Annotated in this window: 102 protein-coding genes, 4 tRNA genes and 1 riboswitch (1 of these 107 only partly in view); of the genes, 67 read left to right on the plus strand and 39 right to left on the minus strand. The window is 72.8% G+C overall.

The window, feature by feature from the left end; all coding sequences use genetic code 11:
* Positions 1–165 precede the first annotated feature (165 nt).
* The gene (locus tag ACZ3TI_RS32960) at positions 166–366 is read right to left on the minus strand and encodes a DUF397 domain-containing protein (protein WP_465732767.1); all 201 of its coding nucleotides are present in this window, start codon (positions 364–366) and stop codon (positions 166–168) included.
* 11 nt (positions 367–377) lie between these two features.
* A complete protein-coding gene (locus tag ACZ3TI_RS32965) occupies positions 378–1,265 on the minus strand; it encodes a helix-turn-helix domain-containing protein (protein ID WP_465732769.1) in 888 nt (295 codons plus the stop codon).
* Positions 1,266–1,509: 244 nt separating this feature from the next.
* Here ACZ3TI_RS32965 and ACZ3TI_RS32970 point away from each other — a divergent pair, with 244 nt between their 5' ends.
* Genes ACZ3TI_RS32970 through ACZ3TI_RS32985 form a run of 4 tightly spaced genes read left to right on the plus strand, consistent with a single transcriptional unit; the run spans position 1,510 to position 2,550 of the window.
* A complete protein-coding gene (locus tag ACZ3TI_RS32970; protein WP_465732771.1) occupies positions 1,510–1,863 on the plus strand; it encodes an ATP-binding protein in 354 nt (117 codons plus the stop codon).
* Positions 1,860–2,147, plus strand: a complete 288-nt coding sequence (locus ACZ3TI_RS32975; RefSeq protein WP_465732773.1) for a hypothetical protein — start codon at positions 1,860–1,862, stop codon at positions 2,145–2,147. The genes ACZ3TI_RS32970 and ACZ3TI_RS32975 overlap by 4 nt, the downstream gene beginning before the upstream one ends.
* Positions 2,135–2,257 (plus strand): hypothetical protein, encoded by a 123-nt coding sequence (locus ACZ3TI_RS32980; protein ID WP_465732774.1) that lies wholly within the window; start codon positions 2,135–2,137, stop codon positions 2,255–2,257. Before ACZ3TI_RS32975 ends, ACZ3TI_RS32980 begins: the two co-directional genes overlap by 13 nt.
* The gene (locus ACZ3TI_RS32985) at positions 2,254–2,550 is read left to right on the plus strand and encodes a hypothetical protein (RefSeq protein ID WP_465732775.1); all 297 of its coding nucleotides are present in this window, start codon (positions 2,254–2,256) and stop codon (positions 2,548–2,550) included. The genes ACZ3TI_RS32980 and ACZ3TI_RS32985 overlap by 4 nt, the downstream gene beginning before the upstream one ends.
* A 130-nt stretch (positions 2,551–2,680) precedes the next feature.
* On the opposite strand, the gene ACZ3TI_RS32990 is transcribed toward ACZ3TI_RS32985, so the two are convergent.
* Both ACZ3TI_RS32990 and ACZ3TI_RS32995 read right to left on the minus strand, forming a co-directional pair.
* The gene (locus tag ACZ3TI_RS32990) at positions 2,681–3,049 is read right to left on the minus strand and encodes a hypothetical protein (RefSeq protein ID WP_465732777.1); all 369 of its coding nucleotides are present in this window, start codon (positions 3,047–3,049) and stop codon (positions 2,681–2,683) included.
* Positions 3,030–3,602 carry an RNA polymerase sigma factor gene (locus ACZ3TI_RS32995; RefSeq protein ID WP_465732779.1) on the minus strand — a complete coding sequence of 191 codons (573 nt, stop codon included), beginning with the start codon at positions 3,600–3,602 and terminating at the stop codon, positions 3,030–3,032. The genes ACZ3TI_RS32990 and ACZ3TI_RS32995 overlap by 20 nt, the downstream gene beginning before the upstream one ends.
* Before the next feature lie 263 nt (positions 3,603–3,865).
* Here ACZ3TI_RS32995 and ACZ3TI_RS33000 point away from each other — a divergent pair, with 263 nt between their 5' ends.
* Positions 3,866–4,312, plus strand: coding sequence for a hypothetical protein (locus ACZ3TI_RS33000; protein WP_465732781.1), 447 nt, complete (start codon positions 3,866–3,868; stop codon positions 4,310–4,312).
* 78 nt (positions 4,313–4,390) lie between these two features.
* On the plus strand, positions 4,391–4,930 hold the full coding sequence (locus tag ACZ3TI_RS33005; RefSeq protein ID WP_465732783.1) for a GNAT family N-acetyltransferase: 540 nt from the start codon (positions 4,391–4,393) through the stop codon (positions 4,928–4,930).
* Here ACZ3TI_RS33005 and ACZ3TI_RS33010 read toward each other — a convergent pair.
* Together ACZ3TI_RS33010 and ACZ3TI_RS33015 are read right to left on the minus strand one after the other, a co-directional pair.
* Positions 4,914–5,096 carry a hypothetical protein gene (locus tag ACZ3TI_RS33010; protein WP_465732966.1) on the minus strand — a complete coding sequence of 61 codons (183 nt, stop codon included), beginning with the start codon at positions 5,094–5,096 and terminating at the stop codon, positions 4,914–4,916. The genes ACZ3TI_RS33005 and ACZ3TI_RS33010 overlap by 17 nt on opposite strands.
* Positions 5,097–5,209: 113 nt before the next feature.
* Positions 5,210–6,016, minus strand: a complete 807-nt coding sequence (locus ACZ3TI_RS33015; RefSeq protein ID WP_465732785.1) for an alpha/beta fold hydrolase — start codon at positions 6,014–6,016, stop codon at positions 5,210–5,212.
* 134 nt (positions 6,017–6,150) lie between these two features.
* Between ACZ3TI_RS33015 and ACZ3TI_RS33020 the strand changes: the two genes are divergently transcribed.
* Positions 6,151–6,405: a hypothetical protein gene (locus ACZ3TI_RS33020; protein WP_465732787.1), complete on the plus strand. Its 255-nt coding sequence runs from the start codon at positions 6,151–6,153 to the stop codon at positions 6,403–6,405.
* Positions 6,406–6,465: 60 nt separating this feature from the next.
* Here ACZ3TI_RS33020 and ACZ3TI_RS33025 read toward each other — a convergent pair whose 3' ends face one another.
* Both ACZ3TI_RS33025 and ACZ3TI_RS33030 read right to left on the minus strand, forming a co-directional pair.
* Positions 6,466–7,137 carry a DsbA family oxidoreductase gene (locus ACZ3TI_RS33025; protein ID WP_465732789.1) on the minus strand — a complete coding sequence of 224 codons (672 nt, stop codon included), beginning with the start codon at positions 7,135–7,137 and terminating at the stop codon, positions 6,466–6,468.
* A gap of 111 nt (positions 7,138–7,248) precedes the next feature.
* Complete coding sequence (locus tag ACZ3TI_RS33030) at positions 7,249–7,923, minus strand: DUF6215 domain-containing protein (RefSeq protein ID WP_465732791.1); 675 nt, start codon at positions 7,921–7,923, stop codon at positions 7,249–7,251.
* A gap of 502 nt (positions 7,924–8,425) precedes the next feature.
* Between ACZ3TI_RS33030 and ACZ3TI_RS33035 the strand changes: the two genes are divergently transcribed.
* A complete protein-coding gene (locus ACZ3TI_RS33035; protein ID WP_465732793.1) occupies positions 8,426–8,962 on the plus strand; it encodes a hypothetical protein in 537 nt (178 codons plus the stop codon).
* 295 nt (positions 8,963–9,257) lie between these two features.
* Here ACZ3TI_RS33035 and ACZ3TI_RS33040 read toward each other — a convergent pair whose 3' ends face one another.
* Positions 9,258–9,452, minus strand: a complete 195-nt coding sequence (locus ACZ3TI_RS33040; RefSeq protein ID WP_465732795.1) for a DUF6011 domain-containing protein — start codon at positions 9,450–9,452, stop codon at positions 9,258–9,260.
* A gap of 61 nt (positions 9,453–9,513) precedes the next feature.
* Between ACZ3TI_RS33040 and ACZ3TI_RS33045 the strand changes: the two genes are divergently transcribed.
* Positions 9,514–10,281: a TetR/AcrR family transcriptional regulator gene (locus ACZ3TI_RS33045; RefSeq protein ID WP_465732797.1), complete on the plus strand. Its 768-nt coding sequence runs from the start codon at positions 9,514–9,516 to the stop codon at positions 10,279–10,281.
* A 47-nt stretch (positions 10,282–10,328) separates the two neighbouring features.
* On the opposite strand, the gene ACZ3TI_RS33050 is transcribed toward ACZ3TI_RS33045, so the two are convergent.
* Positions 10,329–10,730, minus strand: coding sequence for a winged helix-turn-helix transcriptional regulator (locus ACZ3TI_RS33050; RefSeq protein ID WP_465732799.1), 402 nt, complete (start codon positions 10,728–10,730; stop codon positions 10,329–10,331).
* A gap of 96 nt (positions 10,731–10,826) precedes the next feature.
* On the opposite strand from ACZ3TI_RS33050, the gene ACZ3TI_RS33055 reads away from it, so the two are divergent.
* The gene (locus ACZ3TI_RS33055; protein WP_465732801.1) at positions 10,827–11,675 is read left to right on the plus strand and encodes an SDR family oxidoreductase; all 849 of its coding nucleotides are present in this window, start codon (positions 10,827–10,829) and stop codon (positions 11,673–11,675) included.
* 122 nt (positions 11,676–11,797) lie between these two features.
* The gene (gene rarD, locus ACZ3TI_RS33060) at positions 11,798–12,778 is read left to right on the plus strand and encodes an EamA family transporter RarD (protein WP_465732803.1); all 981 of its coding nucleotides are present in this window, start codon (positions 11,798–11,800) and stop codon (positions 12,776–12,778) included.
* Here rarD and ACZ3TI_RS33065 read toward each other — a convergent pair.
* The 3 genes from ACZ3TI_RS33065 to ACZ3TI_RS33075 are packed head-to-tail and all read right to left on the minus strand — an operon-like array spanning position 12,768 to position 15,948.
* Positions 12,768–13,646, minus strand: a complete 879-nt coding sequence (locus ACZ3TI_RS33065; RefSeq protein WP_465732805.1) for an ABC transporter permease — start codon at positions 13,644–13,646, stop codon at positions 12,768–12,770. The two genes, rarD and ACZ3TI_RS33065, sit on opposite strands and share 11 nt — an antisense overlap.
* Complete coding sequence (locus ACZ3TI_RS33070; RefSeq protein WP_465732807.1) at positions 13,633–14,727, minus strand: ABC transporter ATP-binding protein; 1,095 nt, start codon at positions 14,725–14,727, stop codon at positions 13,633–13,635. The genes ACZ3TI_RS33065 and ACZ3TI_RS33070 overlap by 14 nt, the downstream gene beginning before the upstream one ends.
* Before the next feature lie 3 nt (positions 14,728–14,730).
* On the minus strand, positions 14,731–15,948 hold the full coding sequence (locus ACZ3TI_RS33075) for a LolA family protein (protein ID WP_465732809.1): 1,218 nt from the start codon (positions 15,946–15,948) through the stop codon (positions 14,731–14,733).
* A 181-nt stretch (positions 15,949–16,129) separates the two neighbouring features.
* Here ACZ3TI_RS33075 and ACZ3TI_RS33080 point away from each other — a divergent pair, with 181 nt between their 5' ends.
* Both ACZ3TI_RS33080 and ACZ3TI_RS33085 read left to right on the plus strand, forming a co-directional pair.
* A complete protein-coding gene (locus tag ACZ3TI_RS33080; RefSeq protein ID WP_465732811.1) occupies positions 16,130–18,718 on the plus strand; it encodes a bifunctional FO biosynthesis protein CofGH in 2,589 nt (862 codons plus the stop codon).
* Between the two features lie 139 nt (positions 18,719–18,857).
* Positions 18,858–19,973, plus strand: coding sequence for an ADP-ribosylglycohydrolase family protein (locus tag ACZ3TI_RS33085; RefSeq protein WP_465732813.1), 1,116 nt, complete (start codon positions 18,858–18,860; stop codon positions 19,971–19,973).
* Between the two features lie 185 nt (positions 19,974–20,158).
* Here the strand turns inward: ACZ3TI_RS33085 and ACZ3TI_RS33090 are convergent, their stop codons facing one another.
* The 3 genes from ACZ3TI_RS33090 to ACZ3TI_RS33100 form a co-directional block, all read right to left on the minus strand.
* A complete protein-coding gene (locus tag ACZ3TI_RS33090) occupies positions 20,159–20,374 on the minus strand; it encodes a DUF397 domain-containing protein (RefSeq protein ID WP_465732815.1) in 216 nt (71 codons plus the stop codon).
* Positions 20,371–21,234 carry a helix-turn-helix domain-containing protein gene (locus ACZ3TI_RS33095; RefSeq protein WP_465732817.1) on the minus strand — a complete coding sequence of 288 codons (864 nt, stop codon included), beginning with the start codon at positions 21,232–21,234 and terminating at the stop codon, positions 20,371–20,373. The genes ACZ3TI_RS33090 and ACZ3TI_RS33095 overlap by 4 nt, the downstream gene beginning before the upstream one ends.
* 591 nt (positions 21,235–21,825) lie before the next feature.
* Positions 21,826–22,575: a GOLPH3/VPS74 family protein gene (locus tag ACZ3TI_RS33100; RefSeq protein ID WP_465732819.1), complete on the minus strand. Its 750-nt coding sequence runs from the start codon at positions 22,573–22,575 to the stop codon at positions 21,826–21,828.
* A gap of 688 nt (positions 22,576–23,263) precedes the next feature.
* Between ACZ3TI_RS33100 and ACZ3TI_RS33105 the strand changes: the two genes are divergently transcribed.
* Positions 23,264–25,339, plus strand: coding sequence for a D-alanyl-D-alanine carboxypeptidase (locus ACZ3TI_RS33105; RefSeq protein WP_465732821.1), 2,076 nt, complete (start codon positions 23,264–23,266; stop codon positions 25,337–25,339).
* Between the two features lie 92 nt (positions 25,340–25,431).
* On the opposite strand, the gene ACZ3TI_RS33110 is transcribed toward ACZ3TI_RS33105, so the two are convergent.
* Positions 25,432–26,964 (minus strand): glycosyltransferase family 39 protein, encoded by a 1,533-nt coding sequence (locus ACZ3TI_RS33110; RefSeq protein WP_465732823.1) that lies wholly within the window; start codon positions 26,962–26,964, stop codon positions 25,432–25,434.
* Between the two features lie 178 nt (positions 26,965–27,142).
* On the opposite strand from ACZ3TI_RS33110, the gene ACZ3TI_RS33115 reads away from it, so the two are divergent.
* Positions 27,143–27,215, plus strand: a tRNA-Arg gene (locus ACZ3TI_RS33115).
* 75 nt (positions 27,216–27,290) lie between these two features.
* Here ACZ3TI_RS33115 and ACZ3TI_RS33120 read toward each other — a convergent pair.
* Both ACZ3TI_RS33120 and ACZ3TI_RS33125 read right to left on the minus strand, forming a co-directional pair.
* Entirely contained in the window at positions 27,291–28,166 is an 876-nt protein-coding gene (locus ACZ3TI_RS33120; RefSeq protein ID WP_465732825.1) for a carbon-nitrogen hydrolase family protein, read from the minus strand.
* Between the two features lie 42 nt (positions 28,167–28,208).
* The gene (locus ACZ3TI_RS33125) at positions 28,209–29,156 is read right to left on the minus strand and encodes a phosphatase PAP2 family protein (protein ID WP_465732827.1); all 948 of its coding nucleotides are present in this window, start codon (positions 29,154–29,156) and stop codon (positions 28,209–28,211) included.
* A gap of 424 nt (positions 29,157–29,580) precedes the next feature.
* Between ACZ3TI_RS33125 and ACZ3TI_RS33130 the strand changes: the two genes are divergently transcribed.
* Together ACZ3TI_RS33130 and ACZ3TI_RS33135 are read left to right on the plus strand one after the other, a co-directional pair.
* Positions 29,581–30,552 (plus strand): sigma-70 family RNA polymerase sigma factor, encoded by a 972-nt coding sequence (locus ACZ3TI_RS33130; protein ID WP_465732829.1) that lies wholly within the window; start codon positions 29,581–29,583, stop codon positions 30,550–30,552.
* Between the two features lie 173 nt (positions 30,553–30,725).
* Positions 30,726–30,971, plus strand: a complete 246-nt coding sequence (locus ACZ3TI_RS33135) for a hypothetical protein (protein ID WP_465732831.1) — start codon at positions 30,726–30,728, stop codon at positions 30,969–30,971.
* Between the two features lie 83 nt (positions 30,972–31,054).
* On the opposite strand, the gene mscL is transcribed toward ACZ3TI_RS33135, so the two are convergent.
* The 5 genes from mscL to ACZ3TI_RS33160 form a co-directional block, all read right to left on the minus strand.
* Positions 31,055–31,474, minus strand: a complete 420-nt coding sequence (gene mscL / locus ACZ3TI_RS33140) for a large conductance mechanosensitive channel protein MscL (RefSeq protein WP_465732833.1) — start codon at positions 31,472–31,474, stop codon at positions 31,055–31,057.
* A 30-nt stretch (positions 31,475–31,504) separates the two neighbouring features.
* The gene (locus tag ACZ3TI_RS33145; RefSeq protein ID WP_465732835.1) at positions 31,505–31,777 is read right to left on the minus strand and encodes a hypothetical protein; all 273 of its coding nucleotides are present in this window, start codon (positions 31,775–31,777) and stop codon (positions 31,505–31,507) included.
* A gap of 265 nt (positions 31,778–32,042) precedes the next feature.
* On the minus strand, positions 32,043–32,357 hold the full coding sequence (locus ACZ3TI_RS33150) for an FmdB family zinc ribbon protein (RefSeq protein ID WP_465732837.1): 315 nt from the start codon (positions 32,355–32,357) through the stop codon (positions 32,043–32,045).
* A 139-nt stretch (positions 32,358–32,496) separates the two neighbouring features.
* Positions 32,497–33,861 carry an MFS transporter gene (locus ACZ3TI_RS33155; RefSeq protein ID WP_465732839.1) on the minus strand — a complete coding sequence of 455 codons (1,365 nt, stop codon included), beginning with the start codon at positions 33,859–33,861 and terminating at the stop codon, positions 32,497–32,499.
* A 374-nt stretch (positions 33,862–34,235) separates the two neighbouring features.
* A complete protein-coding gene (locus ACZ3TI_RS33160; RefSeq protein ID WP_465732841.1) occupies positions 34,236–35,720 on the minus strand; it encodes a potassium/proton antiporter in 1,485 nt (494 codons plus the stop codon).
* A 251-nt stretch (positions 35,721–35,971) separates the two neighbouring features.
* Here ACZ3TI_RS33160 and ACZ3TI_RS33165 point away from each other — a divergent pair, with 251 nt between their 5' ends.
* A complete protein-coding gene (locus ACZ3TI_RS33165; RefSeq protein WP_465732843.1) occupies positions 35,972–38,689 on the plus strand; it encodes a penicillin acylase family protein in 2,718 nt (905 codons plus the stop codon).
* Between the two features lie 82 nt (positions 38,690–38,771).
* Here the strand turns inward: ACZ3TI_RS33165 and ACZ3TI_RS33170 are convergent, their stop codons facing one another.
* Positions 38,772–39,347: a 5-formyltetrahydrofolate cyclo-ligase gene (locus tag ACZ3TI_RS33170; protein ID WP_465732845.1), complete on the minus strand. Its 576-nt coding sequence runs from the start codon at positions 39,345–39,347 to the stop codon at positions 38,772–38,774.
* 62 nt (positions 39,348–39,409) lie between these two features.
* On the opposite strand from ACZ3TI_RS33170, the gene ACZ3TI_RS33175 reads away from it, so the two are divergent.
* The 10 genes from ACZ3TI_RS33175 (at position 39,410) to ACZ3TI_RS33220 (ending at position 48,966) form a co-directional block, all read left to right on the plus strand.
* Positions 39,410–40,321 (plus strand): GGDEF domain-containing protein, encoded by a 912-nt coding sequence (locus tag ACZ3TI_RS33175; protein WP_465732847.1) that lies wholly within the window; start codon positions 39,410–39,412, stop codon positions 40,319–40,321.
* Positions 40,322–40,372: 51 nt separating this feature from the next.
* Positions 40,373–41,293, plus strand: coding sequence for a UTP--glucose-1-phosphate uridylyltransferase GalU (gene galU / locus ACZ3TI_RS33180; RefSeq protein WP_465732849.1), 921 nt, complete (start codon positions 40,373–40,375; stop codon positions 41,291–41,293).
* Between the two features lie 22 nt (positions 41,294–41,315).
* A complete protein-coding gene (glp, locus tag ACZ3TI_RS33185) occupies positions 41,316–42,653 on the plus strand; it encodes a molybdotransferase-like divisome protein Glp (protein WP_465732851.1) in 1,338 nt (445 codons plus the stop codon).
* Positions 42,654–42,779: 126 nt separating this feature from the next.
* Positions 42,780–43,220, plus strand: a complete 441-nt coding sequence (moaC, locus tag ACZ3TI_RS33190) for a cyclic pyranopterin monophosphate synthase MoaC (protein ID WP_465732968.1) — start codon at positions 42,780–42,782, stop codon at positions 43,218–43,220.
* A gap of 32 nt (positions 43,221–43,252) precedes the next feature.
* Positions 43,253–43,771 (plus strand): MogA/MoaB family molybdenum cofactor biosynthesis protein, encoded by a 519-nt coding sequence (locus ACZ3TI_RS33195; RefSeq protein WP_465732853.1) that lies wholly within the window; start codon positions 43,253–43,255, stop codon positions 43,769–43,771.
* Positions 43,768–44,394, plus strand: coding sequence for a GNAT family N-acetyltransferase (locus ACZ3TI_RS33200; RefSeq protein WP_465732970.1), 627 nt, complete (start codon positions 43,768–43,770; stop codon positions 44,392–44,394). Before ACZ3TI_RS33195 ends, ACZ3TI_RS33200 begins: the two co-directional genes overlap by 4 nt.
* Before the next feature lie 150 nt (positions 44,395–44,544).
* The gene (sepX, locus tag ACZ3TI_RS33205; RefSeq protein WP_465732855.1) at positions 44,545–45,543 is read left to right on the plus strand and encodes a divisome protein SepX/GlpR; all 999 of its coding nucleotides are present in this window, start codon (positions 44,545–44,547) and stop codon (positions 45,541–45,543) included.
* Positions 45,544–45,625: 82 nt separating this feature from the next.
* Positions 45,626–45,699 (plus strand) — tRNA-Ala (locus ACZ3TI_RS33210).
* 370 nt (positions 45,700–46,069) lie between these two features.
* Positions 46,070–47,263: a glycosyltransferase 87 family protein gene (locus ACZ3TI_RS33215; protein ID WP_465732857.1), complete on the plus strand. Its 1,194-nt coding sequence runs from the start codon at positions 46,070–46,072 to the stop codon at positions 47,261–47,263.
* An 83-nt stretch (positions 47,264–47,346) separates the two neighbouring features.
* Complete coding sequence (locus ACZ3TI_RS33220; protein ID WP_465732859.1) at positions 47,347–48,966, plus strand: DUF2079 domain-containing protein; 1,620 nt, start codon at positions 47,347–47,349, stop codon at positions 48,964–48,966.
* Positions 48,967–49,054: 88 nt separating this feature from the next.
* Here ACZ3TI_RS33220 and ACZ3TI_RS33225 read toward each other — a convergent pair whose 3' ends face one another.
* Complete coding sequence (locus ACZ3TI_RS33225) at positions 49,055–49,918, minus strand: peptidase (RefSeq protein ID WP_465732861.1); 864 nt, start codon at positions 49,916–49,918, stop codon at positions 49,055–49,057.
* A gap of 2 nt (positions 49,919–49,920) precedes the next feature.
* Positions 49,921–51,249 carry a VWA domain-containing protein gene (locus ACZ3TI_RS33230; protein ID WP_465732863.1) on the minus strand — a complete coding sequence of 443 codons (1,329 nt, stop codon included), beginning with the start codon at positions 51,247–51,249 and terminating at the stop codon, positions 49,921–49,923.
* Between the two features lie 197 nt (positions 51,250–51,446).
* Between ACZ3TI_RS33230 and ACZ3TI_RS33235 the strand changes: the two genes are divergently transcribed.
* From ACZ3TI_RS33235 to ACZ3TI_RS33250, 4 genes are all read left to right on the plus strand, one after another.
* Complete coding sequence (locus tag ACZ3TI_RS33235; RefSeq protein WP_465732865.1) at positions 51,447–52,304, plus strand: ATP-binding cassette domain-containing protein; 858 nt, start codon at positions 51,447–51,449, stop codon at positions 52,302–52,304.
* Entirely contained in the window at positions 52,301–52,984 is a 684-nt protein-coding gene (locus ACZ3TI_RS33240) for an ABC transporter (protein ID WP_465732867.1), read from the plus strand. Before ACZ3TI_RS33235 ends, ACZ3TI_RS33240 begins: the two co-directional genes overlap by 4 nt.
* A 270-nt stretch (positions 52,985–53,254) precedes the next feature.
* Positions 53,255–54,781: an amino acid permease gene (locus ACZ3TI_RS33245; protein WP_465732869.1), complete on the plus strand. Its 1,527-nt coding sequence runs from the start codon at positions 53,255–53,257 to the stop codon at positions 54,779–54,781.
* Between the two features lie 128 nt (positions 54,782–54,909).
* Positions 54,910–56,319 carry a glycosyltransferase 87 family protein gene (locus tag ACZ3TI_RS33250; protein WP_465732871.1) on the plus strand — a complete coding sequence of 470 codons (1,410 nt, stop codon included), beginning with the start codon at positions 54,910–54,912 and terminating at the stop codon, positions 56,317–56,319.
* 21 nt (positions 56,320–56,340) lie between these two features.
* On the opposite strand, the gene ACZ3TI_RS33255 is transcribed toward ACZ3TI_RS33250, so the two are convergent.
* Together ACZ3TI_RS33255 and ACZ3TI_RS33260 are read right to left on the minus strand one after the other, a co-directional pair.
* The gene (locus ACZ3TI_RS33255; RefSeq protein WP_465732873.1) at positions 56,341–58,104 is read right to left on the minus strand and encodes a penicillin-binding transpeptidase domain-containing protein; all 1,764 of its coding nucleotides are present in this window, start codon (positions 58,102–58,104) and stop codon (positions 56,341–56,343) included.
* 205 nt (positions 58,105–58,309) lie between these two features.
* The gene (locus tag ACZ3TI_RS33260) at positions 58,310–60,127 is read right to left on the minus strand and encodes a dolichyl-phosphate-mannose--protein mannosyltransferase (protein WP_465732875.1); all 1,818 of its coding nucleotides are present in this window, start codon (positions 60,125–60,127) and stop codon (positions 58,310–58,312) included.
* A gap of 105 nt (positions 60,128–60,232) precedes the next feature.
* On the opposite strand from ACZ3TI_RS33260, the gene rsmI reads away from it, so the two are divergent.
* The 7 genes from rsmI to ACZ3TI_RS33295 all read left to right on the plus strand — a co-directional run bounded on the left by rsmI (position 60,233) and on the right by ACZ3TI_RS33295 (position 68,330).
* Complete coding sequence (rsmI, locus tag ACZ3TI_RS33265; RefSeq protein WP_465732877.1) at positions 60,233–61,102, plus strand: 16S rRNA (cytidine(1402)-2'-O)-methyltransferase; 870 nt, start codon at positions 60,233–60,235, stop codon at positions 61,100–61,102.
* Positions 61,103–61,337: 235 nt separating this feature from the next.
* Positions 61,338–61,790 (plus strand): hypothetical protein, encoded by a 453-nt coding sequence (locus ACZ3TI_RS33270; RefSeq protein ID WP_465732879.1) that lies wholly within the window; start codon positions 61,338–61,340, stop codon positions 61,788–61,790.
* A 108-nt stretch (positions 61,791–61,898) separates the two neighbouring features.
* Complete coding sequence (metG, locus tag ACZ3TI_RS33275) at positions 61,899–63,521, plus strand: methionine--tRNA ligase (protein ID WP_465732881.1); 1,623 nt, start codon at positions 61,899–61,901, stop codon at positions 63,519–63,521.
* Position 63,522: 1 nt separating this feature from the next.
* Positions 63,523–64,401 (plus strand): TatD family hydrolase, encoded by an 879-nt coding sequence (locus ACZ3TI_RS33280; protein ID WP_465732883.1) that lies wholly within the window; start codon positions 63,523–63,525, stop codon positions 64,399–64,401.
* 92 nt (positions 64,402–64,493) lie between these two features.
* A complete protein-coding gene (gene rsmA, locus ACZ3TI_RS33285) occupies positions 64,494–65,447 on the plus strand; it encodes a 16S rRNA (adenine(1518)-N(6)/adenine(1519)-N(6))-dimethyltransferase RsmA (protein WP_465732885.1) in 954 nt (317 codons plus the stop codon).
* Positions 65,444–66,361, plus strand: a complete 918-nt coding sequence (locus ACZ3TI_RS33290; protein WP_465732887.1) for a 4-(cytidine 5'-diphospho)-2-C-methyl-D-erythritol kinase — start codon at positions 65,444–65,446, stop codon at positions 66,359–66,361. Before rsmA ends, ACZ3TI_RS33290 begins: the two co-directional genes overlap by 4 nt.
* Before the next feature lie 151 nt (positions 66,362–66,512).
* On the plus strand, positions 66,513–68,330 hold the full coding sequence (locus tag ACZ3TI_RS33295; protein WP_465732889.1) for an ABC-F family ATP-binding cassette domain-containing protein: 1,818 nt from the start codon (positions 66,513–66,515) through the stop codon (positions 68,328–68,330).
* An 87-nt stretch (positions 68,331–68,417) separates the two neighbouring features.
* Here the strand turns inward: ACZ3TI_RS33295 and ACZ3TI_RS33300 are convergent, their stop codons facing one another.
* Positions 68,418–70,295: an FUSC family protein gene (locus ACZ3TI_RS33300; protein WP_465732891.1), complete on the minus strand. Its 1,878-nt coding sequence runs from the start codon at positions 70,293–70,295 to the stop codon at positions 68,418–68,420.
* A gap of 317 nt (positions 70,296–70,612) precedes the next feature.
* Here ACZ3TI_RS33300 and ACZ3TI_RS33305 point away from each other — a divergent pair, with 317 nt between their 5' ends.
* The 6 genes from ACZ3TI_RS33305 to ACZ3TI_RS33330 all read left to right on the plus strand — a co-directional run bounded on the left by ACZ3TI_RS33305 (position 70,613) and on the right by ACZ3TI_RS33330 (position 77,092).
* Complete coding sequence (locus ACZ3TI_RS33305; RefSeq protein ID WP_465732893.1) at positions 70,613–71,170, plus strand: hypothetical protein; 558 nt, start codon at positions 70,613–70,615, stop codon at positions 71,168–71,170.
* 43 nt (positions 71,171–71,213) lie between these two features.
* Positions 71,214–72,854, plus strand: a complete 1,641-nt coding sequence (locus ACZ3TI_RS33310) for a WXG100 family type VII secretion target (RefSeq protein WP_465732895.1) — start codon at positions 71,214–71,216, stop codon at positions 72,852–72,854.
* A 237-nt stretch (positions 72,855–73,091) separates the two neighbouring features.
* Positions 73,092–74,288, plus strand: a complete 1,197-nt coding sequence (locus ACZ3TI_RS33315; protein ID WP_465732897.1) for a S8 family serine peptidase — start codon at positions 73,092–73,094, stop codon at positions 74,286–74,288.
* Between the two features lie 332 nt (positions 74,289–74,620).
* Positions 74,621–74,839: a S8 family serine peptidase gene (locus ACZ3TI_RS33320; RefSeq protein ID WP_465732899.1), complete on the plus strand. Its 219-nt coding sequence runs from the start codon at positions 74,621–74,623 to the stop codon at positions 74,837–74,839.
* Positions 74,840–74,874: 35 nt separating this feature from the next.
* Positions 74,875–75,552 (plus strand): S8 family serine peptidase, encoded by a 678-nt coding sequence (locus ACZ3TI_RS33325; RefSeq protein ID WP_465732901.1) that lies wholly within the window; start codon positions 74,875–74,877, stop codon positions 75,550–75,552.
* Between the two features lie 178 nt (positions 75,553–75,730).
* Complete coding sequence (locus ACZ3TI_RS33330; RefSeq protein ID WP_465732903.1) at positions 75,731–77,092, plus strand: MFS transporter; 1,362 nt, start codon at positions 75,731–75,733, stop codon at positions 77,090–77,092.
* Between the two features lie 44 nt (positions 77,093–77,136).
* Here the strand turns inward: ACZ3TI_RS33330 and ACZ3TI_RS33335 are convergent, their stop codons facing one another.
* The gene (locus tag ACZ3TI_RS33335) at positions 77,137–77,733 is read right to left on the minus strand and encodes a flavodoxin family protein (protein WP_465732905.1); all 597 of its coding nucleotides are present in this window, start codon (positions 77,731–77,733) and stop codon (positions 77,137–77,139) included.
* A 180-nt stretch (positions 77,734–77,913) separates the two neighbouring features.
* On the opposite strand from ACZ3TI_RS33335, the gene ACZ3TI_RS33340 reads away from it, so the two are divergent.
* The 5 genes from ACZ3TI_RS33340 (at position 77,914) to ACZ3TI_RS33360 (ending at position 81,966) form a co-directional block, all read left to right on the plus strand.
* Positions 77,914–78,405 carry a winged helix-turn-helix transcriptional regulator gene (locus ACZ3TI_RS33340; RefSeq protein WP_465732907.1) on the plus strand — a complete coding sequence of 164 codons (492 nt, stop codon included), beginning with the start codon at positions 77,914–77,916 and terminating at the stop codon, positions 78,403–78,405.
* 200 nt (positions 78,406–78,605) lie between these two features.
* Positions 78,606–78,678, plus strand: a tRNA-Thr gene (locus ACZ3TI_RS33345).
* Positions 78,679–78,842: 164 nt separating this feature from the next.
* Positions 78,843–79,511: a response regulator transcription factor gene (locus ACZ3TI_RS33350; protein ID WP_350629524.1), complete on the plus strand. Its 669-nt coding sequence runs from the start codon at positions 78,843–78,845 to the stop codon at positions 79,509–79,511.
* Positions 79,512–79,735: 224 nt separating this feature from the next.
* Positions 79,736–80,698, plus strand: a complete 963-nt coding sequence (gene galE / locus ACZ3TI_RS33355; protein WP_465732910.1) for a UDP-glucose 4-epimerase GalE — start codon at positions 79,736–79,738, stop codon at positions 80,696–80,698.
* A 311-nt stretch (positions 80,699–81,009) separates the two neighbouring features.
* On the plus strand, positions 81,010–81,966 hold the full coding sequence (locus ACZ3TI_RS33360; protein WP_465732912.1) for a LuxR C-terminal-related transcriptional regulator: 957 nt from the start codon (positions 81,010–81,012) through the stop codon (positions 81,964–81,966).
* A gap of 12 nt (positions 81,967–81,978) precedes the next feature.
* Here the strand turns inward: ACZ3TI_RS33360 and ACZ3TI_RS33365 are convergent, their stop codons facing one another.
* Positions 81,979–82,476 (minus strand): MarR family winged helix-turn-helix transcriptional regulator, encoded by a 498-nt coding sequence (locus tag ACZ3TI_RS33365; RefSeq protein ID WP_465732914.1) that lies wholly within the window; start codon positions 82,474–82,476, stop codon positions 81,979–81,981.
* A 110-nt stretch (positions 82,477–82,586) separates the two neighbouring features.
* Here ACZ3TI_RS33365 and ACZ3TI_RS33370 point away from each other — a divergent pair, with 110 nt between their 5' ends.
* Positions 82,587–83,378, plus strand: a complete 792-nt coding sequence (locus ACZ3TI_RS33370; protein ID WP_465732916.1) for a methyltransferase domain-containing protein — start codon at positions 82,587–82,589, stop codon at positions 83,376–83,378.
* 44 nt (positions 83,379–83,422) lie between these two features.
* On the opposite strand, the gene ACZ3TI_RS33375 is transcribed toward ACZ3TI_RS33370, so the two are convergent.
* Positions 83,423–84,025, minus strand: a complete 603-nt coding sequence (locus tag ACZ3TI_RS33375) for a TetR/AcrR family transcriptional regulator (protein ID WP_270151038.1) — start codon at positions 84,023–84,025, stop codon at positions 83,423–83,425.
* Between the two features lie 212 nt (positions 84,026–84,237).
* A complete protein-coding gene (locus ACZ3TI_RS33380) occupies positions 84,238–85,263 on the minus strand; it encodes an acyl-CoA desaturase (protein WP_465732918.1) in 1,026 nt (341 codons plus the stop codon).
* A 273-nt stretch (positions 85,264–85,536) separates the two neighbouring features.
* Between ACZ3TI_RS33380 and ACZ3TI_RS33385 the strand changes: the two genes are divergently transcribed.
* The 8 genes from ACZ3TI_RS33385 to ACZ3TI_RS33420 all read left to right on the plus strand — a co-directional run bounded on the left by ACZ3TI_RS33385 (position 85,537) and on the right by ACZ3TI_RS33420 (position 92,030).
* A tRNA-Gln gene (locus ACZ3TI_RS33385) sits at positions 85,537–85,607 on the plus strand.
* A gap of 143 nt (positions 85,608–85,750) precedes the next feature.
* Positions 85,751–87,205, plus strand: a complete 1,455-nt coding sequence (gene glmU / locus ACZ3TI_RS33390; protein WP_465732920.1) for a bifunctional UDP-N-acetylglucosamine diphosphorylase/glucosamine-1-phosphate N-acetyltransferase GlmU — start codon at positions 85,751–85,753, stop codon at positions 87,203–87,205.
* Between the two features lie 202 nt (positions 87,206–87,407).
* The gene (locus tag ACZ3TI_RS33395; RefSeq protein ID WP_465732922.1) at positions 87,408–88,385 is read left to right on the plus strand and encodes a ribose-phosphate diphosphokinase; all 978 of its coding nucleotides are present in this window, start codon (positions 87,408–87,410) and stop codon (positions 88,383–88,385) included.
* A 281-nt stretch (positions 88,386–88,666) separates the two neighbouring features.
* A complete protein-coding gene (locus ACZ3TI_RS33400) occupies positions 88,667–89,254 on the plus strand; it encodes a 50S ribosomal protein L25/general stress protein Ctc (RefSeq protein ID WP_465732924.1) in 588 nt (195 codons plus the stop codon).
* Between the two features lie 116 nt (positions 89,255–89,370).
* A complete protein-coding gene (gene pth / locus ACZ3TI_RS33405) occupies positions 89,371–89,949 on the plus strand; it encodes an aminoacyl-tRNA hydrolase (protein WP_465732972.1) in 579 nt (192 codons plus the stop codon).
* Positions 89,950–90,085: 136 nt separating this feature from the next.
* Positions 90,086–90,412: a hypothetical protein gene (locus ACZ3TI_RS33410; RefSeq protein ID WP_465732926.1), complete on the plus strand. Its 327-nt coding sequence runs from the start codon at positions 90,086–90,088 to the stop codon at positions 90,410–90,412.
* 141 nt (positions 90,413–90,553) lie between these two features.
* The gene (locus tag ACZ3TI_RS33415) at positions 90,554–91,075 is read left to right on the plus strand and encodes a SigE family RNA polymerase sigma factor (RefSeq protein WP_465732928.1); all 522 of its coding nucleotides are present in this window, start codon (positions 90,554–90,556) and stop codon (positions 91,073–91,075) included.
* Positions 91,065–92,030 (plus strand): hypothetical protein, encoded by a 966-nt coding sequence (locus tag ACZ3TI_RS33420; protein WP_465732930.1) that lies wholly within the window; start codon positions 91,065–91,067, stop codon positions 92,028–92,030. The genes ACZ3TI_RS33415 and ACZ3TI_RS33420 overlap by 11 nt, the downstream gene beginning before the upstream one ends.
* A 70-nt stretch (positions 92,031–92,100) precedes the next feature.
* On the opposite strand, the gene ppc is transcribed toward ACZ3TI_RS33420, so the two are convergent.
* Positions 92,101–94,899: a phosphoenolpyruvate carboxylase gene (ppc, locus tag ACZ3TI_RS33425; protein WP_465732932.1), complete on the minus strand. Its 2,799-nt coding sequence runs from the start codon at positions 94,897–94,899 to the stop codon at positions 92,101–92,103.
* Positions 94,900–95,158: 259 nt separating this feature from the next.
* Between ppc and ACZ3TI_RS33430 the strand changes: the two genes are divergently transcribed.
* Complete coding sequence (locus tag ACZ3TI_RS33430; RefSeq protein WP_465732934.1) at positions 95,159–96,427, plus strand: sensor histidine kinase; 1,269 nt, start codon at positions 95,159–95,161, stop codon at positions 96,425–96,427.
* Positions 96,428–96,499: 72 nt separating this feature from the next.
* On the opposite strand, the gene ACZ3TI_RS33435 is transcribed toward ACZ3TI_RS33430, so the two are convergent.
* Complete coding sequence (locus tag ACZ3TI_RS33435) at positions 96,500–97,042, minus strand: SUKH-3 domain-containing protein (RefSeq protein ID WP_465732974.1); 543 nt, start codon at positions 97,040–97,042, stop codon at positions 96,500–96,502.
* Between the two features lie 92 nt (positions 97,043–97,134).
* Positions 97,135–97,605 (minus strand): YwqJ-related putative deaminase, encoded by a 471-nt coding sequence (locus ACZ3TI_RS33440; protein WP_465732936.1) that lies wholly within the window; start codon positions 97,603–97,605, stop codon positions 97,135–97,137.
* Positions 97,606–98,028: 423 nt separating this feature from the next.
* Between ACZ3TI_RS33440 and ACZ3TI_RS33445 the strand changes: the two genes are divergently transcribed.
* The 4 genes from ACZ3TI_RS33445 to mfd all read left to right on the plus strand — a co-directional run bounded on the left by ACZ3TI_RS33445 (position 98,029) and on the right by mfd (position 107,850).
* A complete protein-coding gene (locus tag ACZ3TI_RS33445) occupies positions 98,029–99,030 on the plus strand; it encodes an HNH endonuclease (protein ID WP_465732938.1) in 1,002 nt (333 codons plus the stop codon).
* A gap of 85 nt (positions 99,031–99,115) precedes the next feature.
* The gene (locus ACZ3TI_RS33450) at positions 99,116–101,962 is read left to right on the plus strand and encodes an SUKH-4 family immunity protein (RefSeq protein WP_465732940.1); all 2,847 of its coding nucleotides are present in this window, start codon (positions 99,116–99,118) and stop codon (positions 101,960–101,962) included.
* A 266-nt stretch (positions 101,963–102,228) separates the two neighbouring features.
* A complete protein-coding gene (locus ACZ3TI_RS33455; RefSeq protein WP_465732942.1) occupies positions 102,229–103,668 on the plus strand; it encodes a hypothetical protein in 1,440 nt (479 codons plus the stop codon).
* 552 nt (positions 103,669–104,220) lie between these two features.
* Positions 104,221–107,850: a transcription-repair coupling factor gene (gene mfd, locus ACZ3TI_RS33460; RefSeq protein ID WP_465732944.1), complete on the plus strand. Its 3,630-nt coding sequence runs from the start codon at positions 104,221–104,223 to the stop codon at positions 107,848–107,850.
* 130 nt (positions 107,851–107,980) lie between these two features.
* On the opposite strand, the gene ACZ3TI_RS33465 is transcribed toward mfd, so the two are convergent.
* The gene (locus ACZ3TI_RS33465) at positions 107,981–108,187 is read right to left on the minus strand and encodes a DUF4352 domain-containing protein (RefSeq protein ID WP_465732946.1); all 207 of its coding nucleotides are present in this window, start codon (positions 108,185–108,187) and stop codon (positions 107,981–107,983) included.
* 185 nt (positions 108,188–108,372) lie between these two features.
* Here ACZ3TI_RS33465 and ACZ3TI_RS33470 point away from each other — a divergent pair, with 185 nt between their 5' ends.
* Complete coding sequence (locus ACZ3TI_RS33470) at positions 108,373–109,401, plus strand: nucleoside triphosphate pyrophosphohydrolase (RefSeq protein ID WP_465732948.1); 1,029 nt, start codon at positions 108,373–108,375, stop codon at positions 109,399–109,401.
* A gap of 39 nt (positions 109,402–109,440) precedes the next feature.
* Here the strand turns inward: ACZ3TI_RS33470 and ACZ3TI_RS33475 are convergent, their stop codons facing one another.
* Positions 109,441–109,863, minus strand: a complete 423-nt coding sequence (locus tag ACZ3TI_RS33475; protein WP_465732950.1) for an SDR family NAD(P)-dependent oxidoreductase — start codon at positions 109,861–109,863, stop codon at positions 109,441–109,443.
* A gap of 300 nt (positions 109,864–110,163) precedes the next feature.
* On the opposite strand from ACZ3TI_RS33475, the gene ACZ3TI_RS33480 reads away from it, so the two are divergent.
* Positions 110,164–111,468 carry a cytochrome P450 family protein gene (locus ACZ3TI_RS33480; RefSeq protein WP_465732952.1) on the plus strand — a complete coding sequence of 435 codons (1,305 nt, stop codon included), beginning with the start codon at positions 110,164–110,166 and terminating at the stop codon, positions 111,466–111,468.
* Positions 111,469–111,711: 243 nt separating this feature from the next.
* A riboswitch (cyclic di-AMP (ydaO/yuaA leader) is annotated at positions 111,712–111,878 on the plus strand.
* 5 nt (positions 111,879–111,883) lie between these two features.
* Positions 111,884–112,530 carry the 5' portion of a LysM peptidoglycan-binding domain-containing protein gene (locus tag ACZ3TI_RS33485; protein ID WP_465732954.1) on the plus strand. The gene runs 241 nt beyond the window's last position, so only the first 647 of its 888 coding nucleotides appear in the window; its start codon is at positions 111,884–111,886; its stop codon lies off the right edge, out of view.

Genomic DNA, 112,530 nt, shown 5'->3' on the forward strand with positions numbered 1-112,530 from the left:
GTACTGCAGGGGGGACCCTGTGGGAGAGTAGGACGCCGCCGAACAATTCTTCAGAAGAACCCCCAGCCGGGGAAACCGGGCTGGGGGTTCTTCGCGTTTGCGGCCCGATATATACGACCCTGCCCGCTCGTAGGCTCCCGACGAGCGGGCAGGGGAGGGATGAGCTCAGGTGAGGTGGTCGAACTCGCCGGCCTTGGCTCCGAGGATGAGGGCACGGAGCTTGGCGGTCGAGGTCGTGACGATGACGGAGGGGTCATCGGACTCCCGGAGGTGGCGGACGTCGTCGGCTCCGGCCGCAAGCTCAACGCAGGTGCTTCCGCCATCGGCGTTGCTGAAGGATGACTTCTGCCAGGCCAGGTGGGACATCGGGTTGCCTTTCAGTGCTGGAGTTCGTAGAGAATGTGTTGAAGGAGCCCCCAGGAATCGCGTGAGCTGTCACGCCGAGGCTTGCTGGTGTCCACGGCGGGTAGCGCGAGATCCCTGGCCTCTTGGAACTTCTGGTGGTAGGCCGCCACGTCGTCTGGATCACCAAGGTGAACCGCCCGCTTCGGTCCGTCCAGGATGATGGTAGAGAGGTCGGTGCACCCGGGATCGCAGATCAGGAACGCGCCAGCGTAGGGCGCCCTCCCCAAGGCGTCGAACGGCAAGATCTCGATCGTGACATTGGGGAGTTCTGCCATGTCTACGAGATGGAGGAGTTGCTCCCGCATCACGGACTTGCCAGCGAACTGCATGCGAAGAGCGGCCTCATGAATCACGTACCGAAACTGCCGCTGCTTGCTGTCGGTCATGATGCGCTGACGTTGCAGACGGAACTCAATGGCCGTGGCGGTGTCCCAACGGCCATCCTTGTAGGCACCTTTGTAGATCGCTTCAACGTAGCCCGGGACCTGCAGCGTTCCGGGGATGTACAGCGCGTCGAAGACGGCGAAGGCCTCGGAGCGGTCTTCTGCTTCTGCGAGATCCAGGGCGAGAGCCGGAACCTTTCCCTTGAAGTCGCTCCACCAGCCCTTGCCGCTGCTGGCTCCGAGATCGTGCAGCAGCTTGGTGTAGGTCCCATCCATGCACCCATAGGCTCCAAGCAGGACGGTCAGACGCTCCGGGTCGAGTCCGGTCCGTGCGGCCTCGATGTGACTGAGTTGCGGTCCGGCGATGCCGATGAGGGCACCGGCATCCTTGACCGACAGGCTGACCGCCTCGCGCAACCTCCTCAGCTCAGCACCGAACCGCCGCTGTCGCTCGCTGATTTGGGTCCTGAGTGCCAAGGGGGATTCCTTCCGTCTTGGGCCAGTCTCCACCCACACGAGTGAGCTTAGCCAAGTCGGCCGAGGCATCTCGGCGATCAGGTTGCATGCGTGTGACCTATGTCCCTACTCTCAGTGTTGCACCGATCACATGACGGAGTGTCAGCAGCGCCTGCTTTCGCGCCGCAGAGCAGCCTCACCAGGCCTGGCTCACGGTGACCCTCCGCCGATCACCCCTTCTCTCCCTTTCCTGGGGGTCTCATGCGTGCCTGCAACGTCCACCGCGCGGGCTGAGCTCTCCGACCTCCTCACCTCTGCCGGGTGGCCGCCCTCCCTCATCGGTGACGCCGAACTCGCCCTCCACGAACTCTTCGTCAACGCCTGGCGTCACGCGGGTAGTCCGGCTCCGCTCGTCACCCTCGTCCTCTCCTCCCGGCGCCTCCGCGTCTCGGTCTGCGACGACAGCCCCGTCCTCCCCGGCGACCCCCGTCCTCCCGCGGACCCGCTCGCGCTCTCCGGCCGGGGCCTCTTCCTCGTCCGCTCCCTCACCCACCGTTTCGGCGCCGACCTCCGTAAGCAGGGCAAGGCTGTCTGGTTCGAGCTGGAGGCCGCCGCGTGAACCGTCGTCAGCCGATGCAGCCGACCGACCTCCGGATCAAGGCCTTCAGCGACGAGCACGTCCGCGCGCTCCTGGCGGAAGTCCGTGAGCGCGGCAGGGAGTTCGGCATCCTCTTCCCGTCGGCCATCGCCGACCGCAACATGGACGGCCGGCCCCTGATCTGCTTCAACACCGCGCCGCTCTCGACCCTGCTCAACCTCCTCACCCTCCTCCTCGAAGCCGACCGCGACCGCGACCGCGACCGCAACCGCGGCCGGGACCACGAGTACGCGTGCGGTTCCTGATCGCTGCCGCCTTCCTCGCCCTCCTCGCCCTGGCGATGGCCACCGTCGTCCTGGGCGTCATCACCGCACTCAACGTTGCAAGGCCCGATGAAGAGGAGCCCTCCCGATGACGACGGATCCCGCGCGTGACGCGCTCGCCAATGCCCTTGCCGCTGCCCAGTACGCCGTCGCCGCCGCCTTCAACACCTTCTCCGCCTCCCCGGTCACCCCGCCCGTCCCCGACGACTTCGACTGGCCCGACCTGGAAACCTTCATCCACGACCTGGGCTTCGCCGCCGACGACTCCGAGACGGCCCTCAACCTCTACCGCCTGCTCTTCGCCGTCCAGCGGATCGCCTACCGCGAGGCCGCCGGCCGTAACTCCCCCTGGCTTGCCACCCGGCTCAACCCCTGCTCCCACTGAGGCGGTGGCGAAGGGGAGTCGGATGACGACGGCAAGCCGGACCGCCTCCGCCCGGTGCCGCGCATTCGTAGCGCAACGCCGGGCGGAGGCCGTGGGGTCGAGGTCGCCAGACGGAGCCGACCGGTCTCGGTCAGCGGTGGGTCGCGGTGTGCACGAGGGCCGTTCCGGTCGCCGGACTGACGGAGGCGGCCGATTCGCCGTGCTGCTGCTGTCCCTTGCCCGCGACGGTCAGTTTGCACTGGCCGTCCTCGCAGGAGCGCTGCAGACGGCCCCTGGAGATGGTCTGCATCAGCCCGATGGCCCAGCACATCGGGCACCCGCGCAACGCGAGCAGACCGGCCGGCAGGAGTACCAGGCTGACCGGCCCGATGACCGGCATGAGTGCCACCGAGCCGACCAGCGCGCCGAATCCCACCGCGCCGCGCGACAGGTGCCGGGCCAGGGACGCGCTCGCGAAGTCGGGGCCGGGACCGGGGCCGTCAGCCTTCGTTCGGGGCATCGTTTCCTCCAAGGGCTGGGTCGGGTGCGGTACGGAGCGTGTGCCGGACCGTTGCGCGGGCTCGGTGCAGACGCGACTTCATCGCCGCCGTACTGAGGCCCAGCGCATCGGCGACCGCCCGTCCGCTGTGGCCCTGGATGTCTCGCATGATCAGCACCCGGCGCTGGTCGGTTGGCAGGGCGGCGACCGCCGCCGCCACCGTGCCCGCGTCCAGGCGCCGCAGTACCTCGTCCTCGGCCGAGTCGACGAGGGCGTCTGGAACCACGGGGGAGTCCCGCGTCATCGTCCGTGCGCGCCGCAGACACTCGTTGCGGACGATCCTGAACATCCACGACGCCAGTGCGCCGGTGGCCCGCAGCATCCCGATCTTGCGGTACAGGATGATCAAGGCTTCCTGCGCCGCATCCTCGGCGTCCTGCGGGGTCGCGCAGAGGGAGTGGGCGAAGCGCTGCACGTTCGGGTGTGAGCCCGATACCAGCGCCGCGATCGCATCGACCTCACCGCGCTGCGCGGCGACGATCAGCTGTTCGCCGGGCCAGGCCGAGTCAGCCACGCCCACCTCGCTTGCGCTTCAGGACGAGCATGCACGTGCAGAGCAGCATCGCGCCGACAGCGACCCCGATACCAACGATCACGACAACCTCCAGGTCATGGACCGACGTTTGTCGGTACAGCCATAAGAGGCACGAGGCGCGCGAAAGGATTCAGCCCGCGCCCGGTGCCACCGGAAGCGTGCCCCGAGGGACCCTCGGCGCGGAACGGCCCCTTGCGGGGACCGGCCTTCACCCGCCCGGCGCCAGGGACTACGGTGCGACCGTGATCAACGACCGCCGCGTCCACCACGCCTGGGAGTGGTGGGACGCCGCCATCGAGGACCACCAGGAGGGTCGCTGGACCCGCACCCCCGTCGAACGCCAGGCGATGGACGACATCGCCGCCTCGACCCCGGCGCACCTGGACCTGTCCACCGACATCCCCTGGCCCGTCCGGCTCTCCCGCATCGCCGGCTGGGCGGACACGATCCGGCGCGCCGCCCGGACCGGCGGCTGGGACCTGGTGCCCGTCGACGGCGTGACCCCGCCCCGACCTGCCGGCATGGCCCAACTCCTCTCCGCCATCCACGCGGTGGGTGAGCAGGGCGAGGACTGGCTACGGCGGTTCCCCGTCGACGGCCCGCCACCGAACCGGGCGGTCGTCCAGGCCGAGAGCTTCCTTTTCGGCCCGGGCACGGTCGAGGACCTCCGTCAGTTCTTCTACGACTAGGGACTGTTTGGGGCTCGGATCCAGGTGGAGCCAAACGTTTCCCGTTCGACGGGGTTGACCACCTGTTAGCGTGCGCGGATGGAAGATCTGGGACCCGTGGCTTGGCCGCCTGAGCCGATCAGGACCGAGAGGCTCGTGCTCCGTGGGCCCGAGACCCGGGACCATGCGGCGTTCATCGAGCTGCTCGCCTCGCCAGAGGTGCACACCTACCTCGGCGGCCCCCGGCCGCGTGACGAGCTCGAGCGCGAGATGTCCGGCGCACCCGAGCGGTGGCCCGGGAGCTTCGTCGTCGATCTCGACGGGTCGATGATCGGCCAGGTCCTGCTCAGGAGAGCAACCGGGGACCGTCGCCCTGCTGCCGTGGGGAAGGTCGATCTCGGCTACCTGTTCCTGCCGCGGGCGTGGGGGTTCGGGTACGCCGCCGAGGCGTGCACGGCGGCACTTGGCTGGCTCGCCGGCGCGCTTTCCGGCGAGCCGGTGGTGCTCACCACCCAGACCGCCAACGCCGGCTCGATGCGTCTCGCGGCGAAGCTGGGGTTCACCGAGGTGGAGCGGTTCGAGGCCTGGGGCGCCGAGCAGTGGCTCGGCATACGGCCCCCGGTCACGTCGTCCGGTTGAGCTTGCGCCGAAACCGCTGGGGAGTACCCGCCCGACACCGTGCGCTGCTGCGCGTCGAGGCCGGCGCGATGCCGACCGGCAGCGGCAGGTTCGGGCCGGCGTGCCCGAACTCGACGTTGCCCAGGACTGGGATGTCCCGCTCGCCGAGGACGGATGACGACGAGATCTCCGGGCCTCAGGGCACGCGATCGAAGCGGTTGAGGCAGTTGAGGCAGTGCAGAACCGGCCATGGCGTCAGTGTCGTTGGTGCCATGGGCAGGGGCGCGCGATTTTCGCCGGTCATGGGTGGAGAACCCGTCCCGCCATGTCCCGGATGGATGCGGCCAGGGTGTCAGGAGCGGCGAGATGGGCGATATGTCCCTGGCCGGTGAGCGTGATGGTCCGCGCGTTCGGCAGGATCGCCGCCAGATCGGCCAGGCGTTCGCGCAGGTGAGCGGGGCTGCGATCGCCCTCGACCAGGGTTGTCGGTGTTTCGAGCGTCGCGAAGCGATCGATGCCGATGCCGAGTGCGTCGATCGCCTCGTCGTCTGCGATCTGTGCCGCTGCGTACGCGGAGAACGCCGTTCGCACGCGCTGGTCGGCGAACATGGCGTCGACCACGTTCGCGGGCATGCGGACGATGTCCCGCATGTGTATGCGCATCGCCTCGACCGGGTCGCCGCTGTCGAGTGCGGCGCGGGCACGTGCTCCCGCCGTGCCGGCGATCAATTCCCTGGTGGGCAGCGGCGGTTCGTAGAGGAATAGCCCGGCGAACGCCGACGGCTCCAGCAGTGCGGCTTCCAGTGCGGCGACGGCGCCCGAGGAATGCCCCACGAGAAGGACAGGGGACTCCAGGAGATCCGCGATGGCGACGATGTCGGCTGCCTCGGTGGCCATCGAGTGCGGCAGTGCGATGTCTGCGTCGGGAACGTAGATCCGTCGGCGGATCCTGACGACGCGGAAGTCGTCGGCAAGGTGGTGGGTGACGCCGTCCCAGGTCGTCGCATCCCCGCCGCCTGGGTGGACCACCAGCAGGTTCGGCCCGGATCCGCCGTCGAGAGCGCTGATGCGGCGACCGTCATCAGATGCTGCGAGGAGCTCAGTCATACGCACAACGTACCCGTCGGCGGATACCGCACCGGCGGATCGCCGAAATCCCGTGCTGCCGAGGCGGATCGGCAGCCCCTGCCGGGCCGTGGCCGGGACGCAGACGCCGTGGACCCGCCCCGTAACCTTCCGCTGTGACGACTTCCTGGCCCGACGAAGCCACCTTCGCCCACGGCGAGCGGGTGGCACTGACCACCCCGGTTCCGCCCCGACCCGAACTCGGTCACCTGGGCGCGGAGATTCTGGGCACCCGGGGCGTAGTCCTCGAGTGCGTCATCAGGGCCGACGACCTCGACGGCGGGCGCGTGGGGCCCGTGTACTACGTCCAGACCGAGGACGGCAGCCCCTGGTACCTGCGGCCGGAGTTCCTCGTCTCCCTCGACCGCTGACCGTCCCGCACCCCCCTGCGCAGGAAGTCGGCCCGTCCGACTTCCTGCTCCGCGCGCCCGCTACTCCTGGGCGGCGAGCGGGGTCAGGGGCAGCGCGACCCGGCTCTCCCAGGCCTGCTCCAGGGCGCGGGTGAACGTTTCTGCAGGCTGCGCGCCCGAGACGCCCAGCCGCCGGTCCAGGACGAAGAACGGCACGCCCGTCGCCCCCATCGCGCTCGCCGTCGCCTCGTCCTCGCGGACCGCCTCCGCGTAGGCCTCCGGATCGGCGAGCACGGCCGCCGCCGCCTCGCCGTCCAGCCCGACCTCGACGGCCAGCTCGACCAGTCGGGCCGCCGCGAACGCCGAGCTCTCCTCGGCGAAGTTGGCGCGGTAGAGGGCGTCCAGCAGCCGCCCCTGTCGACCGTGCTCCTTGGCGAAGTGCAGCAGACGGTGCATGTCGAAGGAGTTCGCCGCGTCGCGTCCCTCGCTCAGGTACGGCAGCCCCTCCCCGCCGGCGTTCTCGGCGATCCGGGCCTCCGCTGCCTCGGCCTGCTCCAGGCTCATCCCGTACTTGGCGGCGAGCAGCGGCACGACCGGACGGGCCTCCTGCGGCGCGCGCGGGTCCAGCTCGAAGGAGCGGTGCACGACCTCGATCTCCTCGCGGTGCTCGAACCGCTCCAGCGCCCGCTCGAACCGTGCCTTGCCGATGTAGCACCACGGGCAGTTGATGTCACTCCAGATCTCGACGCGCACGGCGCTGCTCTCCTTCCACGGGGACACTGGGGTCCGTCGCGCAGGCCTCTCCCGCAGCGACGTCCCAGGTCAACGCATTCGGCCACCTGAATATTTCAGGACGAGAAATATTCAGGGGTGGACCGGTGCGGCGATCCAGCCCGGGAGGGTGGGCAGAACCGTTTCTGCGAGGCGGTTCATCGTCGCGTCGTCGGGGGCCCGGCCGTCCTCGCGGAAGACGGCGATCTCGAAGGCGCGGCCGGCCGGGGCCTGGGGATCCTGGGCGACGACAAGGTTCCGGGTGACGGGGCCGACCTTCCCGCCGGGGACCAGGACCATCGCATTGGACGAGTAGGTCACGGCGGGATGGCCGAGGACGGTGGTGGGCTTGGCGAAGAACTGCGGCATGCCGATCATGTCCTCGACCGTGGTGGAGCTGTCCGTGAAGGCCAGGGCGGTGTGGAGGAGCCGGATCTCCACCATCGGGTCCTTGCCGACGGCGAGCGGTGCCGGGTGGGCGGTGGTGACGTGGTCCTCGGGCGTGCCCAACAGGGCGGGGAGGTCGGGCCGGTTGACCGCGGCGCACAGTGCGGGGTACCCCGGCGGGTCCGTGGGACCGGGGGCGGCGCACTGGGCCGGCTTGTCGGCGGGCTTCGGGGGGTTGTCGAGGAAGCCCAGCCCCCACAGGCCGGCGACGACACCGGCGACCAGCGCCACCGCGGCCGCCAGCTGGAGGCCCACCCGGCCGTCGCCCTTGCCGGCGTCCTTGTCGGCGGTGTCGGCGGTGTCGGCCGTGTCGGTTTCCATCCGTGGATCCCCCGTTCGCGAAGCCCGTCCCCGAACACCCGAGGACCCCGTGGGCCGGGGCGATCGTAGCGGCGGACTTGATCTGGCGCGCACCCCAGCTCCTGGCGTCGTCGCCATGACGGCGCCACCCCGATCGGCAGGTGAGACGCAGGAGCTGGTCGAGGCGCAAGAGCTACAGGCAGATCCAGCAGTACAGCTGCTCACCCGCCGCGCGCGCCCGGCGGGCAAGGCACATCAACTCCTCGGCCAACGGCAGGAAATCGGACGGATCGGGGCGCCGTCCCACTCCTCCGCCAGCGCCCACTGCCGGACGACCTCCGGCAGCCGCTCGTCGGGCACCCCGGCCAGCGCGTCCCGGGCGGCGTTGTCCAGCTCCGTGACTCACGGGCCGGTCGCCCACGGGTCGTCCTCGCTGTCGGGCCCGCTCGGGCCGGGTGGCGGGGCGGGTAGGGACCGGGGGAGTGGGAAGTCGGACCGCGGCTGCACCGTCGCCTACCAGTCCGTGGACGAACCCGACCTGCGGCGGCCGCTGACCGCGACCACCACCCGGGTCTGGGCCTGGGAGGGCACCGACCCCAGGCCGGCCGTCGCCCCGCCCGCGCCGGAGAGCGCCGAACTCGTCCGCGCCATCGTCGGAATCGTCTGGCCGACCGTCCCGGCCGCGTACGACGAGGCCGTCCGCCTCGCCGGGCTGCCGCTCGAGGACCTGCTCGGCGTGCTGGTCCACCCGCCGCTGCCGCGCGAGGACGAACTCGGCCGGGCCCTGCTCGCCCACCAGCCCGAGCTGTGGGTGCGCGCCGTCCAGGCCTTCGCCTGCCTCGGCATCGCCCACCACCGCACCGACCAGCCGTGGGAGGAGTCGGAGCGCCGCCGGGTGCTGCTCGACCTGCTCCTCGGGCCGGAGGACTGGGTCGCCGAGGCGGCCGGCTTCGCGCTGGTCGCGATCGGCTGGACGCACCCGAGCTGCGCGCCGACATCGCCGCGCAGCTCCGGCGGCGGCTGCACTACTGCGTCGACGCCCGGCGGGTGCGCGTGGTGACGATCCTGCGCTCGGTGTGCCGCCTGGTGCTCGCCGCCCCCTGGATGTCGCCCGCCGACCGCGACCTGGCGCGGGCGGCCATCCGCGCCGAGGACGCCGCCGAGACCCCGGACCCCGAGCCCGACCTCGAGTCCGAGCCGACGCCCGACCCGACGCCCGAGCCGACGTCCGAGCCCGAAGAGGCCGCGGAGCCGGAGCCGACGCCCGAGTCCGAACCGGCCCCCCCGGCCGCAGCGCCCTGGTTCCTCGGACGCCTTCCTCGGCCGGGGCTGACACCCCCGCCGGCCGGGGCCCGCTACCCGACGCCCGGCAGCGGGTCCTGGTCGACCTCGAACCGGGCGACGCGCTCCGCCGGATCGCGGCACTCCGGCCCCAGCCGCAGCATCCGCGACTCCGGGTCGTGCAGCGGCCGGTGGCAGCGGCGGCAGGTCACCCGGGGACGGAGGGTCTGCGCGCTGTCCGTACCGGGGAGCGGCTCAGGGCTGGTCATGGGGAGACGGTAACGGGCCGGGCCGGGAGGGTTCCCGTCGATGCGTGAAACGATGGCCCCCATGGCCACCGACCGCAGCAGCGCAGGAGACCCGGCGCGCACCCTCGCCCTGCTCTGGGGGCTCACCGCCGAGGAGAAGCCCGGCCGGCGCGGACCCCGGCAGGCACGCTCGACGGGTGAGATCGCCGCCGCCGCGATCGCCCTCGCCGACGCCGAGGGCGTGGACGCCGTCACCATGCGCCGGGTCGCCCAGGAGCTCGGGGTCTCCCCGATGGCGCTCTACACCTACGTGCCCGGCAAGGCCGAGCTGCTCGACCTGATGCTGGACACCGTCTACGCGACGATGCCCCGCAGCACCCCCGCCGACGACGGCTGGCGCGCCCGGGTCACCGCCGTCGCGGACGACAACCGCGCGCTGCACCGCGCCCACCCCTGGGTCGCCGCCGTCTCCACCAGCCGCCCGCCGCTCGGGCCCGGCCTGATGGCCAAGTACGAGTACGAGCTGCGCGCCTTCGAGGGCACCGGCCTGCCCGACGTCGAGCTGGACGCCGCGCTGACCCACCTGCTCGGCTTCGTCCAGACCTGCGCCCGGATGGCCGCCGACGAGCGTGCCGCCCAGCAGGACAGCGCGATGACCGACGAGCAGTGGTGGGCCGCCAACGCCGAGCTGCTCGCCCGGGTCTTCGACCCCGAGCGCTACCCGGTGGCCGCCCGCGTCGGCGCCGCCGCCGGGGAGGCGCACGGCGGCGCGTACAGCCCGGACCACGCCTACGCCTTCGGCCTGGCCCGCGTCCTGGACGGGCTGGAAGCCCTCATCGCCGGCCGGTAGCCCTCATCGCGCGCCGGGTAGCCCGGCTCACCCGCCGGCAGCCCGGCTCACCCGGTGCCGGCCCGCCCGTCGTACTGCTCCCGCGCGTCGGCGACGGCGCACATCCGGGACTCCACCCAGTGGGCGAGGGCCGACACGTGCTCGGCCACCTCCAGCCCGAGCGGGGTGAGGCTGTAGTCGACCCGGGGCGGGATCACCGGATGGGCCACGCGTAGCACGAATCCGTCCCGCTCCAGGTTCTGCAGGGTCTGCGCGAGCATCTTCTCGCTGACCCCGGAGACCCGGCGGCGCAGTTCGCTGAAGCGGTAGCCGCGCTCGCTCAGGGCGACCAGCACCAGCACCCCCCACCGGCTGGTCACGTGCTCCAGCACGCCCCGGGACGGGCACATCCGGTCGTAGACGTCGGGCACCCGGTCGAGCAGTGACCGCTCCTCTTCGATTACCTCCATGCCAGTACCGTACTTTGAAGTGCGTACTATCCGAAAGTTAGTGCCGTCCCTAGGGTGAGTTGCGAACCGATCGAGCCATCCGCAGGGAGCAGAAGCATGTACGTCGTCACCGGTGCCACCGGCCAGCTCGGCCGACTCGTCGTGGAGGGCCTGCTGGCCGCCGTCCCGGCGAACGAGATCGCGGTCGTGGTCCGCTCCGCCGCCAAGGCCGAGGAGTGGGCGAAGCAGGGGGTGCGGGTCCACGAGGCGGACTACGGCCGGCCCGAGACGCTCGCCGGAGCCTTCGCGGCCGGCGACCGGGTGCTGCTCATCTCCGGGAACGAGTTCGGCAGCCGGGTGTCCCAGCACGGTGCGGTGATCGACGCGGCCCGGGCCGCCGGGGCGGCGCTGCTCGCGTACACCAGCATCCTGGGCACGGCGACCTTCGGCCTGGGCGACGAGCACAAGGCGACCGAGGAGCTGCTGCTCGCCTCCGGACTGCCGTACGCGCTGCTGCGCAACGGCTGGTACACCGAGAACTACCTCGGCGACGTGTCCGGCACGCTGGAACGCGGCGTGGTGCTGGGCAGTGCCGGGGAGGGCCGGGTGGCGACCGCTCCGCGCCGGGACTACGCCGACGCGGCGGTCGCGGTCCTGACTGGAGAGGGGCACGAGAACCGGGTCTACGAGCTGAGCGGCGACGCCGCCTGGAGCCTGCCCGAGCTGGCCGCCGAGCTGGCGCAGGCCTCGGGCGAGCCGGTCGCGTACCGGGACCTCTCCCCGGCCGAGCACCGCGAGGCGCTGGTGGGCGCCGGGATGCCGGAGGGCTTCGCCGAGGTGTTCGTGGACGTGGACGCCGGCATCGCCCGCGGCGAGCTGGCCGCCACCCCGGGCGACCTCGCCCGCCTGATTGGGCGCCCGACCCTCCCGCTGGCGGAGTCCGTCCGTGCCGCGCTGGGCTCCTGAAACGACCCGGAAGTCCAGCATTCAAGCAATGTCATGACCAAAATCCGGAAACGGAGATGACAGCCCGCCCTCCCGCCAGCTACGGTCGCCTGGACCACACGCGCGCGGGAGGGCACTCGGCCATGCCACAGACAGATCAGCAGGACAACGGCCGGGGGCTCTGGTACGGCGTCGCGGCCTACGGCATCTGGGGACTCTTCCCCCTGTTCTGGCCGCTGCTGGAGCCGGGCGCCGCCGACGACATCCTGGCCAACCGGATGGTCTGGTCCCTGCTCGCGGTGGTCCTGCTGCTGGTCGTCCAGCGGCACTGGGGCTGGATACGCCCGCTGCTGCGCCAGCCCCGCCGGCTCGCGATGCTGGCCGGCGCCGCCGCCGTGATCTCGGTCAACTGGGGCGTCTACATCTGGGGCGTCAACGCCGGTCACGTGGTCGAGACCAGCCTCGGCTACTTCATCAACCCCCTGGTCACCATCGCCTTCGGCGTCCTGGTGCTCAAGGAGCGGCTGCGCGTCGCGCAGTGGACGGCGGTGGGCATCGGCGCGCTCGCCGTCGCGGTGCTGACCGTCGCGTACGGGCGGCTGCCGTGGATCGCGCTGACCCTGGCGCTCTCCTTCGCCACCTACGGCCTGCTGAAGAAGAAGGTCGGGCTGAGCGGCGTGGAGAGCCTGGCGGCGGAGAGCACCTTCATGTTCCCGTTCGCCCTCGGCTACCTGGTCTACCTGGAGGTCAGCGGGCGCGGCACCTTCGGGCACACGGTGGCCGGCTCGTACGGCTGGGGGCACTCCGGGCTGCTGATGCTCAGCGGGGTGATCACCGCGATCCCGCTGCTGTTCTTCGGCGCGGCAGCCGTCCGGGTGCCGCTGACCGTGCTCGGGCTGCTGCAGTACCTGGCGCCGGTGTTCCAGTTCCTGATCGGCGTCGCCGTCTTCCACGAGTCGATGCCGCCCGCCCGCTGGGCCGGCTTCGGCCTGGTCTGGGCCGCGCTCGCGGTGCTCACCTGGGACGCGCTGCGCCAGGTCCGGGCCGACCGCGCGGTGCGGGCCGCGGCCGTGCCGCAGCCCGCACCGGCGGGGACGGCCGCCGAGGCAGCCGTCACGCGCTGATGTCCCGGCTGGTGAAGCGCGACCAGGCCGCCGCGCCGAACACGGCCACGTAGGCGGCCTGCAGGCCGAGGTCCTTCAGCACGCCGTCCCAGTACATCGGCTCGCGCAGCAGGTCCGCGAAGCTGAGCCAGTAGTGCGTGAACAGGATCGGCCTGATCGCGTCCAGCTGCGGGAAGGCGTCCAGGATCTGGACGGTGACCACCAGCCCGACGGTGGCGGCCATCGCCGCGATGCCGCTGCCGGTGAGCGTGGAGACGAACAGCCCGATCGCCACCAGTCCGGCCAGCGACGCGGCGACCACCGCGGCCACCAGCACCGCGCGCAGCAGCGCGTCGGAGAGGCCGATGGTGTCCCCGGAGATCAGCGTGACCTCGCCGAGCGGGAACAGCGCGGCGCCGGCGGCCAGCGCCGCCACCGCGACCGCCGCCGTCGCGGCCAGGCAGAACACCAGCCCGGCGGTGAACTTGGCGGCCAGCAGCCTGGTCCGCCCGGCCGGGGCGACCAGCAGGTAGCGCAGCGTCCCGGCGGCCGCCTCGCCCGCCACCGAGTCCCCGGCGACCACGCCGACCGTCATCGGCAGGAAGACCGGCAGCGCGACCGCCAGCGCGGTGAAGACCAGGAACAGCCCGTTCTGGGTGGTCTGCGCGATGAAGCTCGGACCACCACCGCCGCCCTCGTGCGGACTGCCCGTGTTGAGCTTGACCACCACACCGATCAGGACCGGCAGCACCGCCAGGATCCCCAGCAGCACCCTGGTGCGCATCCGGCGGAAGGTCAGGTGCAGCTCGTTGCGGAACAGCGCCAGGAACCCGGCCGTCGTCTGCGGCCGCCTGCCCGTACGCACCGGCAGTGCCTCAGCCCGCGACATCGAAGCCCTCCCCGGTCAGTGCCACGAAGGCGTCCTCCAACGTGCCCCGCACCAGCCCGAAGCCGTGCACCCGCACCCCGGCCTCGACCAGCGCCGCGCACAGCTTGGGCAGCGCCTCGTCGCCCCGCCCGCCCAACTCGCCGTCCACCCGGTCCTCGCCGGGCACCAGGGCGGTGACCTGGTGGGCCGCCAGCACCTCGGCGGCCTGCGCCACGTCCGGGGTGCGGACCACCAGCCGGCCCTGTGCCCGGGCGGCCAGCTCGGCGACGGTGCCCTGCACCACCAGCCGGCCGCGGGACATCACCGCCGCGTGGGTGCAGACCTGCTCGATCTCGTCCAGCAGGTGGGAGGAGAGGAACACCGTGGTGCCCTCCGCCGCGACCTCCCGGACCAGCGCCCGGATCTCCCGCATGCCCTGCGGGTCCAGCCCGTTGGTCGGCTCGTCCAGCACCAGGAGCTCGCGCGGCTGGAGCAGCGCGGAGGCGAGGCCCAGGCGCTGCTTCATGCCGAGGGAGTACGCGCGGGCCTTCTTGCCGGCCGCCGCGCTCAGGCCGACCCGCTCCAGCGCGGTGTCCACCCGCCGCGCCCGGGTGCGCGGGTCGGCGGTCGGGTCGGCGGCATCGAACCGGACCAGGTTGTCCCGGCCGGAGAGGAAGCCGTACAGCGCCGGGCCCTCGATCAGCGCGCCCACCCGGGGCAGCACGGTGGCGACGGACTGCGGCATCGACTCGCCGAGGACGGTGGCCGCGCCGGAGGTGGGGGCGATCAGGCCCATCAGCATCCGGATGGTCGTCGTCTTGCCGGAGCCGTTCGGGCCCAGGAAGCCGAAGACGGAACCGCGCGGCACGGCCAGGTCCAGGCCGTCCACGGCGAGCTGGCCGCCGCGGAAGCGCTTGGTCAGGCCGCGGGTCCTGATCACGTCGTCGGATCCGGAGGCGGGGAAGGCGGGGGAGGTGGGGGAGGTGGGGGAGGTAGGGAAGGCAGGGGAGGCGGGCGGAACGGGAGCGGGGGCCGGGCGCGGCTCGGCGCCCGGACCCCCGGCCGACTCCGTAACGTCCCCCGTTACGGGAGTCTCGGTCATCCGTCAGTTCACCCCGGCGGCGTGCTGCAGGACCGGCAGGGTCACCGCGCCGGCGAAGACCCGGCCGTCGTCGGTGAGCAGGACGTTGACGACCTTGGTGCCGATCAGGGTGCCGCCGTCGACCGGCTTGCCGAGGGACTTGATCAGCCCCTGCGGGTTCACCGCGCCGCGGCCGGCGTGCTTGCCGTCGCCCTTCGGCGGCTCGACCGGGCCGCTGGGCAGCTGCGAGGCGAACACGGCCGTCCAGCCCTCGCCGATCACGTTCAGGCCCTCGTGCGCCTTGGCGTCGCGGCCCGCCGCCGCCTTGCCCCGACCCGCCGCCTCGTCCGCCTTCTGCTCCGTCACCTTGGCGCCCTTGGGCACGGTGAAGTCGAAGGTCTTGGCGGCCGGCTTGGCGAAGGAGACGTCGGTGAAGCGGACGTCCAGCACGGTGGTGCCGTCGGTGGACTTCACCGCCACCGCGAGCGGCACCCCGTTGTCGGCGGCCACCGCGATCCGGACCTCGGCGAGCGTCGAGCCGCTCTGGGTCGGCTTCACGCTCAGCTGGTAGGCCTTCTGCCCGGCCACGTTGGCCGTCCCGGCCACGGTGACCGAGGTGGTGCCGGCGCTCGCGGCCAGGACCTGCCGGGCGGCCTCCTGCGGGGTGGCCGGCAGCTGGGACAGCGGCACCTCGGGGTGCTTGTCGCCGGCCCGGCCGGTCAGGTGCACCGCGCTGTTGGTCGAGCTGTCCCAGGCCCAGGCCTGGTCGCCGTTGCGGACGAGGGTGTAGCCGGCCATGTTCTCCATCAGGTCCACCCGCTGGTGGTCCGGGCCGTCCACCGCGATCCGCAGCGTCCTGTCGCCGCCGAGCAGGCCGAGCAGCTTGGCCTGCGGGTCCGCCGACGCGCCGTCCCCGCCGCGGCCGCCGTGCCCGGACGCGGCCGCGCCGATCCCGCCCGCCGCGCCCAGCAACTGGCTGGGCAGGCCGAGGTCGGTGGTGACGGAGACCGTCCCGGACAGGGCCTGGGCCTCGGAGCCGAGCACCTTGGCCACCACCTGCTCCGCCGTCAGCGCTGGCAGGTCGGGCGGGGAGTCGGCGGCGAGCGCGGGCACCAGCCCGACCCCTGCGGCGATCGCCGCCGCCACCGCCAGCGGCACCCCGGCGCGCACCATGACGCGCCGCCGCGATCGGTACGGAACACCGCCGTCCAGCTCGTCCCCGGTCGCCGTCTCATTGGTCATGGCGTACTCAACTCCTCTGCGAACACGTGTGCTTGGTCCTGCCCCTCCATTAGAGGACGCCGAACTGCCGCCGTCATCGCCCTTCAGGGGCAGATCGGATTGGCCTACGTGGGTATGCCGACCCTGAGACGGCCTCAGGGTTCGTCGTCCCCGGGTACCACCGCTGGCGTAGGGTCGCGCCATGGACGGAACCGCCATGGACGCAAGCACCCCCCCGACCGCGAACGCGATGCGCCGCGCCCTGCGCCGCGCCCGGGACGGTGTCGCCCTCGACGTCACCGAGGCCGCCGTGCTGCTCCAGGCCAGGGGCGAGGACCTGCGGGACCTCTGCGCCGGCGCCGCCCGGGTGCGCGACGCAGGCCTCGAAGCGGCGGGCCGCCCGGGGGTCATCACGTACTCCAAGAGCGTCTTCATCCCGCTCACCCGGCTCTGCCGCGACAAGTGCCACTACTGCACCTTCGCCACCGTCCCCGGCAAGCTGCGCCGGGCCGGGCAGGGGATGTTCATGTCCCCCGACGAGGTGCTGGAGGTGGCCCGCCGCGGAGCCGAACTCGGCTGCAAGGAAGCCCTGATCACCCTCGGCGACAAGCCCGAGGACCGCTGGCCCGAGGCCCGCGAGTGGCTGGACGCGCACGGCTACGACGACACCATCGCGTACGTCCGGGCGATGTCGATCCGCATCCTGGAGGAGACCGGCCTGCTGCCGCACCTCAACCCCGGGGTGCTGAGCTGGACGGACTTCCAGCGGCTCAAGCCGGTCTCCGCCTCGATGGGCATGATGCTGGAGACCACCGCCACCCGGCTGTGGAGCGAGCCCGGCGGCCCGCACCACGGCTCGCCGGACAAGGAGCCGGCCGTCCGCCTCCGGGTGCTGGAGGACGCCGGCCGCAGCTCCGTCCCCTTCACCAGCGGCCTGCTCATCGGCATCGGCGAGACCTATCGGGAGCGCGCCGAGTCGCTGTTCGCACTGCGCAAGGTCTCCCGCGCCTACCACGGCATCCAGGAGCTGATCCTGCAGAACTTCCGCGCCAAGCCGGACACGGCGATGCGCGGCATGCCGGACGCCGAACTGGACGAGCTGGTCGCCACCGTCGCGGTGGCCCGCCACCTGCTGGGCCCGAACGCCTGCCTGCAGGCCCCGCCGAACCTGGTGGACGGCGAGTACGAGCGGCTGATCGCGGCCGGCATCGACGACTGGGGCGGGGTCTCCCCGGTCACCCCGGACCACGTCAACCCCGAGATGCCCTGGCCGCAGATCGAGCGACTCGCCGAGCGCTCCGCTGCGGCCGGCTTCGAGCTGCGCGAGCGCCTCGCCGTCTACCCCGAGTACGTGCGCCGCGGCGAGCCCTGGCTGGACCCGCGGGTGCTGCCGCACGTGCGCGCCCTGTCCGACCCGCGGACCGGCCTGGCGAACCCGGACGCGGTGGTCCGCGGCCTGCCCTGGCAGGAGCCCGAGGACCTGCCGGAGTCGTACGGGCGGACCGACCTGCACACCGCCATCGACACCGAGGGCCGCACCGGCGACCGCCGGGCCGACTTCGAGGACGTGTACGGCGACTGGGAGGTGCTGCGCGAGCAGGTGCTCGCCAAGGGCGCGCCCGAGCGCCTCGCCGGGGACCTGCGGCAGGCCCTGGCGGTGGCCGCCGAGGACCCGGTGAAGCTGACCGACGACCAGGCGCTGGCCCTCTTCCACGCCGACGGTCCGGCCCTGGACGCGCTCTGCCGGATCGCCGACGACGTGCGACGCGACGCGGTCGGGGACGAGGTCACCTACTGCGTCACCCGGAACATCAACTTCACCAACGTCTGCTACACCGGCTGCCGCTTCTGCGCCTTCGCCCAGCGCCGCACCGACGCGGACGCCTACACGCTCTCCCTGGAGCAGGTCGCCGACCGGGCCGCACAGGCCTGGGAGGTGGGTGCCACCGAGGTCTGCATGCAGGGCGGCATCCACCCGGACCTGCCCGGCACCGCCTACTTCGACATCGCCCGCGCGGTGAAGGAGCGGGTGCCTGGCATCCACGTGCACGCCTTCTCCCCGATGGAGGTGGTCAACGGCGCGACCAGGACGGGGCTTTCCATCCGCGACTGGCTGCAGCGGGCCAAGGAGTCGGGCCTGGACACCATCCCGGGCACGGCCGCCGAGATCCTGGACGACGAGGTCCGCTGGGTGCTCACCAAGGGCAAGCTGCCGGCCGCGACCTGGGTGGAGGTGGTCACCACCGCGCACGAACTGGGCATCCGCTCCTCGTCCACGATGATGTACGGGCACGTGGACACCCCGAGGCACTGGCTCGGACACCTGCGGCTGCTCGCCGGGATCCAGCAACGGACGGGCGGTTTCACCGAGTTCGTCACCCTGCCGTTCATCCACACCAACGCCCCGGTCTACCTGGCCGGCATCTCCCGCCCCGGCCCGACCGCCCGGGACAACCGCGCGGTGGTCGCGATGGCCCGGCTGCTGCTGCACCCGCACATCCCCAACATCCAGACCAGCTGGGTCAAGCTGGGCGCCGAGGGCGCGGCCGAGATGCTCCGCTCCGGCGCGAACGACCTGGGCGGCACGCTGATGGAGGAGACCATCTCGCGGATGGCCGGCTCGGCGTACGGGAGCTACAAGTCGGTGCGCGACCTGCAGGCGATCGCCGAGGCCGCGGGCCGTCCGCACCGCCAGCGCACCACCACCTACGGCGAGGTCCCGGCGGAGCGGCAGGCCGCGGCGCTGGCCTCGGACGGGCACCTGCCGGAGCTGCTGCCGGTGCTGGACTGAGCGCGGGCGGCCCCATGGGGCGGTGGACTGAAGTTCGAGGGAATCCGTTGACGCGTTCAGGCCTTCGAATACAGTGCGAGGGCGCGCGACCGGCGAGCGTCGCGCGGCCCCCCACCCCGAGGAAAGGCGCCCCGTCGTGATGCCACTGTGGTCACGCGCCCAGCAGCAGGACTACCGCAGCCGGGTGCGGGGCTGCCTGCTCGGCGGGGCCATCGGCGACGCGCTCGGCGCCGGCGTCGAGTTCGAGGCGCTGGAGAAGATCCGGGCCCAGCACGGCCCGCAGGGCGTCACCGGCTACGTTCCCGCGTACGGGCGCACCGGCGCCGTCACCGACGACACCCAGCTCAGCCTGTTCACCGTCGACGGCCTCATCCGCGCCCACATCCGGCGCGACACCGGCAGCTGGCACCCGCCCACCGACCTGCACCTGGCCTACCTGCGCTGGGCCGCCACCCAGCGCGACTGGGGCCCGGACGAGCGCCGTCCCGACCTCGGCTGGCTCGGCCGCGAGGAGTGGCTGTACGCCCAGCGCGCCCCCGGCCAGGGCTGCCTGTCCGGCCTCACCGGGCCCGACGCCGAGCGGCTCGGCACCCTGGAGCGGCCCAAGAACCCGCACTCCAAGGCCTGCGGCACGGTGGTGCGGGCGGCGCCGTTCGGACTGCTCACCACCTGGGAGCCGGGCCTGGTGTTCCAGCTCGCCGTGGAGTGCTCGGTGCTCACCCACGGCCACCCCACCGGCTACCTCGCGGCGGGCGCGTACGCGGTGATCGTCCAGTCGGTGGCGCGCGGCGGCACCCTGGAGGAGGGCGTCCACCTCGCGCTCGCCCTGCTCTCCGAGCGGCAGGGGCACGAGGAGACCACCACCGCGCTGCGGACCGCGCTGGACGCCGTCCGGGCGGGCGAGCCCTCCGCCGAGCGGGTCGAGGCACTGGGGGAGGGCTGGGTCGCCGAGGAGGCGCTGGCAATAGGGGTGTACTGCGCGCTGGTCGCCCACGACGTCCGCTCGGGACTGCTGCTCGCCGTCAACCACTCCGGGGACAGCGACTCCACCGGCGCGATCTGCGGCAGCCTGCTCGGGGTGCTGCACGGGGACACCGCGCTGCCGCCGGGCCTGGTCGCCGGGGTCGAGGGGCGCGCGGCGATCCTCGAACTCGCCGACGACTTCGTGCTGGAGCTGATGCACGGCGCCGAACTGCACGACCAGCGGACGCCCGAGGGCGCCACCTGGTCCGCCCGCTACCCGGTCGCGGGCTGAAGGCGTGGGTCGAGGTCGCGGGCTGAAGCCGTGCGTCGGGGTCGCGGGCCGATTCGGCGCCCTGACGCCGGATCGGAGCCCCGGACACGGCAGTTGCCCGTAGCTCCGACCGCCGCAGGACACCTTCCAGGGCGACGGACAGCGCTACGGGCAACTGGTCCGGGTGCGGAACCGCTCGGGCGGGATCAGCCGGGCAGCTCGCCGAAGACGCCCGTCGCCGCCGCCGAGGCGAAGGCGTTCCAGGCCTCGGCCGAGAAGCGCAGTTGCGGGCCCAGGGGGTCCTTGGAGTCCCGGACCGCCACCTCCCCCGCGCCGGGGACAGCGATCTCCACGCAGGCGCCTTGGCCGCCGCTGTGACTGCTCTTGCGCCATCGGGTTCCGTACTCGGACGGGGTGATCATTCGTGGAATTCCTTTTCGATGTCGGCTATCAGCGACCGGCTCTCCGCGACACCGAGTGCGGCCGCTCTCAGGTAGTCGTACAGACCGGTATAGCGGCGCACATCAGCCTCCTTCTCCAGGTAGAGATCGCTCGTCACACCTTCGAAGTAGACAACCGTGGAATCGGCTGACTCCGGGAACTCCAGCAGGGAGAATGTCCCGGTCATGCCGGGATGCGCGCCGTGCGAGAACGGGATCACCTGGATGGTGATGTTCGGGCGCAGGCTGAGCTCCAGCATCTGCTGCAGCTGCCGGGCCATCACCGCCTTGCTGCCGACCTCGCGGCGCAGCACCGCCTCGTCTATGACGGTCCACAGGCTGCCCAGCTGGTTCTCGCCGTGGACGCGCTCCTGGCGCTTCATCCGGACCTGCACCCTGCGCTGCACGGCGTTCGCGTCGGTGTCCGGCTGGGTGCCCTCGACCACGGCCTGGGCGTACTGCTCGGTCTGCAGCAGGCCCGGCACGAAGGAGGACTCGTACGCGCGGATCGAGGAGGCCTCGGCCTCCAGCCCGATGTAGACGCTGTACGGGGTCGGCATGTCGTTGAAGTCGTGCCACCAGCCGCGCTGGCGCGACTCCTTGGCCATCTCCATGAGGCTGGCCCGCATCTGCTCGTCGGCCACCTTGTACACGTCGCAGAGGTCGCGCACGTCCCGCTGGCTGATGCTGCGGCGGCCGTTCTCCAGCCGACTGATCTTCGACTGGGAGACCATCAGTCGGCCGGCGACCTCCTCCGCCGTCATGCCGAGGCCCTCGCGGAGCTTGCGCAGCTCGGAGCCGAGGCGTCGGCGGCGGACGGTGGGATTGACGTTGGCGGACACTTCGACCTCCGGCCGGACCTCTGGTGATCGTTGGACGGGCAGTCCTTGGAACACTTCGGACATTGGGACCAACCCCCCTGACTCGGAGCAGCATGTCACCTCGGGCCAGGTCGGCGCCGGGGAATCACAGCAGCGCGGTAGAACAGATCATCGGAAAAGCACTTCCGCGAGACAGCGGAAGCCCCCAGGTGGTAGTGCGGCTCGGCGACTCGGACAGACGGTGTGACGGGTGCCCCCGGAGTGCCCCCCGGAGTCCCCTCGGAGTGCACTCGGAGTGGCCCCGCACATGCCGCGAGCACGTGCGGGGACGGGCCGCTGCGGGTCTCCGGGGACGGCAAGAGGGGCGGTCGCCGGGCGACTTGCGTCGCGGGGCGACCGCCCCTCGGTGTTGCTGGTGGCGCTTCTCGTGGTGCGGATGGTGTGGACGGTACCGGTCGTGCGTCGGGGCGCTCGGCGCCTCCGGAGGGCGCGAGCGAGGCGGTGTGCGCCGTCGAGCGTGCCGTCGGGTGCGTCGGACGGTGTATCGTTCGCCGGCCACCGGCCCGGGCCACCGGCCCGGCACCGGTCAGCGCACGGGCGCGTCGGTCGAGATCAGCGGACGCCCACCCGCGAGGCGGGGACCCGTCCGCCCGAACCCCGACCCGCCGCCGCACGGGAACCGGAGCGGCCGGCGGCGACCGTGGACCCGGAACCCTGGGAAGAACGGTTCTGCTGCGTCGGCAGGCCGTTCTGCACGTCCATCACGGCGTGCGCGACCATCCCGCCGAGCGGGTCGTACCGGATCAGGTCACGCAGCCGCGACCGTGAGGACCGGCCCTCGTTGCCCGGGTACAGGTGCTTGCCCAGACCCACCGAGTGGGCGAGCGCCGCGAGCGCGGCGGTCCGCGGGTCCGGCGGCACACCGGTGCGGATCGCGGTGTCCAGCCGCTGCTTGATCGCGGCGTTGGTGCAGTCGTCCGACGCCTGGTACCGGATCGTCGGCAGCACCCCGCACACCTGGCCCGGCACGGCGGTCACCATGCCGCAGCGCTCCAGGTGCGCCAGGTAGGTCTGCCGCAGCCCCAGCCGGGGCCCGCCGATCCAGTGCGCCGCGCGGACCGGACTGCCGCGTCGGCGCAGCAGTTCCAGTGCGTGGTCAAGGGTCGGGTCGCCGGTCGGCCGTGCGAGCACGACAGCGATCCGGTCTCCCTCCGGTACGATCCGTCCGGCCAGGGACAGCTCGACGAGCTGCGCCCCGGCGAGTCCGAGGTCGAGGGTCTGCGGCTGCGCCGTGGTACCCGTGGTCGGGTCCAAAGCGAGCAGCAAGAGTTCCTCGGGAACAGTTCTGCGGCTCTTGCCCATCCAAGCCTCCCCGCGTGGATGAGAGACAGGGTGACGCCTCTCACACGGGCTTGTCGAGTACGCCTCCGAATCGTGACCTTGCGGTGAAGGCGCGGAACCGGGGGCCGCAGGCCCGGCGTCTGACCGGTGAACAGACCGCGGTACAGCTGTGCGATGGCAATAAGCGCCGGTCGGGCGGGGTGTGCGCGGGGGGATCGGCCGTCGGTGGCGGAGACTGTACAGGTACACGGGGCGGGGCGTCGGCTTCCCGAAATCGGGTTCGCCGATGCCCCGCCGGGCGTTGAGGAGGCTGGGATACGTGGGCGAGTCCCCCGACAGGGTGCTGAGGGACGACGAGCGGGAGCGGGACCGCGAACGCGAACGGACCGCTGCGGCGGCGGGTGGTGCCGAGTCTGCCGGGTCCGCCGGGTCCACCGGGGCGTCAGCTGCGGCTGACGGCAAGGGGACTGCCGGGACCTCCTCGAGCAGCTCGGCGGAGACCTCCGAGGATGCGCCCGCGAAGGCGGCCGCGAAGGATTCGTCGAAGGCGCCCGCGAAGACCTCCGCGGAGACCTCGGGGAAGGCCGCTGCGAAGACCTCCGCTGAGACCCCTGCGGAGTCGTCCTCCGAGGCAGACACGAAGGTGTCCGACGACGCTCCGGCGGCGGGGACCAAGGCAGGCTCGACCGTACAGCTCCGCGTCCGCGATGTGGACAGCAAGACGACGATGCTGCGCCTGCCGGTGGACAACAAGACCACCGCGCTGCGGCTGCCCGAGGAGCTGGTGAAGGCTGCCGGCAAGGCGAGTTCCGGTGGCGAGGGGGAGAAGAAGGAGGAGTCGCCGGCGGCGACCGAAGAGACGAAGGAGCCGGTCGAGCGACCGTCCGGTGCCGACCCCCGTCTCGCCATGCGGACGACCGCGGCGGTGGCGGAGAAGGCGACCGAGCCTGCCGAGAAGCCCGACAAGTCCGAGAAGTCGGAGAAGACCGACAAGGCGGAGAAGGGCGGGAAGGTCGAGAAGGCCGAGGAGTCCGCCGAGGACGCCGAGGATGCCGAGGACTCCGCCAAGGACGCCAAGAACGCCGAGGACTCCGCCAAGGACGCCGAGGACGCCAAGGACGCCGAGGACGCCTCCGCCGAGGACGCCTCCGCCGAGGACTCTCCCGCTGACGATGCCGACCCCGTCACGCTGACCGAGACCGGGCAGCCCGGTCAGAAGTCGGGTCAGGCTGAGAAGCTGGAGAAGCCCAAGCCGCTGCGCGCCCCCGCCGCCCCTGCGGCCGGCACCGTCCCGGAACCGAAGCCCGAGCCCGAGCCGAAGCCCGAGCCGACCCCCGACCCGGAGCCGCTGCCGAAGCCGGCTCCCAAGCCCGCGCCGAAGCCCGCACCCGTCCCCCCGCCGGCTCCGAAGCCGCTGCCCGAGCCCGACCCGCGGCCGGTGCCGCCGGTCCCGCCGCTGCCCCGGCCGGAGCCGCTGCCGGCGCCCGAGCCGCTGCCCTCGCCCGAGAACACCGCGGAGGCGATGGAGGTCCTGGCCTCCCTCAACGCCCGCCCGGTCTCGCCGCTGCGCCGCGCGCTCAAGCGGGTGACCATCTGGACCGTCTTCTTCGCCGTGGTGCTCGGCGCGGTCGTGGTGGCCCAGCTGCTGCGCCCGCTGCCGGACGCCAAGCTGGCGATGACCGCCCAGGGCAGCTACAGCTTCTCCGGCGACCAGCTCGACCTCGCCTGGCCGGCCAAGGGCCAGTCCGCCGCCGAGGTGCTCGGCGTCGGCAGCCTCGGCAGCTCGGGCCAGGAGGCGCCGGCCCCGATCGCCAGCGTCACCAAGGTGATGAACGCCTACCTGATCCTGCAGAAGTTCCCGCTGAAGAAGGGGGAGAGCGGCCCGAAGATCACCGTCGACAAGCAGGCCGCGCAGGAGTCCGGCAACCTCGACGAGTCCCGGGTGACGCTCACCGAGGGCCAGGTGATCACCGAGTACCAGGCGCTGGAGCTGCTGATGCTCCCGTCGGCCAACAACGTGGCCCGGCTGCTCGCCCGCTTCCACTCCGGCTCCGAGGACGCGTTCGTCAAGCTGATGAACGACACCGCGGCCAAGTTCGGCATGGCCAACACCATCTACTCCGACCCGGCGGGCTTCAACTCGGACACCAAGTCCACCGCCAAGGACCAGCTGAAGCTGGCCGAGCAGGTCATGCAGGACGAGATCTTCCGGCAGATCGTCTCCACCCCGGAGACCAACTTCAACAACGTGAAGATCCCCAACACGAACAACCTGATCAACCCGAAGACCGGCGTCATCGGCGTCAAGACCGGCTCCAGCACCCCGGCCGGCGGCTGCCTGATGTGGGCCGCCTACAAGGAGATCGGCGGTGTGCGGCGGATGATCCTCGGCGTCACCCTGGGCCAGCCGCCCGCGGGGCCCAACAAGGGCGACGACATCCTGTCGGTCGTGCTGAGGGTCAGCGGCAAGCAGATCCAGGCCGCGCAGAACGGTCTCACCGGTCAGACCGTGGTGAAGAAGGGCGACGTCGTCGGCGCGGTGGACAACGGGCTCGGCGGCAAGGTCCAGGTCGTCGCGACCAAGGACCTGGTGGTGGCCGGCTTCCCGGGCATCTCCGGCACGGTCACCCTGGACCCGGCGAAGATCAGCCACACGGAGAAGGCCGGCAAGGAGGTCGGCGTGCTGCGGGTGGGAGACGGCGAGAACAAGACGGAGGTGCCGGTGGCCCTCCAGTCCGACCTCGACCCGCCGTCCATCCAGTCCCGGCTGCTGCGCGTGCTGTGAGCCGCTGAGCCACTGACGTCACAGTCTTGAAGGGGAGCCGGTCCGTACCGGCTCCCCTTCGGCGTTCGTTCCCGCTCTCCCGTGCCCGGCGGCTACGAGTCGCGGTCGAGCAGCGCGAGGGTGAACCCGCCGAGCGGCGTCACCTGGTCCGGGGTCCCGTACCGGGTGAGGAGCACCTGCGCCTGGTCGGACGGAACGGCGCCCAGCGGGTCCGCGGTGTCGCCGAGGACCAGCAGCCAGATCCGGGAGGTCGAGCCCAGGCAGGCCTCCGGCTGCGCGCAGGGCACCGGCGACAGGTCCTCCGCGTCGTTGGCGCTCTGCGCGACGAACACGGGGTACGGGCGGACGTCCGGCGGCAGGTAGTGGCTGACGCCCGGCCAGACCATCGCCCAGGACTCGTTGCCCAGCGGGGCCGCCATCCCGTCCCCGGCGCGGTAGCCGGCGGCGATCGTCCGGGCGGCCGCCTTGAACGGCTCCTCGGAGCCGGTGTGCGAGCCCACGTACCGCACCGGCGGCTGGTCGGGCAGTGCGGCCACGGCCGGTACGGCGAGCAGCGCCGCCGCCAGCAGACCGCCCGCCGCAACGCCCTGCCACCCCGGCAGGGCGTGTCGCGCCCGGGCCGCCACGACGCCGTACACCGCGCCGACCCCGCCCCCGGCCAGCACCGCCCAGGCGGGCACCGTGAACAGCAGGTACCGGTCGATGAAGTACGAGGTTTCGCCCAGGCGCGACACCAGCCAGACGCTCACCACCGGCAGCTCGGCGAGCAGCAGCACCTGCCAGGCCTGCAGCCGCCGACCGGGCAGGGCCAGCGCGGGGAGCGCCAGCAGCAGGAAGGCGTAGTACACGTGGTCGGAGCCGAACAGGGACTCGCCGAAGCGGGCCAGGACGCGCAGGGAGGGTGTGGCTATCCAGCCCAGCTGCCGGTCCGACTGGCGGCTGCCGAGCAGCACCACCGGCAGGACCGGCACCGCCGCCACCGCGACCGCCAGCGGGTACCGCCACAGCAGCCGCCGGTCCACCGCCCGGGTGCGCCACAGGTGCAGCGCCACCAGGGCGACCTGCCCGGACACCGTGCTGAACGAGATCAGGTGCCCCGCACCCGCCAGCGCCATCGCCACGCAGTACGGCGCCCAGCGCCGCCAGGTCGGCCGCTCGAGCGCCCGCAGCAGGAAGTAGGTCGCGGCCGCGATCGCACAGGTCACCAGCGCGTACGAGCGCGCCTCCTGCGCGTACCGCGCGACCAGCGGCGGCACCGCGAACAGCAGCCCCGCGCCGATCGCCGCCACCCGGCCGCCGAACAGCTGCCGCGCGGTGAGCGCCACGAACGCGGCCGCCCCCGCCATCGCCAGCACGGACGGTATCCGCAGTGCCACCGTCGAGTCGCCGAAGACCGCGGTCCAGCCGTGCATCAGCAGGTAGTACGCGCCGTTGCTGGCGTCTATGTGCTGGAGCAGCCGCAGCAGGTCGCCCAGCGAGCGGGTGGCCACCGTCGAGGTCGCGATCTCGTCCCGCCACAGATCCGGTGTGCCCAGCCGATACCCGCCCACCGCCAGCATCACCAGCGCGGGCCACAACCACACCTGGTCCGACAGCCGGACGACCGGGCGCACCGCAGGTCTCATCGGGTCCTTCGTCTCCTTCACACGGGGTGCCGCGGCGGATCAGGCACTATCCCGGCAGGCTACTTGACCCGTCCTGACACCCCGTCGGCACCCGCACCCCGTGCGCACCTCCGTCCACCACGCCGCTCCCCACCCCCGATCCGGTACGCTGTGAGCGGCCTCGCCACAGGCGGGCCACGCCTCAGTAGCTCAGGGGATAGAGCACGGCTCTCCTAAAGCCGGTGTCGCAGGTTCGATTCCTGTCTGGGGCACGACGAACACGCAGGTCGCAGGCCCCCGCCCACTCCGGGTCGGGGGCCTGTCCCTGTTCCGGGCCCGCCCTGGTCTCAGACGAGCCTGATGTGGGCGCGCGGCTCGGCCGGGCTGCCGGAGACGAGGGCGAGGTCGGCGAGCAGGCTCTCGGACTCGCGGGTGTTGCGCAGGACGGTGGGGTCGAGGTCGACGACGACGACCTCGCGGCGGTCCTCGCTCGCCTCGGCGATCAGGCGGCCGTCCGGGCCCCAGACCGCGCTGCCGCCGCAGGTGAGCCAGGGGCCGGTGCGGCCGATGTGGTTGGCGAGCACCGTGTAGAGGGTGTTGTCGAGCGCCCGGGCGGGGAACCAGGTGCGGGACTCGTGGTGGCCGTGGCCCATGCTGAACAGCGCGCCGACCAGGTAGGCGTGGCAGCCGTCGAGCGCGGCGGCCCGGGCGTGCTCCGGGAAGCCGGAGTCGTAGCAGATGCCGAGGCCGAGCCGCCAGCCGTCCAGCTCCAGGGTGCAGCCGGTCGTCCCGGGGCGGTAGAGGTCGCGTTCGGTCTTGAACAGGTGCTGCTTGTCGTAGCGGGTGACGAAGCCGCCGTCCGCGCCGAGGACGAGGGCGGAGATCAGCAGGTCGGCACCGTCCTGCACGGCGGCGCCGACGACGGCGACGGTCCCCGTCTCGCGGCACGCGTCGGCGATCGGCGCGAGACGCGGATCGGCGGGCTGGACGGCGTACTCGAGCGGATCGGTGCGGATCAGCTCGGGCTCGTACCCGGAGAGGAACTTCTCGGTGAACAGCACCAGGCGGGCACCGGCCTCGGCGGCCTCGCGGATCAGCTCGGCGGCCTGGACGGCGTTGGCGGATACGTCGCCGGCCACGGCCTGGGTCTGGACGGTGGCGATCCGCAGCGGGCGCTCGGGGTATCCGGCGGGGGCGGTGGCGGGGGCAGAGAGGGTGGACATGGCCGTCACGCTAGCGGACGGCCCCGAGCCGGTGACGGGGCCTCAACTGGCCTTTTCGTTCGGTCGGTCGGCAGCGTTGCTCAAGGCGCCGTCGGCCGGTGCCTCGTGGTCCGGTGCCCCGTGGTCCGGGACGCCGTCGCCCAATGGGGAGTCGTCCAGCGGTGCGTCGTCCAACGGGTAATCGCCCAGGAGGGAGTCGTCCAGCGGCGGTGCGTCGTCCAACGGGTCGGCGGTGCGGGGCGGTCGGACCGAGGGCACGATGACCCGCTGGACCCTGGGCCTGGTGCGCCAGTTGACCCGTCGCACGTCCCGGGCCAGCGCGCCGGGGCGCCAGAGTTCGATCACGGTGGTCACGGTGCCCAGGACGACCCCGGCGGCCAGCCAGCCGCCCAGGACGTCGCTGGGCCAGTGCACACCGAGCGCGACCCGGGTCCAGCCGATGGTCAGCACCGTCGCGGCCGCCACCGCGCAGGCGGCGGTCCGGCCCCGGCGGTGGACCCGGTACCAGAGCAGGCCGACCAGGACGGCGCAGGTGATCGCCGAGGCCATGGCGTGGCCGGAGGGGAAGGCCGGGCCGCCGGCGTGCGAGACGGGGTCGGAGAAGCCGGGCCGGGCACGGTCGAAGGCCAGCTTCAGTGCCAACTGGGCGCCCCAGCCGACCAGGGTCTGGGCGGCCACCCAGCCGGCCAGCACCCGCGCGCCGATCAACCAGAGCCAGGCGGCGGCGATTCCGAGGAGTGCACGCATCGTGATGGTGCCGCCGATGTCCGAGAGCGTCTGCACCGAGGCGGTCCAGATCCGGTGCTCCCGCGCGTAGATGTGCAGTTCGCCGATCCACTCCTGGTCGAAGCGGAGAAGCGGGTGCCAGTGGTCCGTCACCAGAGCCGCCAGGAGGCCGAACAGCGCGGCGCAGCCCACCGCGAGCGCGGCGTCCCGAAGGAGACTGCGGTTACGCGCAGTGATGCGGTTCGTGCTGTTGGTCAGGTGCATGGCTGACACCTTCCCAGTGTCCTGTGCCGATCGGGAGCTGGAGCGATAGCGATTTGGCATCGTTTGTGCGGAGGTCCTGCGTGCGCCGGGGTGTGGGTGCGGGTGGAGAACGGGGGCGCGCGGGAACGCGTGCCGCCGCCCGCGGGTTCAACGGGTAGGCGTCGGGCGCGTGAGGGTCGGGTGAAGAAATCGCTCCGCGAACGGTCGCACTGGGGTGCGGAGCGTGCCCGGGCGGTCACCGAGTGTCCAAAGTCGGGGTGAAAACCGGCAGGATACTGCATGACCGGGAAGAATCTGAGTGACTTGGGAATGTTGTCCGGAATCTGTTCGTTGGATCGTTACGTGTGAGCCCCGGGTGGGGCCCGCACTTCTTGCCCGCGGGGCAGGCAGGCAGACCTCGGCAACACCAGCAAAGGGAGCAAGCATGGCCACCCGTGCCGTCGTTCGCGACAGGGCCGACCGGACTCGCGCGGCCCGCCCGACCAACCTCGAGGCCGACCGCGACCTGGTCGGCATGTACCTCGACGAGATCGCCAGGACGCCCCTGCTCGATGCCGCCGAGGAGGTCGAGCTCTCGCTGCGGATCGAGGCCGGCGTGTACGCCCAGCACCTGCTGGACGAGGACGAACTCCCCGGCGGCGCCACGCGCGAGGAGTTGGAGGCGATAGCCGCCGACGCCGAGCGCGCCAAGGACGTCTTCATCCGCTCCAACCTCCGACTCGTGGTCGCGGTGGCCCGCCGGTACCCGCGCAGCGGCCTCCCGCTGCTGGACCTCATCCAGGAGGGCAACGCGGGCCTGGTGCGCGCAGTCGAGAAGTTCGACTACGCCAAGGGCTTCAAGTTCTCCACGTACGCGACGTGGTGGATCCGGCAGGCGATCACCCGGTCCATCGCCGACCAGTCCCGCACCATCCGGCTGCCCGTGCACCTCGTGGAGGAGCTCGGGCGGATCCGGCGGGTGCAGCGCGAGAAGTCCAAGGAGCTGGGCCGCGAGGCCGAGCCGGCCGAGATCGCGGCCGAGTTGGACACCACCGAGGCCAGGATCAAGGACGTGCTGGACTGGGCGCGGGACCCGGTCAGCCTCAACATGTCGGTGGACGACGAGGGCGAGACCCAGTTCGGCGACCTGGTGGAGGACACCGGGGCGACGTCCCCCGAGGACGCCGTGATGGTCATGCTCCGCCGGGAGGAACTGGACGACCTGATCGGGCGGTTGGACGACCGTACGGCTTCGATCATCCGCTCCCGCTACGGGATGGAGGACGGCCGCGAGCGCACCCTCACCGAGGTGGGCAAGCAGCACGGCCTCACCCGCGAGCGGATCCGCCAGATCGAGAAGCACGCGCTGGCCGAGCTGAAGAAGATCGCCGACCACGCGGGCTTCGAGGCCGCCTGACGGCTGCGGCGGCTGCCCGGCGGCGGCCCGCCTGACCTGCCGAGCCCCACCCGGGCCCCGGTGCGGAGCACTCCGCACCGGGGCCGGCGCGTGCCACGGGGCTCCTAGGCTTGAGGGGCAGGACGAGACGGGCACGGCGGCGCGGGCGACGGACAGGACAGGGAGTGGACAGGGTGAGCGAGCAGGAACAGGAACGGCCGACGGAGCAGGAGCAGATGCCCCAGGCGGCGGCTCCCCAGGACGAGGCCCCCCAGGAGAAGGCCGCGGCCAAGGCCCGGCTGGTCTTCCGGGATCCGCTGGAGCAGCAGTCCCGGGACGACACCGACGCCGGCTGGAGCGAGCGATCCGGAGCCGGAGGGGGCGGTGGGCGGGGGCTGGACTGGTACCTGAGCCAGCGCCCGCCGCACCACGGGGACTGAGAGGGACGGGGACGGACAGGGGACGGGCAGGGACGGGCAGGGACAGGGGACGGGCAGGGACAGGGGCGGGGGCTCCCTTCGCGTCAGCGCAGCGGCGTGACCAGTGCGTCGCGGATCTCGGTCAGCAGTTGGACCTCCTTGGCTTCTGCCTCCGCCGCCACCTCGACGGGGCTCTTGCGGCGGGCCGCCAGCCGGTTCATGGGCACGATCAGGACGAAGTAGACGACGGCCGCGGTGATCAGGAACTGCAGGACGGCACTGAGCACCGATCCCCACAGGATGAGGATTCCGGACGTGACCTCACCGGTCGGGCCCACCTCGCAGGGCCCCTTGAGACAGGAACTGTAGGAACCCAGGTCCTTCGTTCCGAATACGCCGACCATCGGATTGATCACCCCCTTGACGAAGGCGTTGATGATGCTGGTGAAAGCCGCGCCGATGACCACGGCGACGGCGAGTTCGACGACATTTCCGCGCAGCAGGAATTCCTTGAAGCCCTTCATGCCGCCTCGAACGACGAAGTCGTCACCAGGTCACGGGTGATCTTCCGTAATCCCGGATTGACAACCTGTCCGGCTCAGCGCGCCCCCGCCGGGCGGCGGCAGCCCGGCCCGCGCGGGCCCGAGCGCGAGCGCTGCGGCCACCGCGAGCAGCACCAGCACGGGCACCCCGGCCCGGTGCCGCACCGCGCTGCGCCAGCGGTGCCACCCGCCGCACCCGCGCCGGATCGGCGGAAAGCCGGGCACCTCCTGCCGGGGTGGTACGGCGGGAGCGGGCAGCGGTACGGAGAAGCTCACGGTCGTCATCGACGCACCTCCGAAGGGTCGGGCGGCCGACCCCCGATGGGCCGGCCGGCGACCCTCACGATGCGCCCTCCGGACGATTCCGGAAAGCCCTTTCCCCAGCCTGTGGATAACCGGCCCCTGTTGACGAATTCGTACACCCGCACGGGTGGATCCCGCCCGTCCGGGGTGACGAAAGTGGTGTGACAAGACGCGGAAAGGCCCGCCGTCCCGCGTGAAAGCGGGGCCGACGGGCCTTTCCGAAGACTACTGGGGCTGCTGGGGCGCCTCAGCTCGCGGCCGGAGCCGGGCTGGACGGGGCCGAGGATCCCGTGCCCGAAGCCGACGACGACGAGGAAGCGGACGACGAGGAGGACGACGTCGAGGAAGTCGACGACGACCCGGAGCCGACCGAGCTGCTGGAGGAGGAGCGGCTGTCGGTCCGGTAGAAGCCGGAGCCCTTGAACACGACGCCCACGGCAGAGAAGACCTTGCGGAGCCGTCCCTGGCAGTCGGGGCACGTGGTCAGCGCTTCGTCGGTGAACTTCTGCACCGCCTCCAGGCCGTTGCCGCACTCGGTGCACTGGTACTGGTACGTGGGCACTTGTCTTCCTCCTGGCACTCTCGCCTGATGAGTGCTAACGATGGTCAATGATGCGGCATTCCGCTGGATCAGTCCAGCGACTCCGGTGTGACATGCGACCGGCCGGGCCGCCGGACCACCGCCCCCGGACCACCGTCGCTCAGCCCTTGGCCGCGCCCACCAGCTGCGCAGCGTCCGCGCGCTCCCCGGAGGCCGCCGCGGAGCCCGCGACGATCCGGCCGTGCCCCGTCCGCGGAGCCACCAGCAGGTGCCGCAGCGAGAACAGCGCGACCAGCCCCAGCCCGGCGCCGATCAGCGGCACCAGGAACCCGGTGGACGGCCCGTGCCCGTCGATCAGCCTGCCGGCCGCCATCGAGCCGACCGCGAGCCCCAGCCCGATGGCGCCGGTCAGCCAGGTGAAGGCCTCCGTCTTGGCGCCGTCCGCGACCAGCGTCTCGACCAGGGTGTAGCCGCTGATCAGGGTCGGTGCGATGGCCAGACCGCAGACCAGTCCGGCGACGGTGAGCGCGATGAGGTTCGGCATCGCCCACAGCGTGGAGCAGCCCAGCACCAGCAGTGCGTAGCCGATCAGCATCCGCTGCTGGACGGGCCGCCGCCAGGCGATCACGCCGTACAGCACACCGGCCAGCATCGAGCCGCCCGCGAAGATCCCGTACACGGTGCCGCCCGCGTCGTGCTGCCCGACCGAGTCGGCGAAGGCGTTGACCGAGACCTGCATGCCGCCGAACACCGCGCCGACCCCGAGGAAGGCGCCGACCAGCAGCCGGACGCCGGGGGAGGCGAGCGCCGAGGCGCGCTTGGTGCCGGGCTCCGGCGTGATCCGGGCGGGGGCGGTGCGCCGCTGGGCGGCGAAGGCCAGACCGCCGACGAGGGTCAGCGCGGCCTCGGCGACCAGAGCGGTCGCCGGGCTGGCCAGGGCGGCGATCCCGGAGGCCAGGATCGGGCCGATCACGAAGGTGAACTCGTCCGTCACGGACTCGAAGGCGAAGGCGGTGCTCACCCGGGCCGCCGAGGCGTCGGACGGGCCGTCCGCGGTGAAGCGGGCCACCCAGCGGGCCCGGACCATCGCACCGATCTGCGGCACGCTCGCACCGGCCGGGACGGCGGCCAGGAACAGGCTCCAGGCGGGCGCGTGCCCGAGCGCCAGCGCGATCAGCACGCCGACCGAGGCGCCGTGCACCAGGACGGTCGGCACGAGCACCGCGGCCTGTCCGTAGCGGTCGGCCAGCCGCCCGGTCTGCGGCCCGATCAGGGCCTGGGCGACGGCGGCGACGGCGGTGACGGTACCGGCGGTGCCGTACGAGCCGTGGGTCTTGGTGACGAGCAGCAGGATGCCCATGCTGAGCATCGCGTACGGCAGTCGCGCGACGAGCGCGGGGGCCAGGAAGGTCCAGGCCCCGGGGGTGCGCAGCAGCTCGCCGTACCCGACGCGGGCGGGGGCCTGGGCTGCGGTGGTGTCCGCGGTGGTGTCCGCGGCGGTGTCGACCGTTCGGCGGGCCGTCACGGTCGGTCCTTCCTGCTGCCTGGTAGCGCGGCAGGGCATGGGGTGGCCCCGACGGCGCCGAGAGTCGTCCTCTCGCGCGTCGACCGGGGTAGATACCGGGTCGGCCCGGTGCGGTTGCCGGGGGCCGGACCGCGGCCGCCGAGCGGTCGCGCCAACTCTGCGTCAGGCAGATGCTGGGGGTGGTCTAGCGTTGGTTATACGGCGTGGTCGAACCAGCATACAGTTACGCGCGTAGATTCCGCCAGCCCATCCCGTTCCCGCAGGTCCGGGGGCCCGCCGCCGGTCGAGCCACCCGGGCCCGCCGCCGGCCCGCCCCGCCCCTGCGCGGCCCACCGGCGGCCCGGCCGTCCTTCCGCCGGTCGAGCCACCCGGCCTCACCGCCCGTTGAGCCACCCCGCGAGCTTGCCGCCCCTGTCCACGGCCCGCAGCCGCCGCTCCGCCGCCTCGCCGACCTCGTCCGTGGTCACCACGAGCAGCTCGTCCCCGCCGCGCAGCACCGTCGCCTTGTCCGGCACGAAGGAGTTGCCCTCGCGCACGACCAGGGTGACCGCCGCGCCCTTGGGCAGCCGCAGCTCGCCGATCTCCACGCCGGACATCCGGGAGGTGGGGGAGAGCGCGACCGACAGCAGGTGCCCGTGCAGCTTCTCCAGTGGGGCGGACTCGATGCCGAGGTCCTGGCCCATCGCGCCCTCGCCGATCCGCAGCCGCTTGGCCACCCACGGCAGGGTCGGTCCCTGCAGCAGGGTGAAGACGACGACCAGGATGAAGACGATGTTGAACACGTCCGCGGCCTTGTGCGCGCCGGACACCACCGGGATGGTCGCCAGCACGATGGGCACCGCCCCGCGCAGTCCGGCCCAGCTCAGCAGCGCCTGCTCGCGGGCCGGCACCTTGAACGGCGTCAGCGAGGCCACCACCGACAGCGGCCGGGCGAGGAAGACCAGCACCCCGCCGATCACCAGGGCGGGCACCACCGCGGAGCCCATGGTCGCGGGCGTGCAGAGCAGGCCGAGCAGCACGAACATGCCGATCTGGCCGATCCAGGCCAGCCCGTCGGCGAAGCCGCGGACGGCCGGTCCGTGCGGCAGCTTGGAGTTCCCGAGGATCACCGCGCAGGTGTAGACGGCGAGGAAGCCGGAGCCGTGCAGCAGCGCGCCGCCCGCGTAGGCGAGCACGGTGAGCGCCATCACGGCGATCGGGTAGAGGCCGGAGGAGGGCAGCGCGACGTGCTTGATCCCGTAGGCGCCGATCTTGCCGACGGCGAAGCCGATCGCGGCGCCGATCGCCAGCTCGGCGAGGATCGTGCCGATCAGGACGTACCAGGGGTCCAGCTCGCCGGTGGTGGCGAAGGCGACGACCAGGATGACCACGGGCGCGTCGTTGAAGCCGGACTCGGCCTCCAGCAGGCCGGTGAGCCGGTGCGGCAGCGGGACCATCCGCAGCACCGAGAAGACGGCGGCCGCGTCGGTCGAGGAGACGATGGCGCCGAGCAGCATCGAGGTCCGCCAGTCCAGCCCGACCAGCCAGTGCGCGCCGGCCGCGGTGGCGAACACGCTGACCCCGACGCCGACGGTGGCGAGCACGGTGGCCGCCGGCATCACCGGCTTGATCTCGCGCCAGCTGGTCTTGAGGCCGCCCTCGGCCAGGATCACCACGAGCGCCGCGTAGCCGATCACCTGGGTGAGCTCGGCGTTGTTGAAGGTGAAGCCGATCCCGTTCTGGCCCAGTGCCACGCCGATCCCCAGGTAGATCAGCAGGCTGGGCAGCCCTGATCGGGTGGAGATCCGTACGGCGACCACCGCGAAGAGGAGGATCACGGAGGACTCGAGGAGGAGCTGGTTCAGGTGGGCGACGTTCACGCAGTGGCACCTCGGGCAGGCATGGGCGGGCGGGGTGTCAGGTGGTGCTGTGGGTGTGACGAAGGGGGGCCCGTCAAGAAGTCGTCAATGCTCCCCTTGCGGATCGTTACTCAGTCTAACATTTTGCCAGATCTTTAGCCTGGTCCCCCGTTCACAGTGCCCGGCCGACTCGGCCTAATGTGGTGCCCTGTCACGGCCGCAGGCCCTGGACACGCCCCGCCCGCCCCGAAGTCAGGACCGCAAGGACCCAGATGCCCCGCTCGAAGAAGTTCCGGCGCGCCCGTCTGTTCGTGATCGTGCTGGTCGTGCTGCTGGTGGCCGGCGTCGGCTACGGCGGCTACCGCGGGGTCACCGCGGTCCGCGCCTCCTTCCCGGAGGTGGACGGCAACGTCAAGGTGGCGGGCCTGAGCGCGCCGGTCGACGTGAAGCGGGACGCCAACGGCATCCCGCAGCTGTACGCCGACACGCCCGAGGACCTGTTCCGCGCCCAGGGCTACGTCCAGGCGCAGGACCGCTTCTGGGAGATGGACGTCCGACGGCACATCACCGCCGGCCGGCTCTCCGAGATGTTCGGCGACGGCCAGGTCGACACCGACACCTTCATCCGCACGATGGGCTGGCGGCAGGTGGCGCAGAAGGAGTTCGACACCAAGCTGTCGCCGGAGACCAAGAAGTACCTGCAGGCCTACTCGGACGGCGTGAACGCCTGGCTCTCCGAGCACCCCGGCGGCGCGAAGGCCTCGCTGGAGTACACCCTGCTCGGCGTCGTCAACAGCGGCTACACGCCCGAGCAGTGGTCCCCGGTGGACTCGGTGGCCTGGCTCAAGGCGATGGCCTGGAACCTCTCCGGGAACCTCCAGGAGGAGGTCGACCGCTCGCTGCTGGCCCAGGACTTCGCCCCGGACAAGATCGCCGAGCTGTACCCGGACTACCCGTACGCCCGCAACGGCACCATCGTGAAGACCGGCACCGTGAGCGGCGACACCTACCGCCCCGCCGACGGCCCCGCGCAGCCCGTCCCGGGCAACGGCACCGCCACCACCCAGGGCGCGGCCACCACCAAGGCGATGCTGCAGGGCCTCACCGACCGGATCGACGCGATGCCGCAGCTGCTCGGCCGCCCCGGCCAGGGCATCGGTTCCAACTCCTGGGTGGTCGCCGGCTCCCACACCACCACCGGCAAGCCGCTGCTGGCCAACGACCCGCACCTCGGCCCCGGCCTGCCCTCGGTCTGGTACCAGATGGGCCTGCACTGCCGGACCGCCTCCGCGGCCTGCCAGTTCGACGTCTCCGGCTTCACCTTCGCGGGCATGCCCGGCGTGGTGATCGGCCACAACAAGGACGTCGCCTGGGGCTTCACCAACCTCGGCGCCGACGTGACCGACCTCTTCCTGGAGAAGGTCACCGGCCCGGACACCTACCAGGTCGACGGCAAGGACGTGAAGTTCGACCTCCGCAAGGAGACCATCAAGGTCGCCGGCGGGGAGGACCGCACCATCACCGTCCGCACCACCCAGACCGGCGCCCCGCTGATCTCCGACCAGAGCAGCGAGCAGCAGAACGTCGGCAAGTACGCCCCCAACGGCACCTCCGCCCCCGACCGCGGCACCGGCGGCTACGGCGTCGCCCTGCAGTGGACGGCGCTCAGCCCCGGCAAGACCATGGACGCCGTCTTCGAGCTGGACAAGGCGAAGAACTGGGACGAGTTCCGCGCCGCCGCCAAGGACTTCGCCGTCCCCGCGCAGAACCTCATCTACGCCGACGCCAAGAACATCGGCTACCAGGCCCCCGGCACCATCCCGGTCCGCGGCAAGGGCGACGGCACCTACCCCGCGCTGGGCTGGGACTCCGCGTACCAGTGGAAGGACCCGATCCCCTTCACCGCGCTGCCGTGGAGCCTCAACCCCGCCGCCGGCTACATCGTCACCGCCAACCAGGCCGTGGTGGACCAGAGCTACAAGCCCAGCCTGACCAAGGACTGGGAGTACGGCACCCGCGCCAAGGAGATCACCGACCAGATCGAGGGCCTGCTCAAGAACAACGGCAAGATCTCGCCGGACGACATGCAGACCCTGCAGCTGGACAACACCAGCATCATGGCCAAGTCGCTGGTCCCGCTCCTGCTCAAGCAGCAGATCGACGACCCGTACGTGCGCGAGGCCCAGGACCTGCTGAAGGACTGGAACTACCACCAGGACGCCGACTCGGCCGCCGCCGCCTACTACAACGGCGTCTGGCGCCAGCTGCTCACCCTCGCCTTCGGCCAGAAGTTCCCGGCCGACCTCCGCGCCAAGGACAACTGCCTGCTGGTCCGCCAGCAGGACGACCCCACCAAGCCGGACAGCACCACCAGGATCGTCACCGAGTGCGGCACCCGTGATCCGGGCAAGGCCCAGCCGGACGGCGGCGACCGCTGGACCGAGGTGGTGCGCCAGCAGCTGGAGAAGCCCGACAGCTCGTGGTGGACGTACATCGACTCCCAGCACACCGTCCAGAAGGGCCTGGACAACCTGCTCAAGGAGGCGATGAAGAACGCCCGCCAGGAGCTGACCTCGCTGCTCAGCAAGGACATCTCCACCTGGAGCTGGGGCCGGCTGCACAAGCTGGAGCTGAAGGAGCAGACCCTCGGCACCGACGACTCCTCGATCGCCTCGGGCGTGCTCCACAAGCTGCTCAACCGCGGCCCGTACCGGCTCTCCGGCGGCTCGGCGGCGGTCGACGCGGCCGGCTGGAACGCGGCCGCCGGCTACCAGGTGGACTGGATCCCGTCGATGCGTATGGTGGTCGACCTGAACGACCTGGACTCCTCGCGCTGGATCAACGTCGGCGGCGCCTCCGGCCACGCCTTCCACGACAACTACAACGACCAGACCGACCTCTGGCTCAAGGGCAGGCTGCTCCCCTGGGCCTACGGCGCGGACGCGGTCGAGAAGGCCACCAAGCACAAGCTGGTGCTCACCGCGGGCTGAGGCCCGCACGGCCACCCGGCGGCCCCGCCCCCTCTCACGGGGGAGCGGGGCCGTCGTCGTTCCCCTGCGAGAAGAGGCGCGGCTACCCGAGCGTCCGCACCCCGGCGGGCGTGACCGCCAGGTCCACCGTCCGGTCGTGCGACTCGGCGGGCACCCGCTCCAGCAGCTCGTGCTCGTACAGCAGCACCGCCAGCACCGGCCGCACCCCGGCCCGCCCCAGCCGGGCCAGCACCCGGTCGTAGCTGCCGCCGCCGCGGCCCAGCCGCAGCCCGCCGCGGTCCACCGCCAGGCCCGGCAGCAGCACCACCGAGGCCTGGGTGACGGCGTCCGGTCCGAGCCGCGGACCGGACGGCTCCAGCAGCCCGCGCCCGGCCGGGGCGAGCTCCTCGGGCCCGGCGTACTCGGCCCAGTCCAGGTCGTTGTCGGGGAGCAGCACCGGCAGGAGCACCCGCACCCCCTCCTCGCGCAGCGCGTCCAGCAGCGGCCTCGTCCCGGGCTCCGCACCCACCGAGACGTACGCGGCCACGGTGGCCCCCCGCGCGGCCAGCTCCCAGGCGTGCCCGGCCAGCGCGCGGGCCGCCTCCGCGCGTTCCTCGGGGGAGAGCGTGCGGCGCTCCGTCAACAGCCGTGTCCTCAGGTCGCTCTTCTCGTTGTGCATCGGATCCTCCACGTCTCCAGACCGTCGACGCGCAGAGCCTGCCACGCGAAAGGGCGCCCCGATTGTCCACCCCGCTGCTGGTCCAGGCCCTGGCCGCGCTGAGCGCCCCGGCGCTGGCCGGCGCCACCGTCCTGGGACTACGGGCACGACGGGACCGGGCCGCGGCCGCCGCCGGGGCGGAGCGGCTGCGCACGCGGATCGGCGAGCTGGAGGACCGCTGCGCCGAGCTGGAGCGCACCGCCTCCTGCGACCCGCTCACCGGGGTGTGGAACTACCGCCACCTGCAGCTCACCCTGGACCGGGAGATCGAACGGGCCCGCCGCGCCGAGCACACCGACCAGGCCGACGGCCCCCGCCCGCTCGCCGTGCTGATGCTCGCGATCTCCGGCTTCGACGCCGTCATCGCCGAGCACGGCCGAGGCCGGGCCAACGCGATACTGCGCGACCTCGCCCAGCGCCTCGCGATGGAGATCCGCCGGGCCGACACCCTCGGCCGCTACAGCGGCGAGGAGTTCCTGGTGGTGCTGCCCGACACCGGCGCCGACGGCGCCGCGCAGGTCGCCGAGCGGCTGGTCTGGTCGGTCCGCCGTCACCTGCTGCTCGACTGGTCCTCCGGGACGCGCGAATCCCGCCCGGCGCACGGCAACGGCCTCACCGCCGCCGCCGGTGTCGCCGTCCTGCCCGAGGACGGCACCCATGCCGCCGTCCTGCTGCGCGCCGCCGACGCGGCGCTCGCCGAGGCCCGGGCGGCCGGCGGCGACTGCTGGCGGATCTCGCCGCGGCCTTCCGACCGCCCCGCCACCGGGCCCCGCACCCCGGTCACTTCCGGTACGGATCACGCTCCGACTGCCGAACGTGACCGTTCGGAAAAGCCGGGTAGTCTGTCGCCCTGTGCCGGAGGGGACCCCCTCGCCCAGCCGGTCCCTTCCCATACGCCAGCCACTGTGGCCGGGCCCCGCGACGTGCTGTCCTAGCCGTCCGACCGTGCTCGGCCCGGCGAAAACGTGCCTGAGTAAGGTAAACGCATGACGACGACCAACTCCCGAGTTCCGGTAACCAAGGCCGTGGTACCCGCGGCCGGACTGGGCACCCGCTTCCTCCCGGCGACCAAGGCCACCCCGAAGGAGATGCTGCCGGTCGTCGACAAGCCGGCCATCCAGTACGTCGTCGAGGAGGCCTCCGCCGCGGGCCTGTCCGACATACTGATGGTCACCGGGCGCAACAAGCGCGCCCTGGAGGACCACTTCGACCGCGCCTACGAGCTCGAGGAACTGCTGGCGCGCAAGGGCGACGAGCAGCGCCTGGCCCGGGTCCGCGAGTCCGTCGAGCTGGCCAACATGCACTACGTCCGCCAGGGCGACCCGAAGGGCCTCGGCCACGCCGTCTCGGTCGCCGAGCAGCACGTCGCCGGCCAGCCCTTCGCCGTCCTGCTCGGCGACGACCTGATCGACCCGCGCGACCCGCTGCTCGCCCGCATGATCGAGGTGCAGCAGGAGCTCGGCGGCTCGGTCGTCGCCCTCATGGAGGTCGACCCCTCCCAGATCCACCTCTACGGCTGCGCCGCCGTCAAGGCCAACGGCTTCGGCGAGGACGTCTTCCAGGTGACCGACCTGGTCGAGAAGCCCGAGCCCGGCGAGGCCCCCTCGAACTACGCCGTCATCGGCCGCTACGTCCTCGACCCGCTGGTCTTCGACGTGCTGCGCGAGACCCCGCCCGGCCGCGGCGGCGAGATCCAGCTCACCGACGCCCTGCGCGAGCTGACCACCCGCGAGCCGGCCGACGGCGGCCAGGTGCACGGCGTGCTCTTCAAGGGCCGCCGGTACGACACCGGCGACCGCGCCGACTACCTGCGCGCTATCGTCCGTCTGGCCGCCGAGCGCGAGGACCTGGGCCCGGAGTTCCGGACCTGGCTGCGGGAGTTCGTCGGCTCCGAGATGCAGGACTGACACGACAGAGAGCGAGCCGCCGATGACCGGGTCCACCGAGCACAGCACCACGCCCGCAGCCTGCTGCGACGACGGAGCGGACCCGGCACCGGCGGCCCCCCGCCTCTGGACGGTGGACGAGCACGTCGCCGACGTGCTCGCCGCCGTCGGCCCGCTGCCCGCGATCGAGCTCCAGCTGCTCGACGCCCAGGGCTGCCGGCTCGACGAGGACGTGGTCGCCGACGGCGACCTGCCGCCCTTCGACAACAGCTCGATGGACGGCTACGCGGTCCGCACCGCGGACACCGAGGGCGCCACCGACACCTACCCGTCGGTGCTCTCCGTGGTCGGCGACATCGCCGCCGGCGCCGCGGAGCTGCCCAAGGTCGGCCCCGGCCAGGCCGCCCGGATCATGACCGGCGCCCCCCTCCCGCCCGGCGCCCAGGCCGTCGCCCCGGTCGAGTGGACCGACGGCGGCACCGGCACCGGAGTGGCCGCCGCCGCGATGACCGCGCCCGTCCCGGACGAGGAGGTCCGCGTCCTGCGTCCGGTCGCCGAGGGCGCGCACATCCGCCGCCGCGGCAGCGACGTCGCGGCCGGCGCCAAGGTCCTGGCCGCCGGCACCCGGCTCGGCCCCACCCAGCTCGGCCTGCTCGCCGCGATCGGCCGGCCCACCGTGAAGGTCCGCCCGCGCCCCCGGGTGGTGGTGATCTCCACCGGCAGCGAGCTGGTCCAGCCCGGCGAGCCGGTCGGTCCCGGCCGGATCGCCGACTCCAACAGCTTCACCCTCACCGCCGCGGCCCAGGAGGCCGGCGCCATCGCCTACCGGGTCGGTGCCGTCCCGGACGACGCCGACCGGCTGCGCTCCGTCCTGGAGGACCAGCTCGGCCGGGCCGACCTGATCGTCACCAGCGGCGGGGTCAGCGTCGGCGCGTACGACGTGGTCAAGGAGGTCTTCGAGACCTACGGCGGCGTGGACTTCCGCAAGCTGCGGATGCAGCCCGGCAAGCCGCAGGGCTTCGGCCGGATCGGCGGCGCGACCGGGGTGCCGCTGCTCGCCCTGCCCGGCAACCCGGTGAGCGCCTACATCTCCTTCGAGCTCTTCGTCCGCCCGGTCATCCGCACCATGCTCGGCGCCGCCGACGTGCACCGCCCCGTCGTCCGCGCGCTCTGCCCGGCGGCGCTGCGTTCCCCGGCCGGCCGCCGGCAGTTCCTGCGCGGCCGCTACTCGGCGGCGGAGGGCACCGTCCGTCCGGTCGGCGGCAGCGGGTCGCACCTGGTCGGCGCACTGGCCCTGGCCGACTGCCTGATCACCGTCCCCGAGGACGTCACCGAGCTGCCCGCAGGCAGTGAGGTCGACGTGGTGTTGCTGGACTCCTGAGCGGCCGACGAGCCGGCTGGCGGTACGGTAGCGCGGTATTCGACCTGCGCGCCCCTGGAGTTACCCGTGACGACACCTCCCCCCGGCGACCGCCTCACCCACGTCGACGACCAGGGCGCGGCCCGGATGGTCGACGTCTCCGAGAAGGCCACCACCGCGCGCACCGCCGTCGCGGCCGGGCGGGTGAGGGTCTCCCCGAAGGTGGTCGAGCTGCTGCGCGGCGAGGGCGTGCCCAAGGGGGACGCCCTCGCGGTGGCCCGGATCGCCGGGATCATGGGCGCCAAGAAGACCCCGGACCTCGTCCCGCTCTGCCACCCGATCGCCGTCTCCGGCGTCAAGGTCGACCTCGCCGTCGCCGACGACGCGGTGGAGATCACCGCCACCGTGAAGACCGCCGACCGCACCGGCGTCGAGATGGAGGCGCTCACCGCCGTCGCGGTGGCCGGCCTGACCGTGATCGACATGGTCAAGGCCGTGGACAAGGGCGCCGAGATCGAGTCCGTCCGGGTGCTCAGCAAGACCGGCGGCAAGAGCGGCGACTGGTTCGCCCCGGAGGTGGAGGCGTGAGGGAGCGCAGCGAGGCGAAGCGAGGTGGGCGCATGAGGGCCCTTGCGGTGACGGTCTCCAACCGGGCCTCGGCCGGGGTCTACGAGGACAAGGGCGGCCCGCTGCTGGTCGCCGGGCTGACCGCGATGGGCTTCACCGCCGACGGCCCCCGGGTCGTCCCGGACGGCGAGCCGGTGGAGGCGGTGCTGCGCGAGGCCGTCGCGGCCGGCTACGACGTGGTGCTGACCACCGGCGGCACCGGCATCTCGCCGATGGACCTCACCCCCGAGATGACCGCCCGGGTGATCGACCGCCAGGTCCCCGGCATCGCCGAGGCCATCCGCGCGTACGGCCGGGAGAAGGTGCCCACCTCGGCGCTCTCCCGCGGGCTCGCCGGGCTCGCCGGACGTACCCTGATCGTCAACCTGCCGGGCTCGACCGGCGGCGTCAAGGACGGCCTGGCCGTCCTGGAGCCGCTGCTCGCCCACGCCGTCGACCAGCTCGGCGGCGGGGACCACCCCCGGCCCGACGCCCCGGCGCCCGGGGCTCCAGCATCCGGGAGAGGGCACTGAACGCCGGCTGGCCGGTAGAACTCCATGAGGGGGAGGTCACGCTGCGCCCGATCAGGGCGCGTGACCAGCGCGAGTGGCAGGAGGTGAGCCGCCGCAACCGGGACTGGCTGCGGCGGTGGGAGGCCACCGTGCCGCCCGGCCAGGCCGGACAGGTCGCCGGGCCCCGCCCGACGTACCGGCAGATGGTCCGCTTCCTGCGCGGCGAGGCGTCGGCCGGCCGGATGCTGCCCTTCGTCGTGCTCTACAAGGGCCAGCTGGTGGGTCAGTTGACCGTCGGCGGAATCACCTGGGGCTCGATGTGCTCGGCGAACGTCGGGTACTGGGTGGACGAAGCGGTGGCCGGCCGGGGCATCATCCCGACCGCCGTGGCGCTTTCGGTGAACTACTGCTTCCGCACCCTCGGACTGCACCGGATCGAGGTCTGCATCCGCCCGGAGAACGGCCCGAGCCGGCGCGTGGTGGAAAAGCTCGGCTTCCGCTCGGAGGGAATCCGCCCGCGGTACCTCCACATCGACGGCGACTGGCGCGACCACCTCGTGTACGCGCTGACCGACGAGGAGGTTCCGGAGGGGATGCTGGAGCGCTGGCGGAAGCTCAGTTCCGGGCATGAACCGAGTAATTGAATATATGTTCGAAAGAAATATCGATATGGCATCGGGCCGGTGGCGGACCGTCACAAATGGCGGCAAAATAGTCGGAGAATCAGCTTGATCACACGACACGCCGCGCCAAATTGCTGCCAGGCCTTCCCCGGCGCCCGTACGGTGTGAATCGTGAGCAGTAGCGGCCTTATCTACGCCGTCATCGTAGGGGCCTGGGCCGCCTATCTGGTGCCGATGTGGCTCCGCAGACAGGACGAACTCAACGAGGCTCGCCCGACGGAACGCTTCAGCACCGCCATCCGCCTGCTGGCCGGGCGTTCGGCGATGGAGCGACGGGCAGCCCGGGCCCTGGGCGACGAACCGCGTGACGACGAGCACAGCAACGACGGCCCTCCCGGACGGGACGAGGCCGCCTCCGGCGACCCCGCGGCGCGGGAGCCCGAACCACCGGCGGAGCGGCCGGCCGAACGGCCCGCCCCCGCGCCACGCGTCGGGGTCGAGCGCCGGGCGCGGCTGCTGGCCCGGCGGCGCCGGATGGTCACCGCCCTCTTCCTGTCCTTCGCGCTCGGCGCGGTGGCCGCGGCGGTGGCCGGGCTGTCCTTCCTCTGGGTCCCGGCCGTACCGGCGGTCCTCCTCACCCTGTACATCGGCCACCTGCGCAGGCTGGAGCGCCAGCGGTACGAGGTGAAGCTCGACCGCACCCGGGCCGCCCAGGCGGCCGAGCGGCTGCGCAAGCGCGAGCAGCAGCGGGCCGAGGCCCCGGCGGGCGACGCCGAGGCGGCGGAGGCCCCCGCGGCGGAGGAGTCGGCCCCGGCCGCCGAGGAGCGGGTCGCGCGCCGTCCGCACCTGCGGCTGGCCGCAGATCCGGAGGAGGCCACCGTCGCGGTGCCCTCCGCCTCCGCGGTGGCCGAGGCGACCGAGCACGAGGAGTGGGTCGACGGCATGCGCGAGCGCGGTGCGGCCGGCCCGGACTCCTGGGAACCGGTGCCCGTCCCGCTGCCGACCTACGTCACCGCGCCGGTCGCCCCCCGGGTCTCCCGCGGGCTCGACCTGTCGGCCCCCGGCACCTGGACCGCGGGGCGCCCCGCCGAGTCCCGCAACACCCCGCTCTTCGACCAGTACGCCGAGCCGCAGGCCCCCGAGTCCCGGCCCCGCGCGGCCAACGAATGACCCCGGGCCACCCCCCGACCAGCACCGCATCCGGGGGGTGGTCACAGACCCCCTCCGAAAGGTGCTAGAGTTTCTTCTCGTTGGGGCTGTGGCGCAGTCCGGTAGCGCACCTCGTTCGCATCGAGGGGGTCAGGGGTTCGAATCCCCTCAGCTCCACCCAACGGATCGGCTCCGGCCGGTCCACCGAATCCCGCCGGGAGGCAACTCCCGGCGGGATTTCGCGTTTTGTGGCGCCGGGTCGGTTCCGGACGGCTCGGCGGCGGCGGAGGACCCGTTGTGGTCGAGATCACAACTCCTTCCCGGGCGCGGTTTCTGACGCCGTTTGGGCCTCAGGGGGGTCGGTTATGGTGGGTGGGCCCAGACGCTGACGACGGAACGATCTGGTCTATCTCAACGGGGTGCCATCGCGGTGCGCGAGTTCGGTCTGACACGGTGGGCGCGGCAGTCGGGCCCGGAAGAGCCCGGCGACTCCCCGGCAACCGGAAGACCGAAGTCCCGGACCCTCGCGGCGAGCTGCGTCGCAGCGGTGTCACTGGCGGTGTTCGCCTTCTTCCGGCACACCCACGGGGCCACCATGGTCGACATGCTGGTCTACCGGGCAGAGGGCCAGGCCGTCGTCCGCGGCGAGGACCTGTACGCGATGCGGCTGCCCGGCTGGGACCTGCCGGCCACCTACCCCCCGTTCGCCGCGATGCTGTTCGTGCCGAGCACCTGGTTCGACGTGAGCACCCTGCGCGTCCTGGTGATGCTGCTCAACTACGCGCTGCTCGCCCTGGCCGTGCACCTGTCGCTCAAGCTGGCCGGGTGGGCGAAGCAGCACCGCACGGCCGTGGTGATCCTGGCGACCGGCCTGGGCATCTGGCTGGAGCCGGTCTTCACCACCTTCCAGTACGGCCAGGTCAACCTCGGCATCCTCTGCCTGGTCCTGTGGGACCTGACCCGCCCGGACCGCAACCGCTTCAAGGGCGTGGGGATCGGGCTGGCCACCGCCATCAAGATCACCCCGGGCCTGTTCGCGGTCTACCTGTTCCTGACCGGACGGGTCCGGGCCGCGCTGGTCTCGGCCGGCACCTTCCTGGCCGCGGGCCTGATCGGCTGGGCCCTGCTGCCCGACGCCTCGTACGGCTTCTGGAGCAAGTACCTCTGGGACCCGAGCCGGGTCGGCGTGACCGTCCTGGTGGACAACCAGTCGTTGCGCGGGGCCGTCTGCCGGCTGCTCGACGTCAACGACCCGGGCCCGGTCGGGCTGGCCGCCTCCGCGCTGGTCGGGGCCTTCGGGCTCGGGGTGGCGGTGCTGGCCGGGCGCTCGGCGCGGGTGCTGCGCCGGGCCGACGCCTGGGGCGGGGTCTGCGCCGCGTTCACCGCGCTGCTGGTCTCGCCGATCAGCTGGACCCACCACTGGGTCTGGTGCATCCCGCTCATCGCCCTGCTGGTGGTCGAGGCCCGCACCAGGGCGCGGCAGGTCCTGCTCGGCGTGACCCTGGTCGTGTTCCTCTCCCACGTCATGTGGACGGTGCCGCACCGCTGGGGGCGCGGGGTCGACTGGTACTGGCAGCTGCCCGGCGCGATCTACCCGCCGATCGGGGTCGCCGTCCTGGTGGTCCTGGGCGTGCGGCTGTACCGCGCCCGGCGGCAGGCCGTGGACGGGGCCGGCGGCGGGGCCTGGGCGCTCCTGGTCGCCAAGCTCGACCGCGACCCCGCGCTGACGAACCGGACCTGACGACCCGGCCCCGACCAACCGGCCCCGACCCGGCCCCGACCAACCGGACCCGACGGGCCCAGACCGGACGGATCAGACCTGACGTGACCACCCAGACCGCACCCCCGTCGCCGCCCGCCGCCGCGCCCGCCGCCCGGAACGCCGTCGCGGCCCTCCTGACCGGCCCGGCCCGGCGCACCGCGCTGCTCAGCACGCTCTGCTTCGCGGTGATGTGCGCCATCGGCCTGCAGGGCTGGACGTCGGTGTCGCTCGGCGGTTTCGACCTCGGCATCTTCGACCAGGGCGTGCGCGGCTACGCCCACTTCGGGCTGCCGGTTTCCTCGCTGAAGAGCTACCACCACGAGTTCCCGCCCGGCTTCTCGCTGCTGGGCGACCACTTCTCGCCGGTCCTGGCGCTGCTCGCGCCGCTGTACTGGATCTGGGACGACCCGCGCTCGCTGATCATCGGGCAGTCGCTGCTCTTCGCGGCCGGGGTGCCGCTGGTCCGGCGGATCGCCGCGCACGGGTTCGCCGCCGCCCCGCCGCGCACCGCCCGGCGGGCCGCGGACCTGGCCGGGCTGGTCTACGCCTTCGGCTGGCCGCTGCTGGTCGCCGCCCGGGTCGGGTTCCACGAGGTCGCCTTCGCGGTGCCGCTGACCCTGCTGATGCTGGAGCGCGGCCTGGCCCGCCGGTACGGCACGGTGGTGCTCGCCGCCGTCCTGCTGTGCTGCACCAAGGAGGACCTCGGCCTGATGGTCGGGGCGTACGGGCTGGTGCTGCTGCTGCGCACCCGCCGGACCGGGGACCGGGCGGGCCGCTTCACCGGCCTCGGACTGCTGCTGGGCGGGCCGATCGCCTCGGCGGCCGCCATCACCTGGCTGATCCCGGCGATGGGCGGCAAGCCGGGCTACTACTGGAACTACGACGCGCTCGGCGCGGACGGCGGGGACGCGCTGCGCCACCTGCTGCACAACCCGTTCCTGCTGGTGCAGGCCGCCTTCGACCAGCCGCTCAAGCCGCTGCTGCTGCTCTGGCTGTTCGGCACGGCGCTCCTGCTGCCGCTGCGCTCGGCCACCGTGCTGTGCGCGGTGCCGCTGCTGGCCGAGCGGATCCTGTCCAGCAACCCCAACCACTGGTCGATCGCCCGGCACTACGACTCGATGCTCTGGCCGATCCTGCTCACCGCCGCCATCGAGGTGCTGGGCCGGCTGAGCAGTGCCGAGCGGCCCGCGCGGACCGTCCAGCGGGCCCGGCGGCTGGGCCTCGGCGCGGCCGGCATCGCGCTGGTGGCCGCCGTACCGATCGGGCTGCTGCAGCTGGCGGTGCCCGCCTCCTGGTCGGCCAAGCCGAGCGAGGCCGCGCTGGTGCGGGCGGCCGCGCTGATCCCGGACGGGGCCTCGGTGGAGGCGGACAACCAGATCGCGCCGCGGCTGACCGCCCGGACGGACGTGGTGCTGGTGGACGGCACCCCGCGCGGGCGCGACTACGTGCTCACCCGGTCGAACAAACGCTCCTTCCCGTTCGCCGCGGACACCGAGCAGGCCCAGCGGATCCGGCTGCTGCTGGACCACGGGTACCGGCAGCTGTGGGCCGAGGACGGCGTGGTGCTGCTGCACCGGGAGAGCGGCGAGCCGGTGCCCGGCGAGCACGTGCCGGGGCCGGACAGCGAGCCGGTCCAGGACGTCGTCCCGTCCGACGTGGGGCACAACCTCTTCCGCGGCTGACGCCCGCCGCGGGGCCGGACACGGCCGAGGGCCGGTCGGAGGAGCTCTCCGGCCGGCCCTCGGGCTGTGCGGGGCAGTGCGCCGGCGGTCAGGGGCGGTCGGCGTAGGAGCCGCTCTGGTGGGTGCCCTGGGGCGGGACGGCGCCGTAGCGGCCGGGTCGGCGGCCGTGCGGGTGCCGGGTCAGGTTGTACCCGAGGACGCCCGCCAGGGCGGCCAGGAAGCCGCCGCCGATCGTCCAGTACCAGCGGCTGTTCCAGCCGGAGAACCAGCCGGTGTACCAGTGCTCCTCCTCCACCACCGGGGCGGCCGCCTTGGCGGTGCTCGCGCCGCCGCCGGCCGGCGGGACCAGCGGGGCCTTCAGCTCCCCGCCCTCCGGCTGGGCGTTGTCGGAGTCGCCCTTGGCGGCGACGTGCAGCTGCACGGAGGAGGCCAGGCCGAGGTCCGGCTGCGGGACGTCGGTGACCGACAGCCGCACGTAGTAGGTGCCGGGCAGCGGGTCGCCGGACCACGGCTCGGCCCAGGTGCGGACCTCGCGCAGGGTGCAGTTCAGCGCCACGGTGGTGGCGCCCTGCTCGGCGGTGGCGTTCTGGGTGCCGGCGGTGCAGGCCTGGCGGCGGCGCAGTCCGTCGAAGACCTCGACGGACCAGGTCTGCGGGCCGTGCCGGTCGGTCGCGGGGGCCAGGCTGACGGCCAGGTTGACCGTCGGGGTCTGACCCTCGGAGGCGCCGAACGCCCAGTACAGGTAGTCACCGGTGGAGGCCGCGACGTTGGCGTCCTGGCCGGGGGAGAGGTTGACCGCGGTCAGGAAGGATGTGCCGGCCTTGGTGGCCGGGGCCGGGGTGCCGCTCGCGGTGGCCGAGGGGGACGGCGCGGCCGAGGCGGCCGGGGCACCCAGGGCGAGGGCGGGCAGCAGGGCGAGGGCGGCGAGGGCGCCGCGAATCGTCGTACGCATGGTCAGTTCTCCCGCCAGACGGCGATCCGCCAACGTGCGATCCAGCCGAACAGCAGGCCGAAGACCAGGCCGGCCAGGGTGAGGGTGAGCAGCAGGATCCAGCCGCGGCCGAGGCCCATCGCGGCGCCCTCGGGGGCGGGCGAGGAGGAGGTCAGGTCCACGGTCAGCTCCAGCGGCAGGCCGGGGTCGGCCTGGACGCCGGCCTGCGGGGCCAGCGAGTTGCTGACGATCAGGCAGACGGTGGTCGCGGGCTTGTCCTTCGACTCCTTCGAGGAGGTCGGGCTCGCGGTGACGTAGCCCTTGGAGTCGTCGGTGGACCAGCGCAGGCCGGTGGAGACCAGGTCGGTACGGCCGCTGGCGGCGTCGGTGCCGCGGACCAGCTCCTGGCCGGTCGCGCTGGTGGCCTGCAGCAGGACGCCGTAGTCGCGGGCCACCGCGCGGTCCAGCGCGACGCTGACCGAGGCGCGCAGCTCCTGGCCGGACTTGACCGGGACCTTGTAGACGCGGTGCTCGGAGAACTTCTCGCGGTCGGTGTAGACGCCCGGGGCGAGCACCGGGGCGCTCTCGCACTTGTCGGTGCCGGAGGTCTTGACCGGGGTCACCGTGTAGGTGTCGTTGGAGCGGTCGACCAGCTGCTTCACCTTGTCGGTGAGCTGCTGCGGGGTGCGGACGTCGGTGTAGGTGCCGCCGGTCGCGTTGGCGATGCAGAGCAGCTGCTGGCGGGTCTTGTCGTCGTGGGCCAGGCCCAGGGTGTCGACGACCAGGTGGATGCCCTGGGAGGCGAGTTCGCGGGCGACGTCGCACGGGTCGGGCGGGGCGCAGGAGTCCTCGCCGTCGGTGATCAGCACCACGCGGCGGGTGGTCTCGCCCTTGCCGAGGTCCTGGGCGGCGCCGCGCAGGGCCAGGCCGATCGGGGTCCAGCCGGTCGGGCGCAGGGTGGCGACGGCGGTCTTGGCCTCGACCTTGTTGGTCTTGCCGACCGGGAAGAGCTGCCTGGTGTCCTGGCAGCCCTGGACCTTGTCGTCACCGGGGTAGTTCGCGCCCAGGGTGCGGATGCCGAACTCGGTCTCCGCAGGCAGCGCGTCGATCACCTCGTTCAGCGACTGCTGGGCCACCGAGATGCGGCTCTTGCCCTGGATGTCCGGCTCGCGCATGGAGCCGCTGACGTCCAGCACGAGGTCGACCCGGGGGGCCTCCTTGGACGCCGGAGCGGCGCCGGCTGATGGTTCGTCGGCGTGGGCGGGCAGGCCGAGGAGCAGCGAGGCGCCCGATATCGCCAGGGCGGCCAGCAGGCTGCCGAGCCTGGTCTGTGGTCGTCGTCCGGTAGTCACCCGGCCGATCCTAGGGCGTGTCTGACACACCCTGGGGATCACCGGTTCGGCGTACCGATCCGAGTCCGGATCGTGCGCCGGGCCGCTCCGGCGCGGACTCCGGTGTGAACTCCGGCGCGGGGGCGGGGAGTCCGCGCTCACGGCGGTCTTACGCGCCGTCGATAGCCTTCGTACCCGGTGACGGAAGCGGGGGTGCGATGGAGCTGGCGGCGGTCGGCAAACGGTACGGGCGGGGCAGGCCGTGGATCCTGCGCGGGGTCGATCTGGCCGTCGGGCCGGGGGAGTTGGTGCGGATCGCCGGGGCGAACGGGAGCGGCAAGTCGACCCTGCTGCGGCTGGCCGCCGGGATCGAGCGGCCGAGCGCGGGCCGGGTGGTGCGGCCCGGTCCGACGACGTACGTGCCCGAACGCTTCCCGCCGGCGCTGCCGTTCGACGCCGCCTCGTACCTGCTGCGGGTGGGGCGGGTGCACGGACTGTCGGCGGAGCGGGCGCGGCGGCGGGCGGGGGAGTGGCTGGACCGGTTCGGCATCGCGGACCGGGCGGGCACCCCGCTGAGCCGGCTGTCCAAGGGCACCTGCCAGAAGGTCGCGGTCGCCCAGGGGCTGCTCGCCGAGGCCCGGGTGCTGCTGCTGGACGAGGCCTGGACCGGGCTGGACCCGGAGGCCCGGGCGGTGCTGGACGCGGCGGCCGCCGAACGGGCGGCGGCGGGCGGCACGGTGCTGTTCGTCGACCACGACCCGGCCCGGCTGGCCGGGCTGACCAGTGCCGCCTACCGGGTCGGTGCGGACGGTGGCCTGCGGCCCGTCGAGGACGGGACGGCGGTGCCGGCCGACGGCGGCCCGGTGATGGAGGTCGAGGTGGACGTCCCGGACGGCGACCCGCTGCCGGAGCTACTGCCCGGCGCGCCGGAGCGCACCGCGCTGGCGGGGACGGCGGTGCGGCTGACCGTACCGGCCGCGCACTCGGACGCGCTGCTGCGCCGGCTGCTGCTGGGCCGCCCGGCGGTCCGGGTGCTGGCGGTGCGCCGGCGCGGGGAAGCGGAGGGGGAGCGGTGAGGCAGGTCGGTTCGCTGGCGCGGTACCACGGGGAGCTGCTGCTGCGCTCGCACGCCTGGCTGTCGCCGTTCCTGGCGTACGTGCTGCTGCTGGTGATCGGGACGACGGCGGGCGATCCGCTGCTGGGCAGCCTCGGCCTGGGCGCGGGCGCGCTGCTGCCGGTGAGCGCCTGGTACGTCCGCGCCGCGCTGGCCGCGGAGCCGCCGGCCTCGCGGGCCTGCCTGGTCGCGGTGGCGGGCCCGGCCCGGGTGCACCTGGGCGCGCTGCTGGCGGCGCTGGCGGTCTCGCTGGTGCTGGCGGTCGGCCAGGTGGCGGCGCTGTGGTGGGCCGGCGGGGCGGTGGCGAACCCGGGGGCGCCGAGGCAGCCGGGAGTCGGGCCGGCGTTGCTGGCGGGGCTGCTGACCTCGGCGGTGTGCGCGCTGCTGGGGGTGCTGGCCGGAGCGCTGGCCGACCGGCCGGTGCTGACCCGCGGGCCGTACGGCATCCCGGCGGCGCTGACGCTGGCCGCGCTGCTGCTGGTGGTGCCGGCCTCGCCGGCCAACGCGGCGCTGCGCGGGCTGGTGGAGGCGGCCCGGACCGGCCGGGTCGCGGCGCCCTGGGCGGAGCTGCTGCTCGCCGGGGCCCTGCTGGGCGTGGGCGCCGCGGGTGCGGCGGCACTGGCCGGACGCCGACCGGAGTGAGCGGGCCGCAGTGAGAGGAGCAGGGCCCCTCAGTGGCCTTGAGCTGCTGCTTTAGCTGCTCGATGGCGGATCCGCCGTCTGCGAAGTGTCCGGTTTGTACATCCATATGTGCCATTTCGGACAATGCGCGTATCCGGACTGTTCGTTTGCGACACTGGTGCTTTCGCGGGGTACTGTCCCATGTTTGTTCGGTTGGTTCACGATGACACCCCTCAGGGTCTCGGGTGACCGGCCGCTAGGAACCCTCCCTCGCCTAGAAGGACCGCAGTTTTGGCCAGCAACACCCTCGGTGCGCGTCTGCTGCGACGCAAGCCCGTCTCGACCCTGATCGCGGAGAGCGAGGGGCACGACGCCCTTCCGGCGGGCGCGCCCGAGGAGGGCGGGCGTTCCGGCATCCACCTGCGCCGCTCGATCGGCCTCTGGCAGCTGTCCTCGATCGGCATCGGCGCCACCATCGGCACCGGCATCTTCTTCGTGCTCAGCACCGCGGTGCCGTCGGCCGGCCCGGCCGTCATCCTGTCCTTCGTGATCGCCGCGGTCACCGCCGGACTCACCGCGCTCTGCTATGCCGAGATGGCCTCCGCGATCCCGGTCTCCGGCTCCTCCTACTCCTACGCCTACGCCACCCTCGGCGAGGGCGTGGCCTTCGGCGTCGGCATCTGCCTGCTGATGGAGTACGGCGTCTCCGCCTCCGCGATCGCGGTCAGCTGGGCCGAGTACCTGAACAAGTTCCTCGACCTGGCGTTCGGGGTCAAGATCCCCGAGCAGCTCTCCGGCGCGCCGGACAGCGGCCACTGGTTCAACCTGCCGGCGCTGCTGCTGGTCGCGATGGTCTGCTTCCTGCTGATCCGCGGCGTGAGCGAGTCGGTGAAGGTCAACGCCGCGATGGTCGGCATCAAGATCCTCATCCTGATCCTCTTCATCGGCGTCGCGCTGACCGGCTTCCACTCCGGCAACCTGACCCCGTTCATGCCGCTCGGCATCGGCGGCGTGCAGGTCGCCGCGTCCAGCATCTTCTTCTCCTTCATCGGCCTGGACGCCGTGTCCACCGCCGGTGAGGAGGTCAAGAACCCGCGCCGCACCCTGCCGATGGCGATCATCATCTCGCTGGTCGTGGTGACCCTGCTCTACATCCTGGTCGCGCTGGCCGGCATCGGCGCCCAGCCGTGGGAGAAGTTCGACGGCCAGGAGGCCGGCCTCGCCCAGATCCTGCAGGACATCACCGGCCAGAGCTGGCCCGCGATGGTCTTCGCGATCGGCGCGATCATCTCGATCTTCAGCATCACCCTCGTGGTGATCTACGGCCAGACCCGCATCCTGTACTCGATGGGCCGCGACGGCATGCTGCCCAAGCGCTTCGCGGAGCTCTCGCCGCGCACCGGCACCCCGATCTGGAACACCATCGTGGTCGGCCTCGGCGTGGGCGCGCTGGCCGCGTTCATCCCGCTGAACGTCCTGGCCGACATCACCAGCCTCGGCACGCTCATCGCCTTCTCGGTGGTCTCGATCGGCGTGATCATCCTGCGCCGCACCCAGCCCGACCTGCCGCGCGGCTTCAAGGTGCCCGGCTACCCGGTCGTCCCGCTGCTCAGCGTCGGCTTCTGCATCTACCTGATCACCGGTCTGCACGCCGACACCTTCCGGGCCGGCGGGATCGCCCTCGCCGTCGCCGTGGTCGTCTACTTCGGCTACAGCATCAAGCACTCCCGGCTGGAGAAGGCCGGGCAGGAGGCCGGGCAGGAGGCCGGCCAGGAGGCCGAGCAGGCCGCCGAACCCGCCGACCGCACCGCCGGCTGACGAGCAGACGAATCCGACGTGAAGGGCCGCCGACCGACAGGACACTCGGCGGCCCTTTTCGTGCCATCACACGCCCAGTGCCCGACGTCATGGCGACAGGGCCGGGCCCGCACCCATAACCTTCCACCATGGTGAGCACCCGCACGCCCGGCTACTCCCGCCCGCGCGGCCGCTTCACCGGCCGCAGCAGAACGCCGGCCCAGACCTTCGCGACCGAGACGTCCTCCCGACCGGGACGACCGCCGAGAGGCTTCTCGGTCCGCCCGTTCCCCCGACAGCGTGGCGAGAACACCTTTCCGCCCACGCCCGATCGACTGAATCCCGCCACGCTCGCCTCGACGCGTACCGTCCAGCTGCTCGGCTGCCTGATCGCGGCCGGCTGGGCCGCCGCCTTCCCGCTCGTCTCCGACCTGCCCAACCAGCGGCTGTGGGGCCTGATCGCGGCCCCCGCCTACGCCCTGGCCGGACTGCTCTGCCTGACCCTGCCGCGCCGCTTCGCGGCCCACGCCGCCGCCGCGGTCGCCCTCGTCGGCGCCGTCCTCGTCCCGCTCGGGCTCCTCGCCCTGACCGGCCGCCACCAGTCCGAGGTCATGGTGGTCGAACGCTCGGCCCACCTGCTGCTCACCACCGGCGATGCCTACCTGCCGCACCCGGTGGTGGTCACCGACTACAACCCGTACCTGCCGGCGATGGCCCTGTTCGGGCTGCCGCGCCAGCTGCTCGGCGACTCCACCGGCTTCGCCAGGGTCGCCGGGGACGCCCGGATCTGGTTCGCCCTGACCTTCTTCGCCTGCCTGCTGGCCGCCTGGCGGCTGCTGCGCCCCACCAGGGACCGAGCGCCACTGCTGCCGCTGGCCGTCCTCACCGCCTCGCCGCTGATAGCGCTCGCCCTGGCGGTCGGCGGCGTGGACCTGCCGCTGATCGGCGTCTGCTGCCTCGCGATGGCGCTCGCCGAACGGGACCGCACCGTCGGCGCCGGCCTGGTGCTCGCCCTCGCCTGCACCCTGAAGTGGACGGCCTGGCCCGCGCTGCCGGTCGCCGTCCTGCTGCTGTGGCGGCTGTACGGCCGTCGTCCCGCCGCCCGGACCGCGCTGATCGGGGTCGGGGTGAGCGCGGCGGTGATCCTGCCGTCCGTGCTCACCCAGGCGGACGCGCTGGCCGAGCAGGTGGTGCGCTTCCCGCTCGGGATGACCGCGATCCGCACCCCGGCCGGCAGCCCGCTGCCCGGCAAGGTGCTGGCCGGCTTCGGGCCGACCGGGCACTCCATCTCGATGGCGCTGATGACCCTCGCCCTGATCGGGGTGGCGATCTGGCTGCTGGCCCGGCCGCCGGTCTCCGCGATCGCGGCGGCCGACCTGCTGGCCGCCGGGCTCGCGATCGCCTTCATGCTCGCCCCGGCCGGACGGTTCGGGTACCTCGCGCTGCCGGTGGTGCTGGTGATCTGGCCCCGGCTGGCAGCCCGGCGCTGGAGCAGCCGACGCCCGGTCGCGCCCGGACGGGCACCGGACGCGCCGGAGCCCGCCCTGCCGAGAGGCTGAGAGCGGGCTCCGTACGAACCGCTAGCGGCCGGCGGCGGCCTTCAGGATGGAGGCCACCGCCGGGCCGGCCGCGTCGACGCCGTGGCCGCCGCCCTGGACCTCGGCGGCCACCGCGATGTTGCCGCGGAAGGCGGTGAACCAGCTGTTGGTGGTGGACGCGCCCTGGACCTCGGCGGAGCCGGTCTTGGCACCCGCGTTGTCGGTGATCCCGGCCATCACCTGGCTGGCCGTGCCGCCGGTGGCGGTGGCGTTCATCATCGCGCGCAGCTTGGCGGCGACGTCCGGCGAGATCTGGCGGGCCGCGGCCTGCTGCGGCAGCCCCGCGACCAGGATCGGCTGCTTGAACGCCCCGCTCTGGACGGTGGCGGTGATCGAGGCGATGGCCAGCGGGTTCATCTGGACCTTGCCCTGGCCGATGTAGTTCATGGCCTGCTCGTCCTTGCTGCCCGGAGTCGCCGGGACCTTGCCGTCGGCGTTCGGCAGGCCGGTCTTCCACTCCAGGCCGATGCCGAACACGTCCTTGGCCGTGCTGGACAGCGTCTCCGGCTTGAGGCTGGCCAGGCCCTGGTTGATGAAGGCGGTGTTGCAGGACACCATGAAGTCCTGCTGGAGCGTGTTGTTGGGGAAGGCGCCCGGGAAGTCGTTCGGGATCGCGACCGCGTTGCTGCTCTTCTCCGGGCAGGCCACCACGGTGTCCGGGTTGATCCCGGCCTCCAGCAGCGCCGCCGAGGTGACGATCTTCATCGTCGAGCCCGGCGCGAGCAGCCCGGCGAAGGCCCGGTTCTGACCGATGGCGGGCGAGTTGGCGAAGGCCAGCACCTGGCCGGTGCTCGGCTCGATCGCCACGACCGAGCCGGGCTTGCCGCCCAGGTCGGTCATCGCCTTCTCGGCGGCGGCCTGGACGGTGTTGTCGATGGTCACCTTGAACGGCTTGCCGGGCTTCGGCTCGACGATGGTGAACAGCTTGTCCGCGGCGGCCTTGCCGGCCGGGTCGTTGATCACCACGGCCTTGCCCGCGTCCTGGTCCCTGGTCGGGTCCGGCGGGAGCAGCTTCTGGGCGTTCTCCTGCACGCTGTTCATCAGCGCCGCGGTGAGCGAGGCGGCCTGCAGCTGCTTGCCGTTGCGGTCCACCACGGTGGACGGCGGGGCGAAGACCGGCTGGGCGGCGATGGTCTCGTTGCCGGACAGGTGGGGGTGGATCACCGAGGGCGCCCAGTGCACGGCCGGGGTGTTGTCGCTCATCTTCACGACGCCCAGGAAGCCCTGGTAGTCCCAGGCCCGGTTGGTGCCCTCGAACTCGGCGCGCGCCTTGAAGCTCATCAGGGTGCCGGTGGGCCCGGGGGTGGCGGAGGGGGACGGCGAGTCGGTGGCGCCCGGGGTGCCGGCCGCCGCGGGCGTCGCGGAGGCCCCGGCGGCGGGCTTGGCCGGGCTGGGGGTGCCGGTGGCGGCGGCGAAGACCTGCTGGGTGGTCGGGCCGGTCGGCGTGAGGGTCAGCGCGCTCGGCTTCACCTGGTCCCGGAAGGCGGTCAGCGCGGTGGTGGCCGCGGCCGGGTCGTCGGTCAGCGAGGCCGCCTTGGCGATGTCCCCGGAGGCCCAGGCCGCCAGGAAGTCCTTCGCGCCGGCCGTCGCCTGCTCGGCCGAGGGCGGTTCGGCGAGCACCGTACGCGGCTTGTCGCCGGACCCGGAGCCGTCCGAGGCCAGCAGGCTGTACGCGCCGTAGCCGCCGCCCGCGAGGACGGCGATGGACACGCCGGTGATGATGCCGATCTTCGCGCCACTGCGCATGGTGCAGTTCCCCCAGGGGTCTCGCGGCCGGGCGCAACCGGCGAGGGCCGGAAACGCGGTACGCCCCCACCCTAGGCAGGCGGAATCGGTGCGCCGACGAAACGCCCGGGACTTGTGACGGATCTGGTACGTGTCGTGGACCGCATACGGACGGTTCGCGGGGACGCGGTGTGGACGGAGCACCGCGCGCGGGGGCGGGCCGGCGTCAGATCCAGCTGTTGAACCACATCCGGCGGCGCCAGTCCTCCAGCGGGATGGTCTGGCCGGTGAAGAGCGGGAAGAAGAACAGGAAGTTCCAGACGATCAGCAGCACCAGCAGGCCGGCGGTCGCGGAACCGATGATCCGGCGGTCCCGGGAGGCGCCGGGCGGGCCGATCAGGGCGCCGACCAGCATCGTCACCGCGAGCACCAGGAACGGGACGAAGACCACCGCGTAGAAGAGGAAGATCGTCCGCTGCTGGTAGGCGAACCACGGCAGGTAGCCGGCGGCCAGGCCGCACAGCAGCGCGCCGGCCCGCCAGTCCCGCCGGAACGCCCAGCGCCACAGGCAGTAGACCAGGGCCGCCAGGGCCGTCCACCACAGCAGCGGGGTGCCGATGCCCAGCACCTCGCGGGCGCAGTCGGCGGCGGTGCAGCCGGCCTGGCCCAGCTTGGGGGACTCGTAGTAGAAGGAGACCGGCCGGCCCAGCACCAGCCAGGACCACGGATTGGACTGGTAGGTGTGCGGGTCGCTCAGGTGGAGGTGGAACTCGTACACCGTCGAGTGGTAGTGCCACAGGGCGCGCAGGCCCTCGGGTATCCACGGGAAGTCGGTGGAGCGGCCGACCGCCCAGTCCCGGCCCCAGCCGCCCTTGCCCGGGGCGTTGCTGCTGGCGAACCAGCCCCACCAGGACGCGACGTAGACCACCATCGGGACCACGACGACCGAGACGAAGGCGGGCGCCACGTCCCGGGCGAGCACGGCCCGGAACGGGCGCGGGGCTCCGGCCAGGCGGCGGGCGCCGACGTCCCAGAGCACCGTCATCAGGCCGAACGCCGCCATCACGTAGAGGCCGCTCCACTTGGTGGCGCAGGTCAGGCCGATGCAGACGCCGGCCGCGATCCGGTACGGGCGCCAGCCCAGGCCGACGCGCTGGGCGAGCTCCGGGTCCTCGACCCCGCCGAGCCGCCGGGCCAGCAGCGCCCGGGTGCGGTCGCGGTCGAGCAGCAGGAAGCCGAAGGCGGCCACGATCCAGAACATCACCACGAGGTCGAGCAGGGCGGCCCGGCTGAGCACCAGGTGCAAGCCGTCCACCGAGAGCAGCAGGCCGGCCACGCAGCCCAGCAGGGTCGAGCGGAACATCCGGCGGGCGATCCGGGCCAGCATCAGCACCGACAGGGTGCCGAGCAGGGCCACCGCGAAGCGCCAGCCGAAGGGGTTCATGCCGAACAGCTGCTCGCCGAAACCGATGATCCACTTGCCCACCGGCGGATGGACCACGTACGAGGCCGTCGACCGGTACGGGACGGCCGCGCCGGGCGTCATGATCGTCGTGTTGGCGTCCTCCGGCCAGCTGATCTCGTAGCCGCCGTGCCAGAGCGCGTAGGCGTCCTTGGCGTAGTACGTCTCGTCGAAGATGATCGCGTGCGGCTGCCCGAGGTCGGCGAAGCGCAGGATCCCGGCGAACACCGCCACCGCGACCGGGCCCAGCCAGCCGGACCAGCGGCACAGGAAGTACCACAGGCCCTGCGGCAGCGAGATGCCCATGCCCAGCAGCAGCGGCGACTGCGGCACGTCGCGCGGGGTCACCCGGGGGCCGTCCGGCATCGGCGGCACCAGGCGCTCGGCGAGGGGCACGGTCGGGCGGGGGCGGTAGCCGTGGCGGACCAGGCGCTCGCGCCAGGTCGGTGCCGCGGGGGCGGCGGGGGTCGCGGCGGCGGCGGGGGCGGCGGACTCCGGCGGGCGGGGGGACGGCAGGCCGACGCCGCCCCGCGCGGAGTGGTCCGTACCAGTGGGCGTCTGCGCCGCCGTGTCGCCGTTCATCCGCCACATCGTAGGGGCGCACTTCGTACGCGTGTCCGCTCCCTCGGAAGCTGACCGAATCGTCACCAAACGCCCCGGGCGTTCGCAACTGCAAGGATGGGGTCTGTGACAGGAGTTTTGGTTCTCGCAGGCACCCCCATCGGCGACGTCTCGGACGCCCCGCCCCGACTGGTCGACGAACTGGCCACGGCGGACGTCATCGCGGCCGAGGACACCCGGCGGCTGCGCCGGCTCACCCAGGCGCTCGGGGTGACCCCGGCGGGCCGGGTGGTGTCCTACTTCGAGGGCAACGAGGTCGGCCGCACGCCCGAACTGGTCGAGGCGCTGCTCGGCGGCGCCCGGGTGCTGCTGGTCACCGACGCCGGCATGCCCTCCGTCTCCGACCCCGGCTACCGGCTGGTCGCCGCGGCCGTCGCGGCGGACGTCAAGGTCACCGCGGTGCCCGGGCCGTCCGCGGTGCTCACCGCGCTCGCGCTGTCCGGCCTGCCCGTCGACCGCTTCACCTTCGAGGGCTTCCTGCCGCGCAAGACCGGCGACCGGGCCCGGCAGCTCGCCTCGATCGCCGCCGAGCCGCGCACCATGGTCTTCTTCGAGGCGCCGCACCGGATCGCCGAGGCACTGGACGCGATGGCGGAGGCGTTCGGGCCGGAACGCCCGGCCGCGGTCTGCCGCGAGCTCACCAAGACCTATGAGGAGGTCAAGCGCGGGCCGATCGGCGAGCTGGCGGCCTGGGCGGCGGGCGGCGTCAAGGGCGAGATCACCGTCGTCGTCGCGGGCGCCCCGCCGGCCGCGCCGCAGGAGCTGACCCCGGCCGAGCTGGCCCGGCTGGTGGCCGTGCGCGAGGAGGCGGGCGAGCGGCGCAAGGAGGCCATCGCGGCGGTCGCGGTCGAGCTCTCGCTGCCCAAGCGGGAGGTCTTCGACGCCGTCGTGGCGGCGAAGAAGGAGGGGCTGGACGGGAGCCCGAAAAAGGGGTGAATGCGATGGGTTGCGATGCGCACGGGTAGTCGTACCTTGGAGTGAAGGCCTCGGTAAACACCCGCTGAGTTGAAGCTTCGGTCGCGGTTTCCGCAACGCCGGAGGGTCTTCGTATAGGGCTCCCCAACCCGCGTCCAAGTCTTCACAAGCGGGGCATCGGTCGAGGCGGTCCGGGCATTTCCTGGGAAGGAAAGACCCAGCCGGGCGGGCGCCCGGCGGGCGCTGGGAGACGGCTATGAGCGAGACGATCGGTAGCCCCCTGAGCACCGCGGGCCTGGCCGGCCGCGGAAACACTCCCGTCGAGACCGTACGGGAGGCCTACTCCTTCGCGTGCCTGCGCTGCGGGTACGGCTGGGAGCAGGCGTACGACATCGAGCACCACGTGGCCAAGGACGGCCACGTCGTCTTCGAGTACCACGCCAACGGTGTCCGGGTGCCGTCCCCGCTGCTCAAGCCGACCTGCCCCGGATGCGGTGGACACACCGTGCGGATCATGCGCGAGGGTCGGGTGGCCGTCGCCGACCAGCCCTGGCAGCACGCCCCCGGCTACCCGGCGCACGCCGAGCCGGCCGGGGCGCCCCTGGTACCCGCGCCGCCCGCCGAGCCGGCCGGGGCGCCCCTGGTGCCCGCGCCGCCCGCGGAGCCGCGCGGACGCTGGGCCCGGTTCTGGTCGCGGCTGCTGGGCTGACGCCGGGAGCCGCGGCGGGCCGCCATCGCAGGACGCGGGAAGGACCGCCCCCGACCGGGACACAACTCGGTCGAGGGCGGTGCGCGTGCCCGACTAAGCTTTCCGACCATGGCGGCCACTGCAGACCACAGCACCACCGGGGCGAGCGCCCCGGCGTACTACGTTTCCACCCCGATCTACTACGTCAACGATCGCCCCCACCTGGGCCACGCGTACACCACCGTGGCGGGCGACGTCCTCACCCGCTGGCACCGCCAGCGCGGCGAGAAGGTGTGGTACCTGACCGGCACCGACGAGCACGGTCAGAAGATCATGCGGACCGCCGAGGCGAACGGCGTCAGCCCGCAGGAGTGGTGCGACAAGCTGGTCGAGGAGGCGTGGAAGCCGCTCTGGGAGCACCTGGAGATCGCCAACGACGACTTCATCCGTACCACCCAGCAGCGGCACACCGACCGCGTGCAGGAGTTCGTCCAGGACCTGTACGACAAGGGCGAGATCTACAAGGGCGGCTACTCCGGCCCGTACTGCGTCGGCTGCGAGGAGTTCAAGCTCCCCGCCGAACTGCTCGACGGCGCCACCGAGGACGAGAAGCTCTGCTCCGTCCACAAGAAGCCGGTCGAGTGGCTGGAGGAGGAGAACTACTTCTTCCGCCTCTCCGCCTACGGCCCGAAGCTGCTGGAGTTCTACGCCGCGAACCCGGGCTTCATCCAGCCCGCCTCGGCCCGCAACGAGGTGCTGCGCTTCGTCGAGCAGGACCTGAAGGACCTCTCGATCTCCCGCTCCACCTTCAACTGGGGCGTGCCGCTGCCCTGGGACGAGAAGCACGTCCTCTACGTGTGGGTGGACGCGCTGCAGAACTACATCACCGCGGCCGGCTACGGCAGCGACCCGGAGCGCTTCGCCGAGCTGTGGCCGGCCTCCGTCCACCTGGTCGGCAAGGACATCCTCCGCTTCCACGCCGTCATCTGGCCCGCCATGCTGATGGCCGCCGGGCTGCCGCTGCCCAAGCGGGTCGTGGCCAACGGCTGGCTGATGGTCGGCGGCGAGAAGATGTCCAAGTCCAACCTGACCGGCATCGCGCCCACCGACCTGACCTCGCACTTCGGCGTGGACGCGTACCGCTACTACTTCCTGCGGGCGATTCCGTTCGGCACGGACGGCTCGTTCTCCTGGGAGGACTTCACCGCCCGCTACACCTCCGAGCTGGCCAACGACTTCGGCAACCTGGCCTCCCGGGTCGCCGCGATGGTCGGCAAGTACTTCGACGGGGTGCTGCCCGCCGCCGCTGCCGCGGGGGACGCCGAGCAGGCCGTCGCCGACGGGCTGACCAAGGCTGTCGAGGCGGCCGACCGGAAGATCGGCGAGGAGCTGGACTTCGCCGGCGGCATCGCGGCGATCTTCGAGTTCGTCAAGCAGGTCAACGGCTACATCACCGAGCAGGAGCCCTGGAAGGTCGCCAAGGACGACTCGGAGGAGGGCCGGGCGCGCCTCGCGACCATCCTCTACACCGCCGCCGAGTCGCTGCGCGCCACCGCCGTCCTGCTCAACCCGGTGATGCCGTCCACCGCCGAGAAGCTGTGGACCTCGCTGGGCGCCGAGGCCGCCGGGCTGGGCGCGCTGTCCGCGCAGACCATCGCCACCGTGGCCGACTGGGGCCGGCTGCCCGCCGGTGCCACCGTCACCAAGGGCGAGATCCTCTTCCCCCGCCTCGAAGAGAAGCCGGCCGCCTGACATGGCCGCCAAGGACGACGACCGGTCGACCCCGCCGCCGCTGCCGGAACCCCTGGCAGTGGCGGTGGCCGACTCGCACACCCACCTCGACATGCAGTCCGGCACCCCGGCCGAGGGCCTGGCCCGCGCCGCCTCGGTCGGGGTCACCACGGTGGTCCAGGTGGGCTGCGACGTCCCCGGTTCGCGCTGGGCCGCCGAGCTGGCGGCCCAGTACGAGCAGGTGCACGCGGCCGTCGCCCTGCACCCCAACGAGGCGCCGCGGATCTTCCTCGGCGACGCGGACGGCTGGTCCGGACAGCAGCGCAAGGCGGGCGGCGCGGCCGCACTGGACGAGGCGCTCGCCGAGATCGACCGGCTCGCCGCCCTGCCGCACGTGCTGGCGGTCGGCGAGACCGGGCTGGACTACTTCCGCACCGGGCCGGAGGGCGTGGAGATCCAGAAGGAGTCGTTCCGCCGCCACATCGAGATGGCCAAGCGGCACGGCAAGGCCCTGGTCATCCACGACCGGGACGCCCACGAGGACGTCATCGCCGTCCTGCTGGAGGAGGGCGCCCCGGAACGGACGGTCTTCCACTGCTACTCCGGCGACGCCGACATGGCCAAGACCTGCGCCGAGCACGGCTGGTACCTGTCCTTCGCCGGACCGGTCACCTTCAAGTCCAACCAGCCGCTGCGCGACGCGCTGCTCGCCACCCCGCTCGACCGCGTCCTGGTCGAGACCGACGCCCCCTTCCTCACCCCGCACCCCTACCGCGGCCGCCCCAACGCCCCGTACCTGATCCCGGTCACGGTGCGCTCCATGGCCGCGACCCTGGGCCTGCACGAGGACGAACTGTCGGCAGCCATCGCGGAGAACACGGCCCGGGCCTTCGGGTACTGAGCCCGCGGGTCCTGGCCGGTGGGGGCGGGCGGGCGGTGCCCGTCCGGATCGGCGCGTCCGGACGGCGGCTCCCGCGCCCGTATCCTTGGCGCGTGAGCACCACCGATCCCACCCCTGACAGCCACCTGCTGGGCGCCGCCGACATCCGGGAGCTGGCGGCCGCGTTCGGCGTGAAGCCGACCAAGCAGCGCGGGCAGAACTTCGTCATCGACGGCAACACCGTGCGGCGGATCGTCCGGGCGGGCGGGGTGACGGCCGAGGACGCGGTGGTGGAGGTCGGGCCCGGGCTCGGCTCGCTGACCCTCGCGCTGCTCGAGGTGGCGCGGCACGTGACGGCGGTCGAGATCGACCCGGTGCTGGCGCAGCACCTGCCGGACACCGTCGCGGCCCGGATGCCGGGCAAGGCGGACTCCTTCGACCTGGTGTTCAGCGACGCCATGGAGGTCACCGAACTGCCCGGTCCGGCGCCCACCGCGCTGGTCGCCAACCTCCCGTACAACGTGGCCGTGCCCGTCCTGCTGCACATGCTGGCGACCTTCCCCAGCATCGAGCGGACCCTGGTGATGGTGCAGAGCGAGGTCGCCGACCGGCTCGCCGCCAAGCCGGGCAACAAGGTGTACGGCGTCCCGTCGGTCAAGGCCAACTGGTACGCCGACGTGAAGCGGGCCGGCGCCATCGGACGGAACGTGTTCTGGCCCGCCCCCAACGTCGACTCCGGGCTGGTCTCGCTGATCCGCCGCGAGCCGCCGAAGACCAGCGCCAGCCGCGCGGAGGTGTTCGCGGTGGTCGACGCCGCGTTCGCCCAGCGGCGCAAGACCCTGCGCGCCGCGCTGGCCGGCTGGGCCGGCTCCGCCGCCGGGGCCGAGCAGGCGCTCGCCGCCGCCGGGATCGACCACAAGCTGCGCGGCGAGATGCTGACGGTGGAGCAGTTCGCCGCGATCGCCGAGCACAAGCCCGCCAAGCCTGCCGAGCCTGCCGAGCCCGCCGAGTCCGCCGAGCCCGCCGAGCCCGCTGAGTCCGCCGAGTCTGCTGAGGACAGCGAGTGATCACCGTACGGGTGCCGGCCAAGGTCAACGTCCAACTGGGGGTCGGCGGGCTGCGCGCCGACGGCTTCCACGACCTGGCCAACGTCTTCTTCGCCGTCGCCCTCGGCGACGAGGTCACCGCCACCCCGGGGGAGGGCGTCACCCTGACGTGCTCCGGGCCGGACGCCGCCGCCGTCCCCCTGGACGACAGCAACCTCGCCGCCCGCGCCGCCCGGCTGCTCGCCGCCCACCACGGCATCGCCGACCCGGGCGTCCACCTGCACATCGCCAAGGCCATCCCGGTGGCCGGTGGCATGGCCGGCGGCAGCGCCGACGGTGCGGCGGCGCTGGTCGCCTGCGACGCCCTGTGGCAGCTGGACACCCCGACGGAGACGCTGCTGGACCTGGCCGCCGAACTCGGGTCCGACGTGCCGTTCGCCCTGGTCGGCGGGGTCGCGCTGGGCCGCGGCCGGGGCGAGATCCTGGAGCCGCTGCCCGTCGAGGGCACCTTCCACTGGGTCTTCGCGGTCGCCGACGGCGGCCTGTCCACCCCCTCCGTCTTCCGCGAGTGCGACCGGCTGCGCGAGGAGGCCGGCACCGGCTCCAGCGACACCGACGTCCCCACCCCCGACGCCGACCCGGCTCTGCTCGCCGCCCTCGGCCAGGGCGACGCCGTCGCCCTGGCCGCCGCCCTCGCCAACGACCTCCAGCCCGCAGCGCTCTCGCTTCGCCCCTCGCTCGCCGACACCCTGCGGGCCGGCACCGAGGCGGGCGCGCTCGGGGCGCTGGTCTCCGGCTCCGGGCCGACCTGCGCCTTCCTCGCCAAGGACGCCGACACGGCCGCCGCCGTCGCCGAGGCACTGCGCGCCTCCGGCACCTGCCGGACCGCACACGCGACGTACGGGCCGGTGCCGGGGGCCGCGGTCGTGGCGTAGCGCCGGGGTTCCGGCTTGCTCTCCGCTGTCCGCGGCGGGAGCAGCGCGGTGAGGGTGTCGCCGCCAGCCCATTAGGCTGGGGAGATCGGGGTCTCCCGAGCCAGGGGCGGTGAGCCGCCCTTCGACCGCCGAACCCAGGAGCGCAGCACACGTGGCCGTCAACCTCGCCACCATCGAGTCCGTCACGAAGGTCTACGGCACCCGCGCCCTGCTGGACGCGGTCAGCCTCGGCGTCAGCGAGGGCGACCGGATCGGCGTCGTCGGCCGGAACGGCGACGGCAAGACCACCCTGATCCGGATGCTCGCCAAGCTGGAGGAGCCCGACGGCGGGCGGATCACCCACTCCGGCGGGCTGCAGATGGCCGTCCTCACCCAGCACGACTCGCTCGACCCGAAGGCCACCATCCGGCACGAGGTGATCGCCGACCGCGCCGACCACGAGTGGCTCGGCGACGCCCGCATCCGCGACATCATCGAGGGCCTGTTCGGCGGCCTCGACCTGCCCGGTTTCGCCGACGGCCTGGACACCGTCATCGGCCCGCTCTCCGGCGGCGAGCGCCGCCGGATCGCCCTCGCCAAGCTGCTGCTCGGCTCGCCCGACCTGATCGTCCTGGACGAGCCCACCAACCACCTCGACGTCGAGGGCATCAACTGGCTCGCCGCGCACCTGCAGAAGCGCCGCTCCGCGCTGGTCTGCGTCACCCACGACCGCTGGTTCCTCGACCAGGTCTGCACCCGGATGTGGGACGTCCAGCACGGCGAGGTGCACGAGTACGAGGGCGGATACTCCGACTACGTCTTCGCCCGCGCCGAGCGCTCCCGGATCGAAGCCGTCGAGGAGCAGAAGCGCCAGAACCTGGCCCGCAAGGAACTCGCCTGGCTGCGCCGCGGGGCCCCCGCCCGTACCTCCAAGCCGCGCTACCGGATCGAGGCGGCCAACGCGCTGATCGCCGACGTGCCGGAGCCGCGCGACAAGTCCGAGCTGATGAAGTTCGCCAACGCGCGGCTCGGAAAGACGGTCTTCGAGCTGGAGGGCGTGACCGTCAAGGCCGGCCCGAAGCTGCTGCTGGAGAACCTCACCTGGCAGCTCGGTCCCGGCGACCGGATCGGCCTGCTCGGCGTCAACGGAGCCGGCAAGACCTCGCTGCTGCGCGCGCTGCGCGACGCGTACGTCTCCGAGGGCGACGTCCAGCCCGCGTCCGGCGTCATCAAGGTCGGCAAGACGGTGCGGCTGGCCTACCTGTCGCAGGAGGTCGCCGAGCTGGACCCGGCCACCCGGGTGCTGCAGGCCGTCGAGCAGGTCCGCTCGCGGGTCGACCTCGGCAAGGGCCGGGAGATGAGCGCCGGCCAGCTGTGCGAGCAGTTCGGCTTCGGCAAGGACAAGCAGTGGACGCCGGTCGGCGACCTGTCCGGCGGCGAGCGCCGCCGCCTCCAGCTGCTGCGGCTGCTGATGGACGAGCCCAACGTGCTGTTCCTGGACGAGCCCACCAACGACCTGGACATCGAGACGCTCAACCAGCTGGAGGACCTGCTCGACGGCTGGCCCGGCTCGATGGTCGTCATCAGCCACGACCGCTTCTTCATCGAGCGGACGACGGACGTCGTCCACGCGCTGCTCGGCGACAAGAAGCTGCGGATGCTGCCGAACGGCGTCGACGAGTACCTGGAGCGGCGCGCGCGGATGGCCGCCGAGGCCGCGGCCGTCGCCGCCGCCGCGACCCCGGCGGTCGAGACCGCCGCCGCTGGCGGGCTGTCCGGTGGGGACCTGCGGGCGGCGAAGAAGGAGATGCAGAAGCTGGAGCGGCAGATCGCCAAGCTGGACGAGAAGGAGTCCAAGCTCCACGCCCAACTCGCCGAGCACGCCGCCGACTTCTCCAAGGTCGCCGAGCTGGACGCGCAGCTGCGCGCCGTCCGGGACGAGAAGGAGCAGCTGGAGATGAGCTGGCTGGAGCTGGCCGAGCAGGTCTGAGCGCTGCCCTTCGGTTAGGCCGGTGGTTCGGGTCGGCCGGCGGTTCGGTTAGGCCAGCGGTTCGGGTCGGCCGGCGGTTGGGGTCGGCTAGCCGTTCGCGAGGAGCGCTTCGAGTTCGTCCGCCGCACGGCCCAGCGCGCTGCGCGTCGGGTCGTGCGGCCCGGTCGGACGGTCCGCCGGCGTGGTCGGCGGCCGGTGCGCGCGGGCGGCGGCGGTCAGTTCGTCCAGTGCCCGGCGGACCCGGTCGACCTCGGCCGGGTCCGGCACGCGGCCGCCGTACCGGACCTGGGCCGCGAACGCCGCCACCGCGCCGCCCAGCCGCTCCAGCGCCGCCGTCGCCGGCAGCCACCGCTCGGCCAGCCGGCCGGCCGGCGGCGGTTCGGCCAGCCCCTGCCGTACCTCCTGGCGGGCGTCCGCCAGCGAGCGGTACGCCGTACGGCGCAGCCACACCTCGGCGCGGTCGGCGCGTCCGGTGACCACCGCGTCCAGGTAGGCCCGCAGTGCCGTCGTCGCGTCCACCAGCCGGGGCTCGATCCGGTGACGCGGACGCTCCGGCCACAACAGGTACCCGAAGAGCAGGACGATCGCGCTCGCCAGCACGGAGTCCAGGACCCGGGGCCGGAACTCCGCCGCGCCGCTCTGGCTGCCGAGTTGGAGCAGGACCAGCGCCATCGGCGTCATCACCACGGTGTTCAACCCGTAGTGCACCGCCGTGACGTACGGCAGCAGGGCCACGCAGAGCGCGGCGACCGCCGTCAACGCCCACGGGTCGGTGGTCAGCACGAGCAGCGCCGCCGTCACCGCGACCCCGAGCACGGTGCCGATCGCACGGCTCACCGCGCGCAGGAACACCGACCCGAGGTCCGGCTTGAGGACGAAGGCGATCGTCATCGGGACCCAGTAGGCCTTGCTGAGAGGGTAGTTGACGGTCACCGCCGAACCGGCCGCGATGCACAGCGCGACGCGCAGGCCGTAGCGGAGGGACGACCGGGACAGCGGGCCCGGTACCGGCGTGGGTGTTGGCGCGGGTGCGGTGTCGAGACGGGTGGCACGGCCCGCCACGGTGTCCGCGGCGGCGCGCAACGCCACGTCCAGGGCCCGCCGGGCAGGCGTGTCCGGCCGCCAGTCGGGAACGTCGACCTCGCCGCCGCCCCGACGAACCGCCGCCGCCAGACGGCCCGGCACCCCGGCCACCTCCGGCGGGACGGGACGACGCGCCCACAACAGGCCCGTCGCCGCCTCGGTGGCGGCGAGCGCGGCCTCGTACCGGCCGTCGGAGGTGCGGCCCCCGGGGCCCCTCCCCGGGAGGAGGTCCTGGACCTGGTTCAGGCGGGCCGTCAGCACCTGCCGCGAGCCCGCCGCTCGCGACGTGCCCAAGTCGGCGAGAGTACGGCCGAGCGCGTCGTACGCGGCCGCGAGCGCCCGTACCCGGGGATCGGCCCCCGGCCGGCCCGGAACCCCCGCCGGCAGCCCCAGCACCACCACCAACGCCGCACCGGCGAGCACCATCGGCGCCGCCGCCCACCACGGGTGCGGCAGCGGCATCCCGCTCCCCAGCGCGGCCGACACCAACAACAACATCCCGGCCGCCGACCCACGCGGACCCGTCGCACTCAGCGCACCGGAGACGACAGCCGTCAACGTCAGCGCCACCCCGAGGGCGACCCCGCCGACCCCGGCGTACTGAAGGGCCGTGCCCACCAGCATGCCCAGCGCGGAGGCCGACACCGCCGCCCCGATCCGGACCACCCGCAGCCGCGAAGGCTCGACCCGGTCGTTCATCGTCGCGTGCATCGCCCCGAGCCCGGCGAACACCCCCAGGTCCAGCCGGTGCGCCAACAGACCGGCCGCCAACGGCACCGCCATGCCCACCGCCGCCCGGACCATCAACGCCCACGGCAACGGCACCCGCGCCGGCCGTACGGCACGCACCCACCAGGGGGCCTCCGGGGAGCCCAAACTCATGCGGTCACGTCCGTTCTGCGGCCTCGGGTCGCTGCTGTGCGACGCTGCGCGGCAGATGGGCGTACCGGACCAGTCTACCGAGGCCCCGACGACCGTTTGTACGTGTCAAGTTCGTACCGATCGCGTACGGGCGGGCCAAGGTCCCTGCCCGTTCGACAGGGGCGGTGGCTACCATGACGGAGGCGAAAACCGCCCAGACGGCGGGCGGTGCGCCGACCAGGACGGTACGACCGAGAAGTTGACGGTGTGTTGCGGCACGGAACCACCCGGGTACGCCCGGGTCGGTGCCCGGCCGTACGGGGGAGAGGTGAACTGCTGTGGCAGATGACGGCAAGCCGGGGACGACCACCAACCCGACGGAGCCCGCGGGAACGAACCCCGCGCCTCCGTCCGCTGACGCCAAACCGTACGTGCTGCCCACCAATCCGAAGATGTACGGTCCCACGATCAGCGAGTCGCAGACCTACGGGGACGCCAACGCGCTGGTCGCGGCCTTCGGCAATCACGACGTCAAGGTCGAGCTGGATACGCTGACCGAGTTCTCGAAGAAGGTCGAGGCCCTGCTGCAGGTCATGGAGGGCTCGGCGGCGGCGCCGTACAAGGTCCAGGAGCAGAAACTCACCGAGCAGAGCTTCGCCAGTGCGAAGTTCGCGGAGGCGACGGCGCTGACGACCGCCTACGAGAAGGTGCATGCCCAGCTCGTCCAACTGCACAAGGATTTTGCGAGCCAGATCCAAGCGATGCAGACGGCGGTTTCGAAGACGGCCGGAAACTACGCGGCCAACGAGGATCACACGACGGCCGCGCAGAACGCTGTCGCCAGTAGCGCAGGTGCCGCCGTTCGGCCGCCGGGGTCGGGTAACGGCCAGTACTGATGGTGGTCTGGGGAGAGTTCTACGGGGAAACGGGGAGCAAGTAGTGTCAGGCGGAACGAACTTCGAGAGCATTGATCACGCCCAGCTGCGGAAGATGGTCGACAGCACGGATCCTGCGACGGTCCTCAGCCGAGGCACCCAGCTGCAGGCGGCTGGCAGGGTGCTGAAGGAGCTGAGTTCGGCGCTCAAATCGCACGTCAGCAGCGTCACCTGGGAAGGCCCTGCCGCCGAGAACTTCAAGACGTGGGCGAGCAACCTCCAGCAGTCGGCGCAGATCATCGGCGACCACGCCACGACCGCCGGTGACGCGATGCACCAGGCAGGTGAGGCGCTCAGCACCGCCAAATCCGCTGTTCCTGCGCCGCCACAGACGGAGATCGACACGGTGGCCAAGCGCAACTCGCAGACGGTCTACATTCCGGCGGGAGCGCAACTCGCCGTTGGGCAGTCCGTCGACGATTACATGAAGTCCGTCAACAAGAACTGGGTCACCGAGTATCAGGCCAACCAGGCTCAGACGAAGATCGCCAAGGAGCACCAGGACGCCGTTCTCCAGATGGAGAAACTCGCCCAGGCGTACAGCGCCGCGACGACGACGTTGAACGGGATCCCCTCCGATGTGGTGCTGCCCGGGACACCGGGGAAGGAGAGCAACCAGAACGACTCCGTCGCGGCATCCAGAGGTGGCGGCGGAGACACCGGTGGCTATGGCGGTTCCGTGCGCAGTCCTCGTACCGGTGGCGGCGGCAGCTACAGCCCCTCGGGCGGGGGCAGGTACGGCGGCGGCTCGGTCACGGCGTACCACCCGGGATCGGATCCCACCGGTCCGTCTGGCGGCCACACCGGCCCGATCCCGCCGCAGGGCGGCGGTCAGCTGCCGCCCGCGCCGCAGGACCCCGGCTCCACGATCCCGCCGTCCCACCCGTCGGACCCGGTCAACCGTCCGGGTACCGGACTGGACAGCCTCCCGACGGCGCCGACCCAAACGGGCCCGAACGGCCCTGGCGGTGGTCCTCTGCCGACGACGACCGGGCCGACCAGCCCCGTCTACCCGAGCGGCCCCACCGGCCCCGGTGGCGGGCCCAACGGTCCCGGTGGGGGGCCGATGCCCGGCCTCCCGGTCGGGCCCGGTGGCGGTTCGGTCAAGTCGAAGGGCGGTGGCAGCGACTACTTCCCCGGCAAGGGTGGCACCGTCAACCCCCGCACGCCGTTCGGCGGCCAGACATCCGGGAAGAACGGCACCCCGGGCATTCCCACCGGGACGGTCTTTGGTTCCCGTGAGGCGGGACCGGGCGGCGGTCGAGTCGGCGGCGGGCCCAACGGCAACGGCACGGGCATGCACCCCGGCATGGGGGGCGGCCACGGTGGAGCCGTCGGTGCGGGCGGAGGTTCGCGCGGCCGGGGCCTGGCCTCGACCACCGGCGGAACGGTCGGAGGGCACAAGGGGCCGGCCGTCGGCGGGGAGTTCACCCCCGGTGGTACCGGCCTGCGCAACCGCGCCGCTGCGACGGGAGCGGCCGAGGGCGGCACCCGCTCGGGCCAGAACGGCATGATGGCACCCGGCATGGGGGGCCACGGAGGCCGCAACGAGCGCAACCGCCGCCAGCGGGCCGACTACCTGCACGAGGACGAGGAGACCTGGACCAGCGGTACGCCGGAGAGCAACCCGGACGTGATTGAGTAGGACGGCAACGACTGCCCGGCCACTGGGCTATCCCGGTGGCCGGGCAGTCTTGTTCGGGGCACTTTTCCCGGTCGGTGGAGAGAGTGACGAGGAGTAGTGATGGGGCGGACGAGCATGCGCATGCGTTGGCGAACGGCTGCTGTGGCCCTTCTGGCGGCGGGAACCGTGGTCGGCCCGGTCGCAGCGTCAGCAGTCGCGGACGATACAGTCCGCGCTCGCCAGTGGCACCTGGACACCATGCACGCCCCGGAGATGTGGAAGGTCTCCACGGGGCAGGGAATCACCGTTGCGGTGGTCGACGGAGGGTTCAGGCTGGACCATCCTGATTTGGTCGGGCAGTTTCTGCCGGGCAAGGACTTCAGTGGTAGCCCAGGTGGCGTGGGATCGTTCGGTGATGGGCACGGCACGGAGATGTCCAGCCTGATCGCGGGAACCGGAAAGGGTGTCGGAGGAACAGGAGCCACCGGCCTGGCTCCCGGGGTGAAGATCCTCCCACTGAAGATCAACAACGGTTCTGTGGGCTCGGTTGTCTCCGGCGACTTCCTGGACCAGGTCGGTCAGGCCGTCAACTATGCGGTGGATCAGGGCGCGAAGGTTGTGAACATCTCTCAGGGTATCGCCGCCGTGACGGCGACCCCGAATGATGTGGCCAAACTGAACGCGATCCTTGCTGCTGCCCGCTCCAAGGGAGTCCTGGTCGTATCCAGCGTGGGTAATGAGGCGAAATCCGGGAATCTGCTGTCATACCCGGGCGGGCTGCCTAACGTGGTGGGTGTTGGCGCTGTAGACCGCCAAGGCGCTGTAACGACTGAGTCGGAAACCGGTCCTCATGTCTCTCTGGTTGCCCCTGGGGAGGACATCCTCGCAGCCTGCACCTCATCCACTGAGTACTGCAAGAGCCATGGTACGTCGGACGCAGCCGCTCTGGTTTCGGCTTCGGCTGCCTTGGTTTGGGCGGTCCACAAGGAGTGGACTGCGAACCAGGTTCTGCGAGTTCTCATCAATACGGCCGGGAAGCCGCAGGATGGGTCGGCACGCAGCGACCTCATCGGTTACGGCGTGGTTCGGCCGCGTATCGCGCTGACGGATCCGGGGGATCCCGGTCCGGCCGATGTATCGCCGATTCCGGCTGATGCGGTTCCGCCGGCGGCTGTTCCGCCAGCTTCGGCAAGTGTGACCGCTACTCCGATGCCGGGCTCGACCAGGGCGGCGCCCGGCGCGCCGACGGTGCAGCCGAAGGCTGATGCGTCGTCCGGGTCACGCGGCAGTGCGGTGCCGATCGTGGGCGGCGTGGCCGCTGCGCTGGTGTTGGTGGCCGGCGTGGTGTTCGTCGTGTTGCGGCGGCGGAAGGCGGCTGCACAGCCCGGGGTTCAGATGCCGCCGTCGCCGTACCAGCCGCCGGCGCCGCCGGAGGACAACCCGTACACGAAGTAGTTCGAGCCGTTTGTGGTGGGGGATCGGGTGGGGAGTTGCTGGCTGTGGGGTCGGAGGCTTGCGGCCGTTGGGGTTGCGAGCCTGTGTTTGGCGGGGGCTGAGGTGTCGCCGGCGGTCGCCGAGGACACGATCCGGCAGCAGCAGTGGCACTTGGATGCCATGCATGCTCCGGAGATGTGGAAGGTTTCCAAGGGGCAGGACATCACAGTTGCAGTGATCGACAGCGGATTCAAACTGGATCACCCGGACCTGGTGGGACAGTTCCTTCCCGGCAAGGACTTCAGTGGAAGTTCCGGGGGCGTCGGGTCCTACACAAGGGGCATGGCACGCAAATGGCCGGCCTCATTGCCGGGAGTGGCAAGGCCAACGGTGGAAAGGGTGCCTACGGCTTGGCCCCTGGCGCCAAGATCCTGCCGCTGAAGATTGCCAATGGTGACGAGGGATCGGTACTCGAGTCCGACTTCATGGCGCAGATCGGACAGGCCGTTACGTTTGCGGTCGAGCAGGGAGCCAAGGTCATCAACATAGGCAGGGGACGAATGCGGTTCTGATCTCCCCAGAAGATGTCGCAAGGCTGAGCAAAATCATGGCCTGGGCACGTACCCGTGGGTCCCTCGTGGTCGCCAGCGTCGGGAACGAGGCGCAGTCGGGGAATCCAGTTGAGTACCCGGGCGCACTTCCCAACGTTGTCGGGGTAGGTGCCGCTGATCGCAACGGGACAGTAACCGCCGAGTCGGAGCACGGTCCGCAGGTTGCTCTCATTGCGCCCGGTATGGACATGATCGCGTCCTGCGCTGGTTCGACTGGCTACTGCAAGGGGCACGGTACGTCCGACGCGACAGCCATGGTTTCAGCTTCGGCTGCACTGGTGTGGTCGGCACATCCGGACTGGACGGCGAATCAGATCCTGCGGGTTCTTATCAATACGGCGGGTAAGCCGAACGATGGATCCAATCGCAATGATGACACCGGATACGGAATGGTCCGGCCACGGATCGCCTTGACGTCTCCCGGCGATCCGGGTCCGCGGACCAGTCCCCGCTTCCGGCCGACGTGGCCTCGCCGTCTGCCGTCCCATCCGTCGCTGCGACTTCGTCCACCCGTCCGGCGTCGGTGCCGAGTCCTACCGAGAGCCCGACCGCGGTGGCTGCCGGCGCGCCGACAGCGCAGCCGGAGGCTGATGCGGCGTCGGGGGCGGGCAGTGCGGTGCCGGTTGTGGCAGCTGTGGCGGGTGGGTTGGGGCTGGTGGGTGGTGCGGGGGTAGTCGTTGTGCGGCGGCGGAGGGGTGTGCGGAGGCCGTCGGGGGAGGAGCCGTACGCGCGGTAGCCGGATGGCCGGGGAGTACGAGGGGCGTGCGACTCGGGCGTGGGGGTCGTGGGGGTGCGCCGGGGTCACCCGGGTGGGGGCTGGTCGGCGTGGGGCCGGCTGGTGAGGGTGGTGGTATGGATGCGGAGGGTACCTGGTCGTCGGAGCAGACGGAACCGCCAGGGCAGTCAGGCCAGTTGCGGCGGGCGGCGGTCGCGGCGCTGATCGGGACGGCGATCGAGTTCTACGACTTCTTCATTTACGGGACGGCAGCCGCCTTGGTGTTCGGGCCGGTTTTCTTTCCCGGTCTCGGTGCGGTGGGGGCGCTGTTGGCGGCGTTCTCGGTGTACGCGGTGGCGTTCTTGGCCCGGCCGTTGGGGGCGGTGGTGTTCGGGCATTTCGGGGACCGGGTGGGGCGGAAGGCGACGCTGGTGGTGTCGCTGCTGCTGATGGGGCTGGCGACGGCGGCGGTGGGGGTGCTGCCGGGGTTCGCGTCCTGGGGGTGGTGGGCGCCGGGGGTGCTGGTGGCGTTGCGGGTGTGCCAGGGCGTCGGCTTGGGCGGGGAGTGGGGCGGGGCGGCGCTGTTGATCGCGGAGAACGCGCCGGCCGGGCGGCGCGGGTGGTACGGGGGGTTCCTGCAGTTGGGGCCGACGGCAGGCTTCGTGTTGGCGAACGGGGTGTTCCTGGCGCTCCAACTCGGCCTGGACGAGCGGGCGTTCCGTGCGTGGGGTTGGCGGGTGCCGTTCCTCGCCTCGTTCGCGCTGGTGGCGGTGGGGCTGTTCGTGCGGTTGCGGATCGAGGAGTCGCCGTTGTTCCGGTCGGCGGAGCGCGGGGTGCGGCCGCCGGTGCTGGAGGTGGTGCGGGAACACTGGCGGCCGGTGTTGGCGGGCGGCGGGGCGATCACGGTGGGGTACGCGTTGTTCTACCTGACCACGACGTACGCGCTGGCGTACGCGACGTCCGGGCTCGGGGTGGCGAGCACGGTGGTGCTGTCGATGCTGCTGGCCGGTGCGGTGGGGATGGCCGCGACGGTGTGGCTGAGCGCCTCGCGCAGTGACCGGTGGGGGCGACGGCGGACGCTGTGGTGGGCGACGGGCCTGGCCGTGGGGTGGTCGCCGGTGCTGTTCCCGCTGCTGGAGACGGTGAACCGGGCGCTGATGTTCCTCGCCCTGGCGGGGGCGATGGTGGTGCTGGGCTGCGTGTTCGGGCCGGTGGCGGCGTTCCTGCCGGAGCTGTTCCCGACCCGGGTGCGCTACACGGGTGCCGCGCTGACGTACAACCTGGGCGGGGTGATCGGCGGCGCGACGACTCCGCTGGTGGCGACGCGGTTGACCGAGGCGTACGGGACGGCGCAGCCGGCGGGCTGGTACCTGGCGGTGCTGGGCGTGCTGGCCCTGGGGTGCCTGCGGTTGCTGCCGGAGACCACCGGCACCGAGCTGGGGGCGGTGGACGGCGGACGCCGCCGGGCGCCCCTGCTGGGGGCGGATCCGGCGGCGTAGCCTCGCGAGTGCGCGGACGGCTCGTGGGCTGACGGGCGGACCGGTCAGCCGGCCAGGGCTGCGCGGCCGGCCAGCACGACCGCGGTGTGCCGGGCGACGCGCTCCCCGAGGTGCTCGGCGGTCGCGATGTCGGCCTTGTGGACGGCCTCCGGGCCGGCGTCGGACGGCGAGGAGGCGGCGGCACCGCTGAAGAAGCCGAGGCGGTTGAGGTCGTTCTCGGAGGCGGTGGTGGCGTTCCAGCCGGGCTTGAGGCCGAGGTTGACCCAGTTCATGCCGTGCTGGGCGGCGAGGGTCTGGAAGAAGCCGAGGGTGCCGGCCTTGTCGCCGCTCTTGGAGGCGGAGTTGGTGAAGCCGGCCGCGACCTTGTCCTTCCAGGCGTCGGTGAACCAGCGCTTGCTGCTGGCCTCGGCGAAGACGTGGAAGGCGCCGGAGGCGGTGCCCATGTAGGTGGGGGAGCCGAAGACGATCGCGTCGGCGGCGTCGAGCTGGGCCCACTGCTCGTCGGTGATGGTGTCGACGGCGATCGTGACGACCTCGGCACCTGCGGCGGCGGCGCCGCGGGCGACGGCTTCGGCGATCACGGCGGTGTGGCCGTAGCCGGAGTGGTAGGCGAGGGCGACGGTCGGGCGGATGGCGGTCATGCGGGCACTCCAGGGAGGGGCGGGGCGTGGACCGGCGGGAGCCGGTGCGAGGGCGTGGGGCGACGGATCGGGGGCAGGCCGCACTGGTGCGGCCCCGGACCGTCAACGGTCTCCAATATAGACCAGGTCTCTATCGGTTACCAGGGATGGATTGGAGACCGGAGGGCTACCCTGGAGGGCATGACGACCGAGGAAGCGATCCGGGCCCGGGCGGGGCAGCGCGAGGGATGCCGGGAACGCGAGGGGCGCCAGGACCACCAGGAACGGCAAGAGCACCAGGAGCACCAAGGGCAGCAGGCGTTCGACGTCTTCGCCCAGCTCTGCCCCAGTCGCGGGATGTTCGCCGAGCTGGCCGACAAGTGGTCGCTGCTGATCCTGATGAGCCTCGCCGCCTGCGGGCCGCAGCGCTTCTCCGAGCTCCAGCGCGGGATCGGCGGGGTCAGCCGCAAGATGCTCACCCAGTCGCTGCGCAACCTGGAGCGCAGTGGCCTGGTGCTCCGTACCGTCTTCCCGGAGACACCGCCGCGGGTGGTCTACGACCTGCTGCCGCTCGGCTGCGAGCTGGCCGAGCTGGTCACGCCGCTCGGCCGGTGGACGGAGCGACGGGCCGGGCAGATGATGGCGGCCCGCGAGGAGTTCGACGCCGCGCACGCGGTGCACACCGAGGACTGAGCGCGGCGCAGGCCGAGGACTGAGCACGCCGCGCGCCGAGGACTGGGCGCGCAAGAGGCACGCAAGAGGGACGCAAGAGGGTGGCGGGAGGGCGGTGGGAGGGGGTGGGTGGCCCCCGTTGGGGGCCGATTTCCCTTCCGGGCCGACGGCCGTGTAATGTCTTCCTTGTTCGACCGGCCCGGGAAAGCAAAACCCGGCAAGCCCCTATAGCTCAGTCGGTAGAGCGTCTCCATGGTAAGGAGAAGGTCTGCGGTTCGATTCCGCATGGGGGCTCAACTGGAAGACCCCCGCCTCAGGGCGGGGGTCTTTCGCGTTTCCGCTGACGTCCGACGCGCGACGGGCTGGCGGGTCGGGTACGGAATGCGCTGTGATGGTGCGTCATCGGCCGCCCGCCCGACGGGTGCGGGCGCGAGCCGGACCCCGACCGGGAGGGCGTCATGGGCGTTCGACTCGTGGTGGTGGACGACCACCGGCTGCTGGCCGAGGCGCTGGCCACCGCGTTACAGCTGCGCGGTCACCGGGTGCTCGCGGTCGGCTCCCCGGCCGGTGTCGCCGCCGACCTGGTGGCCGGGCGGCGGCCCGAGGTGTGCCTGCTGGGCGTGGCCGCGCCGGGGGAGCCGGGCGCCTTCGACGGGCTGCGCCGGATCCGCCGGGAGCGCCCCGAGGTGGCCGTGATCGTGCTCGGGCCGGTGGGCGAACTGCGCGGTGTGGCGGGGGCGTTCGCGGCCGGGGCGGCCGGGTACGTGCCCAGCGACGAGCGCATCGAGGTGGTCGAGCGGGCCATCGGGCGGGCCCGGGCGGGCGAGGCCGCGGTCGCCGTGGACATCCTGCGCGGGGCCTTCGACCAACTGCTGCGCCCGGCGGCCGAACCGGACGACGAGGCCGTCCGGCTGCTGCGACTGCTGACCAGGCGTGAGGTGCAGGTGCTGGCCCGGATCGCGGACGGCGAGGACACCGCCGCGATCGCCGCCGGGATGCGGATCGCCGCCAGCACCGCCAGGACGCACGTCCAGCGGGTGCTGATGAAGCTCGGCGCGCGGACCCGCCTGGAGGCGGCCGCGGTGGCGGCGCGTACGGGCCTGCTGGAGCGGATGTCGGGCGGCTGAGGCCGGCCGGGGAACCGCCCGGGGGAGTCGCCCGGGGAGGCGCCCGCGCAGGCGGCTGGGCGCGGGCCGGGATGTCCGGCGGCTGAGGAGTTGGTGAAGAGCCTGCGCGCGGCCGCCCGCGTGGTCCGGAGCACCCCGGTGGGTTGGGAGAATGGCCCCAGTCGTACGCATTCCGTCGATGGCCCCGCCGACCGCGCGGACCATCGCCCGCTGGAGGTCTCAACATGAGTAAGTACCTGGTCACGGGTGGCGCCGGCTACGTCGGCAGCGTGGTGGCCGCCCACCTGCTGGAGGCGGGGCACCAGGTGACCGTCCTGGACGACCTCTCCACCGGTTTCCGCGAGGGCGTCCCGGCCGGCGCCGAGTTCGTCGAGGGCCGGATCCAGGAGGCCGGCAAGGTGCTGGACGGCTCCTTCGACGGTGTGCTGCACTTCGCCGCCTCCTCGCAGGTCGGCGAGTCGGTCGTGGACCCGGAGAAGTACTGGCGCAACAACGTGGCCGGCTCGCTGGAGCTGATCACCGCGATGCGTACGGCGGGCGTGCGCAAGCTCGTGTTCTCCTCCACCGCCGCCACCTACGGTGAGCCGGAGGCCGTGCCGATCGCCGAGACCGCCCGTACCGCGCCGACCAACACCTACGGCGCCACCAAGCTCGCCGTCGACCACCTGATCACCAGCGAGGCCGTCGCGCACGGCCTGGCCGCCGTCTCGCTGCGCTACTTCAACGTGGCCGGCGCGTACGGTGCGTACGGCGAGCGGCACGACCCCGAGTCGCACCTGATCCCGCTGGTCTTCCAGGCCGCGCTCGGGCAGCGCCCGCACATCGCGGTGTACGGCGACGACTACCCGACACCGGACGGCACCTGCATCCGCGACTACATCCACGTCGCGGACCTGGCCGACGCCCACCTGCTGGCGCTGGACGCCGCCAAGCCGGGCGAGCACCTGATCTGCAACCTGGGCAACGGCAGCGGTTTCTCGGTGCACGAGGTGATCGAGTCGGTCAAGCGCGTCACCGGCCGGGAGATCCCGGTGCGGGTCGAGGGCCGCCGCGCCGGCGACCCGGCGGTGCTGGTGGCCTCGGCCGCCCGCGCCCACGAGGCGCTGGGCTGGACCCCGCGCCGTCCGAACCTGGACGACATCGTCGCCGACGCCTGGAAGTTCACCCTGGAGAAGAACGCCCGGTAGTCCGGCAGGGCACGAAGGCCGCGCCGCCGCGGGCACCCGCACCCGGACCGTCCGGGTGCGGGTGCCCGCGGCGGGGCTCGGCACCGGCCGGCGGGCGCAAGTCCGGTCACTCACGCACCTCCTGACGAAACTTCACCAAATCGCCACGAGGGCGTTTCCGGACGCCGTACGCTGAGTGCGGTACCGGTGGGGGCCGGCGCCCTTTCGACCTCACCGACCACCGGTGGGCGGGCGGCGCGGCGAGTCCGGAACGCGGACGCCGGGCCGGTTCCCCGCTCCCGGGCTCGGGCGGTCTGAGCTGGGGAGGGACGATGGGGCGGATTCGCGTCCTGGTGGTCGACGACCACCGGATCTTCGCCGAGGCACTGGCCGCGGCGCTCGCCGCCGAGCCCGACGTGGAGGTGGGCGCGGCCGGCAGCGCGGCCGCCGCCGAGCGGGCGCTGGAACGCGCCGGCGCCGAGGGCAGGCCCTACGACGTGGCGCTGATCGACGCCGACCTCGGGTCCGGTTCCGCGGTCGGTCCGCCCGGGGCGGCGCCGCCGACGGCCCGCCGACGGCCCGGTGCGGAGCCCGCCGAGGAGGTCCGGCGCCGGGCCGCTCCGCCCGTACCGCCGCCGCGACGCGTGCCGCCCGGGGTGCCGTCCCCGCTGTCCTCCGCGGTACCGGGAGCGTCGCCCGTGGGCGTCCGCCCGGTGGCGGACCAGCTCCGGGCCGACCAGCTGAGACCCGCCGCCCCGCCGCCCGACGGCATCACCCTGCTCGCCCGGCTCCGCCGCGCCCACCCCGGGCTGCGCGCCGTCGTGCTGGCCACCGCCGACGACCCGCACCGCGCCGCCCGCGCCCTGCACGCGGGCGCCACCGGCTGGGTGGCGAAGGAGAGTTCACTGGCCCGGCTGCTCTCGGTGGTCCGGGGCGTGCTGCGGGACGAGACGCACCTGCCGCCCGCGCTGCTCACCGGGGTGATCCGGGAGCTGACCACCGCCCGGCGGGACCGCACCGAGAGCGAGCGGCTGGTGGACACCCTCACCCCGCGGGAGAAGCAGATCCTGCGCTGCATGGTCGCGGGCCTGGGCCGGCAGGCCGTCGCCGAGCGCCTCTACCTGTCGCCGCACACCGTCCGGACGCACATGCAGAACGTGCTCGGCAAGCTCGGGGTGCACTCCACGCTGGCCGCCGTCGCGGTCGCCCGCCGAGCCGGGGTCAGCCCCGCCGAACCGGCCGTGCCCGCGGCGCCGCCCTCCGTCGCGACGGGCGTCGAGCGGTCCTGATCCCCGACGGGCCTAGCCCGGGATGTTGTCGAACGGGGCGACCAGCTGCCGCAGCAGCGCGGCGAGTTCGGTCTGCTGGCCGGAGCTGAGCTGGGCGAGCAGTTCGCGCTCGTGCGCGAGCAGTCCGGCGAGCGCCTGGTCGGCGCGGTCGCGGCCGTCGTCGGTGAGCCGGACCAGTACGCCGCGCCGGTCGTCCGGGTCGGGCAGTCGCTTGACCAGGCCCTTGCCGGTGAGCCGGTCGATCCGGTTGGTCATGGTGCCGGAGGTGACCAGGGTCTGGGTGAGCAGCTGGCCGGGGGACAGCTGGTACGGGGGGCCGGCCCGCCGCAGGGCGGTCAGGACGTCGAACTCCCAGGGCTCCAGGCCGTGCTCGGCGAAGGCGGTGCGGCGGGCGCGGTCCAGGTGCCGGGCGAGCCGGCTGACCCGGCTGAGCACCTCGAGCGGCTCCACGTCGAGGTCGGGGCGCTCCCGGCGCCACGCTGCGACCAGCCTGTCGACCTCGTCCTCCATGACGATCAGTGTATCGGTGGATGTGTCGATGTGAAGTCTCTTGACATCGAGAAATGTGCCCGCGAGGCTTCAGGGGATATCTTGATATCGAGATACCTGCGAGGTGAACCATGACCACCCCCGTCTGGGACCCGGCGCAGTACCTGCGCTTCGCTGACGAACGAACCCGCCCCCTGCACGACCTGCTCGCCCGCGTCCCCGTCCTCCCGCACCCCGGCGAGGAGACGATCCTCGACATCGGCTGCGGCCCCGGCAACTCCACCGCCGTCCTGCGCGAACGCTGGCCGCACGCCCGCATCACCGGCGTGGACAACTCCGCCCCGATGCTCGCCACCGCCCGTACCGAGGGCGAACCCACCGCCGACTACCTGCTCGCCGACGCCCACGACTACGACCCCGCCCCGGCCCGGCCCGACCTCATCGTCTCCAACGCCACCCTGCAGTGGATCGACGGCCACCTCGGGCTGCTCCCGCGCTGGGCCGCTGCCCTGCGCCCCGGCGGAGCCCTCGCCTTCCAGGTGCCCGGCAACTTCGACGCCCCCAGCCACACCCTGCTCGCCGAGCTGCGCCGCAGCCCCCGCTGGCGCGCCCGGCTCGGCGAGGACGCCGTCCGCGCCGCCGTCCACCCGCCCGAGCGCTACCTCGACGCCCTGGCCGCCGCCGGCTGCCGCCCGGACGTCTGGGAGACCACCTACCTCACCCCGCTCCCGGGGCCGGACCCGGTCCTGGAGTGGGTCAAGGGCACCGCGCTGCGCCCCGTCCTGACCCGGCTCGCCGACCCGGACGACCGGGCCGCCTTCCTCGCCGAGTACGGGCGGCTGCTGCGCGAGGCCTACCCGTCCGGGCCGTCCGGGACGGTCTTCCCGTTCCGCCGGATCTTCGCGGTCGGGGTCAGGCCGTAGCGGGCAAGCGGTAGGCCACCGAGCGGCGAGCCCCCGAGCGGCGCTCAGGCCCGGCGGTCGCCGACCAGCTTCGGGTGCCGCTCCAGGCCCTCCAGCCCGTGCCAGGCGAGGTTCACCAGGTGCGCCGCCACCGTCGCCTTGTCCGGCTTGCGGACCTCCAGCCACCACTGCCCGGTCAGCGCGACCATCCCGACCAGCATCTGCGAGTACATCGGGGCCAGCCGCGCGTCGAAGCCGCGGGACTTGAACTCCAGGCCCAGGATGTCCTCCACCTGCGTCGCGATGTCGCTGATCAGGGAGGCGAAGGTGCCGGTCGACTGGGCCACCGGCGAGTCCCGGACCAGGATCCGGAAGCCGTCCGTCGAGGTGTCGATGTAGTCCATCAGCGCGAACGCGGCCTGCTCCAGCAGCTCGCGCGAGTGCCCGCCGGTCAGCGCCCCCGTCACCATGTCCAGCAGCAGCTGCATCTCGCGGTCCACCACCACCGCGTACAGCCCCTCCTTGCCGCCGAAGTGCTCGTACACCACGGGCTTGGACACCCCGGCGCGTTCGGCGATCTCCTCCACCGAGGTGCCGTCGTAGCCGCGCTCCGCGAAGACCGTCCGGCCGATCTCCAGCAGCTGTTCGCGCCGCTGCTTGCCGGTCATCCGGACCCGCCCGCCCCGGCGGCGCGGGGTCGGGGCAGCGGGGCCGCCGGAACTCCGGTCCGCGGCCCCGGCGGCGGTCCCGCCCGTCGGTGCAGCGGCCCGCGAACGGGTCGGCGCCGCAGCGGGCGCCGCGTCCGTCCGCGTGCTGTGGTGACCGCCTGTGCTGTCTGCGCTGCTCCCGTTCACCCCTACATCATGCTGGAAGCGCCGCCTCATGCGGCGCGGCGGGCGGCGATCCGCTGCGCGTCCGGCCAGCGGACGTCCCGGACCCAGCCGGCCAGCTCGAACCAGCGGATCAGCCGGGCCGAGGAGTCGATCTGCCCGCGCAGCACCCCGTGCCGGGCCGCGGTCGGGTCGGCGTGGTGCAGGTTGTGCCAGGACTCGCCGCAGGAGAGCACCGCGAGCCACCAGACGTTGCCGGAGCGGTCCCGGGAACGGAACGGGCGCCGGCCGACGGCGTGGCAGATCGAGTTGATCGACCAGGTGACGTGGTGCAGCAGCGCCACCCGGACCAGCGAACCCCAGAAGAAGGCGGACAGCGCGCCCGTCCAGGAGAGCGCCACCAGGCCGCCGACCAGCGGCGGGATCAGTAGCGAGATCAGGGTCCAGAGCCAGAACAGCCGGGAGATCCGCCTTATGGCCGGGTCGCGGACGAGGTCCGGGGCGTACTTGAGCTGAGGGGTCTGCTCCTCGTCGAACATCCAGCCCATGTGTGCCCACCACAGGCCCTTCATCAGGGCCGGGATGCTCTCCCCGTAGCGCCAGGGCGAGTGCGGGTCGCCCTCCTTGTCGCTGAACCGGTGGTGCTTGCGGTGGTCGGCCACCCAGCGCACCAGCGGGCCCTCGACCGCGAGGCTGCCGGCGATCGCCAGGGCGAGCCGCATCGGGCGGCCGGCCTTGAAGGCGCTGTGGGTGAAGTAGCGGTGGTAGCCGACGGTGATGCCGTGGCAGGTGAGGAAGTACATGACGACGGCGATCGCGAGGTCCGTCCAGCCCAGCCCCCAGCCCCAGGCCACCGGCACGGCGGCCAGCAGCGCGGCGAACGGCACGAGGATGAACAGGCCGAGTGCGATCCGCTCGGCCGGGCCCTGCTTCTCCCCGCCGCGGGTGGCGGACAGTCGCGTGGCCGCGGTGCCGGCGTCGGTGGCGATCTCGGGGGCGGTCTCGGGATCGGTGTCGGGAGACGGAGTGCGGGGCGCGGCGGTCCCCGCGCGCGCCTCGCCTGCCTGGATGGTCATGGGCGTCCCTTTGCGGCGTCCCGGGAACGGGAGAGAAGGAGAAGGAGGCAGAGCCTACGTCGGCGTAACTTACGGCATCGTAGGTTGCGCTCCGTGTCCAGGGGAACACGTCGCCGCGCGGCGCTTGAGTGAATTCACCCGACTGGATGGATGAACCGGAGCCCCGGGGAGTTCGGTCGGCCGGGGCGGAGCGGACGGCGAATCCGAGCCGTGCGGATCGGTGCAAGTCGATACCCACGGTGGGGTCCGCTCGGGTAGGGTCTGACACGACTGTCCGCCGTGGTGTAATGGCAGCACAGGGCCCTTTGGAGGCCTTTGTCTGGGTTCGAATCCTAGCGGCGGAGCCTCTGCACGCCTCTGGTTCGGGCGTCTTCCACCGCGCCGGTATTGTCGGTGCTGCTCGGCGGACTTTGCGTATGGTGACCGGCCTGGGTCCCGGCCGGGCCTGCTCTGCCCTCTCTGTGAACCTACCGAGGAGCCTCCCCGCATGGGTGCCAATTCGCTTGCCGCCGTTGTCGTGCTCGCCGCCGGTGGCGGGACCCGGATGAAGTCGAACAAGCTGCCCAAGGTGCTGCACGAGGTGTGCGGGCGGTCGCTCGTGGGTCACGCGGTGGCGGCTGCCGGGGAGCTGACGCCGGAGCAGCTCGTGGTGGTCGTCGGGCACCAGCGCGAGCAGGTGCAGGAGCACCTGGCCGCCCACTACCCGGCGGTTCGCACGGCCGTGCAGGAGCAGCAGAACGGCACCGGGCACGCGGTGCGGACGGCGCTGGAGGCACTGGCCGCGGACGGCGTGCAGCTCGACGGCACGGTGATCGTCACCGCCGGCGACTCGCCGCTGCTGACCGGGGCCACCCTGCGCCGGCTGGCGGACGCCCACGCGGCCCAGCAGAACGGGGTCACCGTGCTGACCGCCGTCGTCCCCGAGCCCTTCGGCTACGGCCGGATCCTGCGCGACGAGGACGGCACCGTCGCCTCGATCGTCGAGGAGCGGGACGCCAGCGACACCCAGCGCGCGATCGCCGAGATCAACTCGGGCGTCTTCGCCTTCGACGCCAAGCTGCTGGTCGAGGCGCTGGCCGAGCTCACCACCGACAACTCGCAGGGTGAGGAGTACCTGACCGACACCCTGGAGATCCTGCGCAAGGCGGGCCACCGGGTGGGCGCCGTCGTCGCCGAGGACCACCGGGACATCCTGGGCATCAACGACCGGGTCCAGCTGGCGCAGGCCCGTCGGCTGCTGAACGACCGTCTGCTGGAGCGGGCGATGCGCGCCGGCGTCACCGTCGTGGACCCGGCGACCACCTGGTTCGACGTGCAGGTGACCTACGAGCCGGACGCGGTGGTGCTGCCCAACACCCAGCTGCAGGGCGCCACCCACCTGGCCGAGGGCTGCGAGGTCGGCCCGAACTCGACCCTGAAGGACACCCTGGTCGGCGCCGGCGCCCGTGTGAGCAACACCACGGCCGACCGCGCCGAGGTGGGCGAGCAGGCCAGCGCCGGCCCGTACGCCTACCTGCGCCCGGGCGCAAAGCTGGCTCGCAAGGCGAAGGCCGGCACCTACGTCGAGATCAAGAACTCCGAGCTGGGCGAGGGCGCCAAGGTGCCGCACCTCTCGTACATCGGCGACGCCACGATCGGCGAGGGCACCAACGTCGGCGCGGCCTCGGTCACCGTGAACTACGACGGCGTGAACAAGCACCGCACGGTCATCGGCGCGCACTGCCGCACCGGCTCGGACAACATGTTCATCGCCCCGGTCACCGTCGGTGACGGCGCTTACACCGCGGCCGGCTCGGTGATCACCGCCGACGTCCCGGCGGGCGCGCTGGGCGTGAGCCGGGCACAGCAGCGCAACATCGAGGGCTGGGTCGAGCGCAAGCGCCCCGGTACCGCGTCGGCGCAGGCCGCGAAGGCTGCGACGGACGGGACCGGCAAGGCCTGACGCGACGGGCGGGAGACCGAGGAGCGGTCCCGAGGCGGACGGTTTCTGCGCGGGCGCGTAACCTTGGGGACATACGTGCGCCACTGGGCTTTCCGCCCGTGTCCAGGCGTACCGACATTCCCCCGACCCCGTACCGCGCGTGGGCCTCGCCTGCCCGCACCGGGTCGAGGGTTCAGCGTCCGCAACGCGAGGAGACGGTGCAGTGAGCGGGATCACGACGTCGGGTGAGAAGAAGCTGAAGCTCTTCTCCGGCCGTGCCCACCCGGAGCTGGCGAAGGAGGTTGCCGAGGCGCTCGGGACCGAGCTGGTCCCCACCAAGGCCCTGGACTTCGCCAACGGCGAGATCTACGTCCGCTTCCTGGAGTCCGCCCGTGGCGCGGACTGCTTCGTGATGCAGAGCCACACGGCTCCCATCAACCAGTGGATCATGGAGCAGCTGATCATGATCGATGCTCTGAAGCGGGCCTCCGCCAAGAGCATCACCGCGATCCTGCCGTTCTACGGGTACGCCCGCCAGGACAAGAAGCACCTCGGCCGCGAGCCCATCTCGGCCCGGCTGGTGGCCGACCTGCTGCGCCAGGCCGGTGCCGACCGCCTGATGGCCGTGGATCTGCACACCGCGCAGATCCAGGGCTTCTTCGACGGTCCGGTGGACCACCTGTTCGCGCTGCCGCTGCTGGCCGACTACATCGGCGAGAAGGTGGACCGCTCCAAGCTGACCGTCGTCTCCCCGGACGCCGGCCGTGTGAAGGTGGCCGACCAGTGGTGCGACCGCCTGGACGCCCCGCTGGCGATCATCCACAAGCGCCGCGACATCACCCAGGCCAACACCATCCTGTCGGCCGAGGTCGTCGGTGACGTCAAGGGCCGGGTCTGCGTCCTGGTCGACGACATGATCGACACCGCCGGCACCATCTGCGCCGCGGCCGACGCGCTGTTCGAGAACGGCGCCGCGGACGTCGTGGTGGCGGCCACCCACGGTGTGCTCTCCGGCCCGGCCGCGGACCGGCTGAAGAACTCGCGGGTCAGCGAGTTCGTCTTCACGAACACGCTGCCCACGCCGGCGCAGCTGCAGCTGGACAAGATCACCACGCTGTCCATCGCCCCGTCGATCGCGGCCGCGATCCGCGAGGTGTTCGAGGAGGGTTCGGTCACGAGCCTCTTCGAGGGCGTGCACTGACGAAGCGCGCGCAGGCGGCCCCGGTCCCCAGTGGGGCCGGGGCCGCCGCCGATTTCGCGGGAGGCCGTGCATGCGGTTAGACTCGTGAAACTGCTCGGCGAGGGATGCCGTGTGCCTGCTCGCGGGCGCCCGCTCCGTGATCGACGCGCTGCCGGTGCCGGACTACCGTCCGCCCGGCAGGCCGTTGCCGCCGAGTGACCCCCGAACGTACTGAGGGTGTGGTCCCGGCGGTTTTTCGCGTTGCCTGCACCCCCGTGCCATCTTTCACGAGGAGTGCAGTCGTGTCCGAGATCCGCCTTGCCGCTGAGACCCGTACCGAGTTCGGCAAGGGTGCCGCCCGTCGCGCCCGCCGCGCCGGCTTCGTCCCGGGTGTCGTCTACGGCCACGGCCACGCCCCGGTTCACCTGAACCTGCCCGGCCACGACCTGATGATGGCCCTGAAGACCCCGAACGCCCTGCTGGTCGTCCCGATCGAGGGCAAGGACGAGTACGTCCTGCCGAAGGCCGTCCAGCGCGAGGCCATCAAGCGCACCATCGAGCACGTCGACCTGCTGCTGGTCAAGCGCGGCGAGAAGGTCACCGTCGAGATCCCGGTCCACACCGAGGGCGAGCTGGCCCCGGGCGGCAACCTGCTGGAGCACGTCCTGCAGGCCCTGCCGGTCGAGGCCGAGGCCACCCACCTGCCCGAGGCCGTCACCGTCTCGGTCGAGGGCCTGGAGGCCGGCGCCTCGATCCACGCCAAGGACATCACCCTGCCGGCCGGTGTCACCCTGGCCGTCGAGGCCGACGCCGTCGTGCTGCAGGTCATCGCCGCCCAGGCCGCCCCGGCCGAGGAGGAGGCCGCCGAGGCCGAGGGCGCCGAGGCCTGAGCCTCGCCGCACTGAGTAGCTGAGACCGCTGCCCCGGTCGCTCCCGCTGGAGCGGCCGGGGCAGCGGTGTGTCCGGGATGATGGCGTCGAGCGTGAAGGCGAGGAGTGAGAGCGCGATGGCGGACGAGTACGAGGGCCCCTGGCTGGTGGTGGGGCTGGGCAACCCGGGCGAGCAGTACGCCCGGAACCGGCACAACATCGGGTTCATGGTGGTGGACCTGCTGGCGCAGCGGATGGGCGCCAAGTTCAAGGCGCACAAGAGCCGGGCGCAGGTGGCCGAGGGACGGCTGGCGGGCAGGCGGGTGGTGCTGGCCAAGCCGATGTCCTTCATGAACCTGTCCGGCGGTCCGGTGACGGCGCTGCGCGACTTCTACAAGGTGCCGGCCGCCGCGCTGATCGCGGTCCACGACGAGCTGGACATCGACTACGCGGCGCTGCGGCTGAAGCTGGGCGGCGGGGACAACGGCCACAACGGGCTGAAGTCGATCACCAAGTCGCTGGGCCCGGACTACCACCGGGTGCGCTGCGGGATCGGCCGCCCGCCGGGCCGCATGGAGGTCGCGGACTTCGTGCTGAAGGACTTCTCCTCGACCGAGCGCAAGGAGCTGGACTGGTTCGTGGACCGCTCGGCCGACGCGGTGGAGGCGCTGCTGTCCGAGGGGCTGGAGCGGGCGCAGGGGACGTACAACTCCTGAACGTCCGTCAACACGGCGCGCCGGGTACGCAACAGTCGTACAACGCTTGCCCGGCCGAACCTGAATCCGTGTGAGAAGCCTGTGGGGGATCGGATACCGTCGGCCCGGTACGCGAACGAGTCCTGGGGAGTTCTCGATGCGGAGATTGCGTCCGGTCCGCCGACTGCGGCGGGGCCGGGTGGTCCGGCTGAAGCAGCTCGGACGGCGGGTCGGTACGGCCGGTGCGCTGGGGGCGGCCGGGGTACTGCTGTCGGGTGGTGCGGTGGCGCACGCGGACCAGGTGGCGGAGCCGGATTCGGCGGCCACTCCGGAGCCGGCGGCGGCGCAGTTCGCGCCGGTGCTCGGTGAGTCGGTGGGCCCCGACGCGGGCCTGCTGGCGGTCGGCGGCGGCCTGGTCGTGGTGGCCGGCGGCGCGGCGCTGTGGCTGAAGCGCAAGCGCGCGGGCGAGCCCACGGAGCGGTAGCGGTACGCGAGTCCTCAGGGGCCGGTGTCCACGGGAGTGGGCGCCGGCCCTTTGTCGTCCGTTCCTGTCGTCCGCCACGGTCGTCCGTCCCTGTCGTCCGTCCTTGTCATCCGTTTCCGTCGTGCGGGGCGTCGAAAGGGTATGAAGCGCGAATCGATGCGCCCGGGGGGCTCCGGATCCGACCCGTTCGACGAGTTCGTCGCGACCCGGTACCAAGCCCTGCTGCGGGGGGCGTACCTGATCACCGGAGACGTCCACGACGCCCGGGACCTGCTGCACGACGCGTTGGCGCGGGTGTACCCGAAGCGGACGACGATCCGGGACGCGGGGGCGGCCGAGGGCTACGTGCGGACGGCGATGGTCCGCACCCACGTCTCGCGGTGGCGGCGGACCCGCCGTGAGGTGCTCACCCCGGTGCTGCCGGACTCCCCGCAGACGCCGGTGGCCGAGCGGGACGAGGAGCTGGCGGCGGCGATGCGGGCGCTGCCGCCGCGGCAGCGGGCGGTGGTGGTGCTGCGCTACTACGTGGACCTGCCGGTGGCGCAGGTCGCGCAGGAGCTCGGTTGCTCGGTGGCCACGGCGAAGACGCATCTGGCGCGGGCTATGAGGACGCTCCGGCAGGAGCTGGCACCGGCGAGGGAGATGGTGGGTCATGGCGGCTGAACGTCCGGACGGGTTCGAGGAGGAGCTGGTCGTCCGGCTCGGCGCGCGGGCGGGGTCGGTGGGCGGCAGCGCGCCGCTGGCCGCGCTGCGGGAGGCCGGTCGGCGGCGCGGTCGGCGGCGGACGGCGCTGCGGGGGACGGCCGCGGTGCTGGTGCTGGCCGCCGGGGTGGCGGTGCTGAGCCAGCTGGGCGGAGGGGGCGGTGGTACGGAGCTCCGACCGCCCGCGGGGGAGGCCAGTCCGACGCCCGGGCTGTCGGCCTGGAACGAGGCGGGCCTGGTCCTGGGCTGCGCGGGGCCGACCTCGCTGCGGACCCCCGGCTGGCACCAGCCCCCCACCTCGCTGCCGACGGCCCCGTCGACGGGCCGCCCGTCTAGCGGGTCCCCGACGGCCCCGTCGACGGGCCGCCCGTCGAGCGGGTCCCCGACGGCCGGATCGCCGACGAGCCGGTTCCCGTCGAGCGGGCTCCCGTCGACGGGGTTCCCGACTGCCGGTCCGTCGTCCGCCGGTCCGTCGTCCTCGGGTGCCCCGTCCCCGCTGTCGCCCGCCCAGCTGAGCGGGCTCGACCTGGCGCGGGCGGGCGAAGCCGTCGACAAGATGGCGAACGCGGGCTACCGGGACCACTACTTCGGCAGCTGCCGGGACTCGGCGACCGACACGCTCTACGTGATGCGCGTTCCCGGCAGCGGTCTGGACGCCGCCGCGGCCGCCGCGGTGGCCGCCTGGCCGTCGGTGAAGCTGCGGTTCAGCGACGCCGTCGCTTCGCGCGATGAGCTGCAGGCCCTCGCGTCGAGGATCCAGGGGGACCGCGCGTACTGGGAGTCCGAAGGCGTGGAGGTCCGGTTCGTGTCGGTCGGCGGCGACGGCGCCGGCGTGGTGGTCGACACGCCGCAGTGGGAGTCCGCCGAGGCGCGGATCAAGGCGAGGTACGGACCCCTGGTGGCCGAGGTGCGGTAGCGGTCCCCGCCCGGAGCGAACGCGAAGGGGCCGACGGCGAGTGCCGTCGGCCCCTTCGCCGTGCCCGGGGTCAGCCGGTGTTGCGCAGGCCGGCGGCGATGCCGTTGACGGTGAGCAGCAGCGCGCGGGCGCGCAGCGGGTCGTCGTGGCGGCCGGCCTCGATCTCCTCGCGCTGGCGGCGCAGCAGCGCGACCTGGAGGTAGGAGATCGGGTCGAGGTAGGCGTCGCGGACGGCGAAGGTCTGCTTCAGCACCGGGTTGTGCTCCAGCAGTTCGCTCTCGCCGGTGAGCCGCAGCACCTCGCGCAGGGTGAGGGCGTGCTCGTCCTTGATCTGGTCGAAGATGTGGCGCAGTTCGCCGGGCACCAGCTGCTCGACGTAGTGACGGGCGATCCGCAGGTCGGTCTTGGCCAGCGTCATCGCGACGTTGGACAGGAAGTTGCGGAAGAAGTGCCACTCGCCGTACATCTCGTCCAGCACGTCGCCCAGGCCCGCGGCGCGGGCGGCGGCGAGGCCCGAGCCGACGCCGTACCAGCCGGGGACGATCTGGCGGGACTGGGTCCAGCCGAAGACCCACGGGATGGCCCGCAGGCCGTCCAGGCCGGCGCCGGAGTCGGGGCGACGGGACGGGCGGGAGCCCAGGTGCAGCGAGGCGAGCTGGTCGACCGGGGTGGAGGCGAAGAAGTACTTCGGCAGGTCCTCCTGCTCGACCAGGCCGCGGTAGGCGGTGTGGGCGGCCTCGGAGACCTGGTCCATCGCGGCGTCCCAGCGGGCGAGGGATTCGGGGGCCTGGCGCGGGGCGGTGTGCAGCGCGGAGGCGGAGAGGGTGGCGGAGAGGGTCAGCTCCAGGTTCTCCCGGGCGAGGGAGGGGAGCAGGTACTTGTCGGAGATGACCTCGCCCTGCTCGGTGACCTTGATCTCGCCCTCCAGGGTGCCCCAGGGCTGGGCCAGGATCGCCTCGTGCGAGGGGCCGCCGCCGCGGCCGACGGTGCCGCCGCGGCCGTGGAACAGGCGCAGCCGGATGCCGTAGCGGTGGGCGACGTCGCGCAGCCGGCGCTGGGCGCGGTGGATCTCCCACTGGGAGGTGGTGATGCCGCCGAACTTGGAGGAGTCGGAGTAGCCGAGCATGACCTCCTGGACGTCGCCGCGCAGCGAGACGAGCAGCCGGTAGGAGGGGTCGGAGAGCATCTCGTCGAGGATGCGGTCGGCCTGCTGGAGCTCGTCGGTGGTCTCCAGCAGCGGCACGATGCCGATCTTGGCGATGCCGGCGTGCAGGTCGATCAGACCGGCCTCGCGGGCCAGGACGGTGGCGGCGAAGACGTCGTCGGCGCCCTGGCACATCGAGATGATGTAGCTCTCGACGATCTCGTCGCCGAAGCGCTCGAAGCCCTCGCGGATGGTGTTGAAGACGCCGAGGGTCTTGGTGCCCGCCTCGTCCAGCGGGGCCGGGGTGGGGGCGAGCGGGCGGCGCGAGCGGAGCTCCTTGGCGAGCAGCTTCTGCCGGTACTCGCGGGGCATGTCGGCGTAGCGCCAGGCCTCCTCGCCGAGCCGGTCGAAGAGCTGGCCGAGGGCGTGGTGGTGGGCCTCGGCGTGCTCGCGCACGTCCATGGTGGCGAGCTGGAGGCCGAAGGCCTCGATGGTGCGGATGGTGCGGGCGAGGCGGCCGTCGGCGATCAGCTCGCCGCGGTGGGCGCGCAGCGAGTCCTGGATGAGCCGCAGGTCGGCGATGAGCTCGCGGGTGCCGAGGTAGTCGCGGCCCTCGACGTGCGGGGTGCCGCCGGCCAGCCGCTCGCGGGTGTTCTCCAGCTTGAGCCGGATGCAGGTGGCCTTGAGGCGGTACGGCTCCTCGGCGTTCATCCGCTTGTAGCGCGGGCTGAGCTCGGGGAGCAGGTGCAGGTCGGTGTTGAGCGAGGCGAGCAGTTCGACCGAGGCGCCGGCCAGCCGCTCGGAGGTGGAGAGGGTGTTGCGCAGGTCGTCGATGGCGGCCAGCGCGTCCTTGATGCCGTACTCGTGCTGGAGGTTGAGGACGTCCCAGGTGACCTGGGGGGTGACGTTGGGGTTGCCGTCGCGGTCGCCGCCGATCCAGGTGCCGAAGGTGAGCGGGCGGACGCCGTCGGGCAGGGTGAGGCCGACCCGGGCGAGCTCCTCCTGCAGCTCCTCCAGCACCTCGGGGACGGCCTCGCGGTAGAGCTCGTCCAGGTAGTAGACGGCGTTGCGGGCCTCGTCGGTGGGCTCGGGGCGGGCGATGCGCAGCTCGTCGGTCTGCCAGAGCAGGTCGATGACCTCGGCGACGCGGCGGTCGGCGGAGCGCTTGGCGCTGCTGGTCCGGGCCGGGTCGGCGGCGGCGAGGCCGGAGGCGAGCTCCTCGCGGTGGATGCGGTCGAGGAGTTCGCCGATCCGGCGCAGCTTGTTGAGGACGCTGCGGCGGGCGGCCTCGGTGGGGTGCGCGGTGAAGACCGGGCGGACCGCGAGGTGGGCCAGGGTGTCCTCGAGGTGCTTGGGGTCGGCCTCGGCGAGCTGGTCGGCGGTCTGCGCGAGCAGCGAGCCCTCCCGGGCGCGGCGGGTGGCGAACTCGCGGCCGCGGTGCACCTGCTCGGTGACGTTGGCGAGGTGGAAGTAGGTGGAGAACGCCCGGACCAGCTTGGCGGCGGTGTCCAGGTCGATGTCGGAGAGGAGTTCGGCGGTGGCCTCGCCGTCGGTGCGGCTGAGCAGGCGGACCTGCTCGACCAGGCCCAGCAGCTGGGGGCCCTCCTGGCGCACCAGCGTCTCGCCGAGCAGATCGCCGAGGCGGCGGATGTCCGCACGCAACGCGGCATTGTCGGCGACGACCTGAGTGGCGCTGTCCGCCGGGTTGGGGACCGGAGCGGTCACGGCTGGCTCCCTGTGGTGGTGGGGTTCGGCAACGGCTCATCGTCACAGGTCCACATGCGTGTGGCGGTTGTGACGCGTGCGGACCGCGCTGTCCGACGCGACCAGCATAGGTGTCGGGGGGTGTGCTGTCCGCGAGGTGGCCGGATGGCGGACAGGGCTGCCGTGAAGCACCTGTGGTCTGGACCACTTGGCGGGCCGGGGAGGTGTGCCGGACAATCCCGGTGGGGAGGGGTGGGGGTTGGCGCATACGCTGTCGGTCATGAGCAAGTCGCCTGGGGAGCGCGCGCAGGACCGGTCGTTCTGGTGGTGGAAGCGGCCGCGCAGCGCCTTCCTGGACATCGGGCTGGCCCTGCTCGCCGCGCTGGAGTGCGCGCTCAGCACGATCGCCTTCCTCTCCGCCCGGGTGGACCTGACCACCGCGGGCACGGCCGGGATCGCGGTGCTCGGCACGCTCGCCGGCGGCTCACTGGTGCTGCGCCGGCGCTGGCCGGCCGTCCCGGTGCTGGTCACCCTGGTCGCGATGCCCGGGATGCTCGGCGTGCTGCTGCTGGTGGTGGCGCTGTACACGCTGGCGGAGACCTGGGAGTGGCCCACGCGGCGCTGGCGGGTGGTGGCGCTGTCCGCGCTGGCCTTCGCCGAGGCGGTCGCCGTGATGATGGTGTCGATGCTGACGCCCGGCGACTCGACGGTGGAGCAGCCGCCGCTGTGGGGCCAGGTCCTGATCGCGGTGCTGGTGGCGGTCGGGCTGACCGTCCCCCCGGTGGTGACCGGCCTGTACGTGGGCGCGCGGCGGCGCCTGATCGAGTCGCTCAAGGACCGCGCGCACGGCCTGGAGACCGAGCTGGACCTGCTGGCCGAGCAGGCGCAGGAGCGCGCCCGCCGGGCCCGGCTGGAGGAGCGCACCCGGATCGCCCGGGAGATGCACGACGTGGTGGCGCACCGGGTGTCGCTGATGGTGGTGCACGCCGGGGCGCTGGAGCGGATCGCCGTCAAGGATCCGGAGAAGGCCGCGCAGAGCGCCAAACTGATGGGCGAGGTGGGGCGGCAGGCGCTGAACGAGCTGCGCGAGATCCTCGGCGTGCTGCGGATGGACGACGAGCGGTCGCCGGAGCCGGACTCGCTGGCCGTGCTGCCGCGGCTGGTGGACCAGTCGCGGGCGGCCGGGATGGCGGTGACGCTGACGGTCAGCGGCAGCCGGCAGGAGTTCACCGCCGAGGCCGAGCAGACCGCCTACCGGGTCGTCCAGGAGGGGCTGACCAACGCGCACAAGCACGCGGGCGGGGCACAGGTGTCCGTCCTGCTGGCGTACGCCCCGAACGGGGTGCGGGTGAGCGTGGTGAACGCCTGCCCGGGCGGGGACCGGGCCGCCGCGCAGCTGCCCAGTGGGGGCAACGGGCTGGTCGGGATGCGGGAGCGGGTGATCGCGCTGGGCGGCACCTTCTCCTCCGGACCGGAGGCGGACGGCGGCTTCCGGGTCGAGGCGGTGCTGCCGTCCCGGCTGGCGGTACGGGCCGAGCGGCTGCGGTAGGGATTCCCGGCCGCCCGGCCGTCCCCGGCCTCTTTCCCAGCACCCCTCGGCTTCTCAGCACCCCTCGGCTTCTCAGGACCCCTCGGTGGTGCGCAGCCGTTCCAGGGCGGTGCCCAGCACCAGGGCGGTGATCGCCTGGTCGATGCCGTGGCCGAGGAACCACTCGCCGGTGTGGTCCAGGCTGTAGACCCGGCCCTCCTCGTCGACGGCCAGCAGCGCCTGCCCGTACGCCTCCTCGCCCAGCGGGGCGACCTGGGTGCCCAGCGCCCGGCCGAGGTCGAGCAGGGTGCGCGGCTGGTGCAGGCCGCACAGCGGGTCGATCAGGAACGGGGTGCGGGCCAGCTGACGGCCCGGGCCGGACAGGTCGAAGGCGAGGCCGCCGAACTCGGCCCAGGCCTCCACCGCCGCCGGGAACACCGCGTGCGCCGCGCCGGTGGGCGCGCCGTAGCCGACCAGGGTGTCGGCCCACTCCTCGGCCTGTCCCATCTGCCAGCGGCCGGGGTGCCAGCCGGCCGCCTTGAGCTCGGCGGCGACGTCGGCGGGGAAGCGTGGGCGGGTCCGCCCGAGGGTGCCGGTGGCTGCGCCACCGGTGGCTGGGCCGGCGGTCGCGGACAGGGTGGCCGGCGGGGGCGGGGGCGGGCTGGGCGGATTCAGGGTGGACTCCAGGGCTCGGGGACGGGGGACGGGCCGGGCCGACGTTCGGCCGGTCAGCGCGCGGGCGGCCCGACGGCGACGCTCTGCACGGTGAAGTGCTCCAGCATCGGGGCGCAGGAGCGGCACGGCGGGGCGTGGGTGCCGTGCGCCGGGTCGCCCTCCTCACGGATCCGGACGGTCGTCATCCGGGAGCCCTTGAGCGCCTTGCGGGCCTCCGGCAGGCTCATCGGCTTGCGCGCGGCGCGCTTGGAGCGCCGCCCGTCGACCGCGGTCAGGTACCGGGAGAGCAGGACGGCCTCCGGGCAGCGGCCGGTGAACCGCTCGCGGGCCTCCGGCGGCAGGGTGTCCAGGAAGCCGGTGACCAGGTGGTGCAGGACCGGGCGACGCTCGTCCTTGCCGCCCACCAGGGTGTGCACCTCGCCGGCCTTGCCGCCCTTGACCGACAGCGCGGCGGCGACGGCGGGCAGCAGGCTGTCGCGGTGGTGGCGCAGCACGGGCGGGTCCGCCGGCTCACCGGTGGTCATCCGTCGTCCTCCTCCTCGTTACCCGGCGTCGGCCGGAGTGGCCCGGCCGGTCGTGGGCAAGCCTGTCAAACGACACCGACATCCGTACAACCGGGGTGCGGCGGTTTCGGATACCGGGGCGGACCGGACAGGTAGTCACCCGATGCCGACCGAATACGCACCCACTCGTCACGACTTGTCCGCTGATGTGCCGAAACACGCCGCCGCGCCGCCGCCCGTCCGCCTCCCCGGCCAACTCGCCCCGACGGGGACGCTGCTGGAGGCGGCCGCCGGGCGGCCGAGGGTGGAGGACACCGCGCAGTCCCGGGGTGCCCGGCGGTGAACCGGTCCCTTCGCCGCCTGGCAGACGGGGGGTTGAAGGCAGGCCCTAGGCTGGTGCCCAGCAAGGACCGAGTATTTGCAGCAGCCAGTGGGGGCTCCCAGATGACGACAGGTCGGCCCGGCGTCGCCGCCGCACCGAACGCGGCGTACGCAGGTCAGGTGGTGCAGTTCCCGGATCCGGTCCGCGCGGAGCGGCACCCCGCCGGGGTCAGCGTGGACGAGTACGGCTACCCGGACTTCGGCCCCTACGCCGCCGCCGCGGCCGAGGTCGCCGACCCGCCGGAGGGCTTCGGCGTGGACGAACTGCGGCTGACCGACTACGTCTCGGCCAACGCCGCCCTCTACACCCAGGGCCACCCGCTCTGGGCCGACCTGGCGACCGCCGTGGCCACCCCGCCCGGCTGGACCTGGCACCACGCGGTCGGCCGGGCGGCCCCCGGCTGGCGGCGGATGGAGCTCGTCCCGGTCGAGGTCAAGGCACTGCTGCGGCACCACGGCGGCCTGGCCACCTCGGCCGCCGACCACACCCGCCGCGGCACCCGCCCGCTGCAGGAGCGCCGGCCCGTCCACTTCTCGCTGGCCGGGGACGGCGGCGACCCGATCGGCGTCCCCGAGGACCTGGTGCAGCGCGCCGAGGAGCGCCTCGGCTACCGGCTGCCCGGCGCCTACCGGACCTTCCTCAAGCTGGGCGGCGGCCGCGCCCCGGTCGGGGTGGCGCTGGACACCGAGCTCGGGCTGCTGCTCGACCAGCCGTTCCTCACCCTCACCGAGGAGTACGGCACCGAGGACGTCGTGTACGCCAACAAGTGCCTGCGCGACCACCTCACCAAGGACTACCTGGGCATCGCCTACGCGCAGGGCGGCCTCGTCGCCCTCAAGGTGCGCGGCGAGCAGACCGGCTCGGTGTGGTTCCACCTGTACGACGACGCCCGCGACTCCGGCGCCCCGGAGCCCCCGGAGGAGCGCTGCGCCCGGCTGCTGCTGCCCTGCGGCGAGGACTTCGACGCCTTCCTGCTGCGGCTGGCCGGCAGCCCGCCGGAGCTGGAGACGGTCGCGGAGCTGATGGTGGACGGCGGGTTCGCCCGGGCCGTCCCGGTGGGCTGATGCGCGGGGGCTCGGTGGTCGCGCCGGTCGCGACGGTGCTGGTGGAACGGGGGACGAAGAGGATGCGGACAGGGGTGAACCGGGCGTGGTGACGTACGCGCAGGCGCAGGAACTCGCCGAGGAGTGGATCAACGGCGGGGTGCCGCGCTCGCAGCAGCGCGAGGTGCGGGTCCGGGAGTTCGACCTGGGCTTCGTCTGCTGGGCGATGCCGCCCGGGGACGGGGACACCGGTCCGGACAGCCCGGGCGGTCCGGGCTCGGGCTCGAGCACGGGCCTCAGCGGTGCGGGCTCGGGTGAGGCGCGGCTGGTGATCGCCCGGGACTCGGGCGCCAGCACGCTCTGGCCGGCGCTGCCCGTCAACGAGGTGGTCCGGCAGTACGAGGAGGTCTACGGGCGGCCGGTCGCGGCCAACCCGGCCGGTGCGGCGAAGCCCGCGCCCGGGCCGGTGGAGGCGACGTCCTTCCTGCTCAGCCCGCCGCAGTGGCTGCAGGAGGCGGGGGCCGCGGCGATCGCGGCGGAGGCGGAGCGGCTGGGGAGCGGTTCGGCCGCCCCGCAGGGCGCGCCCGTGCCCGCGCCTGCGGCTGCGCCTGCTCCCGCTCCCGCGCCTGCTCCCGCGTCTGCTCCCGCGTCTGCTCCCGCGGTCGCTGAGGAGCCGTTCGCTCCGGCGGTGGCGCCTGCGCCCGCGGTGCTGACCGAGCCGCCGGTCTCCGACCGGCCCGCCGGGGACGCGCCGACCATGCTCGCCCCGCCGCCCGGCCCTGACGAGCCGTTCCTCGCGCCGCAGCCGGGGACCGCCGTCCCCCTCCCGCCGCCCGTCGAGCCCGTCGCGCCGTACGCACCGCCCGTCGCGCCGCCGACCGCTCCGGTCGGTGCCGAGGCGGCGACCGTCCTGATGCCCGACGGGCTGCGGACCACCGGCTCGGACCTGCCGGACGCGCCCGCCCCGGCCGGTGCCGAGGCCGCGACCATGCTGATGCCGCCGGCGAGCGGCGGCTACGCCGTGCCCCCGGTCCCGCCGTCCGCCGAGCAGCCCCCGGCCGCACCGCCGGCCCCGGCTCCCGCGCAGACCCCGCCGCCGGCTCCTGCCCCGGCCGGCGAGCCGGCGCCGACGCTGCTCGCGCCGCCGGACGCGATGCCCGGGCTGATGGGCCTGCCGGGTGCTCCGGCGACCCCGCCCGCACCCGGTGCCCCGGTGGAGCACGCGCCGACCATGCTCGCTCCGCCCGGTGGTGTGCCCGGGCTGATGGGCCTGCCGGGTGCTCCGGCGACCCCGCCCGCGCCCGGTGCCCCGGTGGAGCACGCGCCGACCATGCTCGCTCCGCCCGGTGGTGTGCCCGGGCTCGGTGGTCTGCCGGGCGCCCCGGCGACCCCGCCCGGCACCCCACCCGGGGGGACGCCCGCCGGCGCCGCGCCGCAGGGCGGGCTCGGCCGCGCCCCGGGCTCGGCCCCGCCGCCGCCCCCGCCGGCCGCGCTGCGTGGCGGCCCCGCCGGCGCGTCCGGTGCGGGCGTCGCTCCCGGTGGGCTGGGCCGCAGCGGCGGTTCCGCGCCGCCGCCGCCCCCGCCCGCCGAGTTGAAGCACACCTCGGGCTCCGGTGTGCCCGCCGGCGCCTCCGGCGGCCGCGCGACCGGTTCGGCCCCGCCGCCGCCGGCGCCGGCGGGCCTGCGCGGCGGCGACGCCCCGGCCCCCCAGGGCACCCCGGCCGGCGGCACCCCCTCCGCCGGGGTGGCGTACGAGGCGACCCAGCTGGCGAGCGCGATCGACCCGGCGCTGCTCGGCGGCCCGGCGGACCCGGGCACCCCGCCGTCCGGCGGCCCCGCCGTCCCGCCGCCGCCCGGCGGCCCGGCGGCCCCTGCCGCGCCCGCGGCCGGCTACGGCTACCCGAACGCGGGCGGCGCCGCCGGGGTCGTCCCCCCGGCCGCGGTGACCGGTTCGCCGCAGCCCGCGCCGGTGCCCCCCGGGGTGCCCGCGGTCGGCCCGGGGTACTTCGCCGCGCTCAGCTACCGGGGCCCGGACGGTTCGGAGCAGAAGCTGCTGCACCGCAGCGAGCCCGGCACCCCGCACCCGGAGTGGAAGATCCTCCAGGACCTGCGCCGGCTCAACGTGCCGCCGGAGCAGGTGCTGGAGCTCTACACCGAGCTGGAGTCCTGCGATCTGCCCGGCGGCTACTGCAACCGCATGATCGCCGCGTCCTGGCCGAACGTCCGGCTGACCCACACCGCGCCGTACGGCCGCGACCACGCCTCCCGGCAGGCCGGGATGGCCGAGCTGCTCGACCACCTGGACGAGCTGCACCAGCTGGCCTCCGGCGCCCAGCGGGTCCGCCCGTTCCGGGTGCCGCTGCCCGCGCCCGGGACGGTCCAGGCGCTGCCGCCGCTCCCGCCGCAGCAGCTCGCCCAGGAGATCGGCACCGCCTTCGGGCAGAACGTGTTCCGCTACGAGCAGCGCGCCGTCTCCCGCCAGGGCGTGCCCGAGCCGGTGTCCCAGAGCCTGATGTGGGCCGGGCTGCCGCGCGACTTCGGGCCGTTCTTCTGGGCGCAGGCGCAGGAGGGCCGCCCGATCCCGACGCTGGCCGAGCTGGCCGCCGAGCGCGGCCTGCCCGCCGGCCCGGACTTCGGCGGCTACCTGGTGCTCGGCAACGACTACGGCCGCCAGCTGTGCGTCCAGTACGGCACCGCGAACGTGGTCGCGGTGGACGTCGATGGAACCGGTCAGCCGCCACGGTTCGTCAACAGCGGTGTACCGGAGTTCGTCCGCTCCCTGGCCCTGCTGGGCCGGATGTGGCGGCTGCGGTACGGGCTGACGCCGGACCAGGCCGGTCGCTGGACGACCGACTTCCAGGCCCAGCTCGCCGCGATCGACCCGGCGGCCCTGCAGAACGCGGACACCTGGTGGGCCGTGCTGCTGGAGCAGTTCTGGGACGGCCTGCTGTAGCGGACCGTCACGGATCCTCGCAGGTGGGGAGGGGTCGTTCCGGTGTCCGGGACGGCCCTTCCGGCGTGCCGCGGTGGCTGTGCCTCGTTGGGGTTTTGCCCGGATCTGCGCAAAATAGGGCAAGAGGATGGGGCTATTCGTCCGGTCCTCGACGTATTCAGGTCCGCAGGGCGACCGAATTCGGCCCCGGTCTCCGAACCGGTTCCGGATCCGGTCGTTCCGTCCGATCATGGGCTCCGCAGCCCGCGAAACGAGGGGAAGAGCCCATGAGCGACGCCGTCCCCCAGAACGGCTTCACCCAGGCCCGGCGCGGCTACGCGCCCGAGCAGGTCGAGCGAGCCCTCGCCGCGCTCACCGCGCAGCGCGACGAGGCGTGGGAACGGCTGAGTGTCCTGGGAGCCGGGATCCGGCAGATGGAGGCGCGGCTGGCCGACATCCGCCGGGCCGCCGATGAAGCCCCGGAGCCCGACTACCAGGTGCTCAGCGAGGAGGCCGCCGCACTGGCCGTGATGGCCGGGAACGAGGGGCGCGCCGTCCGCGAGAAGGCCGAGCGGTTCGCCGAGGACCTGCGGGACGAGGTCTACGAGGCCGGGCAGGAGCTCGCCCGGTCCGCCAAGGAGTACGCCACCACCACCCGCGTCGAGGCCGACGCGGCCGCCCGCCGCACCGACGAGCGCACCCGCGCCGAGGCCGAGGGCATCCGCGCCGACGCCGACCGGGAGAGCCGCGACGCCCGGGACGCCGCCACCGCCTACGCCGCCAAGGTGCGGGTGGCCGCCGCCGAAGCCGACGAGCAGTCCGAGGCCGAGCTGGCCGCCCGGCGCCGCAAGGCCGACGAGACCTTCGCCGCGGCCCAGGCCAAGGCCGACACCGAGGAGGCCGAGGTCTCCGCGACCGCCGAGCGCCGGGTCAAGGAGGCGGAGCAGCACCGGGAGACCGTGCTGAACCAGATCAAGCAGCTGGAGACGGACGCCCAGGCCAAGGCCGACCAGCTGATCGAGCAGGCCCGCCGGGAGGCCGGGAAGATCAACGCGGAGAGCGAGCGCGAGCAGCGCGAGTTCGACACCCGGCTGGAGACGGTGCAGCAGCATCTGGACCACATCAAGGCCACGCTGGCCTCGCTCACCGGGGCGGCGGTCGGCCAGATCGAGGCCACGGTTGTGGCGGCGGACTCGGACGAGGACGCGGGCGGGGGCGAGGCTGCGGCGGCGGCTCCGGCGGACGCGGTTGTCGATGAGGCTCCGGTGGACTCGGAGGCGGACACCGGCGAGATCCCGGTGGCCGACCTGCGGAAGGCCTCGGTGAAGGTCGCGGCCCCGGCCCCGGCTCCGGACTCCGCCTCGGACTCGTCGGCCCCCGCTGAGGCTCCGGCGCCTGTCGCGGGCTCGTCGGGCGTGGCCCTGCGGAAGGACAAGGCGACGGCGGTGCTGCGGTCGCCGGTGGTCGGCGGGGGCGTCGCCAAGCCGTCCGCCGACGGCGTGGTGACCGGGCCGGTCGCCCCGGTGGCGGTCCCGCCGAAGCCCGCCTCGCCGCCCGCCTCGCCGCCCACGGCGACGGCAGACGGGGACGGCGGTACGGACGGGAAGGCCGCCGCCGGTGCGGAGCGGGAGCCGCAGGAGGAGACCCGGATCATCCCGAAAATCATCATCGTGGACGACGGCAGCGACTACGCGACCCCCAACACCGTGAGCTACCGCCGTCGTTGACGGCTCACGCCAGGCCCTGACCCCTCCTGCCGGGCGGTCAGGGCCTTCGCGTTGCGGTCGACCGGCACACGGCGAACAGAAGCGGGCGAAACAGAAGCGGGCGAAGCGGAATCAGGCGAAAACAGAAGTAGGCCGAGACCCGTGGCGCCCTCCAGGAAAGGGCGCCACGGTTCCCGGCGCTTGGGCGGGCGCCCCCACCCAGGGTCGCCCGGCCTCGCACCACCGACCCCCATCGGGGTGCGACAGTGCCGCCACAGCCATCCCCCACGGTTGGGTGCGACGGGCACGTTCACCATGGTGAACGATCTCCATGGACAGCCAGTGACAGGAATATGTCCAGTTCGTGGCGGATGGCCGCGCCCGGTTCGGCGCGTGCGCGCGGCTGGTTCGTCCCCGCCCGGCCCCGCCGGGGCCGTGCGCCGCGTGCGTGTCCGTGCCGCGGCGTAGGCTGGAGACCCCCGGCCGCTCGGCGTGCCGGGCCGTTCGCGTTGCCCTGGCGGGCCCTCTCCGCCCGGGGGCAGCTCCAGCCACGGGACGAAGAAGAGACCCCAGATGAGCCTGACCGGACTGCTCGATGTCGTCGCGCGGGACGCGGCGCTCGCCGAGGCGATCGAGGCGGCCACCGCCACCGGAGCCGCGGCCGGCGGACGCCGCCACCTGGACCTGGTCGGGCCGCCCGCCGCCCGGCCGTTCGCCATCGCCGCGCTGGCCCGGGCGCTCGCCGGGCAGGCCGCCGGGGACCGGGGCCGCCCGGTGCTCGCCGTCACCGCGACCGGCCGGGAGGCCGAGGACCTGGCCGCCTCGCTGCGCTCGCTGCTGCCCGCCGACGCAGTCGCCGAGTACCCCGCCTGGGAGACCCTGCCGCACGAGCGGCTGTCGCCCCGTTCGGACACCGTCGGCCGCCGGCTGGCCGTACTGCGCCGGATCGTGCACCCGCGGGCGGACGACCCGGCGGCCGGGCCGGTGCAGGTGGTCGTCGCCCCGGTCCGCTCGGTGCTGCAGCCGCAGGTCAAGGGGCTGGCCGAGCTGGAGCCGGTGGCCGTCCGGCGCGGGGAGTCGCACGACCTGGAGGAGGTGGCCCGCCGGCTCGCCGCGGCCGCCTACGCGCGGGTCGAACTGGTCGAGAAGCGGGGCGAGTTCGCCGTCCGCGGCGGCATCCTGGACGTCTTCCCGCCGACCGAGGAGCACCCCCTGCGGGTGGAGTTCTGGGGCGACGAGGTCGAGGAGATCCGCTACTTCAAGGTCGCCGACCAGCGCTCGCTGGAGATCGCCGAGCACGGTCTGTGGGCGCCGCCCTGCCGTGAGCTGCTGCTCACCGACGAGGTGCGGGCGCGGGCCGCCGAGCTGTCCGCCGAGCACCCGGGGCTGGCCGAGATCCTGGACAAGATCGCCGAGGGCATCGCGGTCGAGGGCATGGAGTCGCTGGCGCCGGTGCTGGTGGACGACATGGAGCTGCTGGTCGACGTCCTGCCACTCGGCTCGGTCGCGGTGGTCTGCGACCCCGAGCGGGTCCGCACCCGGGCCGCCGACCTGGTGGCGACCAGCCAGGAGTTCCTGCACGCCTCCTGGGTCGCGGCCGCGGCGGGCGGGGACCGGCCGATCGACCTGGAGACGATCGACGTCTCCGCCGCCTCGCTGCGCTCGCTCGCCGAGGTGCGCGAGCACGCCGCCGAGATCGGGCTGCCCTGGTGGTCCGTCAGCCCGTTCGCGACCAGCGAGTCGACCATCCACGGCATCCTGGAGGTCGACACCAACACGCTGACCCTCGGCATGCACGCCGTCGAGGCCTACCGGGGCGACACCGCCCGGGCGATCGCCGACGCCAAGGAGCGGCTGGCCGCCGACTGGCGGGTCGTCATGGTGACCGAGGGCCACGGGCCCGCCTCCCGGCTCGCCGAGGTGCTGGGCAACGAGGGCATTCCGGCCCGGCTGGTCGCCGACCTCGCCGAAGCGCCCACCCGGGACGTCGTCTACGTCTCCTGCGGCTCGATCGAGCACGGCTTCGTGGACGAGGCCCTGAAGCTCACGGTCATCACCGAGACCGACCTGTCCGGACAGAAGTCCTCCACCAAGGACATGCGGCGGATGCCCTCGCGCCGCCGCAACGCGATCGACCCGCTGGCGCTCGTCGCCGGCGACTACGTCGTCCACGAGGCCCACGGCGTCGGCAAGTACGTCGAGATGGTGCAGCGCACCGTCCAGGGCGCCACCCGCGAGTACCTGGTGCTGGAGTACGCCCCCGCCAAGCGCGGCCACCCCGGCGACCGGCTGTTCGTGCCGACCGACCAGCTCGACCAGGTCACCAAGTACGTCGGCGGCGAGGCCCCGACGCTGCACCGGCTCGGCGGCGCGGACTGGGCGAAGACCAAGCAGCGGGCCAAGAAGGCGGTCAAGGAGATCGCCGCCGACCTGATCAAGCTGTACTCGGCGCGGATGGCCGCCCCCGGTCACACCTTCGGCCCGGACACCCCGTGGCAGCGCGAGCTGGAAGACGCCTTCCCGTACGCGGAGACCCCGGACCAGCTGACCACCATCGCCGAGGTCAAGTCCGACATGGAGAAGTCCGTCCCGATGGACCGGCTGATCTGCGGCGACGTCGGCTACGGCAAGACCGAGATCGCCGTGCGGGCCGCGTTCAAGGCCGTGCAGGACGGCAAGCAGGTGGCGGTGCTGGTGCCGACCACGCTGCTGGTGCAGCAGCACTTCTCGACCTTCGCCGAGCGGTACGCCAACTTCCCGGTGACGGTGAAGGCGCTGTCCCGCTTCCAGACCGACAGCGAGGCCAAGGCCGTCCTGGAGGGGCTGTTCGAAGGCTCGGTGGACGTCGTCATCGGCACCCACCGGCTGTTCTCCTCGGAGACCAGGTTCAAGGACCTCGGCCTGGTCATCGTGGACGAGGAGCAGCGGTTCGGCGTCGAGCACAAGGAGCAGCTGAAGAAGCTGCGGGCCAACGTGGACGTGCTCACCATGTCCGCGACCCCGATCCCGCGCACCCTGGAGATGGCGGTCACCGGCATCCGCGAGATGTCCACCATCACCACCCCGCCGGAGGAGCGGCACCCGGTGCTGACCTTCGTCGGACCGTACGACGAGAAGCAGATCTCGGCCGCGATCCGGCGTGAACTCCTGCGCGAGGGCCAGGTGTTCTACATCCACAACCGGGTCGAGTCGATCGACAAGGCGGCCGCGCGACTGAAGGACCTGGTGCCCGAGGCGCGGATCGCCACCGCGCACGGGCAGATGGGGGAGACCCAGCTGGAGAAGGTCGTCGTCGACTTCTGGGAGAAGGAGTTCGACGTCCTGGTGTCGACCACGATCGTGGAGTCCGGCATCGACATCTCCAACGCCAACACCCTGATCGTGGAACGCGGCGACACCTTCGGCCTCTCCCAGCTGCACCAGCTGCGCGGCCGGGTCGGGCGTGGTCGCGAGCGCGGCTACGCGTACATGCTGTACCCGCCGGAGAAGCCGCTCACCGAGACCGCGCACGAGCGCCTGGCCACCATCGCCCAGCACACCGAGATGGGCGCCGGCATGTACGTCGCGATGAAGGACCTGGAGATCCGCGGGGCCGGCAACCTGCTCGGCGGCGAGCAGTCCGGGCATATCGCGGGCGTCGGCTTCGACCTCTACATGCGGATGGTCGGCGAGGCGGTGGCCGAGTTCCGCGAGTCGCTGGCGAGCGGTGGGGAGCCGGAGGAGGAGCCGCTGGAGGTGAAGATCGAGCTGCCGGTCGACGCGCACGTGCCGCACGACTACGCGCCCGGCGAGCGGCTGCGGCTGCAGGCGTACCGCTCGATCGCGGCGGTCAACTCGGAGGACGACATCCAGCAGGTCCGCGACGAACTCGTGGACCGCTACGGCAAGCTGCCCGAGCCGGTGGAGAACCTGCTGCTGGTCGCGGCGCTGCGGCTGTACGCGCGGCGGTGCGGCATCTCGGACATCACCCTGCAGGGCTCCAACGTCCGCTTCGGGCCGGTGGAGCTGCGGGAGTCGCAGCAGCTGCGACTGAACCGGCTCTACCCGCGCAGCCAGGTCAAGGCGGCGGCCCAGCAGCTCCTGGTGCCGCGCCCGAGCACCGGGCGGATCGGCGGCAAGCCGCTGGTCGGCCGGGAGCTGCTGGGCTGGTGCCGGGAGTTCCTGTCGGCGATGTTCGACGACCTGGCGGGGGCGAAGAAGTAGCACCTGCGGGGGCGGGTTCACGGCGGTCTCGGGCTTCGGCCCGGGGCCGCCGTTCCGCGTTCGCGCCCGGACGGGTCCGGCTGTGGACGGGGCGGGTGCGGACGGGTGGCTGTGAGCGGGCCGAGGCGGGTCAGCCGAGCTTCCACTGGCCGGTCTGCGGGGCGAAGCCGCTGTCCAGACCGAACTGGGCCTTGTCGAGCTTGGTGTCCTTCGGGACCTCGAAGGTGACGAAGCCGAGGCCGCTCTCGCCGGAGGCGATGTTGGCGGGGACCTGGAAGCTCGGACCGGCCTTGGTGTCCGCGATCGTCGTGCCGTAGGCCCGGCCCTGGGCGTCCACCACCTACTCGTCGGCGCCCTCGGCGTTGTCGACCACCTTCACCAGCGTCACGTCATCCGCCCCGGGCATCGAGAGGCTTCTGTTTCGGCCCTGGCGCAGGAGGTCGGCCGAGCCGACTTCCGCTGTCGATGGGGTGCGTCGGGTGAGGGCCGCGGAGGTGGGGGTGGGCGGGTAGGTTCGGGGGTGTGACGACGAATGTTCCGGGTGCCAAGTTGATTCTGCTGACCACCACCCACCGGGTGGCTCCCGGGTTGCTGGCGTGGCCGGCGTGGGAGGCGTTGCGGTCGGCGGGGCGGGTGCTGGTGGGGGACGAGGGGCATCCGCAGGTGATGGCGGTGCGGCAGGCCGGGGTGGCCGTGGAGGTGGTGGCGGCCGGGTCGGCGCCCGCGCTGGCGCGGCTGCTGACCGAGCAGCCCGCCGGGGCCGGGGCGACGGTGTGGCTGGGCAGCCCGGACGGGGATCCGGGGCTGACCGACGCGCTGGCGCGGCTCGCGGTGGAGCGAGCCGGCGAGGTGCCGGAGATCGAGGTGCTGCCGGGCTCGTACGACCTGCCGGGGTCGCGGCTGCTGGACCTGGTGACGGTGATGGACCGGCTCCGCTCGCCGGGCGGCTGCCCGTGGGACGCCGAGCAGACGCACGGGAGCCTGGTGAAGTACCTGGTCGAGGAGGCGTACGAGCTGGTCGAGGCGATCGAGGAGGGGGACCGGGACACGCTGCGCGAGGAGCTGGGCGACGTGCTGCTCCAGGTGTTCTTCCACTCCCGGATCGCCGAGGAGCACCCGACGGAGCCGTTCACGGTCGACGACGTGGCCGGTGACATCGTCGAGAAGCTGATGTACCGGCACCCGCACGTGTTCGGGGACGCCGAGGCCCAGGGCGCCGCCGAGGTGGAGGCGAACTGGGAGCAGCTGAAGGCCGCGGAGAAGTCGGACCGGGAGTCGGTGCTGGACGGCGTGCCGGCCGGGCTGCCCTCGCTGGCGTACACGGCGAAGCTGGTGTCGCGGGTGCGCCGGGCGGGCTTCACGGGGGTGTCGGATGAGCTGTACGAGCTGCCGGCCGAGCTGACGGCGGAGTCGGCGGGCCGCCTGTTGCTCGCCGTGGCGCAGCGGGCGCACGACGCCGGGGTGGACGTGGACGCGGCGCTGCGTTCGGCCGCGCGCGGTTACCGGGACGCGGTGCGCGCCGCCGAGGGCCTCAAGCCGGACGGACAGTAGGCGCCGGCATGCCAGGCCAAGCGGAGCAGGAGCAGCCGTTCAGGCCGCCGTGGCGGGGCTCTCGACCGGGCGCCGCTGCGGGACGAGCTCCCCGATGGCTTCGCCGACGAGGACGACGAGTTCGGCGAGGCGTTCCAGGTCGAGGTGGTCGGGCAGGTCGGCGAGGGAGATGATCCGCTCGCCGTCCGGGCCGGCGACGGCGAACAGGTCGATCGGCCCGAGGTGCTTCTCCGCGGTGTCGACGAGGGCGGCGACGTCGCTGGGGCGGCGGATGTCGCCGGAGACGCCGACGACGGGGCAGCCCGGCCGGTCGAGTTCGGCGGCGAGGTCCTCGGCGATGCCGACGTGCTGGTCGGCGATCAGCATTCCGGCGGCGCCGGCCGCGGCGAACCGGCGGGCGAGGTCGGCGCCCGACCCGCCGTCGAGTACCGCGATGACGACGACTGACCCGCTGACCTGCATGGTCTGCTCCTCCCTGTGGGCGACACCGCACCGGCGCCCACGCGTACTGCGGAGGATCGTAGGCACGTCCCCACCCTCCGCAACAGGGATTACCCCTCAGGTGACCAGGCTCACGCCCGCTGTCCGGCCAAGAGCTGCCCAAGAGCCGTTCACGGACCTTCCACGGACAGGCCACCGGCGGTCCACGGGCCGTCCGCCGTCCGTCCACGGAGCGTTGGCGCGCCGGTCGCACACCGTTGACACGGGGGTGGCGAACCGCCGACGGGAGGGGGCCGCGCACCCACCGGATACGGTCGACCCATGCCAGCTCAGCCCGACCCCGCCCAGCCCTCCGCCCCGCAGCTGTTCACCTGGGAGTTCGCCGCCGACCCGTACCCCGCCTACGCCTGGTTGCGCGAGCACGCGCCGGTGCACCGCACCAAGCTGCCGAGCGGGGTCGAGGCCTGGCTGGTGACCAGGTACGCGGACGCCCGGCAGGCGCTCGCGGACAGTCGGCTGTCGAAGAACCCGGCGCACCACAGCGAGCAGGCGCACCGCACCGGCCGGGTGGGCATCCCGGGGGAGCGGCAGGCGGACCTGATGACGCACCTGCTGAACATCGACCCGCCGGACCACACCCGGCTGCGCCGGCTGGTGTCGAAGGCGTTCACCCCGCGCCGGGTGGCGGAGTTCGAGCCGCGGGTGCAGCAGCTCACCGACCGGCTGATCGACGGCTTCGCGCAGCGCGGTTCGGCGGACCTGATCCACGAGTTCGCGTTCCCGCTCCCCATCTACGCGATCTGCGACATGCTGGGCGTGCCGGCCGAGGACCAGGACGACTTCCGCGACTGGGCCGGGATGATGATCCGGCACGGAGGCGGCCAACGCGGCGGTGTGGGGCGGGCGGTGAAGCGGATGCGGGCGTACCTGCTGGAGCTGATCCACCGCAAGCGCGCGGATCTCGGGGACGACCTGATCTCGGGCCTGATCCGGGCGAGCGACCACGGTGAGCACCTGACCGAGAACGAGGCCGCGGCGATGGCCTTCATCCTCCTCTTCGCCGGCTTCGAGACGACCGTGAACCTGATCGGCAACGGGACGTACGCGCTGCTGCGCAATCCGGAGCAGCGCCGGCTGCTGCAGGAGTCGGTGGCGCGCGGGGAGAGCGCGCTGCTGGAGACGGGGATCGAGGAACTCCTGCGCTACGACGGGCCGGTGGAGCTGGCGACCTGGCGGTTCGCGACGCAGCCGCTGACCATCGGCGGGGTGGAGATCCCGGTCGGCGATCCGGTGCTGGTGGTGCTGGCCGCCGCGGACCGCGATCCGGACCGGTTCGCGGACGAGAACACCCTGGACCTGGCCCGGACGGACAATCCGCACCTGGGTTTCGGCCACGGCATCCACTACTGCATCGGTGCTCCGCTGGCCCGCCTGGAAGGGCGTGCCGCGCTGGCCACACTGCTTTCCCGACTGCCCGATCTGCGGCTCGCGGAAAGCCCGGAGAATCTTCGCTGGCGAGGTGGTCTGATCATGCGTGGCCTGCGGGAACTCCCGGTTGAATTCAGTCCGGAGAGCCGCTCCCCGCATACGCCTCCGCACTCCCCTTCCGCGCCCCTGACGAACTGACACGAGCTGACGGCGGGCCGGATGGCGCGCTGACGAAACGTCGCCCGGCAGCCTCCTATGACGGTGTGAACATCCATCAATCCGGACATAGCGGCGCCGTTGGTAGGCGATCGGACACACGCCGTAATTTCTGTGTGATATCGGTGATATGAGCTTGTGATTGGTCTGAGGATCTGTCTACTCTCCCTGGAGTTCGCAGCTGCGGACCCCGTGTGCGGAACGCCGAATCCTGCCCGCCGCGTCACGGGAAACCGACCAGAACCCTGGGCAGGGGCGGGGGAACCAGGTTTGTTGCCGTCCCCACGGCTTGGGGTGAAGCCGCCCGAGCGGAATCGTTTCCGCGTACGGCGGCCGGGCCACCTCCCGGTCCGAACCCGACAGCTCACCTCGCAGGCGTGCGGAGAGGGACCTCTTCATGCTGTTCGTTGGAACTGGCCGCCACCGTCGTCGCACCCAGGCCGAGAAGGCCATCGCCGTCGCCGGTGTGGCCGGCGTCGGACTCGCGATGCCGCTCCTCACCGCCACCGGCGCCTCCGCCGCCCCGGTCTCCACCTGGGACGCCGTCGCCCAGTGCGAGAGCGGCGGCAACTGGAGCATCAACACCGGCAACGGCTACTACGGTGGCCTGCAGTTCACCTCCAGCACGTGGAAGGCGTACGGCGGCACCTCCTACGCGCCGCAGGCCAACCAGGCCAGCAAGGCGCAGCAGATCTCGGTCGCCGAGAAGGTGCTCGCCTCGCAGGGCCCGGGCGCCTGGCCCGTCTGCTCCGTCAAGGCCGGTCTGACCAAGGGCGGCGCCCCGGCGTCCGTCGACACCTCGGACTCCAAGCCGCAGTCCGCCCCCAAGCAGCAGGCGCAGAAGCCGGCCCCCAAGCCGGTGCAGCAGCCGACCGCGCAGAAGCCCGCGCCGAAGCCGGTGCAGCAGGCCGCCCCGCAGCAGCAGGCGCAGCCGCAGACCCCGGGCTTCTCCGGCAAGGCCGGCTGGGACGCGGACGCGAAGGTGTACTGGTACCAGAACAACGGCGCCTGGTACTGGACCAGCCACCAGGGCGTCTACCAGCA

The organism is Kitasatospora sp. NPDC023120, from assembly GCF_055560835.1.

Excerpts from the sequence above, each read along its gene's own strand:
- mfd (WP_465732944.1), top strand. The coding sequence starts at position 104,221 with ATGAGCCTGACCGGACTGCTCGATGTCGTCGCGCGGGACGCGGCGCTC.
- ACZ3TI_RS33250 (WP_465732871.1), top strand. The coding sequence starts at position 54,910 with ATGGTGAGCACCCGCACGCCCGGCTACTCCCGCCCGCGCGGCCGCTTC.
- ACZ3TI_RS33375 (WP_270151038.1), bottom strand. The coding sequence starts at position 84,025 with ATGACCGGCAAGCAGCGGCGCGAACAGCTGCTGGAGATCGGCCGGACG.
- mscL (WP_465732833.1), bottom strand. The coding sequence starts at position 31,474 with ATGAAGGGCTTCAAGGAATTCCTGCTGCGCGGAAATGTCGTCGAACTC.
- ACZ3TI_RS33455 (WP_465732942.1), top strand. The coding sequence starts at position 102,229 with ATGAGCGACGCCGTCCCCCAGAACGGCTTCACCCAGGCCCGGCGCGGC.
- ACZ3TI_RS33070 (WP_465732807.1), bottom strand. The coding sequence starts at position 14,727 with ATGACCGAGACTCCCGTAACGGGGGACGTTACGGAGTCGGCCGGGGGT.
- ACZ3TI_RS33445 (WP_465732938.1), top strand. The coding sequence starts at position 98,029 with ATGACGACAGGTCGGCCCGGCGTCGCCGCCGCACCGAACGCGGCGTAC.
- ACZ3TI_RS33195 (WP_465732853.1), top strand. The coding sequence starts at position 43,253 with ATGAGGGCCCTTGCGGTGACGGTCTCCAACCGGGCCTCGGCCGGGGTC.
- ACZ3TI_RS33005 (WP_465732783.1), top strand. The coding sequence starts at position 4,391 with ATGGAAGATCTGGGACCCGTGGCTTGGCCGCCTGAGCCGATCAGGACC.
- pth (WP_465732972.1), top strand. The coding sequence starts at position 89,371 with ATGGCGGACGAGTACGAGGGCCCCTGGCTGGTGGTGGGGCTGGGCAAC.
- ACZ3TI_RS33430 (WP_465732934.1), top strand. The coding sequence starts at position 95,159 with ATGAGCAAGTCGCCTGGGGAGCGCGCGCAGGACCGGTCGTTCTGGTGG.
- ACZ3TI_RS33130 (WP_465732829.1), top strand. The coding sequence starts at position 29,581 with ATGGCCACCCGTGCCGTCGTTCGCGACAGGGCCGACCGGACTCGCGCG.
- ACZ3TI_RS33090 (WP_465732815.1), bottom strand. The coding sequence starts at position 20,374 with ATGATCACCCCGTCCGAGTACGGAACCCGATGGCGCAAGAGCAGTCAC.
- ACZ3TI_RS33260 (WP_465732875.1), bottom strand. The coding sequence starts at position 60,127 with ATGAACGGCGACACGGCGGCGCAGACGCCCACTGGTACGGACCACTCC.
- ACZ3TI_RS33065 (WP_465732805.1), bottom strand. The coding sequence starts at position 13,646 with ATGTCGCGGGCTGAGGCACTGCCGGTGCGTACGGGCAGGCGGCCGCAG.
- ACZ3TI_RS32985 (WP_465732775.1), top strand. The coding sequence starts at position 2,254 with ATGACGACGGATCCCGCGCGTGACGCGCTCGCCAATGCCCTTGCCGCT.
- ACZ3TI_RS33225 (WP_465732861.1), bottom strand. The coding sequence starts at position 49,918 with ATGCGTACGACGATTCGCGGCGCCCTCGCCGCCCTCGCCCTGCTGCCC.
- ACZ3TI_RS33030 (WP_465732791.1), bottom strand. The coding sequence starts at position 7,923 with ATGGAAACCGACACGGCCGACACCGCCGACACCGCCGACAAGGACGCC.
- ACZ3TI_RS33300 (WP_465732891.1), bottom strand. The coding sequence starts at position 70,295 with ATGAGTTTGGGCTCCCCGGAGGCCCCCTGGTGGGTGCGTGCCGTACGG.
- ACZ3TI_RS33365 (WP_465732914.1), bottom strand. The coding sequence starts at position 82,476 with ATGGAGGACGAGGTCGACAGGCTGGTCGCAGCGTGGCGCCGGGAGCGC.
- ACZ3TI_RS33085 (WP_465732813.1), top strand. The coding sequence starts at position 18,858 with ATGCCACTGTGGTCACGCGCCCAGCAGCAGGACTACCGCAGCCGGGTG.
- ACZ3TI_RS33330 (WP_465732903.1), top strand. The coding sequence starts at position 75,731 with ATGGATGCGGAGGGTACCTGGTCGTCGGAGCAGACGGAACCGCCAGGG.
- moaC (WP_465732968.1), top strand. The coding sequence starts at position 42,780 with ATGGTCGACGTCTCCGAGAAGGCCACCACCGCGCGCACCGCCGTCGCG.
- ACZ3TI_RS33235 (WP_465732865.1), top strand. The coding sequence starts at position 51,447 with ATGGAGCTGGCGGCGGTCGGCAAACGGTACGGGCGGGGCAGGCCGTGG.
- ACZ3TI_RS33145 (WP_465732835.1), bottom strand. The coding sequence starts at position 31,777 with ATGACGACCGTGAGCTTCTCCGTACCGCTGCCCGCTCCCGCCGTACCA.
- ACZ3TI_RS33080 (WP_465732811.1), top strand. The coding sequence starts at position 16,130 with ATGGACGGAACCGCCATGGACGCAAGCACCCCCCCGACCGCGAACGCG.
- ACZ3TI_RS33325 (WP_465732901.1), top strand. The coding sequence starts at position 74,875 with ATGGCCTGGGCACGTACCCGTGGGTCCCTCGTGGTCGCCAGCGTCGGG.
- galU (WP_465732849.1), top strand. The coding sequence starts at position 40,373 with ATGACGACGACCAACTCCCGAGTTCCGGTAACCAAGGCCGTGGTACCC.
- ACZ3TI_RS33045 (WP_465732797.1), top strand. The coding sequence starts at position 9,514 with ATGGCCACCGACCGCAGCAGCGCAGGAGACCCGGCGCGCACCCTCGCC.
- ACZ3TI_RS33340 (WP_465732907.1), top strand. The coding sequence starts at position 77,914 with ATGACGACCGAGGAAGCGATCCGGGCCCGGGCGGGGCAGCGCGAGGGA.
- ACZ3TI_RS33125 (WP_465732827.1), bottom strand. The coding sequence starts at position 29,156 with ATGCACCTGACCAACAGCACGAACCGCATCACTGCGCGTAACCGCAGT.
- ACZ3TI_RS33050 (WP_465732799.1), bottom strand. The coding sequence starts at position 10,730 with ATGGAGGTAATCGAAGAGGAGCGGTCACTGCTCGACCGGGTGCCCGAC.
- galE (WP_465732910.1), top strand. The coding sequence starts at position 79,736 with ATGAGTAAGTACCTGGTCACGGGTGGCGCCGGCTACGTCGGCAGCGTG.
- ACZ3TI_RS33360 (WP_465732912.1), top strand. The coding sequence starts at position 81,010 with ATGGGGCGGATTCGCGTCCTGGTGGTCGACGACCACCGGATCTTCGCC.
- ACZ3TI_RS33335 (WP_465732905.1), bottom strand. The coding sequence starts at position 77,733 with ATGACCGCCATCCGCCCGACCGTCGCCCTCGCCTACCACTCCGGCTAC.
- ACZ3TI_RS33480 (WP_465732952.1), top strand. The coding sequence starts at position 110,164 with ATGCCAGCTCAGCCCGACCCCGCCCAGCCCTCCGCCCCGCAGCTGTTC.
- glmU (WP_465732920.1), top strand. The coding sequence starts at position 85,751 with ATGGGTGCCAATTCGCTTGCCGCCGTTGTCGTGCTCGCCGCCGGTGGC.
- ACZ3TI_RS33255 (WP_465732873.1), bottom strand. The coding sequence starts at position 58,104 with ATGCGCAGTGGCGCGAAGATCGGCATCATCACCGGCGTGTCCATCGCC.
- ACZ3TI_RS33075 (WP_465732809.1), bottom strand. The coding sequence starts at position 15,948 with ATGACCAATGAGACGGCGACCGGGGACGAGCTGGACGGCGGTGTTCCG.
- metG (WP_465732881.1), top strand. The coding sequence starts at position 61,899 with ATGGCGGCCACTGCAGACCACAGCACCACCGGGGCGAGCGCCCCGGCG.
- ACZ3TI_RS33120 (WP_465732825.1), bottom strand. The coding sequence starts at position 28,166 with ATGTCCACCCTCTCTGCCCCCGCCACCGCCCCCGCCGGATACCCCGAG.
- ACZ3TI_RS33410 (WP_465732926.1), top strand. The coding sequence starts at position 90,086 with ATGCGGAGATTGCGTCCGGTCCGCCGACTGCGGCGGGGCCGGGTGGTC.
- ACZ3TI_RS33320 (WP_465732899.1), top strand. The coding sequence starts at position 74,621 with ATGGCCGGCCTCATTGCCGGGAGTGGCAAGGCCAACGGTGGAAAGGGT.
- ACZ3TI_RS33475 (WP_465732950.1), bottom strand. The coding sequence starts at position 109,863 with ATGCAGGTCAGCGGGTCAGTCGTCGTCATCGCGGTACTCGACGGCGGG.
- ACZ3TI_RS33350 (WP_350629524.1), top strand. The coding sequence starts at position 78,843 with ATGGGCGTTCGACTCGTGGTGGTGGACGACCACCGGCTGCTGGCCGAG.
- ACZ3TI_RS33170 (WP_465732845.1), bottom strand. The coding sequence starts at position 39,347 with ATGCACAACGAGAAGAGCGACCTGAGGACACGGCTGTTGACGGAGCGC.
- ACZ3TI_RS33315 (WP_465732897.1), top strand. The coding sequence starts at position 73,092 with ATGCACGCCCCGGAGATGTGGAAGGTCTCCACGGGGCAGGGAATCACC.
- rarD (WP_465732803.1), top strand. The coding sequence starts at position 11,798 with ATGCCACAGACAGATCAGCAGGACAACGGCCGGGGGCTCTGGTACGGC.
- ACZ3TI_RS33015 (WP_465732785.1), bottom strand. The coding sequence starts at position 6,016 with ATGACTGAGCTCCTCGCAGCATCTGATGACGGTCGCCGCATCAGCGCT.
- ACZ3TI_RS33055 (WP_465732801.1), top strand. The coding sequence starts at position 10,827 with ATGTACGTCGTCACCGGTGCCACCGGCCAGCTCGGCCGACTCGTCGTG.
- ACZ3TI_RS33270 (WP_465732879.1), top strand. The coding sequence starts at position 61,338 with ATGAGCGAGACGATCGGTAGCCCCCTGAGCACCGCGGGCCTGGCCGGC.
- ACZ3TI_RS32990 (WP_465732777.1), bottom strand. The coding sequence starts at position 3,049 with ATGCCCCGAACGAAGGCTGACGGCCCCGGTCCCGGCCCCGACTTCGCG.
- ACZ3TI_RS33440 (WP_465732936.1), bottom strand. The coding sequence starts at position 97,605 with ATGACCACCGGTGAGCCGGCGGACCCGCCCGTGCTGCGCCACCACCGC.
- ACZ3TI_RS33165 (WP_465732843.1), top strand. The coding sequence starts at position 35,972 with ATGCCCCGCTCGAAGAAGTTCCGGCGCGCCCGTCTGTTCGTGATCGTG.
- ACZ3TI_RS33415 (WP_465732928.1), top strand. The coding sequence starts at position 90,554 with ATGAAGCGCGAATCGATGCGCCCGGGGGGCTCCGGATCCGACCCGTTC.
- ACZ3TI_RS33370 (WP_465732916.1), top strand. The coding sequence starts at position 82,587 with ATGACCACCCCCGTCTGGGACCCGGCGCAGTACCTGCGCTTCGCTGAC.
- ACZ3TI_RS33280 (WP_465732883.1), top strand. The coding sequence starts at position 63,523 with ATGGCCGCCAAGGACGACGACCGGTCGACCCCGCCGCCGCTGCCGGAA.
- glp (WP_465732851.1), top strand. The coding sequence starts at position 41,316 with ATGACCGGGTCCACCGAGCACAGCACCACGCCCGCAGCCTGCTGCGAC.
- ACZ3TI_RS33100 (WP_465732819.1), bottom strand. The coding sequence starts at position 22,575 with ATGGGCAAGAGCCGCAGAACTGTTCCCGAGGAACTCTTGCTGCTCGCT.
- ACZ3TI_RS33040 (WP_465732795.1), bottom strand. The coding sequence starts at position 9,452 with ATGACCAGCCCTGAGCCGCTCCCCGGTACGGACAGCGCGCAGACCCTC.
- ACZ3TI_RS32960 (WP_465732767.1), bottom strand. The coding sequence starts at position 366 with ATGTCCCACCTGGCCTGGCAGAAGTCATCCTTCAGCAACGCCGATGGC.
- ACZ3TI_RS33380 (WP_465732918.1), bottom strand. The coding sequence starts at position 85,263 with ATGACCATCCAGGCAGGCGAGGCGCGCGCGGGGACCGCCGCGCCCCGC.
- ACZ3TI_RS33110 (WP_465732823.1), bottom strand. The coding sequence starts at position 26,964 with ATGAGACCTGCGGTGCGCCCGGTCGTCCGGCTGTCGGACCAGGTGTGG.
- ACZ3TI_RS33420 (WP_465732930.1), top strand. The coding sequence starts at position 91,065 with ATGGCGGCTGAACGTCCGGACGGGTTCGAGGAGGAGCTGGTCGTCCGG.